The 102,526-nt window shown below is 45.5% G+C and carries 78 protein-coding genes, 1 tRNA gene and 1 riboswitch (1 of these 80 only partly in view); of the genes, 52 read left to right on the top strand and 27 right to left on the bottom strand.

The annotated features are described in order from the left end of the window. Window positions 1–46: 46 nt before the first annotated feature. A protein-coding gene (locus tag W234_RS0103965) for an IS3 family transposase (protein WP_156923945.1) occupies window positions 47–1,212 on the bottom strand; the annotation gives its coding sequence in 2 pieces (ribosomal slippage) (window positions 47–957 and window positions 957–1,212; 1,167 coding nt in all). A 398-nt stretch (window positions 1,213–1,610) separates the two neighbouring features. Between W234_RS0103965 and W234_RS0103955 the strand changes: the two genes are divergently transcribed. The 11 genes from W234_RS0103955 (at window position 1,611) to W234_RS0103905 (ending at window position 16,282) form a co-directional block, all read left to right on the top strand. Further along, window positions 1,611–2,204, top strand: coding sequence for a tetratricopeptide repeat protein (locus W234_RS0103955; protein WP_025644958.1), 594 nt, complete (start codon window positions 1,611–1,613; stop codon window positions 2,202–2,204). 202 nt (window positions 2,205–2,406) lie between these two features. Further along, window positions 2,407–2,482, top strand: a tRNA-Trp gene (locus W234_RS0103950). Window positions 2,483–2,534: 52 nt separating this feature from the next. Then, window positions 2,535–3,032 carry a preprotein translocase subunit SecE gene (gene secE / locus W234_RS0103945; protein WP_025644956.1) on the top strand — a complete coding sequence of 166 codons (498 nt, stop codon included), beginning with the start codon at window positions 2,535–2,537 and terminating at the stop codon, window positions 3,030–3,032. 70 nt (window positions 3,033–3,102) lie between these two features. Continuing rightward, on the top strand, window positions 3,103–3,633 hold the full coding sequence (nusG, locus tag W234_RS0103940; protein ID WP_025644954.1) for a transcription termination/antitermination protein NusG: 531 nt from the start codon (window positions 3,103–3,105) through the stop codon (window positions 3,631–3,633). A 95-nt stretch (window positions 3,634–3,728) separates the two neighbouring features. Then, window positions 3,729–4,160 (top strand): 50S ribosomal protein L11, encoded by a 432-nt coding sequence (rplK, locus tag W234_RS0103935; protein ID WP_025644953.1) that lies wholly within the window; start codon window positions 3,729–3,731, stop codon window positions 4,158–4,160. Further along, window positions 4,161–4,862 (top strand): 50S ribosomal protein L1, encoded by a 702-nt coding sequence (gene rplA, locus W234_RS0103930; protein ID WP_025644951.1) that lies wholly within the window; start codon window positions 4,161–4,163, stop codon window positions 4,860–4,862. A gap of 416 nt (window positions 4,863–5,278) precedes the next feature. Further along, a complete protein-coding gene (gene rplJ / locus W234_RS0103925) occupies window positions 5,279–5,806 on the top strand; it encodes a 50S ribosomal protein L10 (RefSeq protein ID WP_025644948.1) in 528 nt (175 codons plus the stop codon). 122 nt (window positions 5,807–5,928) lie between these two features. Next, window positions 5,929–6,303 (top strand): 50S ribosomal protein L7/L12, encoded by a 375-nt coding sequence (gene rplL, locus W234_RS0103920; protein ID WP_025644946.1) that lies wholly within the window; start codon window positions 5,929–5,931, stop codon window positions 6,301–6,303. A 791-nt stretch (window positions 6,304–7,094) separates the two neighbouring features. Then, window positions 7,095–11,213 carry a DNA-directed RNA polymerase subunit beta gene (gene rpoB, locus W234_RS0103915; RefSeq protein WP_025644944.1) on the top strand — a complete coding sequence of 1,373 codons (4,119 nt, stop codon included), beginning with the start codon at window positions 7,095–7,097 and terminating at the stop codon, window positions 11,211–11,213. A gap of 160 nt (window positions 11,214–11,373) precedes the next feature. Further along, window positions 11,374–15,594 (top strand): DNA-directed RNA polymerase subunit beta', encoded by a 4,221-nt coding sequence (rpoC, locus tag W234_RS0103910; protein WP_025644942.1) that lies wholly within the window; start codon window positions 11,374–11,376, stop codon window positions 15,592–15,594. Window positions 15,595–15,754: 160 nt separating this feature from the next. After that, window positions 15,755–16,282, top strand: a complete 528-nt coding sequence (locus W234_RS0103905) for a DUF6586 family protein (RefSeq protein WP_025644939.1) — start codon at window positions 15,755–15,757, stop codon at window positions 16,280–16,282. Between the two features lie 156 nt (window positions 16,283–16,438). Here W234_RS0103905 and W234_RS0103900 read toward each other — a convergent pair whose 3' ends face one another. Next, window positions 16,439–19,123 (bottom strand): penicillin-binding protein 1A, encoded by a 2,685-nt coding sequence (locus W234_RS0103900; protein ID WP_025644937.1) that lies wholly within the window; start codon window positions 19,121–19,123, stop codon window positions 16,439–16,441. A gap of 186 nt (window positions 19,124–19,309) precedes the next feature. Here W234_RS0103900 and W234_RS0103895 point away from each other — a divergent pair, with 186 nt between their 5' ends. The 11 genes from W234_RS0103895 (at window position 19,310) to W234_RS0103845 (ending at window position 36,269) form a co-directional block, all read left to right on the top strand. Further along, complete coding sequence (locus tag W234_RS0103895; protein WP_025644935.1) at window positions 19,310–20,365, top strand: pilus assembly protein PilM; 1,056 nt, start codon at window positions 19,310–19,312, stop codon at window positions 20,363–20,365. Beyond that, entirely contained in the window at window positions 20,365–21,036 is a 672-nt protein-coding gene (locus tag W234_RS0103890; RefSeq protein ID WP_025644933.1) for a PilN domain-containing protein, read from the top strand. The genes W234_RS0103895 and W234_RS0103890 overlap by 1 nt, the downstream gene beginning before the upstream one ends. Beyond that, window positions 21,033–21,749, top strand: coding sequence for a type 4a pilus biogenesis protein PilO (locus W234_RS13630; RefSeq protein ID WP_037058819.1), 717 nt, complete (start codon window positions 21,033–21,035; stop codon window positions 21,747–21,749). Before W234_RS0103890 ends, W234_RS13630 begins: the two co-directional genes overlap by 4 nt. Next, window positions 21,742–22,272: a pilus assembly protein PilP gene (locus W234_RS0103880; RefSeq protein ID WP_025644931.1), complete on the top strand. Its 531-nt coding sequence runs from the start codon at window positions 21,742–21,744 to the stop codon at window positions 22,270–22,272. Before W234_RS13630 ends, W234_RS0103880 begins: the two co-directional genes overlap by 8 nt. Window positions 22,273–22,298: 26 nt before the next feature. Beyond that, window positions 22,299–24,686, top strand: a complete 2,388-nt coding sequence (gene pilQ, locus W234_RS0103875; RefSeq protein ID WP_025644929.1) for a type IV pilus secretin PilQ — start codon at window positions 22,299–22,301, stop codon at window positions 24,684–24,686. Window positions 24,687–24,900: 214 nt separating this feature from the next. Then, entirely contained in the window at window positions 24,901–25,452 is a 552-nt protein-coding gene (gene aroK / locus W234_RS0103870) for a shikimate kinase AroK (RefSeq protein ID WP_025644927.1), read from the top strand. Between the two features lie 349 nt (window positions 25,453–25,801). Continuing rightward, the gene (gene aroB, locus W234_RS0103865) at window positions 25,802–26,938 is read left to right on the top strand and encodes a 3-dehydroquinate synthase (protein ID WP_025644925.1); all 1,137 of its coding nucleotides are present in this window, start codon (window positions 25,802–25,804) and stop codon (window positions 26,936–26,938) included. 132 nt (window positions 26,939–27,070) lie between these two features. Then, window positions 27,071–28,192: a hypothetical protein gene (locus tag W234_RS0103860; protein WP_025644918.1), complete on the top strand. Its 1,122-nt coding sequence runs from the start codon at window positions 27,071–27,073 to the stop codon at window positions 28,190–28,192. A 588-nt stretch (window positions 28,193–28,780) separates the two neighbouring features. Continuing rightward, window positions 28,781–33,244 carry a glutamate synthase large subunit gene (gene gltB, locus W234_RS0103855; RefSeq protein ID WP_025644916.1) on the top strand — a complete coding sequence of 1,488 codons (4,464 nt, stop codon included), beginning with the start codon at window positions 28,781–28,783 and terminating at the stop codon, window positions 33,242–33,244. Window positions 33,245–33,412: 168 nt separating this feature from the next. Continuing rightward, on the top strand, window positions 33,413–34,834 hold the full coding sequence (locus W234_RS0103850; protein ID WP_025644914.1) for an FAD-dependent oxidoreductase: 1,422 nt from the start codon (window positions 33,413–33,415) through the stop codon (window positions 34,832–34,834). A 223-nt stretch (window positions 34,835–35,057) separates the two neighbouring features. Next, entirely contained in the window at window positions 35,058–36,269 is a 1,212-nt protein-coding gene (locus W234_RS0103845; protein ID WP_025644908.1) for an FUSC family protein, read from the top strand. 92 nt (window positions 36,270–36,361) lie between these two features. Here W234_RS0103845 and W234_RS0103840 read toward each other — a convergent pair whose 3' ends face one another. Continuing rightward, window positions 36,362–37,507 carry an ABC transporter substrate-binding protein gene (locus W234_RS0103840; protein ID WP_025644906.1) on the bottom strand — a complete coding sequence of 382 codons (1,146 nt, stop codon included), beginning with the start codon at window positions 37,505–37,507 and terminating at the stop codon, window positions 36,362–36,364. Window positions 37,508–37,748: 241 nt separating this feature from the next. Here W234_RS0103840 and W234_RS0103835 point away from each other — a divergent pair, with 241 nt between their 5' ends. The 3 genes from W234_RS0103835 to W234_RS0103825 all read left to right on the top strand — a co-directional run bounded on the left by W234_RS0103835 (window position 37,749) and on the right by W234_RS0103825 (window position 40,767). After that, window positions 37,749–38,540 carry a 3-oxoacyl-ACP reductase gene (locus tag W234_RS0103835; protein WP_025644904.1) on the top strand — a complete coding sequence of 264 codons (792 nt, stop codon included), beginning with the start codon at window positions 37,749–37,751 and terminating at the stop codon, window positions 38,538–38,540. A 52-nt stretch (window positions 38,541–38,592) separates the two neighbouring features. After that, window positions 38,593–38,856: a hypothetical protein gene (locus W234_RS0103830; RefSeq protein ID WP_025644901.1), complete on the top strand. Its 264-nt coding sequence runs from the start codon at window positions 38,593–38,595 to the stop codon at window positions 38,854–38,856. A gap of 291 nt (window positions 38,857–39,147) precedes the next feature. Then, a complete protein-coding gene (locus W234_RS0103825) occupies window positions 39,148–40,767 on the top strand; it encodes an AbgT family transporter (RefSeq protein ID WP_025644899.1) in 1,620 nt (539 codons plus the stop codon). Window positions 40,768–40,877: 110 nt separating this feature from the next. Here W234_RS0103825 and W234_RS0103820 read toward each other — a convergent pair whose 3' ends face one another. Then, a complete protein-coding gene (locus tag W234_RS0103820) occupies window positions 40,878–41,714 on the bottom strand; it encodes a Cof-type HAD-IIB family hydrolase (RefSeq protein ID WP_025644897.1) in 837 nt (278 codons plus the stop codon). Window positions 41,715–41,887: 173 nt separating this feature from the next. Beyond that, entirely contained in the window at window positions 41,888–43,411 is a 1,524-nt protein-coding gene (locus W234_RS0103815) for a cryptochrome/photolyase family protein (protein WP_025644896.1), read from the bottom strand. 214 nt (window positions 43,412–43,625) lie between these two features. Between W234_RS0103815 and W234_RS0103810 the strand changes: the two genes are divergently transcribed. Further along, on the top strand, window positions 43,626–44,225 hold the full coding sequence (locus tag W234_RS0103810) for a hemerythrin domain-containing protein (protein WP_025644894.1): 600 nt from the start codon (window positions 43,626–43,628) through the stop codon (window positions 44,223–44,225). Window positions 44,226–44,543: 318 nt separating this feature from the next. On the opposite strand, the gene W234_RS0103805 is transcribed toward W234_RS0103810, so the two are convergent. Beyond that, window positions 44,544–44,903: a hypothetical protein gene (locus tag W234_RS0103805; protein ID WP_025644892.1), complete on the bottom strand. Its 360-nt coding sequence runs from the start codon at window positions 44,901–44,903 to the stop codon at window positions 44,544–44,546. 71 nt (window positions 44,904–44,974) lie between these two features. Continuing rightward, window positions 44,975–47,263 carry a DNA topoisomerase IV subunit A gene (gene parC, locus W234_RS0103800; RefSeq protein ID WP_025644890.1) on the bottom strand — a complete coding sequence of 763 codons (2,289 nt, stop codon included), beginning with the start codon at window positions 47,261–47,263 and terminating at the stop codon, window positions 44,975–44,977. Between the two features lie 336 nt (window positions 47,264–47,599). On the opposite strand from parC, the gene W234_RS0103795 reads away from it, so the two are divergent. The 6 genes from W234_RS0103795 (at window position 47,600) to W234_RS0103770 (ending at window position 55,832) form a co-directional block, all read left to right on the top strand. Further along, window positions 47,600–49,393, top strand: coding sequence for a vWA domain-containing protein (locus W234_RS0103795; protein WP_025644888.1), 1,794 nt, complete (start codon window positions 47,600–47,602; stop codon window positions 49,391–49,393). Between the two features lie 302 nt (window positions 49,394–49,695). After that, window positions 49,696–51,423, top strand: a complete 1,728-nt coding sequence (locus tag W234_RS0103790) for an AMP-binding protein (RefSeq protein WP_025644886.1) — start codon at window positions 49,696–49,698, stop codon at window positions 51,421–51,423. A 284-nt stretch (window positions 51,424–51,707) separates the two neighbouring features. After that, entirely contained in the window at window positions 51,708–53,459 is a 1,752-nt protein-coding gene (locus W234_RS0103785) for an AMP-binding protein (RefSeq protein WP_025644885.1), read from the top strand. Window positions 53,460–53,619: 160 nt separating this feature from the next. Beyond that, window positions 53,620–54,336, top strand: a complete 717-nt coding sequence (gene rph / locus W234_RS0103780; protein ID WP_025644883.1) for a ribonuclease PH — start codon at window positions 53,620–53,622, stop codon at window positions 54,334–54,336. A gap of 103 nt (window positions 54,337–54,439) precedes the next feature. After that, window positions 54,440–54,937 (top strand): hypothetical protein, encoded by a 498-nt coding sequence (locus tag W234_RS0103775; RefSeq protein ID WP_025644881.1) that lies wholly within the window; start codon window positions 54,440–54,442, stop codon window positions 54,935–54,937. A gap of 157 nt (window positions 54,938–55,094) precedes the next feature. Further along, a complete protein-coding gene (locus W234_RS0103770) occupies window positions 55,095–55,832 on the top strand; it encodes a hypothetical protein (RefSeq protein ID WP_025644879.1) in 738 nt (245 codons plus the stop codon). A gap of 100 nt (window positions 55,833–55,932) precedes the next feature. On the opposite strand, the gene hemJ is transcribed toward W234_RS0103770, so the two are convergent. The 4 genes from hemJ to aciT all read right to left on the bottom strand — a co-directional run bounded on the left by hemJ (window position 55,933) and on the right by aciT (window position 58,923). After that, window positions 55,933–56,367: a protoporphyrinogen oxidase HemJ gene (hemJ, locus tag W234_RS0103765; RefSeq protein ID WP_025644877.1), complete on the bottom strand. Its 435-nt coding sequence runs from the start codon at window positions 56,365–56,367 to the stop codon at window positions 55,933–55,935. 77 nt (window positions 56,368–56,444) lie between these two features. Beyond that, on the bottom strand, window positions 56,445–57,626 hold the full coding sequence (bioB, locus tag W234_RS0103760) for a biotin synthase BioB (RefSeq protein ID WP_025644875.1): 1,182 nt from the start codon (window positions 57,624–57,626) through the stop codon (window positions 56,445–56,447). Window positions 57,627–57,764: 138 nt separating this feature from the next. Continuing rightward, window positions 57,765–58,271, bottom strand: coding sequence for an SCP2 sterol-binding domain-containing protein (locus W234_RS0103755; RefSeq protein WP_025644873.1), 507 nt, complete (start codon window positions 58,269–58,271; stop codon window positions 57,765–57,767). A gap of 250 nt (window positions 58,272–58,521) precedes the next feature. Continuing rightward, complete coding sequence (gene aciT, locus W234_RS0103750; RefSeq protein ID WP_227501898.1) at window positions 58,522–58,923, bottom strand: AciT family ciprofloxacin tolerance protein; 402 nt, start codon at window positions 58,921–58,923, stop codon at window positions 58,522–58,524. A gap of 29 nt (window positions 58,924–58,952) precedes the next feature. Here aciT and W234_RS14440 point away from each other — a divergent pair, with 29 nt between their 5' ends. After that, on the top strand, window positions 58,953–59,093 hold the full coding sequence (locus W234_RS14440) for a hypothetical protein (protein WP_156923944.1): 141 nt from the start codon (window positions 58,953–58,955) through the stop codon (window positions 59,091–59,093). Between the two features lie 253 nt (window positions 59,094–59,346). Here W234_RS14440 and W234_RS0103740 read toward each other — a convergent pair whose 3' ends face one another. Both W234_RS0103740 and serB read right to left on the bottom strand, forming a co-directional pair. Then, a complete protein-coding gene (locus W234_RS0103740; RefSeq protein WP_084212610.1) occupies window positions 59,347–60,345 on the bottom strand; it encodes a DUF368 domain-containing protein in 999 nt (332 codons plus the stop codon). 199 nt (window positions 60,346–60,544) lie between these two features. Continuing rightward, window positions 60,545–61,798, bottom strand: coding sequence for a phosphoserine phosphatase SerB (gene serB / locus W234_RS0103735; RefSeq protein ID WP_025644867.1), 1,254 nt, complete (start codon window positions 61,796–61,798; stop codon window positions 60,545–60,547). A 415-nt stretch (window positions 61,799–62,213) separates the two neighbouring features. On the opposite strand from serB, the gene W234_RS0103725 reads away from it, so the two are divergent. The 6 genes from W234_RS0103725 (at window position 62,214) to W234_RS0103700 (ending at window position 66,964) form a co-directional block, all read left to right on the top strand. After that, window positions 62,214–63,728, top strand: a complete 1,515-nt coding sequence (locus W234_RS0103725; protein WP_025644865.1) for a hypothetical protein — start codon at window positions 62,214–62,216, stop codon at window positions 63,726–63,728. Window positions 63,729–63,879: 151 nt separating this feature from the next. Further along, entirely contained in the window at window positions 63,880–64,122 is a 243-nt protein-coding gene (locus tag W234_RS0103720; RefSeq protein ID WP_025644863.1) for a hypothetical protein, read from the top strand. A gap of 144 nt (window positions 64,123–64,266) precedes the next feature. After that, window positions 64,267–64,827, top strand: a complete 561-nt coding sequence (locus W234_RS0103715) for a YecA family protein (protein WP_084212609.1) — start codon at window positions 64,267–64,269, stop codon at window positions 64,825–64,827. Window positions 64,828–64,839: 12 nt separating this feature from the next. Further along, window positions 64,840–65,298: a YbjQ family protein gene (locus W234_RS0103710; protein WP_025644859.1), complete on the top strand. Its 459-nt coding sequence runs from the start codon at window positions 64,840–64,842 to the stop codon at window positions 65,296–65,298. Between the two features lie 63 nt (window positions 65,299–65,361). Next, entirely contained in the window at window positions 65,362–65,835 is a 474-nt protein-coding gene (locus W234_RS0103705) for a YbjQ family protein (protein WP_037058815.1), read from the top strand. Between the two features lie 235 nt (window positions 65,836–66,070). Further along, complete coding sequence (locus tag W234_RS0103700; RefSeq protein WP_025644856.1) at window positions 66,071–66,964, top strand: bile acid:sodium symporter family protein; 894 nt, start codon at window positions 66,071–66,073, stop codon at window positions 66,962–66,964. A 120-nt stretch (window positions 66,965–67,084) separates the two neighbouring features. On the opposite strand, the gene W234_RS0103695 is transcribed toward W234_RS0103700, so the two are convergent. Next, window positions 67,085–68,257 (bottom strand): formate/nitrite transporter family protein, encoded by a 1,173-nt coding sequence (locus W234_RS0103695; protein WP_025644855.1) that lies wholly within the window; start codon window positions 68,255–68,257, stop codon window positions 67,085–67,087. Window positions 68,258–68,899: 642 nt separating this feature from the next. Here W234_RS0103695 and W234_RS0103690 point away from each other — a divergent pair. From W234_RS0103690 to W234_RS0103675, 4 genes are all read left to right on the top strand, one after another. Next, entirely contained in the window at window positions 68,900–71,860 is a 2,961-nt protein-coding gene (locus W234_RS0103690) for a valine--tRNA ligase (RefSeq protein ID WP_025644854.1), read from the top strand. Between the two features lie 514 nt (window positions 71,861–72,374). Next, the gene (locus W234_RS0103685; protein ID WP_025644853.1) at window positions 72,375–73,376 is read left to right on the top strand and encodes a hypothetical protein; all 1,002 of its coding nucleotides are present in this window, start codon (window positions 72,375–72,377) and stop codon (window positions 73,374–73,376) included. Between the two features lie 24 nt (window positions 73,377–73,400). Then, window positions 73,401–74,384 (top strand): hypothetical protein, encoded by a 984-nt coding sequence (locus tag W234_RS0103680; protein ID WP_025644852.1) that lies wholly within the window; start codon window positions 73,401–73,403, stop codon window positions 74,382–74,384. Between the two features lie 33 nt (window positions 74,385–74,417). Then, complete coding sequence (locus W234_RS0103675) at window positions 74,418–75,713, top strand: VWA domain-containing protein (protein ID WP_025644851.1); 1,296 nt, start codon at window positions 74,418–74,420, stop codon at window positions 75,711–75,713. 59 nt (window positions 75,714–75,772) lie between these two features. On the opposite strand, the gene W234_RS0103670 is transcribed toward W234_RS0103675, so the two are convergent. Further along, the gene (locus W234_RS0103670) at window positions 75,773–76,297 is read right to left on the bottom strand and encodes a hypothetical protein (RefSeq protein WP_025644849.1); all 525 of its coding nucleotides are present in this window, start codon (window positions 76,295–76,297) and stop codon (window positions 75,773–75,775) included. 130 nt (window positions 76,298–76,427) lie between these two features. Further along, the gene (locus W234_RS0103665; RefSeq protein ID WP_051397399.1) at window positions 76,428–77,324 is read right to left on the bottom strand and encodes an ABC transporter substrate-binding protein; all 897 of its coding nucleotides are present in this window, start codon (window positions 77,322–77,324) and stop codon (window positions 76,428–76,430) included. 151 nt (window positions 77,325–77,475) lie between these two features. Further along, window positions 77,476–77,593: riboswitch (TPP riboswitch) on the bottom strand. Window positions 77,594–78,160: 567 nt separating this feature from the next. Here W234_RS0103665 and W234_RS0103660 point away from each other — a divergent pair. The 3 genes from W234_RS0103660 to W234_RS0103645 all read left to right on the top strand — a co-directional run bounded on the left by W234_RS0103660 (window position 78,161) and on the right by W234_RS0103645 (window position 79,787). Beyond that, window positions 78,161–78,649: a hypothetical protein gene (locus tag W234_RS0103660; RefSeq protein ID WP_025644845.1), complete on the top strand. Its 489-nt coding sequence runs from the start codon at window positions 78,161–78,163 to the stop codon at window positions 78,647–78,649. 266 nt (window positions 78,650–78,915) lie between these two features. Further along, window positions 78,916–79,338: a YbaN family protein gene (locus W234_RS0103650; protein WP_025644843.1), complete on the top strand. Its 423-nt coding sequence runs from the start codon at window positions 78,916–78,918 to the stop codon at window positions 79,336–79,338. A 239-nt stretch (window positions 79,339–79,577) separates the two neighbouring features. Continuing rightward, window positions 79,578–79,787, top strand: coding sequence for a cold-shock protein (locus W234_RS0103645; RefSeq protein ID WP_025644841.1), 210 nt, complete (start codon window positions 79,578–79,580; stop codon window positions 79,785–79,787). A gap of 149 nt (window positions 79,788–79,936) precedes the next feature. Here the strand turns inward: W234_RS0103645 and W234_RS0103640 are convergent, their stop codons facing one another. Further along, window positions 79,937–81,019 carry a YeiH family protein gene (locus W234_RS0103640; protein WP_025644839.1) on the bottom strand — a complete coding sequence of 361 codons (1,083 nt, stop codon included), beginning with the start codon at window positions 81,017–81,019 and terminating at the stop codon, window positions 79,937–79,939. A 262-nt stretch (window positions 81,020–81,281) separates the two neighbouring features. Here W234_RS0103640 and W234_RS0103635 point away from each other — a divergent pair, with 262 nt between their 5' ends. Beyond that, entirely contained in the window at window positions 81,282–82,214 is a 933-nt protein-coding gene (locus tag W234_RS0103635) for a LysR substrate-binding domain-containing protein (protein WP_037058811.1), read from the top strand. A gap of 157 nt (window positions 82,215–82,371) precedes the next feature. Here W234_RS0103635 and W234_RS0103630 read toward each other — a convergent pair whose 3' ends face one another. Next, window positions 82,372–82,827 carry a universal stress protein gene (locus W234_RS0103630; protein WP_025644836.1) on the bottom strand — a complete coding sequence of 152 codons (456 nt, stop codon included), beginning with the start codon at window positions 82,825–82,827 and terminating at the stop codon, window positions 82,372–82,374. A gap of 53 nt (window positions 82,828–82,880) precedes the next feature. Beyond that, window positions 82,881–83,342: a universal stress protein gene (locus tag W234_RS0103625; protein WP_025644834.1), complete on the bottom strand. Its 462-nt coding sequence runs from the start codon at window positions 83,340–83,342 to the stop codon at window positions 82,881–82,883. Between the two features lie 298 nt (window positions 83,343–83,640). On the opposite strand from W234_RS0103625, the gene W234_RS0103620 reads away from it, so the two are divergent. After that, complete coding sequence (locus W234_RS0103620) at window positions 83,641–86,691, top strand: insulinase family protein (protein ID WP_025644832.1); 3,051 nt, start codon at window positions 83,641–83,643, stop codon at window positions 86,689–86,691. 84 nt (window positions 86,692–86,775) lie between these two features. Here the strand turns inward: W234_RS0103620 and W234_RS0103615 are convergent, their stop codons facing one another. Further along, window positions 86,776–87,339: an NUDIX hydrolase gene (locus W234_RS0103615; protein WP_025644830.1), complete on the bottom strand. Its 564-nt coding sequence runs from the start codon at window positions 87,337–87,339 to the stop codon at window positions 86,776–86,778. A 476-nt stretch (window positions 87,340–87,815) separates the two neighbouring features. Here W234_RS0103615 and W234_RS0103610 point away from each other — a divergent pair, with 476 nt between their 5' ends. Beyond that, window positions 87,816–88,589 carry an NUDIX hydrolase gene (locus W234_RS0103610; protein ID WP_037058808.1) on the top strand — a complete coding sequence of 258 codons (774 nt, stop codon included), beginning with the start codon at window positions 87,816–87,818 and terminating at the stop codon, window positions 88,587–88,589. Between the two features lie 222 nt (window positions 88,590–88,811). On the opposite strand, the gene W234_RS0103605 is transcribed toward W234_RS0103610, so the two are convergent. From W234_RS0103605 to nhaA, 3 genes are all read right to left on the bottom strand, one after another. Next, the gene (locus W234_RS0103605; protein WP_025644826.1) at window positions 88,812–90,167 is read right to left on the bottom strand and encodes an oxygenase MpaB family protein; all 1,356 of its coding nucleotides are present in this window, start codon (window positions 90,165–90,167) and stop codon (window positions 88,812–88,814) included. Between the two features lie 142 nt (window positions 90,168–90,309). Next, window positions 90,310–90,897 carry a DUF2799 domain-containing protein gene (locus tag W234_RS14145; RefSeq protein WP_051397398.1) on the bottom strand — a complete coding sequence of 196 codons (588 nt, stop codon included), beginning with the start codon at window positions 90,895–90,897 and terminating at the stop codon, window positions 90,310–90,312. 93 nt (window positions 90,898–90,990) lie between these two features. Then, window positions 90,991–92,190: a Na+/H+ antiporter NhaA gene (gene nhaA / locus W234_RS0103595; protein ID WP_025644822.1), complete on the bottom strand. Its 1,200-nt coding sequence runs from the start codon at window positions 92,188–92,190 to the stop codon at window positions 90,991–90,993. Between the two features lie 505 nt (window positions 92,191–92,695). Here nhaA and W234_RS0103590 point away from each other — a divergent pair. Then, complete coding sequence (locus W234_RS0103590; protein ID WP_025644820.1) at window positions 92,696–93,451, top strand: TSUP family transporter; 756 nt, start codon at window positions 92,696–92,698, stop codon at window positions 93,449–93,451. A gap of 143 nt (window positions 93,452–93,594) precedes the next feature. Here W234_RS0103590 and W234_RS0103585 read toward each other — a convergent pair whose 3' ends face one another. From W234_RS0103585 to radC, 3 genes are all read right to left on the bottom strand, one after another. After that, the gene (locus W234_RS0103585; protein ID WP_025644818.1) at window positions 93,595–94,971 is read right to left on the bottom strand and encodes a dicarboxylate/amino acid:cation symporter; all 1,377 of its coding nucleotides are present in this window, start codon (window positions 94,969–94,971) and stop codon (window positions 93,595–93,597) included. A 728-nt stretch (window positions 94,972–95,699) separates the two neighbouring features. Continuing rightward, on the bottom strand, window positions 95,700–98,615 hold the full coding sequence (locus W234_RS0103580; protein ID WP_025644816.1) for an acyl-CoA dehydrogenase: 2,916 nt from the start codon (window positions 98,613–98,615) through the stop codon (window positions 95,700–95,702). A gap of 422 nt (window positions 98,616–99,037) precedes the next feature. After that, window positions 99,038–99,721 carry a RadC family protein gene (radC, locus tag W234_RS0103575; RefSeq protein ID WP_025644814.1) on the bottom strand — a complete coding sequence of 228 codons (684 nt, stop codon included), beginning with the start codon at window positions 99,719–99,721 and terminating at the stop codon, window positions 99,038–99,040. A 206-nt stretch (window positions 99,722–99,927) separates the two neighbouring features. Between radC and coaBC the strand changes: the two genes are divergently transcribed. Beyond that, window positions 99,928–101,271, top strand: coding sequence for a bifunctional phosphopantothenoylcysteine decarboxylase/phosphopantothenate--cysteine ligase CoaBC (coaBC, locus tag W234_RS0103570; protein ID WP_025644813.1), 1,344 nt, complete (start codon window positions 99,928–99,930; stop codon window positions 101,269–101,271). A gap of 70 nt (window positions 101,272–101,341) precedes the next feature. Continuing rightward, window positions 101,342–102,118, top strand: coding sequence for a TSUP family transporter (locus W234_RS0103565; RefSeq protein WP_037058804.1), 777 nt, complete (start codon window positions 101,342–101,344; stop codon window positions 102,116–102,118). Window positions 102,119–102,380: 262 nt separating this feature from the next. Here the strand turns inward: W234_RS0103565 and W234_RS0103560 are convergent, their stop codons facing one another. Continuing rightward, window positions 102,381–102,526, bottom strand: partial view of an SLC13 family permease gene (locus W234_RS0103560; RefSeq protein ID WP_025644809.1) — the 3' portion only. Its footprint extends 1,276 nt past the window's final position; 146 of the gene's 1,422 nt are visible here — the last part of the coding sequence; its start codon lies beyond the right edge, outside the window — the gene reads right to left on this strand; the stop codon is at window positions 102,381–102,383.

The raw sequence follows: 102,526 nt of genomic DNA, 5'->3' as shown, positions 1-102,526 counted from the left end.
TGACCCCTGCCGTCAAATCCGTACACATAAACTTGGGAGATTTTAATTACGCAGCCTGACGATAATAATCAAACCACACCTGTCTTGGCGATTGATAGCCCAAACCCTTTTGAATCCTCGTCTGATTGTAGTACAGCTCGATATAACTGATAATATCATTGATGGCTGTGAACCTTGTTTTATAGTCTTGATGATATACCAGCTCATTCTTTAATGTGCCCCAGAAGCTTTCTATCGGAGCGTTATCGAAACAGTTGCCTTTGCCGCTCATTGAGCCTATAAATTGATGCTGCTTAATGGTCTTGTGGTAGGCGTGACTGCAATACTGACTGCCTCTGTCTGAATGAACGATTAGCCCTTTGTTTGGACGTTTATTCCTGATGGCCATGTTCAATGCGCGACAGACCAAATCTGCGGTCATGCGTTTGTTGATCGCATAGCCGACCAGCTCTTTGGTATATAAGTCTTTGACTCCCGCTAAATACAACCAGCCCTCATGTGTCCAGATATAGGTAATATCGCTTACCCATGCTTGGTTAGGGCGACTGGTGTCAAACTTCTGATCGAGCACGTTTGGATAGACCAGCTTGTTGTGATTGGAGTCGGTGGTGACTTTAAAGCGCTTATGACTACGACATTTAATGCCGTGTTGCTCTTTGATGCTTCTTACCATATACAGGCTAATGTTATGGCCTTGCTCGCTTAGATGAGCATGCAGTCGATCTGCGCCATAACGTTCTTTCGTTTCATTGTGAGCCGCTTTAACCAGTAATTCAGACTGGTTGCGATGTATCTGTTGGTCGCTGAGATCACGACTTAGCCAGTCGTAATAGCTTGATGGCTTAACCCTTAACACACGGCACATAGTGGTGATGCGAAAGAGGAACTGGTTGTCTTTGATAAAGGCGTACCTGACTAACTGTTTCTCGCGAAGTACGCCGTCGCCTTTTTTAAGATCTCGCGCTCCTCTTCGGCAACTTTAAGCTGTCGCTTTAGGCGTTTTACCTCTTCAAGCGCACTCATAAGTTCAGGGTCATACTGCTTTGTTCCTACAAGCTTGCCTTGATTAGCTTTGTTCTGCCAGTTGGATAGCGTTTGCATGGCGATGCCAAGTTGCTTTGCGGTCGCTGAAATATTGCCGTTGTTATCCGCTATCTTCTTGACGGCTTCAGCTTTAAATTCGTCACTGTAGGTTCTTACTTTCTTGGTCATGGTAAACTCCGATTAATACGCTTAGTTTACCAAGTTTACCTCTACGGTTTCTTCAGCATAGCTCAACCTTATAGAAAGATGTAGGAGATGGTCTGAAGGGTTATACTGCTGTTTATGCGTTATATTGTTGGAATAGACGAACTAATAATGATTTAATGCAAGGCATATAAATGGGCTTAATGGTAAGTTTAATATTGAAAGTCATGAAGATATAGTATATCAGCAAAGGGAGTTAAACTAGTAGCTTTATACTTTGTGTACTATTAAAATCTACTTTTGGCAAAATAAACTTAAGTGGAGTTAATAGCTAAAGTAAAACTGTATAGTCGTATTTGTAATCTGATATACTTATATAATCCAAGTTTAACTATATTAGCTCTAACACTTTAGAGGAAGAAATGGCATTAAAAATATTTAGGCGTAAATTAAAGTTTTTTAAAAAACCGTCATATAATGACCAGTACTTGAATCCAATATTCAGGTCACATTTAAAAGCAGCTGAGCAAGGATATTCTGAGTCCCAGTTTATTCTCGGATCATTGTACCAAGAAGGTCAAGAAGTCCTACAAAATAATGAGATAGCAGCTAAATGGTATGAAGAGGCCGCAAAGCAAGGACATGTAGATTCTCAGTTTGAACTTGGATCGTTGTACCAAAAGGGAAGAGGTGTCGAGCTAGATTTTGCTTTAGCAGCTAAATGGTATGAAGAGGCTGCAAAGCAAGGACATGTAGATTCTCAGTTTAAACTTGGATCGTTGTACCAAAAGGGAGGAGGTGTCGAGCTAGATTTTGGTTTAGCAGCTAAATGGTATGAAGAGGCTGCAAAGCAAGGACATGTAGATTCTCAGTTTGAACTTGGATCGTTGTACCAAGACGGAAAAGGTGTCCGCCAAAACAGGACTACTGCAAAAGAATGGTATGGAAGAGCTTGTGATGTTGGTCTTCAACGAGGATGTGACTTATACAGAGAGTTAAATGAGCAAGGTTACTAAGTTGCACAAAATAAATAATGATCAATAAGTTACGGCTTGAGCTATTGCTTAAGATACTACTCATACTCGATAGTGCAAACCTCTCTCATTATATGTTAAATCCGTCAGATTAATTATTCTCTTCAAAATTCATTCAATAAAATCTGTCTAAATACTTGCATTTAACTATAAATCTTGTATAATTGTCAGCCTTAACACCCATAGGCGATTGGCTCAATTGGTAGAGCATCGGTCTCCAAAACCGAGGGTTGTAGGTTCGAGTCCTACATCGCCTGCCATCTTTTTTATCCTATCTTTATCTGATGTTTCCTTCTCCTAAGCGAGTTCTTTATGAGCAACAATCAGGATAACCTCGATTCTAAGTTATCTGATGCCTCTAACGCTAAGGCGACGGCAAGCCCGATGCTGACGAAAGGAAAGCATGTCTCAGCAACCAAAAATACCACTGCGGTAGAAGTTGCTAAAACCGGTTCAGCTAAAGATATGGTGCTATGGCTATTGGCTATAGCTGCTCTAATAGCGGCGACTTTCTCTAATCAATACTTACCAGGTTATTGGCAAGCGGCCAATGACGTTTGGGTTCGTATCGGGATTATTGTAGCGCTCGCTGTTTTTGCTCTAGTTTGTCTAGCGCTGACCAATCAAGGACGCGCCTTTAAGATACTATTGAAGGATGCGGCCGTTGAACTGCGCCGCGTCACTTGGCCGGGTAAAGACGAGACTTTTAAATATACTTGGCAAACCATTGTCGTGATAGCGATTGTTGGTTTTTTAGTTTGGATGTTAGATAACTTTTTTAACTGGTTTGTCGGTATTTTTATTGGCTAGAAGAGCGTATTAGCTCTAGTAAAGCTATATTTTATTGATCACAACCTACTACTAAGATCAGGAGCGTCATATGCGTTGGTATATTGTCCAAGCGTTTTCAGGATATGAAAAACAAGTACAACGTTCATTAACTGATCGTATTAATCGTAGTGATTTCGCGGATTCTTTCGGCGATGTATTGGTGCCCACTGAAGAAGTGGTCGAGATGAAAGACGGTAAAAAGCGCAAAAGTGAGCGTAAGTTTTTCCCAGGATACGTCTTGATCGAAATGGAGATGAACGATAATACTTGGCACATTGTCAAAGACTGTCCACGTATTATGGGTTTTGTTGGTGGTACACCAGAGATGCCAGCGCCTATCACTAAAGTGGAAGCCGATCGTATTCTTAATCGCTTAAATCAGACTGAAACTGCGCCGCGTCCGAAGACTCTATTTGAGCCAGGCGAAGAGCTACTGGTTATCGATGGTCCGTTCACTGACTTTAAGGGCCTAGTCGAAAAAGTAGATTACGAAAAATCTAAGCTACAACTGACTGTAAACGTATTTAATCGACCCACGCAGGTCGAGCTTGAGTTTAGTAAAGTTGAAAAACTAGACTAAACAGACATCAACTGGGGAGCTGTTGTTTGTTAAGCGCTGATCGTATGATCATAGTGACTAACAAACTGGCGTTATCACCCAATTAGGAGAAAATCATGGCTAAGAAGATTGATGGTTACATCAAACTACAAGTCCCAGCAGGTAAAGCCAACCCTTCACCGCCAATCGGTCCAGCTTTGGGTCAAAAAGGCGTGAACATCATGGCGTTCTGTAAAGAATTTAACGCAGCGACCTCTAACCAAGAGCCAGGTCTGCCGATTCCTACAGAAATCACGGTATATAACGATAAGTCTTTTACCTTTATCATGAAGTCGCCACCAGCTGCTTATTTACTACGTAAAGCCGCTGGTATCGCTAAAGGTTCTGGTACGCCAAACACTGCTAAAGTTGGTAAGGTGAATCGTGAGCAGTTAGAAGAGATCGTTAAGACTAAAGATGCAGACTTAACTGCTGCTGATCTTGACGCTGCTGTTCGTACCATCGCTGGTACCGCTCGTTCAATGGGTATTTCCGTGGAGGGTGTGTAAATGAGTAAGCTAACCAAACGCCAAAAAGAAATCAATAGCCGTATCGATAACGAAAAACAATACACTATTGAAGAAGCGGTTCAAATCCTAAACGATTTGCCACCTTTGAAGTTCAAAGAGTCTATCGACATCGCTATCAACCTAGGGGTTGATCCGCGTAAATCTGACCAAGTCGTTCGCGGTGCTACCAACCTGCCTGCCGGTACTGGTAAAACCAAACGCGTTGCGGTATTCGCGCAAGGCGCTGCTGCTGAAGCGGCAAAAGAAGCGGGTGCTGACATCGTTGGGATGGATGATTTAGCTGAGCAAATCAAAGCTGGTAACATGGACTTTGACGTAGTTATCGCCGCTCCTGACGCTATGCGCGTTGTCGGTCAGTTAGGTACAATCTTAGGCCCACGCGGTTTGATGCCTAACCCAAAAGTCGGCACGGTCACGCCTAATGTCGCTGAAGCCGTTGCTAATACTAAAGCGGGTCAAGCGCAGTATCGCGTTGACAAAGCAGGTATTATCCACACGACTATTGGTCAAGTTGGCTTTACAGCGGAACAAGTCATCGAAAACGCTCGTGCGTTATTGTCTGACCTTAAGCGCGCTAAGCCTGCGACTTCAAAAGGTATTTTCATCAAGAAAATCACTTTGTCGAGCACGATGGGCCCAGGTCTAACTATCGATCCTGTACCATATCGTATGGCTAAATAAGATAAATATAGCTGTCTGATATTTGAGCCGTAATAAGCACGAATATTGATCGGCAACAAATTTTAAGCAGTAAAGAATTTTAAGAATTAGGTCAGCGTAGTGAATGCTATGCTGTCTAAGACCGTAGGTAGAGAGCGGTTTATAGTGATAATGATTTAGGTATTATTAATCGCTATAAGCTGCTTTTGTTAATCGATAACAGATGAAAGTCTTAATTGTCCTACGCAGACGGTGACCCACCCAGTTGTTGATAAGAGCCGATAGGGCAACCTATCACTTGATGTCAGTCTGATAATGGTGCCGTAATTAGTCGTTATTAATGGACTTTTTAGTGCATTAATAACGTGTTGTATCAAGTCAGTTTTCACTTATGGTTTAGATTATAAGTGGATTGATAAGATTAAAGGAGTCAACTTATGGCATTAACGCTAGAGCAAAAACAACAAGTTGTAGCTGAAGTGTCTGAAGTTGCTGCTAATGCTTACTCAGCAGTCGCTGCCGAATATCACGGTATTGGTGTTGCACAGCTTACTGAGCTGCGCGTACAAGCCCGTGAAAAAGGTGTGGTTTTAAAAGTGGTAAAAAACACACTTGCAAAACGCGCTTTTGAAGGCACTAAGTTTGAGAGCATGTCAGACCGTATGACTGGTCCATTACTTTTGGCTTTCTCTATGGAAGACTTGGGATCTGCTGCTAGAGTCGTTTTCGACTTCAGCAAAGAAAACAATGCTTTAGAGACCAAAATTGTATCAGTCGGTGGTGAAGTTTATGGTCCAGAAGAGCTAGAGCGCGTATCGAAGCTACCAACTCGCGACGAAGCAATCTCTATCTTGATGGCAACTATGAATGCACCAGTGACCAAGCTTGTCCAGACTATGAACGCAGTTCCTGGCAAGTTCGTTCGCACGGTAGCAGCAATCAAAGACGCAAAAGAAGCTGCTTAATCGCTTGTTTTAACGTAAATTTTACAGCCTTGATTGGCTTATTGTCCCAGTATCTAACACAGTGGACAGTCAATCAATACGCTATTAAATCAATTATTTTTATCAGATAACGGAGAGTTCTCATGGCACTATCTAAAGAAGATGTGTTAAACGCAATCGCTGAAATGTCAGTAATGGATATCGTTGAGCTAATCAGCGACATGGAAGAAAAATTCGGCGTAACTGCTGCTGTAGCTGCTGCTGCACCTGCTGCTGCTGCTGAAGGCGGCGCTGCTGCTGAAGAAAAAGACGAGTTTGACGTTGTTCTTGCTAGCTTTGGCGAGAAGAAAGTTGCCGTCATTAAAGCCGTTCGCGAAGCGACTGGCCTTGGTCTAAAAGAAGCGAAAGACCTAGTTGAAGGCGCTCCAGCACCAATCAAAGAAGGCGCGTCTAAAGACGAAGCTGAAGAGTTGAAGAAGAAGCTTGAAGAAGCTGGTGCTTCTGTTGAACTAAAATAAGCTTAGCTTAATTTAGTTTAATACTGCACATAAAGAGCTAGTAATGCCTTGCATTGCTAGCTCTTTTTTATTATAATTACTAGCTTGACCTTTTGTGTCTGCCTAACGCCCGATCACCAGTGGTGGATACTCATCAAAAGGACACACGATAGCTATGCAAGTAAACACAGTGCAAGCAAGCACAGTAGTTTTGAATAATCTGTTAATTTAGGCTAAATGTCCTGAGACGTTTGGCGTTTTTTTGTGTCTGCATGCTTTTTCAATAACTGTTTTTTAGCACGGCCTACTTAACTCAATATCTATTATTATTTATCTGATTAACATTATTGCTGATGACTATTTATCGCACCTTTAGTGCTATTCAGACAAACGGATACTTTGATTTTTAGCGGTTACGTACTTTTAACCGTTATCAATAATCCGCTTTATTTAATAGCGGCGGTTGACCAAACGCCTTTGAAACTGCTATCCAAGCTATAGTTTATTAAAAACTAGACGCGAATCATTGGATACAAAGGTTAATCACCGCATATATATACAGTTATATCACTGTTTGGCTTAATAACCCATTTATTTAAAAAAGATTTTGAAAGTGTTGATTATCAAAATGCATATGGCCGCATAGTGATGATTGTTTGAAGTTTTAGCTTTAAAGGGATCTCGGATGAGTATATCGCCTTTAAAGTGGTTGTATTATCGTATACGTCGCTAAGTTTGCATGGTATCACCAAGTATTGGTGCACGCTAGCTACGATTTTTATTTGTTTCCACGTTTACTGTAAGGACTCTCGATGGCATATTCTTATACTGAAAAAAAGCGTATTCGCAAAAGTTTTGCTGAATTGCCCACTGTGATGGACATTCCCTATTTATTGTCTATCCAAGTAGATTCCTATGAGCAATTTTTGCAAGAGCATAAAAAGCCTAAAGCTCGTGAGAATACTGGTCTACAAGCCGCTTACTCTTCTATTTTCCCGATTGAGAGTCATTCAGGTAATGCTGAGCTACAATTTGTTGAATATTATTTAGGAGAGCCGGAGTTTGATGAGCGTGAGTGTATCTTACGTGGTTCAACCTTTGCCGCGCCTATGCGTGTCAAAATCCGTCTGATTATCAAAGACAAAGATCATAAAGACAAAAACAGCAAAGCGGCTATCAAAGATATCCGTGAACAAAGCGTTTATATGGGTGAAATTCCACTCATGACTGATAACGGTACCTTTATCATTAATGGTACTGAACGTGTTATCGTCTCGCAATTGCATCGTTCACCCGGTGTCTTCTTTGATCATGATAAGGGTAAATCACACTCTAGTGGTAAGGTGCTTTATAACGCTCGTATCATTCCTTATCGCGGTTCGTGGTTAGACTTTGAGTTTGATGCTAAAGACCTAGTATTCGCGCGTATTGACCGTCGCCGTAAACTCCTTGCTTCTATCATCCTGCGCGCTCTTGGCCTAACGACTGGCGAGATTTTAGACTTATTCTTTGATAAAGTCGCGGTTTATAAAGGTGAGGAGCAGTTCGAGATTGATATCGTTGCTGATCGCTTGCGTGGTGAGATGGCGCAGTTCGATATCGTTGCCCCTAATGGCGATGTGATCGTCGAGCAGGGCAAACGTATCAACGCGCGCCGTATTCGTCAGATCGAAGAGGCGGGTATGACTAAGATCGCCGTGCCTGATGAATATCTCTATGAGCGTATTTTGGCTGAAGATATTATCGTTAATGACGAAGTCGTTGCCCATGCAAACACGCCTATCGATCATGAGCTATTAGTGAAGCTAAACTCGTTTGAAGCAAGTGATTCGATCAAAGAATTCAGCATCCTGTTTACTAATGATATCGATCAAGGTAGCTACATCGCTGATACGCTGCGTGCCGATAGCACTTCAAGCCGCGAAGAAGCCTTGATTGAGATCTATAAGGTTATGCGTCCAGGCGAGCCACCAACGGTTGAGACGGCAGAGAAGCTGTTCGAAAGTATGTTCTTCAATGCTGATCGTTACGATCTATCTAACGTTGGCCGTATGAAGTTCAACCGCCGTTTGGGCTTAGACTTCGATAATACCGATGACCCAGACGTGCAGCGTGCGCGCAGCGTCTTGACCAATGACGATATCGTCAACGTGCTAAAAGAGCTGGTTGAGATTCGTAATGGTCGCGGCGATGTCGATGATATTGACCATTTAGGTAACCGCCGTATCCGCTCAGTAGGCGAGATGGTAGAAAATCAATTCCGCGTTGGTCTGGTTCGTGTTGAACGTGCGGTCAAAGAGCGTCTATCATCAGCAGAATCTGATAACTTATCGCCACAAGATTTGATTAACTCAAAACCAGTTGCTGCAGCGATCAAAGAGTTCTTTGGCTCTAGCCAGTTGTCGCAGTTTATGGATCAAAACAACCCGCTATCAGAAGTCACGCATAAGCGCCGTGTTTCTGCATTGGGACCAGGTGGTTTGACCCGTGAGCGTGCCGGTTTTGAAGTACGTGACGTACACGATACGCATTACGGCCGTGTCTGCCCAATTGAGACACCAGAGGGTCCAAACATTGGTTTGATCAACTCACTAGCGACCTTTGCTAAGACTAATAGCTTTGGTTTCTTAGAGACGCCTTATCGCCAAGTGGTCGATGGTAAAGTAACTGATGTTATCGAATACCTATCTGCTATCGAAGAGGTCGGTACGGTAATCGCTCAAGCTGACTCACCCATGAATGATAAAGGTGAGCTTAGCGAGGAGATGATCAGTGTCCGTAGCTATGGCGAGTTTGTGCGTATGCCAGCTGACAAAGTGACGCATATGGATGTGTCGCCAAGTCAGGTCGTGTCAGTAGCCGCTGGTCTGATTCCATTCCTAGAGCATGATGATGCTAACCGAGCGCTTATGGGCTCGAACATGCAGCGTCAGGCAGTTCCGACGCTACGCGCTGATAAGCCATTAGTTGGTACAGGTATGGAGCGTCACGTCGCTCGTGATTCGGGTGTCTGTGTTATCGCTAAGCGTGGCGGTGTGATCGAAGACGTTGATGCCTCGCGTATCGTCGTACGTGTTAATGAAGATGAAATGGTCGCTGGTGAAGCGGGTATCGATATCTATAACTTGATCAAATATACGCGCTCAAACCAAAATACTTGTATCAACCAGCGCATCATTGTCAACCAAGGCGACGAAATCGCGTCAGGGGATATTCTAGCTGATGGCCCATCGACCGATCTTGGTGAGCTAGCGTTAGGTCAGAACATTCGTATCGCCTTTATGCCGTGGAATGGTTATAACTTCGAGGATTCGATTCTTCTATCTGAAAAGGTCGTAAAAGAAGATCGATTTACCACCATTCATATTCAAGAGCTCACTTGTGTGGCTCGTGATACTAAGCTTGGCACCGAAGAGATCACTGCTGATATTCCAAACGTCGGTGAAGCCGCGCTGTCTAGCCTAGACGAAGCAGGTATTGTATATATCGGTGCTGAAGTGGATGCCGGTGATATCTTAGTCGGTAAAGTCACGCCAAAAGGTGAGACACAGCTGACGCCTGAAGAGAAACTACTACGGGCCATCTTCGGTGAAAAAGCCGCTGACGTCAAAGACACCTCACTACGTGTCCCAACGTCAAGCAAAGGTACGGTCATTGACGTACAAGTCTTCACCCGTGACGGTGTCGAAAAAGATGCGCGTGCCCGTGCGATTGAAAAATCACAGCTCGATAGCTACCGTAAAGATCTAAAAGAAGAGCTACGTATCTTTGAAGAAGCGGCGCGTGGCCGTATCGGTAACTTACTCGACGGTCAAAAAGTCAGTGGTGGTTCAGGTCTCAAAGCCGGTACGGTTATGAAAGCGGCCGACATGAAAGAGATGAGCCTTGAGACTTTGTTAGATATTCAGCCAGTTGAAGAAGATATCGCTGAGCGTCTCACGCAAATCGCTGAGTACTTAGTCGATAAGCAAAAAGATATCGATGTGAAGTTTGCAGAGAAAAAACGCAAACTAACTGCAGGGGACGACTTGCAGCATGGCGTACAAAAAATCGTCAAGGTTTATCTTGCAGTGAAGCGTCGTATTCAGCCGGGTGACAAAATGGCGGGTCGTCATGGTAACAAAGGTGTGGTATCGCGCATTATGCCGGTCGAAGATATGCCTTATGACGAGCATGGCAATACGGTTGATATCGTCTTGAACCCGCTAGGTGTTCCTTCGCGTATGAATATCGGTCAGGTCTTAGAGACTCATTTAGGTATGGCAGCCAAAGGCTTGGGCGAGAAGATCGATAACATGCTCAAAGCTCAAGCAGCAATGAAAGATCTACGTGATTTCTTAGACCAAATCTACAATAAAGTAGGTGGTGAAAGCGTTGATCTCGATAGCTTAAGTGATGATGATATCATGGCGCTAGCGGGCAACTTGCGCGACGGTGTGCCAATGGGTACCGCAGTGTTTGACGGCGCGCATGAGCATCAAGTCAAAGACTTGCTTGAGCTTGCAGGACTCGACCGCGATGGTCAGCAAGTACTATATGATGGTCGTACCGGTCAGCAGTTTGACCGCAAAGTGACGGTCGGTTATATGTATATGCTCAAGCTCAACCACTTAGTCGACGACAAGATGCACGCGCGTTCTACCGGCTCTTACTCGCTGGTCACCCAGCAACCACTCGGTGGTAAAGCCCAGTTTGGTGGTCAGAGATTCGGTGAGATGGAAGTGTGGGCACTAGAAGCATATGGTGCGACTTATACCTTGCAAGAGATGCTAACGGTGAAGTCAGATGATGTCGAAGGCCGTACGCGTATGTACAAAAACATCGTCGATGGTGAGCAGTATATGGATCCAGGTATGCCTGAGTCGTTCAACGTACTGACCAAAGAAATCAAATCACTGGGTATCAATATTGAGTTAAAAGAAAACAATTAAGCCCTTATTGACGCTTAAGCGTTAGACTAAAAGCAGTAAAGTATGATTGATACGGCTGCTTTTAGTCTTTATCTCATCCCAATTCATTGCCTTCAGTCGTCTAAGTAGCTTGTACTTTTAGGTACCGCTTAGAAGATTATAAAGATAACGGAGAAGCAACTTGAAAGATTTACTCGATATCATGCAAAGCCCTACCGCGAGCGGTAATCGTGAGTTTGATAGCATTCAAATTACTTTAGCCTCACCAGATGTGATCAAGTCTTGGTCGCATGGTGAAGTCAAAAAGCCAGAAACCATTAATTATCGTACCTTTAAACCTGAGCGCGATGGTCTATTTTGTGCCAAAATCTTTGGCCCAGTAAAAGACTTTGAGTGTCTTTGTGGTAAATATAAGCGCCGCAAGTTCCAAGGCGTCATCTGCGAAAAATGCGGCGTAGAAGTCACTACAGCCAAAGTTCGCCGTGATCGTATGGGTCATATCGATCTGGCTAGCCCTGTCGCGCATATTTGGTTCTTAAAATCATTACCAAGCCGCATCGGTCTTTTATTAGACATGACGCTACGTGACATCGAGCGCGTACTTTATTTCGAGAGCTATATTGTTACTGAGCCAGGCTTGACGAGTCTTGAGAAGTATCAGCTGCTTGATGACGAAGACTACTACCGCGCGCTTGAAGAGTTCGGCGACGAGTTCACAGCTAAGATGGGCGCAGAAGCAGTACAAGACTTATTAAAAGAAATCGATATCGATATCGAGATTGATGAGCTGCGCGAAGCAATTCCGCAAACCGGCTCTGAGACTAAGCTCAAAAAAATGTCTAAGCGTCTAAAGTTATTAGAAGCTTTCCGCGACTCTAATAATAAGCCTGAGTGGATGGTAATGAATATTTTACCAGTTCTACCACCAGATTTACGTCCGCTAGTACCGCTAGAAGGTGGCCGTTTTGCGACATCTGATCTTAACGATTTGTATCGCCGTGTCATCAACCGTAATAATCGTTTGAAGCGTCTATTGGAGCTTAGCGCCCCTGATATCATTGTGCGTAACGAAAAGCGTATGCTACAAGAGTCAGTCGATGCCTTACTTGATAACGGTCGCCGTGGCCGTGCCATTACTGGTAGTAATAAGCGTCCACTAAAATCTTTGGCCGATATGATTAAAGGTAAGCAAGGTCGTTTCCGTCAAAACCTACTTGGTAAGCGTGTCGATTATTCTGGTCGTTCGGTTATCGTTGTTGGTCCGACGCTACGTTTGCATCAGTGCGGTCTACCAAAGAAGATGGCATTAGAGTTATTTAAGCCATTTACTTATGCCAAGCTGTTATCACATGGCATGGCGACCACGATTAAAGCGGCCAAAAAGATGGTCGAGCGTGAAGAGCCGCAAGTGTGGGATATGCTGGCTATGGTTATCCGTGAGCATCCAGTGCTACTCAACCGTGCACCAACGCTGCATAGATTGGGTCTACAAGCGTTCGAACCTGTACTGATCGAAGGTAAAGCGATTCAGCTGCATCCGCTGGTTTGTACCGCGTTTAACGCTGACTTTGACGGTGACCAAATGGCCGTTCACGTACCATTGACGCTTGAGGCTCAACTAGAGTCACGCGCCTTGATGATGTCAACGAATAATATCTTGTCACCTGCTAACGGTGATCCGATTATCGTACCGTCACAAGACGTGGTCTTAGGTCTATACTACATCAGTCGCTCATCGATCAATGCCAAAGGTGAAGGCATGGTGTTTGCGACAGTCAACGAAGCCTTACGTGCTATTGGCTCGAACGATTTGCACGTCAATGCTTTGATCAAAGTGCGTGTCACTGAGACGCAGACTGATGAAGCAGGTAACACCACAGAGTCGACAAGTCTGAAAGAGACCGTTGCTGGTCGCCTATTGATTTGGAACATCATGCCAAAAGGTATGGCGTTTGCAGAGTGCAACCAAGAGATGACTAAGAAAAACATCTCAGGTTTGATCAACTCTTGCTATCGTAAAATGGGCGTCAAAGACAGCGTTATGTTCGCTGACCAGTTGATGTACTTAGGTTTTGCACAAGCGACTTTATCTGGCGTTTCTATCGGTCTTGATGACATGGTCATTCCGCCAAGCAAAAAACAAATCATCGACACCGCAGACGCTGAAGTCCGCGAAATCGAAGATCAGTTTGAGCAAGGGTTCGTCACTGCCGGTGAGCGCTATAACAAAGTTGTCGATATCTGGTCGCGTACCAACGACAAAGTTGCTAAAGCGATGATGGATAACTTGGCGACCGATAAAGTCATCAACGCCCAAGGCGAAGAAGACGAGCAAAAATCCTTCAACTCAATCTTTATTATGTCAGATTCTGGTGCTCGTGGTAGTGCTGCACAGATTCGTCAGCTTGCTGGTATGCGTGGCCTTATGGCAAAACCGGATGGCTCTATCATTGAGACACCAATTAAAGCGAACTTCCGTGAAGGCCTGACCGTACTACAGTATTTCATCTCAACGCATGGTGCGCGTAAAGGTCTAGCCGATACCGCTTTGAAGACTGCAAACTCAGGTTATCTGACTCGTCGTCTCGTCGATGTTGCGCAAGATTTAGTCATCACTAGCGATGATTGTGGCACCGAACAAGGTCTGCTCATGACGCCGCACATCCAAGGTGGCGAGATCATCGAAAAACTTGGTGACTTAGTGCTAGGGCGAGTGACTGCGCGTGATGTGACTTATAATGATGATGACTCAAAAGTGCTGATTCCGGCTGGTACGTTAATCGATGAGCAGTGGGTAAACATCTTAGACGAAAACGCTATTGATGATATTTGGGTACGCTCAGTTATCACTTGTGAAGTTGAGCACGGCGTTTGTTCGCAGTGTTATGGTCGTGACTTGGCTCGTGGTCATAAAGTCAATATCGGTGAGTCAGTTGGGGTTATGGCAGCGCAGTCTATCGGTGAGCCAGGTACTCAGCTTACCATGCGTACCTTCCACGTGGGCGGTGCAGCAAGCTCAGCATCTGTGGATAATAGCATCTCAGCGCGTAACGCCGGTCAAGTACAATTTGACAATATGAAAACAGTTGAGCATACCGATGGTCATTTAGTTATCGTCTCTCGCTCTGCAGAAATTGCTTTGACTGACGATCTTGGTCGTGAGCGTGAGCGTTATAAAGTACCTTACGGTTCAAGCGTCCTCGTCAAAGATGGCGATAAAGTAGATGGTGGTCAAACGATTGCTAAGTGGGATCCGCATACGCATCCAATTATCACAGAATTCGCCGGTACTGCGCGCTTTAGTGATATCGTTGATGGTAGTACAGCGACCGTTAAAGTCGATGATGCCACAGGTATGAGCTCGTTTGAGATTCTAGCGACTCGTGACCGTTCAAGTAATGCTAAAGACTTACGTCCTGCTATTATCTTGAATACTGATGCGGGCAAAGAAGTGGTTTATTTCTTACCTGCAGAAACCATCATTCGCGTCAGCGATGGTGAAAAAGTAGCGGCAGGTTCGATCTTAGGCCGTGTCCCACAAGCATCTTCTGGTACTAAAGATATTACCGGTGGTCTACCACGCGTCGCCGATTTATTCGAAGCACGTCGTCCGAAAGATCACGCCATTATGGCTGAGATGACAGGTGTGGTGAGCTTTGGTAAAGAGACCAAAGGTAAGAACCGCTTTATCATTACTAACGAAGATGGTGAGACGCATGAAGAGCTGATCCCGAAATGGCGTCAAATCAACGTCTTCGAAAACGAGACTGTGGCACGCGGCGAGATCATCGCTGATGGTCCGCAAAACCCGCACGACATCTTACGTCTAAAAGGTCAGACGGCTCTTGCAGACTATATCGTTAACGAAGTACAAGACGTTTACCGCTTGCAAGGCGTGAAGATCAACGATAAGCACATCGAAGTTATTATTCGTCAGATGCTGCGCAAAGTTGAGATTACAGATGCGGGCGACTCTAGTCACTTCAAAGGTGATCAGGTCGAGTACGCTGATGTCATAGCCTTGAATGCCAAACTGGAAGCTGAGAATAAATTCCCAGTTCAGTATGAGCGTCAATTGTTAGGTATCACCAAAGCGAGTCTGGCAACGGAAAGCTTTATCTCAGCAGCTTCGTTCCAGGAAACCACGCGAGTGCTAACTGCGGCGGCGGTGACGGGTAAAGTTGATGAGCTACGTGGCCTAAAAGAAAACGTCGTCGTCGGTCGTCTAATTCCTGCAGGTACTGGTCTTGCGTATCACAACGCGCGTAAAGACAAAGCAGAACAAAAGCTGCAAGACTCAGATCTGAATGCTGCGTTCGATATGGGTACAGCTACGAGTGAAAATAAAGACTTTACAAGTTTCGATGAAGCCTTCGCTCAAGAGCTGAACCAAGATAACTAAGCTTTGTTTAACTTATGAGCTCTGTTTAATTTAACAGTAAAAAAGCCAGCCTCGTGCTGGCTTTTTTATGCATAAAATATAGTCAGACTCAGTAAAAAGATAGTACACTTAAACACATTGTAGTTTTTTAACTGATTCGTAATAAAAGGACAACCTGCTTATGGCCGGTAAAACTCGCGTAGCCAAATACCATGCTGACCGTACCAACCAAAAGCTTTATTTTTGCCGCTTAGCTTGCCAAGCGGCAGATAACAGTAGCGATAAACAGCTGTACCAAGCGCACTGTGAAACTGCTATTTTTCATTTATATGGTAGCTTTTTAGCCTTTATGCAGGAGCTTTCGCAGTTCTATAGTTTGGAGATGAATGAGCCAACGCTACTGGCTATAGAGCAAGCGCTTAGCGAGCGCACGCAGGTCTCACCTGAGGTCATGCGCTTACAGCAACTATTAGAGCATGGGTTTTTAGCCAATATAGAGCGAGCTTATCAGCGCTGTCTCTATGCTGTATTGTCGGATCAACAAATAAGTGCTCATCCTGCTGAGGGCTCAAAACAATCGCAAGATTTGATCGTTAATGTGGTGACATTGTCCAACCAGTGGCTACCTGATGAGTCAACTATTCGAGAATGGCGCAGTCAGTTTTTAGATTTGATTGAACAGCTACGGGGCGGCATGGTCGAGTATTAAATCAGTATTGAAAGTATTGAAAGTATTGAAAGTATTGAAAGTATGGGAAGCGCTTGCCTATCAAAAAGGCAGTCCACTGCAGTGAACCGCCTTTTTAATGCTTTATTGAATGTGTCCTAAATGGAGCTTTATAGCTATATTTATAACTATAGAGTCTTATTCTGGCATCGCGGGCATACGTTCTGCTGGCGTTACGGGTAATGGATTTTGTGACGCACTATCGCTATTATCAGACGCTGTTGACTGCACTACAGGCTCTTGTTCAGGTTCAGGAGGCTTACGTTGCTGAATTTTAGTTTTAACCGGTTGGTTAGCAGCAGTCTCTAAATTGCTTGAGTCGTCCTCATCACTGTCATTAGTACTGACAACGCCATCATCGTTCATCTCGATAATACGCTGGCTTTGCTTTTTAGATTTAGATTTATTATCAAGCGACACCCATTCAAAAGGAACGTCTCTTAACTGCGCTCTCATAAAGTCCATCCATACGGGTAGGGCAGCAACACCGCCATACTCGCGGCGACCAAGGGTTGAGGGCTGATCAAAACCCATCCAAACGACAGTAGCGTTGGTAGGATGAAAGCCTGCAAACCAAGCGTCTTTGGCTTCGTTAGTCGTACCGGTCTTGCCCCCAATATCCTCGCGTCCAAGTGCTCGAGCGCGAACGGCAGTACCGCGCTGAACCACCTCTCGTAAGATGTCGGCCATCTCGTAAGCCACTCTAGGTTTGAGGATTCGCGGCGCTTGGGTGGCCGTTACATACTGCACTACAGGAGCTTGCAGACGATCTGTCAGCGGATTTGCATCATAAATACTCATATCATAGTTATTAGAAACATTGGTATTAGCATCATCATCGCTAAGCTCATCATTCTGAGCATCTGACTCATTCTCGACAGCGTCGTCTTCGCTTATGGTATCTTCCGTCTGCTTGTCCTCTGCTTCTTGCTCAGTAAGCGTTTGGGCATCTTCAATCAGTTGTTGGTTACGAGCTTCAAGCTGCTCATTGAAACAAAGCGCACACGCTTGCTGCGGATTGGCTTGAAACAACAGCTCATTATCGTAGTTATAAATCTGCTCAATAAAATAAGGCTGTATACGATGACCGCCATTCGCAAAGGTCGCATACGCGGTAGCCATTTGTAACGGGGTAACTTGACCCGTACCGAGCGCTAATGACAGTGTAGTCGGTAGCTTCTCTTTATCAAGACCGAACTGGTCTAACAGATCACGAGCATCTGAGGTGCCTACTGCTTGTAGTAAGCGAATAGAGACTAAGTTACGAGACAGATAAAGCCCGCGGCGTAAAGTGATATCACCTAAGAAGCGCTCATCAGAGTTTTTAGGCTTCCAATCGCCGACTTGAATGGGACGATCTGAGATGATGCTATCTGGACGATAGCCTTTTTCTAAGGCGGTGGTATAAATCAGTGGCTTAATTGTTGAGCCCGGTTGACGCCATCCTTGCAGGGCGCGGTTGAATTTACTGTACTTAAAGTCAAAACCACCTACCAAAGCGTTTAGCGCGCCTGTCTCTGGGTCTAGCGATACTAAGCTGCCTTGGACATCTGGAATCTGTGCCAATTGCCAATTATCATTATCGGTTTTTATTAAGCGAACGATGTCTTTTTCACTGACGATTTGGGAGGCGTTACTAGGTAGATTACCGAAGCGATCGGCTGAGATGAACTTCTTTGCCCAGCTCATACCAGACCAGTTTACGGTGACCGTCTCACCTGATTGCATCAGTGCTTCAAAGCTGCGTGAGTTGACAGTGGTCACCTTCGCAGGATACATACTGCCATAGCGGTTAAAGTCTTCAAGAGGTTCATCGTTCGCCTCAGCGCCGCGCCAGCCGTGACGATGATCATAGGCAATAAGACCTTTGAGGACGGCCGCTTCGGCAGCTTGCTGCGCTTGGCTATCAACGGTTAAGCGCACCCGCCAGCCGCCATTGACTACTTGATCTCCATAACGATTGACTAAAGCATAGCGCGCCATCTCTGCCAAATAAGGCATATTAACATCGAGTTTTTCTTGATATAAATTCAAGCCAATGGGCGAGTCGATAGCTTCATCATGTTGCGCTTGATCGATATAGCCAAGCTCGTGCATACGTTTGATAATCCAGTTACGGCGAATAAGGGCACGCTCAGGATTGGCGACTGGGTTGTATTTAGAAGGGGCTTTTGGAAGGCCAGCTAGCATCGCCATCTCTGCGACGGTTAAGCTCTCAAGTGACTTACTATAATACTTTTTGGCAGCGGCGCGGATACCATAAGCGCCTTCGCCCAAATAAATTTTATTCACATATAAAGTGAGAATTTCATTTTTAGTGAGCTCGTCTTCCATCTTTCTGGCGACAAATAGCTCTGTTAACTTACGATTCAAGGTACGCTCAGGCGTCAAAAAGTAATTCTTAGCCACCTGCATAGTAATTGTTGAGCCCCCTGTTTGGCCCTCATCGTCAGTGACCACTTCGGTGACCGCTCGTCCTAAACCCTTAATACTAATGCCGCTATGCTGAAAAAATGAAGCGTCTTCAGCAGCTAAAAAGGCGTTCGTCAGCCCTTCAGGAATCTCTTCATAAGTCACCGGCAAAGATAAGCGGTTGCCATACTGACCGATGAGTTTGTCATCACGGCTATAGATCTGTAAAGGCATCTCCAAATTTGCCCTTTTAATCTCTTGGATACTAGGTAGGGTAGGTGATAAGTACATTGCCATGCCATAAAAGCCAATAGGAACGGCGAGCGCTAAGATAATGACTAGCGCTAAAAAGGCAATAAAAAGCCCCACCAAGTAATGGATAAGACGGACGGTGGCATTTTTTTTGGGCATAATAAGCTTATCAATTAAGAGAGTGAACGGTCATTATTATACATTGAACCCAAAGCTAGGTTCGCATGAAATGTGTAATTCTCTGAGAAAAGTTTTTAATTACTTGAATATGTCTATTAAGTAACGTATTGTATTCCATGATTACAAAACCTTTGTAATCTATATTCTATATAAGGTGTAGGGTCTGTGAAGCTACTTTCTTCTAAGCATCAGAGTTTAATTGGAGTAGATATTTGTGCAACTTCAGTAAAGCTAGTTGACATAACTCGGCAGCAAGGCGTTTATCATCTCAAGTCTTATGGTATCGAAAGATTACCGCCAGGGATAGTCGTTGATAAGCTGATTGTCGATACTGAAGCGGCTGGTGACACGATTGCAAGCTTAGCGCGCCAAAACCGAGTTGCAGGCCATGATGCTGCAACCGCGGTCTCAGGCTCGTCGGTCATTACCAAGATTATCGATATGGATGCTACTTTAAGCGATGTTGAACGCGAAGCACAAATCCGTCTCGATGCAGATCAGTATATCCCTTATCCTTTAGATGAAGTCAATCTGGACTTTGAAGTGCTAGGGCCTTCTGTCGTTGATGACACGATGGTGCAAGTCTTGCTAGCAGCCTCACGCTCTGAGAACGTAGATCAGCGGGTGGACGCCTTGGCCTTTGGTGGTCTAAAAACCAAAGTTATGGATATAGAGTCGCACGCTATCGAAAGAGCTTTTCAGATGATGGCAGATAATTTACCAAATATGCCAGAATTGGTCGCTGTTATCGATATTGGCCATCATCAAACGACCTTATATATTGCTAAAAACGATAAATTTATCTATAGCCGCGAGCAGTTATTTGGCGGGTTGCAGCTCACAGAAGCCATCCAAGAGCGCTACGGGTTGTCTTATGAAGAGGCGATGGTTAATAAGCATGAGCGTATGTTGCCTGATGATTATTATCCTGAAGTGCTCACGCCGTTTATGGAAAGTACGGTACAACAAATCACTCGATCGCTACAGTTTTATTTTTCCTCAAGTCAATATGACCACATTGATCATATTGTGCTCGCTGGCGGTAGTAGCTCTATACCCGGTCTTGCCGGCATGATCCAGCAAAAACTAAATATCGGCGTTACCGTCGCCGATCCATTTATTAATATGACTATCAGCCCTTATATTGACAGCGAGCAGTTGGCTATCGATGCTCCCAGCCTAATGGCGGCTTGTGGGCTTGCGCTTAGGAGCTTTAACTAATGGCTCGTATTAACCTACTACCATGGCGTTCTGAGGAACGCGCCCGCCGCAATAAAGAGTTTTTGACGCTAGTTGCTGCAGTGACGCTGCTGGCATTGTTGTCCGCGTTTGCGACTTGGAGCTATTTTAATAATGAGCTCGAAGAGCAGCGTGACGCCAATGATCGCATCATGCAAGAAAACAATCGTTTGGATACGGTACTTGCGGAGATAGATACGCTTGAGCAGCGCCGAGAAGATATTATCTCGCGTATGCAAGTTATCCAAGACTTGCAGGGACGACGCCCAATTCCAGTGCGTTTATGGGACGATGTAGCAAAGGCGATGCCTCCAGCGCTTTATCTGAATAATCTAAAGCGTGAGGGTGACCTACTTACCTTTACCGGCCTAGCGGACAACCCAAACGTAGTCTCAAGCTTAATTCGTAATTTGGACGACAGCCTGTGGATGGAAAACTCCGCCGTACGTAATATTCAGCAAAATATTAGTGCCTACGAGGCAGAAGCGACCTTAAATCGAGCACCTACTAACGGTGAGCGGCCTCGACCTATATACCCTGAGGACAGTTACGTGCAGTTTGTAGTAACCACTCAAGTGCAGTCCTCATTAACTGAGCCTACCCAGTCAGCAGAGATCGCCGCTAGTGCTAATGGCTCTGGAGGTACTTTATGAGTCCTATCCGCAAAAAAAGCCTCATAAAAACCAAAAAAAGCGCAATCAAAGCGCAAGGCCCATTGACCCCGCCAAAAAAATCATTCGACTTCAATGATTTTCGTCGTAGCTTTGAATCGCTAGATACCCAAAACTCTGGCAGTTGGCCGCTACCAGTTAAAGTGACCGTGTTATTGTTAATTGTCGTCTTCATTGCTGCTATGGCTTGGGCGTTACCGATTAGTAGTAAAATCGATGAGATTAAGGCCAGCGAAAGTGAGCAGCAAACCTTACTTGAGACCTATCGCCAAAAAGAGTCACGAGCACGGCATTTAAACACTTATAAAGCGCAAGTGGCGCAAATGGATATAGAATTTAATACTTTGCTCGATCAGCTCCCTAAAGAGACTCGGGTTTCTGAATTGGTAGAAGGTATCAATATGACGGGAGTGGGCAGTAATATCCGCTTCCAAGATATCTCTGTTGAGCCTGAGATTGAGAATGAGTTTTTTATCGAGCAGCCTATTCGTATTGCTGCTTTGGGCGAGTATCATCAGTTTGGCAGTTTTATCAGTGGTCTTGCTGCCCTGCCGCGTATCATTACTATGCATGACTTTGAGGTGAGTAATCCACAGCCCACTTTAGAAGCCATTCCGGAGCTGAATTTGATCTTACAGACCAAGACCTATCGCTCAAAAGAAGTGACGCCTGATGAGGAGGCTGCTGATGATTAAGCCGCTACCCAGCCTTATGCTTTTAACGATGACGACGCTTTTGCTCAGTGGCTGTGCCGATAGAATCGGTCTAGCTGAGCAAGCCATGCAAGACATACGAGCGTCACAGGCACAAGAGGTTGAACCGACGCCTAAAGTGTCACTAGTAGAAGACTTTGTCTATAGCGCAAGCAGTCTACGCAGTCCTTTTTTACCACCAAGTTTGGTAAATATGCAAGGACCGACCACGGCTATCGACGGCATACGCCCTGATATTAACCGTATCAAACAACCTTTAGAGCAATATGAAATCGCTCAGCTGACTTTTCGCGGTGTTGTGGTTTCTCCTGAAGGACAAGAGTACGCTTTAGTTCAGCGTCCAGATGGGTCAGTCGCTAGTGTAAAGGTAGGTGATTATCTTGGACTCAATGATGGCCGTATTGTTGAGATTACGCCCACGCAGATTAATCTAATTGAAATTGTACCAGACAGCCGCGCCGGGTTTATTGAAAGACCACAGTCGCTGGTCTCTCCTATAAATTAAGATGGTAGATTTTTGAGGAATAAGTAATGACCGTACGTAACAATAAGGCAAGGACGATAAGTAGTCGTGTTTCCTCTACTTTCGCCGCTCCTGTGTTCGCTTTGGGCATGACCGCTATTATGAGCAACGCTTATGCGGTGCAACGCATCAATGAGGTGTCTGTTGTGCAGACGGCGCCAGCAGTAACGCAGCTGCGTTTGGGGTTCAATGAGACGCCAAACGTACCGGCAGCTTATCAGCTCGATAACCCTAGCCGTTTAGTCTTAGACTTTGAACAAGTCCAAAACGGTTTGGCGAGCCGCTTCAACGATTATAATGTGGGTATAGTCAACGATATTACGACTTTGAGTAATGACAGTACGACGCGCCTTATTGTTGGGCTGAAAAAAAGCGGTGATTATACTACCGCAATAGAAGGTAACGATCTGCTATTGACGATCAATGATCCTGCACGCCAAGTCATTACCAATGATCCGGTCGCTGATGTGCTCAATAACCAATCAGCAATCATCACCACCACGCCTATCGACAGCCCAGTAGTAGCGACCAATGTCGTAGCGACTGATAACGTCGTAGCCGCGCCAGTGGTAGTGCGGCAAGCACCGACAAAACCGCAAGTACCGGCTGATACTATGGTGGTCAGAGTCAATCCTTTATTAGACCCCAATCTTGCTGCCTCGCAAGTGAGTCGTCAATACAGCTATGATGGTTTGACGGCCTTGAACTTTGCAGCCGGCAGCGGTGGCGGCGGTAATGTCAGTATCACTTTAGCCAATGAAGCTATTCCGGTTGATGTACAGCGCCAAGGCAATAAGCTTGTCGTACGCTTGACGGGCAGTACCGTACCTAGAAACCTGCTGCGCCGTCTCAATATCAATAGCGGCTTAGTCGCGAGTGTCGATACCAAAAACCAAGGTCAGACCGGTATTATCACTATCAATATGAATGGTGACTACGAATATCAAGCGTATCAATCAGGCGCGCAGTTAAATATCAGCATCTCTGAGCCTGAGCTACTACGTGAGCCGACGCTAGAAGAAAAAGTCTATACTGGTGAAGCGCTGTCTATGGAGTTCCAAGACGTTGAGATTCGTAGTGTGCTTGATATCTTAGCGCAGTTCACTAATATGAACATTGTTGCTAGTGATTCAGTCGCTGGTAATATCACCTTGCGCCTTATCAATGTGCCTTGGGATCAAGCGCTCGATATTATTCTAAAAAGCAAAAACCTAGGTAAGCGCGAAAACGGTAATGTCATCTTAGTAGCACCGGCGACGGAGCTGGCTCAGCAAGAGGCAGATGAGCTACAAGCGCAGCTCGCGGTTGACTCTTTTTCACCGCTACGCACGGAGTATATTCGTCTAAGCTATGCTAGAGCGGAAGATGTATTAAATCTTATCTCTGAGGGCAGTGGGCCGGCCAATAACAATAGTGGTCTTCTTGGTACTGGTAATGCGGCTAACATCGAAGATAACAATACTCTATTGTCTAATCGCGGCACCGTCACTATCGATGAGCGTACCAATACTTTGATTGTCAAAGACGTCGCTGATAGCATTGAGAATATTCGCGAGCTGATTACCAAAATCGATATTCCGGTACGCCAAGTGATGATCGAGGCGCGTATCGTTAGTGCAACTGATACTTTTAGTAAAGAGATTGGCGTGCGTTGGGGTATCTTATCTAGCGGCGCGGCAACCAATCGCAGTTTACTGGTGGGCGGTAGCAATCAGACGTTAGCGGACTTAAAAGATTTTGACATCGAGACCACGACGGTCAATGGTCAGACTGTGTCTTATCCGAGCTATGATATTAGTAGCCCTGATAATTTGAGTGTCGACTTGGGAGTGACTAATCCGGCGGCTGGCAGTATCGCTTTTGGTCTGCTTAGCTTATCCGATGTGATGCTAGATCTTGAGCTCTCTGCCTTGCAAGCCGACAATCGCGGGGAGGTCATCTCTACGCCGAAGATTTTGACTGCAGATAAGCAAACTGCCAAAGTCTCCTCAGGTACGCAGATCCCTTATCAAGAAGCGGCGGCAAGTGGCGCAACGTCTACTAGCTTTAGAGAAGCGGCGCTTAGCCTTGAGGCCACGCCGAACATTACCCCTGATGGTAAAATTGGCTTGCAGCTTCTTATTACTAACGGGACGCCAACCATTATCAATGGCGATGTCGCTATCAATGAAGATTCGATTTCAACCAATGTCATCGTCGAAGATGGACAGACCATTGTCTTAGGCGGCGTGTTTAGAAACCGTACTAACAACGGTGTGGATAAAGTACCGTTCTTAGGCGATCTACCTTATATCGGCCGTGCTTTCCGCCGCGATGTGCGGAGTAATAATAAAGAAGAGCTGCTGATATTTGTGACACCAAAACTTATCAACGATGGCATCAGTCGTTTGGACTAACCCGGTTAATCCTGTAACCATGAAAGTTAAGCGGTTTTTATTTTACACATCGTCCAATTTTAAAGCGAAGAAAAGCAAGCCTAAGTGCTTGCTTTTTTGTGTCTTAATGATGCTCAAAAAGGCTTAATAAAATTTTTGCTGTTAATATCAAGGTTGATTACTAGCCAGATTATCGATGACGTTGTATGATAGTTAATTTAGCTGAGTAAGTGTTATGTTGGAGGAATTACCGTCGGTATTTATAGTCGGGCCGATGGGTGCAGGAAAGACCACAATTGGCCGTCTGCTTGCCAAACAGCTAGGGCGTGAGTTTGTTGATAGCGACTGGTATATTGAGTCCCAAACCGGCGCGGATATTGCTTGGATATTTGCCAAAGAGGGCGAAGCCGGCTTTCGTGAGCGTGAAACTCGCGCTATTAATGAGCTGACCCAAAAGCCCCAAATCGTATTAGCCACTGGTGGCGGTGCGGTCATGAGTCATGATAACCGAGAGTTTTTGCATCAGCGCGGTATCGTGGTTTATCTGAATGCCCCAGTTGAGGTGCAAATGGCGCGCACGGCCAAAGATAAGTCGCGCCCGCTATTACAACAGCCGAATCCCAAACAAATCCTACAAAGTTTATATCAAGTCCGTGATCCATTATATCGACAAGTGGCTCATATTATTTTGCCGACTGGGCACACTTATCCGCGGCATATGGTCAATCAGCTATTGCAGCAGCTAGAACGGTTTATTGCTACAACGCAGGGCGACAACACGCCTTAATACTCGCGATATTGCGTTTATAAGCCGTAACTACCGTTGTATAGTCGATACACTCTAAAAATGTCATAGCGCTACTGGGATGAATTTTGCGCAGCCTCTGGGAACGCAGCACGCAAGTAAAATTTATACCAGTAGCGCGTTTAAATCCATAACAGTTTTACATTCAGCTAACTATAACTCACACCAAGTGTGCCGAAGGTGTGTTGAAAGGGTGTTGCAAAGAGTGGTACAGAAAATGTGTTGCAAAAGCTGTGTTGCAAAAAATAAGCCTCAGTCTAGATATGCCGCCACTTAACAACGTCGATATTCAATAAAAAACAGCGTCTAGATTTTTACATAGGAAGCCGGTATGGCAAAGCCCCTGTTCGATGATAGTTTGACAGTACAAACCCAAAGCCATGATTATCCTATTATTATTACCGCAAGTTGTAGCGATAGCGAAGATGCCGCGAGTGACAGTAACAAGGTAAGCACTATGGCGCAGCGCGTCGCACCGTATATTACGGGCAAGCAAGTGTTAATCGTCACCAATGAGACTGTCGCGCCTTTGTACTTGCAGCCTTTACAGCAGCAATTATCTACTGATTTTCAGGTAGCCGTCTGCGTCTTACCCGATGGTGAGCAGTATAAAAATCAAGATCATATCAATAAAATATACGATGCACTCATGGCGCAGCATTTTAACCGTGACGTGACTTTACTTGCGCTTGGCGGCGGCGTGATTGGCGATATGACAGGTTTTGCTGCAGCAAGCTTTATGCGCGGCGTCAATTTTATTCAGATCCCGACGACTTTGTTGGCACAAGTGGATTCGAGCGTGGGCGGTAAGACCGGTATCAATCATCCGCAAGGCAAGAACATGATTGGCGCGTTTTGGCAGCCGCAGATGGTACTGGCTGATATGAATACTTTGCAGACTTTGCCCGCGCGCGAGCTGTCAGCAGGTATCGCCGAGGTGATTAAGTACGCGCTGATTATGGATGAAGCGTTTTTGACTTGGCTTGAGCATAATCTGCCGGCCATGATGGCGCTTGATCTAGAAGTGCTTGCTGTAGCGGTTAAGCGCTGCTGTGCCTATAAAGCGCAAGTGGTCGCGCAAGATGAGAGAGAGTCAGGCGTCAGAGCATTATTGAACTTTGGTCATACCTTTGGTCATGTGATCGAGACGCATGAGGGCTATGGCGAATGGTTGCACGGAGAGGCAGTGGCTGCTGGTATGGTACAAGCGGCAATGATGTCACAAAAGCTTGGCTGGCTGACTCAGAATGATACCGATCGGATAAAACATATCTTAACGCTTGCCAACCTCCCTATTACTCCGCCTGCTATCTCAGCGGCAACCGCTCTTGACCTAATGGGTCATGATAAAAAAGTCAAAGGCGGCAAGATTCGACTGATTTTACTCAAATCACTAGGCGAGGGGATATTGACCGATGATTTCGATGAGAAGCTATTGATAGAGGTTTTATCCCAATCTAATCCATAAAGCGGTATACTGTTATTATAGATGACTGATATTTATGACTTTTTAGAGAGTTCTAGTCTATTGTCTTTTGTATTTATTCATTGTTAGTGTCGATACTTATATTGGCAACCTACATTACCAAGGAAATTTTTCATGGCACAATCGCGCGCATCGACATCTCCTGCGAGCCGATCCTATCGTCGCCAAGCGCTTTTATGGCTGATGATGGCGTTGTTACTCGGAGTAGTGACTGCATTGGTTTGGATGTTTAGTCAGACATCTGCCATCGGTGCTCAAATTGAGAATGCGCCGCTGTCAACGCCGCAAGTCACCGTCGATGAGCTCAAACAGCCATTATCCATCGAGTCCTTACATGAGCTTGATACCGATGTACAGCCTATCGACTTTGAGGCAACGGTCCGTGATTTGCGTAATTATCCTGATGAGTTTAAGGATAAGCGTTACTTATCAGCGAACAAAGGTAAGTGGACGGTACAAGTGATGAATGTGGCCGAAAACGACGTCATCGTCAGCTATTTAGAAAGCCGTAAAGATCGTGACAAGTTTGCCTATTTTCGTTATCGTGATGAAAACAATAAATTACGCTATATGTTGACTTATGGCATTATGAGCAGTCCGCAAGAAGCCGTAGGCGCTGCTAAGCTTATAGACTTTGGGCTACCAGCTGGTGTACGAGTATTGCCAGAGGAGATCAGCCGCTACGTCAGTATTATTGATAACTACGAGCGTCCAGAACCAATAAAAGATCTGAGCAGCAGACGCGCTCGTTCCGTTAAGCTAAAACGTACCCAGCGTGAAGTGCCAGTACGTCAACAGCCAACAACTAATGATAATGATAACGCTGCTACAGAGGATAGTATTTCTGCTGATACTATCAAGCAAAGAGCAGAGCGTAATATGGCAAATGCCCAAAACGATGCAGCTGCAAATAGTCAAAAAGAGAGTATTCGTCAGTCCGAGGATACTTCAGCGACTTTATCTGTCAATGAACAGCGCTCAATTGACTCTGATAATGAAAACATCGCTCAAATACCAAGTAATACCCGTAACACGGACGCTGAAGTCAAAAAACCACCGGTAGTCACCGCGCCGAAACCGCCTACTGATAAGGATACGAGCGCTCCGCCGAAAACGAACAATAACAATAACAATAATGCCACGCCTAAACCGGCTAACACCGCAAATGATGCCGCGAGTAATACAGCAAATAGTAACGACAGTATGAAAGAGCTCATTCAGGAAAGAACGAATTAAGCGGAGCAGCTCACTTTTTTAACGACAAAAACTCATGATAGAGGTAAGCGGAATAGGTCACATAAATAACTAGATTTTTGCTTAAATATTATCTATGATGAGTACCTGCGCTGATTTGTACAATTATCGTAAACTTGCTACTCTTTGTACAAATCAACGCCAGGTATAAACGTTATCTTACTCATGAAAGATAAGATAACGACTCTAGGTATATCGTCAGCTTTATAATAAGTCAGTTATTGTAAGGGCTATATCAGCCTTAGTAGCTGTCACCTCAAATGGTTGTTATAACTCAATCATAGCTCTAACCGTCTGGTTATTTGCTATGGCAAAAAATAATTAATTTACTACTTAAGGATAAGTCGTCGATAAGACGAGCGTTGAATTGACGCTCTTATAAAGTCTTGCTTAAATAATTTTAGGCATCTGGTGCAGTTTTAGCCGTTCATCGCGGGCTCTATTAATCCGCTTAAATAAATATATTAGCATAAAGTTTAGTAAATTTTATTTTAATTGCATTTTACTTGCAATGCTGCGTTTAATGTTCGCATTGGATACCAAGCGCCCGTTCACCCAAAAGGATAAACCATGTCAATGATCTCCTCGCATAGCCATCTAGCGACTCCAGATGATTTCTCTGATAACTGTGGTTTTGGTTTGATTGCTCACATTGAGGGACAAGCCAGTCACGACTTAGTCAAGACCGCTATTCATAGTCTCAGCTGTATGACCCATCGCGGCGGTGTAGCAGCAGATGGCAAGACTGGCGATGGCTGCGGCTTATTGCTAGCGACGCCAAAAGCGTTTTTTCAAACTATCGCTTCTGAGCAGGAGCTGTCTATCACTGACAACTTTGCTGTCGGCATGGTGTTTACTCATTTAGATAGTGAAAAGGCCGCTCATAGCCAGCAGGTGTTAAACGAAGAGATTACTGCACAAGGGTTAGAAGTAGCTGGCTGGCGCGAAGTACCGTTAGATCTGAGTATCGTCGGTGATATTGGCCGTGAGACGCTGCCTGATTTTAAGCAAGTATTTGTCAATGCTGATGATGATCTAGCTGCAGATGACTTTAACCGTAAGCTGTTTGTCGCGCGCAAAAAAGCCGAGCAGCGTCTGATCGATGATGAATTGTTTTACGTGTGCTCGTTGAGCTGCCAGACGATTATTTATAAAGGTCTGGTCATGCCTTCAGATTTACCAGCCTTTTTCTTAGATTTACAAGATGAGCGCTTGGCGTCACATATCGTGGTTTTCCATCAGCGTTTTTCGACCAATACGTTACCGCGCTGGCCGCTTGCGCAGCCGTTTCGCTATCTGGCTCATAATGGTGAGTTAAATACCATTACAGGTAACCGCAATTGGTCTAAAGCTCGCACACCAAAGCTCAAATCAGACAAACTGCCGAACCTAAATAAATTGACGCCGCTTGTAAATACCACAGGCTCTGACTCATCAAGCTTAGATAATATGCTTGAAGTACTGATGTCTGGTGGTATGAACTTATTTCATGCGATGTCAATTTTGGTGCCACCAGCATGGCAGAACGTCGATAGCATGGACATGGATTTGCGAGCGTTTTATGAGTTTTACTCGCAGCACATGGAAGCATGGGATGGTCCTGCAGGCCTTGTCATTCAAGATGGCCGTTATGCCGTCTGTATGCTCGATAGAAACGGTCTGCGTCCATCGCGCTGGGTAACGACTAAGAATGGCTATATCACTGTGGCATCGGAAGTAGGGGTTTGGGACTACTCACCACAAGATGTGTTGGCAAAAGGTCGAGTTGGCCCAGGTCAAATGCTCGTTATCGATACAGTGACAGGTCAGGTTCTAGATACGACTGCCATTGCAACGTTGTTGAAAAATGCACATCCGTACCGCAAATGGCTACGTGAAGAGGCCACCCGTATTCGTGATGACGAGCGCTTAGAAGAAACATTGGCAATGCAAGCTTGCCGCGGTGACAAGCTAAAAGCATTACAAAAAATGTATCACATCACCAATGAAGAGCGTACCGAAATCATTCGACCCAATGCAGAGAATGGCCAAGAGCCAGTAGGCTCGATGGGTGACGATACGCCAATGGCAGTACTGTCACAGCAGATACGTCATGTGGGTGATTTTTTCCGTCAGCAGTTCGCGCAGGTGACCAACCCACCGATTGACCCATTACGTGAATCCATTGTGATGTCACTACAAACTTGCCTAGGCGCTGAAACCAATGTGTTTGCGCCATCAGCAAGAGATGCTCATCGTATTATTTTGTCATCACCAGTCTTGTCAGCCAGCAAGATGCATCAGCTTGAAACGTTGGATGATCCAGCATTCAAGATGGCTCGTATCGATCTGAACTATGACCGTACTCTAGAGCTATCTGATGCTATCGTTGCTATTTGCAAAGAAGTGGCAGATAACATCCGCTCGGGCAATACCTTGATCGTACTGTCTGATAAAGAGATCGATACAGAAAAAGTACCCGCCAATGCCATCATGGTCACAGGAGCCGTGCATCATTATCTGATTGCAGAAGGCATCCGTACTGATGCCAACCTAGTCGTTGAGACAGGTCTTGCTCGTGACTCGCATCAAGTGGCTGTATTGATCGGGTTTGGTGCAACTTGTGTGTATCCATATCTGGCATATGATGTTATCGATGACTTGGTTGCGACTGGTGAGTTGCTTGGTGACCCAATTCAAGCCCGCGTCAATTTCCGTAAAGGCTTGGATAAAGGCTTATTAAAGATTTTGTCAAAAATGGGCATCTCGACCATTGTCTCTTATCGCGGCGCGCAGTTGTTTGAAGCGGTCGGCCTGTCTGAAGAGGTGGTCAATCTTTGCTTTAAAGGCGTACAAAGCCGCATCAAAGGCGCGACTTTTGCTGACTTAGCTGCCGATCAAGCCGTACTTGCTGCCAATGCCTTTAAACGCCGTGCACCGCTCGATCAAGGCGGTTTGCTCAAGTTCGTCTTTAATAAAGAGTACCATGCCTTCAATCCTGACGTGATTAACAGCTTACATACGGCGGTACGTACGGGTGATTACGAAAATTACCAGAATTATGCCAACCTCGTAAATAGCCGCCCAGTTGCGACGTTGCGTGACTTGTTACAACTAAAAACTGACAACAGCATCGATGTTAATGAGGTCGAAGACATCTCTGAGATTTTGACGCGCTTTGACTCTGCGGGTATGTCATTAGGCGCTTTATCGCCTGAGGCGCACGAGTCCATAGCGATGGCAATGAACACGATTGGCGGGCGCTCAAACTCAGGTGAGGGCGGCGAAGATCCGGTGCGTTATGGTACCTTGCGTAACTCGAAGATTAAACAAGTTGCCTCTGGTCGTTTTGGCGTAACTCCTGCGTATTTGCGCTCAGCTGAAGTCATGCAGATTAAAGTTGCGCAGGGTGCTAAGCCGGGTGAGGGTGGTCAGCTGCCAGGCGGCAAGGTCAATGCTTTGATTGCGCGTCTGCGTTACTCAGTACCGGGGGTGACGCTAATTTCACCGCCGCCGCACCATGATATTTATTCTATTGAAGATTTAGCTCAGCTTATCTTTGATCTTAAGCAAGTCAATCCAGATGCTTTGGTCTCGGTAAAGCTCGTTTCTCGTCCAGGCGTTGGTACGATTGCGACGGGCGTTGCCAAAGCTTATGCTGATCTGATTACCATATCAGGCTATGATGGTGGTACCGCGGCATCACCCTTAACGTCTATCCATCATGCCGGCTCGCCGTGGGAGCTGGGCCTGGCTGAGACGCATCAATCTCTACGCGTCAATGGCCTACGTGACAAAGTCCGCATCCAAACCGACGGCGGTCTCAAGACGGGTCTAGATGTGGTCAAAGCCGCTATCTTAGGCGCAGAGAGCTTTGGCTTTGGTACCACGCCGATGATTGCGGTTGGTTGTAAGTACCTACGTATCTGTCATTTAAACAACTGTCCAACAGGCGTTGCTACCCAAAAATCCAAGTTGCGTGATGAGCACTTCATCGGTGAGGCGGAGATGTTAATCAACTTCTTTAAGTTTGTGGCGACTGAAACGCGTGAATGGTTAGCTGTACTGGGTGTTCGCAGTATGGAAGAGCTAGTTGGGCGTACCGATCTGCTTGATATTTTAGAAGGTCATACTGATAAGCAGCGTCATCTTGACTTATCACCGCTCTTATTTAGTCATCCTGCCAGTAGCGGTATGCCGCAGACTTGTCAGGTCGAGCGTAATGAGCCATTCGATAAAGGCTTGCTCGCTGAGCAGATGATAAGTGATATGATGCTTACCATTCGTCAAGGCACAGGCGGTGACTATAGCTATTATGTCGGTAACTGCGATCGCTCTATCGGTGCGCGTATCTCCGGTGAGATTGCCGAGCATTGGGGCAATCTTGGCATGAGTGATATGCCAATCAAGCTTCGTTTGACGGGGACCGCAGGGCAGAGCTTGGGGGTATGGAATGCAGGCGGTCTGCATATCGAGCTTGAGGGCGATGCGAACGACTATGTCGGAAAAGGTATGGCAGGCGGCGAGATTGTCATCTACCCACCAAAAGAATCTAACTTTGCTGCAAAGGACACTGCTATCATTGGTAATACCTGTCTATATGGAGCAACGGGCGGTAAGTTATATGCTGCTGGGACCGCAGGTGAGCGTTTTGGTGTTCGTAACTCTGGCGCGCATGCGGTTATCGAAGGCACAGGCGACCATTGCTGTGAATATATGACGGGCGGTATCGTCACGATTCTTGGACGTACTGGTCTTAACTTTGGGGCTGGTATGACGGGTGGTTTTGCTTATGTACTCGACATGGAAGGCGACTTTTTTGATCGTTGCAACCATGAGCTGATCGATCTGAACCGCATCTCTAGCGAGCAGACCGAAGTACATCGTATCTATTTGCAGCAAGTGATTGAAAACCACGTGGCTAAGACCGGCAGCGCTTGGGGACAGACACTCTTGGCAGATTTCGATTATTACGTGCGCAAGTTTTATTTGGTTAAGCCAAAGGCGGCAAGTATTGCCAACTTACTCAATACTACGATGGCAGATCCGCAGTAGCATGAGTAACTTGAGTAGCATGTCAGTAGCGTATCAGAAACGCTGCGCTGTATAAACGCAGCGGCTTTCAGCAGGTCCGTGATGCTGCGATATTCTAAAGACTTGATTCTGTATTGAGAAACTGGTCTTTATCGCTCATCACTACCCACTATCAAAGAGATTATGATTATGGCAAAACGTTTAGAAAATAGTTTTCAGTTTTTGGATATTCCTAGACTTGAACCACTGAAAAAAGATATCGTCACTCGCGCCACAGAGTTTGTAGAGATTTACACGCCTCAAGATACCGAGCTGGTGGCCAATCAAGCGCATCGCTGTCTGGAATGCGGTAACCCTTATTGTGAGTGGAAGTGCCCAGTACATAACTACATTCCTAATTGGCTAAAGCTTGCGACTGAAGGGCAGATCTTTCAAGCGGCTGAATTATGTCATCGTACCAACACTTTACCTGAGGTCTGCGGCCGCGTCTGCCCACAAGATCGCCTATGTGAAGGCGCTTGTACCTTAAATGACGGTTTTGGCGCAGTCACTATCGGTAACGTCGAAAAATATATTAACGATACCGCTTTTGCCTTAGGCTGGCGTCCTGATATGTCCGATGTGGTTTGGACGGACAAAAAAGTTGCGATCATCGGTGCAGGGCCAGCAGGTCTTGGCTGCGCTGACATCTTAGTTAGAAATGGCGTCAAGCCTATCGTCTTTGACAAACGTCCTGAGATTGGCGGGCTACTGACCTTTGGTATTCCTGAGTTCAAAATGGAAAAAGACGTCATGCGCAATCGCCGTACTATCTTTGAAGATATGGGCATTGAATTTCGCCTAAATACCGAAGTCGGCACTGATATCACCATCGATGAGCTAGTGAGTGATTATGATGCGGTATTTATGGGCATGGGTACCTATACTTATATGCGCGGTGGTTTCGCTGGCGAAGAGTTAGACGGCGTCTACGATGCGTTAGATTACTTAATTGCCAATGTCAATCGCTGTAACGACTGGGAAAAAGACCCATCTGAATACATTGATCTAAAAGGTAAAAAGGTAGTGGTACTTGGTGGCGGCGATACGGCGATGGACTGTAACCGTACGAGCATTCGCCAAGGTGCCGAGCGCGTCGTCTGCGCTTATCGCCGTGACGAAGAGAACATGCCAGGCTCGCGCCGTGAAGTGGTGAATGCGCGTGAGGAAGGCGTTGAATTCTTGTTTAATCGACAGCCCACAGAGATCATTGGATTGAACGGTAAGGTCAATGGTGTCAAAGTGGTAACCACGCAATTAGGTGCTCCGGATAATCGTGGCCGCCGCCGTCCTGAGCCAGTAGAAAACTCAGAAGAGATCATCGAGTGCGATGCAGTGATTATGGCCTTTGGCTTTCGTCCAAGCCCTGCCGATTGGTTTGAAGGTTATGAGGTTGAGATGGATCTGAACGGTCTGGTGTTGGCACTTGAAGATCAGCCTTATAAATTCCAAACCAGTAACCCCAAAATCTTTGCTGGCGGCGATATGGTACGCGGCTCTGATTTAGTCGTCACCGCGATATGGGAAGGCCGAGAAGCGGCGGAAGGTATCTTAGACTTTTTAGAAGTATAATTACCTCGATTTAGATTCCACGATTTATTAGTGGTTTGTGATGTAAACGTCTTTTGTCTTTTATCAGACAAAAGACATTTTTTTTGAGTGATGCTTGGTAAATAAAGGCTCGACTGCTAGCATGTTTGTGCGTACCCTATATGCTTTATCGTTTACCTCATTTATCCACTAAAACTCGTTTATTCACTAAAACTCGTTTATTCACTAAAAAGAGTAGCCTTGCGTGAAATCAACCTTTTACCAGCGTGTTACTGCGCCATTTATTGAGCCTTACATTCGTTATCAACGTGCAGATGTGTTACATGCTTGTCGTCTGGGAGTGGCTGTCATACTGGCGCTATTAGTCAATAAAGTCACAAACCTGCCGCATGGTGAGTGGACCACCATTACGGTTTTTATTATTTTAGGATTGTTACAGTATCAAGGCGCTATCTATACCAAAGCCAAAGAGCGTGTGCTGGGCACGCTACTAGGTATTGGCACAGCATTAGGGGTGTTGTGGTTCAATCAAAATGCAGGGGCATGGCTATGGATCGATTATGCACTTATCGGTATATTAAGCGGCATTATTGGCTATCTGGCCGTTCGTAAGCTTGGCTACACAGGGCTGCTGACGGGTATTACGATGTTAATGATTGTCTCCGATCTAGGCAATAGTAGTATTGGTCAAGACGGCATTTACCGTGCGCTCAATATCTTGCTAGGGACAGGCGTGGCGGTCGCAGTCACACTCATTTTGCCGCTCAAATCAACGCTGATGTGGCGATTTCTATTGAGTAGCAATCTTGATGCTTGTAGCAGCTTGTATGCAAGCGTTGGCCATCATATTGATACAGCGGACGGAGCGGCGGGCAATACGACCCATAAATCAAATCCAGTGGCTTTTTCAGCTGGAGAAGTACCTGTTGATAGAGCGTTGGTCACCACATTACAACAGATCAATAAGCGCCTACTGGCCGTGCGTCCACATATCGCTGCGACCGCAAGTGAGTCGGGGGTCGAAAAAGAGACACTGGAGACCATTCAACGTACCCATCGCAATATCATTGGCACCATTGATTTGTTATTAAGTGCTGCGCCGCGCTTGGCAAATATTGAAATCGATGAGGAAAACCATGTTTTATTGGTTCATTATCAGCATGAGTTGACGCAAGCGATGCAGCATATGGCTGCGGTGCTACGTAGTCCCAGTGATGAAGTGTTTCGCCCCATTACGCGTATTGCCGTCTCAGAGTATCCAAGCGTGCAGCGTTTAGCGTTTGAGTGGCAGGGATATTTTTGGTTGACCCAAACCTTGCAAACCCAGTTGCAACAGTTGAGCGACTTGTTACAAACGACTAAACCGCAGTGGTTTGCGGCGTCTGGTCTTCGCTATCAGCGCCGTGAGCAAAAGCGTATTGAAGTACAAGGTCATGAGACGGACTTGCATTTATAGATACAGTTGTAAGCGCTGTTTGCTGCACACACATAGCCCATAAAAAAACGCTAACTCTCAAAGCTAGCGTTTTTTTTAGACCTATTTGTTTATTAACGACCGGTTTTTAGCATATCCCAATACTGCTGGTATACTTGCAGCGCCTCGTCACCGACATCCTCTTGGAATTCTGCTTTTGCCAGTACTTCTTTTGATGGGTAAATCGTTGGGTTGTTGCGAATGCTTTCATCCATCAGCTCACGCGCGGCTATGTTAGGTGACGCATAGCCAATCTCTTCGCTGACGATTTTGGCGTTTTCAGGCTGCAAGAGATAATCGATAAACTGATGCGCGGCATCGACGTTTTTGGCGTTCTTTGGAATCACAAAATTATCCATCCACAAGATTGCGCCCTCAGTGGGGTACTTATACACCAAACTGGTGAGACCCTCATCATTGGCCATCACCGCCTCACCATTCCATGTCATTCCTAAGTTAGTTTCGCCCTCGATATAAGGGATACGAGTGGCGTCTGAGTTAAAGGTTTTGACATTTGGCATGATAGTCGTGAGCTTGTCATAAGCGGCCTTAATCTCCTCAGGATTACTGCTATTGCCAGAGTAGCCAAGGGTCAATAGCGCCATACCGAAGACTTCACGCATATCATTCATCAGCATCACCTGATTTTTGTACTCAGGACGCCATAAATCATCCCAGCTATTCACCGTCGCTGGATCAATCACGTCGCCGTTGATCGCAAGACCGGTGCTGCCCCACATATAAGGGATAGAGTATTTATTCTCAGGATCGACTTTAGTATTGGTAAAGGAGGTATCTAGATTATCAAAGTTGCTCAATTTTGATTGATCAATCTCTTGTAGTAACCCCTCATTAGCCATTTTTTCGACATAATAAGTAGAAGGCACGGCAAGATCATACTGACTTGAATCATCAAGCAGCTTGAGCTTGGCGTACATAGCCTCATTCGAGTCAAACGTGGTGTAATTAACCGAAATACCAGTCTCATCCTCAAAGCCGTCTAAGATCTCTTGCGGCATATATTCTGACCAGTTATAGAGGTTCAACGTCACATCGCTATCGGCTGCATCTTCGACTGCTGCATTATCAGCGTTGCTACAGCTAGCGAGCACCAAAGCGATTGCCGCGCTCAGTAGTACTTTTGGTGCGGCTGTCATAAAAGTGCGCTTAACTGGATGAGTAGCAGGTTTGGCAAAAAGTCCATATAATGATTGGCTCAAAGTATATCTCCTAAAGTGAATATAAATCAGCGATGTCTATTGCTATCTTTATAGTTGTTATTTAGCCTGATTTAAAGGCCATTGTCAAAATCCGCTCGCTCTAATAAAGGATGATAACCCAAAAGCCGCTAATCTAATGCGCAGTGTAGAGAATGCTAGGTATGCTATCATTGCTAAAATTTATACCAGCAGCAATAAAACGAGCAGTATTAATCTTTATAATATAACAAAGGATAAAATCATGACTCAGACGACTATACCCAAACTTCTTACCGATAAAGTCGTGATCATTACGGGGAGTAGTCGCGGCCTAGGTGCCGAGATTGCTCAGCAAATGGCAGCGGCTGGCGCGAAAGTTTGTGTCAACTATCGACAAAGCAAAGACGCCGCTGAACAAGTCGTTGCCAAGATTAAGGACGCGGGCGGACAAGCCTTCGCGTATCAAGCCGATGTCACTGATTTGACCCAAGTGCAAGCAATGGCGCAAGCAGTAATTGAACGTTTTAGCCGTATTGATGTGCTCGTCAACAATGCTCTGCCGCAGTATCAGTTTGACCCTAGCGCTGACAATACTAGCATCGAAACCGTGCAGTGGGCGCATTTTTCTCAGCAAATCGACGGTATCGTCAAAGGCGCAGTCAATACCGTACAAGCGGTGTTGCCGCAGATGAAAGCGCAGCAAATGGGCAAAATTATCAACATCTCCACCAATCTGATCTATAACCCTGTAGTGACTTATTACGACTATACGACCGCCAAATCGGCGCTGGTGGGGCTCACGCGCAATCTAGCTAGCGAGCTTGGTCCGCACGGCATTCGCGTGAACCTATTAGCAGGCGGCCTGTTAAAGACCACCGATGCTAGTAGCCTCACGACTGAGGAAGTCTTTGACTATATCGCCACCACCACGCCGCTGCGTCAGGCCACCTCAGTTGCTAACTTTGCTAACTCTGTACTGCTGATGGCGTCTGATTTGAGCGCCGCTATCACCGGTCAGTCCATCGCCGTCGATGGCGGCTTGACCATGCCTTAGCGCTTGAGGTGGATAAATATAATAATAAAAGCATTAAGATAAGAGAGATAATATGAACAACCAAAAACGCGCAGGAATCATAACGGCTTTAATTGGCCTAGTCGCTTTAATAGTCTTACTTAACGCGAGTACTTCTGCGCCTATTATTAATTGGCCAATGGAAGCTTACTTAGGGACGGTCTTTACGATTGGATGGATGACGGGCGTACCGGACTTTTTGGCTTACATTTTAGCAATTGTGGTTTTCGTGGTTGTCATTGGCGTTTGTTATAAATTGGGCAGTTGGCTTTATGATTTGGTTGTTGGACGAAGTTAAATCTTCTGAGTAATTTAATATTACTATCATTAATGTAAAGTCACTATTCACTAGATAAAATTCTGTGATGCGCTTATTTTTAAAGGCCTATAGTTATATAGGCCTTTACTTTTGTACCTTAACTCTTTAGCTACTAGTCATTTCAATATTGTTTATTACTAATTGTTTCTATATCCCATGAAAATAGTTTGTTTTCATTTCAAAATTATGATTGAATTCAAAACTTTGTTCAGAACTTAGAGTCTTACTAAGTTCTGATACTGGTCAAACATAGGATAGAAATAGTGTTTTATGCAAGAAAATGGCTCACCAAATGGCAATCCGCCAGATAATAATTTTGAGGCAAGCGCGCACAGTTCGCGTATGCAGCGTTTTTTAAAAGGGGTCGAGTGGCTCGGTAATCTATTACCGCATCCTGTTATTTTATTCGTTTGGATGTCAGTGCTGTTATTGCTGCTCTCAGCCGTCATGTCGTACTTTGGCGTATCAGTCATTGACCCAAGACCAGAGGGCACCAGTGGCCGCAGCGCTGACGGCATGATCGAAGTCGTCAACTTATTAAACGGTGAAGGCTTGGCTCGTATCGTCGAAAATCTGGTGACTAATTTTACAGGTTTTGTGCCGCTAGGTACGGTTCTAGTCGCCTTACTCGGTGTCGGCATCGCTGAACACTCGGGTATGATATCGGCTGCACTGCGAGGTCTGGTCATGAATGCCCCAAAAAAGATGGTGACCTTTACCGTCGTATTCGCCGGTATTATGTCGAACACGGCAGCTGAGCTGGGTTATGTAGTACTGATACCACTAGCAGCAGTGATTTTCCACTCATTAGGCAGGCACCCATCAGCTGGTCTAGCCGCAGCATTTGCTGGGGTGTCAGGTGGTTATAGTGCTAACCTATTATTAGGAACAGTGGATCCTTTATTATCAGGGATTACCCAAGAAGCGGCGCGTATCATTGACCCAGCTTATATCGTTGGGGCAGAAGCCAACTGGTACTTTATGATCGCCAGTACCTTTTTGATCAGTGGTTTAGGTTATTTTGTCACCGAAAAAATCGTTGAGCCAAGCTTAGGAGAATACAACCCTAAAGATGCTGATGATGCCTCAGTACTCGAGACGCAAATCGAAAAAGTCTCCGCACTTGAGAAAAAGGGTCTACTATGGGCCGGTATCAGCATGCTCATATTCTGCTTATTGCTAGCATGGACCATCATCCCTGCAGACGGTATCTTACGTAACCCAGAGACGGGTCTAGTATCAGGATCACCATTTCTAAAAGGCATTGTGGTCTTTATTTTCGTGTTTTTTGCGATACCAGGTTATATCTACGGTAAGATTACCGGCAGTATCAAAAATAACCAAGACGTCGTCGACGCCATGAGTAACTCGATGAGCTCACTGAGCATCTATATCGTTTTGGTGTTCTTTGCTGCACAGTTTACCGCGTTTTTTAAATGGTCAAACTTAGGCTCGGTAATGGCGGTATCTGGCGCGACTTTCTTAAGTGATGTTGGCCTAACTGGACCGCTGCTATTGGTTGGTTTTATCCTGATCTGTGGTCTGGTCAACCTTATGCTCGGCTCAGCGTCAGCACAGTGGGCAGTGACAGCACCTATCTTTGTACCTATGCTGATGCTCACAGGCTACGCGCCAGAGATGATACAGGCGGCGTACCGTATTGGCGACTCAACCACTAATATTATTACGCCGATGATGAGCTACTTTGGTCTTATTTTGGCAGTGGCTATTCGCTATAAAAAGGACACTGGGGTCGGAACCTTAATGGCAATGATGCTACCATACTCGATGGCATTTTTGATGGGTTGGACTATTTTGTTCTCGATTTGGGTATTTGTACTGGGTCTACCTGTTGGGCCTGGTGCAGAGACATTCTATCCTGCTAGATAAGCTGGTTTTATCGCTACGGTAGCAGGATTGGCAATAGCTATCTGTGTAACACTAAAAACCCTTGTCAGGTTATGGCAAGGGTTTTTTTTAGTACTCACTATCTATGGTACTTATGAAGTAACCTTTAGCGCCAAGCGCTCAAGCACCGACTGAATCCCGCGCTCCTCAATAGTGCCTGTGACAAAATCGGCGCGCTCAATTAAGGCAGGTTGTGCATCTCCCATAGCGACGGCAAAGCCCACCAAATCGAACATCTCTAAATCATTAAAACCATCACCAAACGCCATGCAGTCTTGAGCGTCCACACCATAATACGCGCAAACATCGAGGATACCGCGCGCTTTTGATGCATCTATCGGCAAGATATCCGCGCCCGTATTGTGCCAATGCACCAGCTTGAGATCATCCTTAGCAAAGTCCACCTCTTGCATTTTTTCCAGTTGGTTATTAAAGAACACTGAGCATTGATAGACTTCATTGGTTTGATAATAATTAGGGTCGACGATAGAGTTCGGCGTGCGCGCATTAAATTCGCGCAGGCGCTCGTTTTCATCCGACCATGAAATATGCGTCGCCGAATCAAACTTGTGGATGAGATTGCTCGCTTGGCACAGATGAACGATTTTTGCGGTTTGCTGATCGGTCAGCGGATAGTGACTGATTCTGCCACTTTTATCGAAGCTGTATTGACCATTCATACAGATAATCGCGTCTAGTACATCCGCTTCTAGCAGCGCTAAAATGTCAGGCGGCAATATGGCTTTGGAGCGGCCGGTTGAGATGACAAGTTTGATATCGCTATCCGCTAGCGCCTCTAGTGTCGCTTGATTGGTTTTATCGATAATGCCCGCGCGGCTCAAAGTATCATCAATATCGAAGAAGATGATTTTTGGCGTTGGGATTTTACTGGTTGCCTGTGCGCCGCTGGCCTTAAATTCGGTAAACATAGTTATCCTGGTCCCTATTGTTGTAGTAAGGGCTGATGCTAAAATCGCCCTAGTCGTTGCGACTGTTTAAATAAAATCAGCTAGCCAATGCAATAAGCATTATCTGCAATTTTCACTTAGACTAGAACTATTTTAGCGATCAGCAGTGCGCATTTGTGAATGTTCAACACGCCCTAATTACCTTTGTCTAATAGCGCTAAAAACTCATTGGCATTTTTTAAGTGCTGTTTTTGCTGGTCGTTATCCATCTTATCCCACATCGATAGTAGCATGCCGATACGCGGATTTTTCTCAAAAAAGTCGCGATGCACATACATAAAGCGCCAAAACAGGCCGTCCCATATCGCCGCCCACTCAATCAGCTCGCCTTTGCACTTGGTCTGATAATTGCTCATTTTATTAATATAGTTACTACCGCTAATATAAGGTTTCGTCGCCATCAGGCCACCATCAGCAAACTGACTCATGCCATAGATGTTGGGCACCATCACCCAATCATAGCTATCGATAAATAGCTCCATAAACCACTGATAGACTTCATCAGGGTCAAACTCACAGAGCAGCATAAAATTGCCAAACACCATCAAGCGCTCAATATGATGCGCGTATCCCGTCTTCAGCACTTTTTTAATCGTGGTATCAATCGGTACAATTCCGGTATCGCCCGTATAAAAACTCGGCGGTATCTTACGGGTAAAACCCCAAAAGTTACTCGTGCGCTGCTTGCGACCGATAGACTCATAGAGTCCATACATAAACTCGCGCCAACCAATAATCTGACGGATAAAACCCTCTAAAGAGTTCAGCGGAATCTCGTATTCTTCGCTGACCTCCAGCGTGCGCGTTACCACTTGCTCAGGGGTGAGCAGTCCGGTGTTGAGCATCGGCGTCAAGATACTGTGATGCAAAATGTGCTCATCGGCGACAATAGCGTCCTCATACTTGCCAAACTCCTTAAAGCGTATCGCTAAAAAGTCCTCAAGCCATTCTTCTGCCTCATCATGCGTAGTCGGATAACGAAAATCGACATTGGCCTCGCCATAATGCTCGCTAAAGTTATCTTTGACATACCCTAGCGCTTCCTCGTAACGCTCAGTTAACTTAGGAAACTTGATTGCAGGCGGCGTCTGTTTGCGCGGGTATTTTTTGCGATTATCCCTATCGAATGACCACTGTCCACCAATCGGCTCTTCTTCGTCATCAATCAGAATCTTTTCACGTTTGCGCTGCTCCATATAGAAGTCGTGATGAAACAGACGAGTATCGCGAAAAAACTCACAATACACAGGCAAAGGGTTTAAGAACATCGGCGTCGGCGACACATCAAACTCGATATCAGCGTCCAATATCGCCTGTTGCACGTGCATGCGTAACCAGTCATCGACTAAGTCAATACAGTAAATTTTTTTGATGGATTGATCATTATCTGGTTCATCCTTGTGACTTATAAAGCTCGCAATCAGCTTGCGGCAATCGCTATGCTCATGTACTGAATCTACATAGTGCACCGTCTTACCCGCATTTTTTAATGTCTGCTCGTAGGCCTTCATACTCGCGCGGTGCAGCACTAGCTTTTGCTTATGAAACGGATACTGAGTAAAGTATAAATCCTCCTCAATGAGGTAGCACACGTCCTGCCAAAGCGAGGTATCAGCAAACAGTTGATGCGGAAAGATAAGGCTAATACATTTACTCATAAGTTAAGCCTACTTTGATAAATTCCGTTTATTATAAAGGAGCGATTGCAGCTTTGTCAGGGTGGATTATGTTATTTATCAGGCGTCTATACAGCGCTTATCGCTTTATTGTTATCGATATTAGAAAGGTGTTTTGCTCAGCTAACCCTATCAATCAAAGAGTAAAATTACCATATAACTCAGTATCGACCCCATAATAAATTAGGATAACTCAATGACCTTATCTGCCAATAATAAGACAAGTCAGCAGGCTTTAGACGATAATCTATTTAGTCTGGCTCCAAGGCATCCTGATAGCCGCTTGGAGACGGATTGGTTGTTTTTATATAATAAGCTGCCGCCCGATCAGTGGTTTGGCGCGGACTACGCTTATAAGACCTCAGGTTGGCTTAAGGTACATACCAATATACGCAAACGCCAACGTATTCTTGTGCAAATCAGCGAAGCTTATATCAGCGGCGAGTTTGACTGGAGCGAGTACCGCTCACAAATATTGAAACGCATCAATATGCATGTGCTCAAACTGCATCAGCACCACGGGGTGGAGGACGAAGGGTTTTTCCCAGAGTTTGTCAGCATGTACCCCAAGCTCGCACCTGCCTTTGAGATATTAGGCCATGATCATGAGTATCTTAATGAGCTGCTCGATAAGTTACAAATTCAAAATGATCAGCTGGCGAGAAGTGAGATAGAGGATAAAGCGCTGGCTGAAGAGCTACATAAAACGCTAGTCAAAGTGACCGCTTTACTGCAGCAACATCTCACGGATGAAGAGGATTTGGTGATTCCGATTTTGGGGTTACGGCAGGGGTAGGGGTTGATTTTCGGCGGTGAAAATTATCCTTAGTAGCTTCTCCCGCCTTACGCTTGTATCTGCTTACCCGCGCGAGACGAGGGCTACGGTTTGGGGTGTCTCCTGCTCTGCGAGCCACCCCAAAACCTAGCCCTCACAACTCGCCCAGCTCAGCAGGATACCGCTACAGTCGGGGCTAGCGGTGAGCTTATGTTCTTTTTGATATTCGTCGTGGTTGGGGTTTTACTTGTAGGAAAATCATAAGATGAGTTAGTAGTAGGGTGCGCCACGCGCACCATTTTCGAGTGTTATCGGTACGCGTGGCGCACCCTACGCAAACTAATCTCGATGCTCCCAAACAACCGCAATCTTAGTAGCCAATATATCCTCTAATTCTTTTAATATTTCTGAACGAATGGAAATGGTTTCATTAATGTCGCTTTCAAACTCTTCATCTTCATTGTCATCTAATTGCCAAAATTTATTAGTCGCTACAAAGTCCCCAGCGGTCATCATGAACGGGCTAGTAATAATAATGTCTGAATGCGTCAGTTGTAGATTTTCAACTGTATCAAAATAGGGTTCATGTTCACATTCGATAATATTTTCGTCAAAAAGTGAAAATGCTTCTTCTTTTTGTTCGTCAGTTAAAATATGTTCTTGGTCTTTGATATAAATAAAAACATGTTGTTCACTCATAATATTCTCCCAGTAAGCGTAGGCTGGACTTTTAGCCTAGCTTTATAAAACTTAAATAAATAAACCCCAGACTACCCAACCTCAACCGAACTCACATTCTGAAAGCCTCTTGGCAACTGACCACCACGATTACCACGCGTGCCCGTATAATTCGCCAAATCCATCGGCTTTAAAGTCACATGACGCTTACCCGCAGTAATGATTAAGCTGTCTTGCAAGCTTAGCGGCGTGATAGCTAATACCTCTTCATCGCCCTTAAGCGTGATCATTTTATTACCCTTGCCGCGCGCTTGTTCCGGCAAGTCATCGAGTGCAAAGATTAATAAATAGCCAGCATTCGTCACCACCGCGACGTGATCAGGAGTGACTTTTTCTGCGTTATCTTCACTACTCGTTGTATTAGCGTCGATACGAGCTACTGGCAACAGCTGACTGTCGGCGGCCAGATTGATGATCTTTTTACCCGCTTTTTGATTGCTATCAAGATTAGCTAACGTATTGATAAAGCCATAGCCGTTAGAGCTGGCGAGGATGATACGCTGATCGTCGCTACCCGTGAGTAGCTGCTCAAAGCTTGCGCCTGCGGGTGGTTTGAGTACGCTGGTCAGTGGATCACCTTGACCACGCGCCGAGGCGAGGTTGTGCGCGTCAATACTATAGCTACGTCCTGTGCTATCGAGCACGTAGATTTTCTCATTTGATTTACCGCGCACATACGCTTGATAGGCGTCACCTGAGCGATAGCTCATGCCTTGAGGGTCGACCTCGTGACCTTTAGCCGCGCGTATCCAGCCCGCTTTGGAGAGTATCGCGGTAATCGGCTCGCTTGGTATCAGATCCGACTCTTTAAGCGCTTGGGCTTCATCGCGCTCCATCAGTGGCGACATACGCTCGTTACCGTGCTCTTTCATATCCGCTGTCAACTCATCAATCATTAGACGAGTTAAGCTCTCAGGATTATCAAGATACTCTTGTAGTTTGGCGCGTTCTGCTTTGAGTTCGTCTTGTTCACTACGTAGCTCAATCTCCTCTAATTTTGCCAACTGACGCAAGCGAATGTCCAAGATAGCATTGGCTTGGATCTCGCTGAGATTATAATCTTGCATCAAAGTTGCTTTAGGATCGTCCTCTTCACGGATAATGCGAATGACTTCATCAATGTGCAGATATGCGATGAGTAAGCCTGCCAAGATATGCAAGCGCTTATCGATTTTATCTAAGCGAAACTGCACGCGGCGGGTGACTACTGAGCGGCGACTCACTAACCATTCTTCTAGGATTTCTTTTAAGTTTTTGACCTGCGGCTTACCGTTTAGGCCAATCATATTCATATTGACGCGGTAATTACTCTCAAGATCGGTACTAGCGAATAGATGACTCATCACCCGCTCGACATCGACGCGGGTTGATTTGAGCTCAAGCACAATGCGGCAAGGGTTTTCGTGATCGGACTCATCGTGGATATCGACGACCCAAGGCAGTTTTTTATCCGTCATTAAGCGGGCGATTTGCTCTTGTATTTTATTGCCTGAGACTTGATAGGGCAGCGCATCGATAATGACGAGGTTTTTTTCTTTGGGATCGATATGGAAGGTCGCACGCATCTTATAGCTACCGCGCCCGCTTTCATACATCGCCTGCAAGTCTTTTTTACTAGTGATGATTTCAGCATTCGTCGGTAGATCAGGCGCGGGTATGGATTGCGTCAATTGCTTAACCGAGAGACCTGGATTTTTGAGCAAGCGAATAGCCGCGCGCACCACTTCGTTTAAGTTGTGCGGCGGAATATCGGTGGCCATACCGACGGCGATACCTGTCGTGCCATTTAACAAGATATTAGGCAGACGCGCAGGCAAGGTCACAGGCTCTTGCAAGGAGCCATCGAAGTTATCCTGCCAGTCAACCGTACCTTGGCCTAGCTCAGCAAGGAGCGTATTGGCATAAGCGGACATTTTGGCTTCGGTATAGCGCATGGCGGCAAAGGATTTGGGGTCATCAGGGCTACCCCAGTTGCCTTGGCCGGTGATCAGCGGATAGCGATAACTAAATGGCTGCGCCATCAGCACCATCGCTTCATAACAAGCGCTATCACCGTGCGGATGGTATTTACCGAGCACGTCACCGACGGTACGCGCCGACTTTTTGGGTTTTGCGCTCGCTTTGAGTCCCAGCTCGCTCATCGCATAGACGATACGGCGCTGCACAGGTTTGAGACCGTCAGCGATATTGGGCAGGGCGCGATCCATGATGACGTACATGGCGTAGTTGAGATAGGCTTGTTCAGTGAATTCAGCGACAGAGCGGCTGTCCATCGGCTCACTCGCTAATAGGGTAGGATCATTATCTATAATATCAGGCATAAATTAAGGTTCGCTTGTTAACAATACTTTTAATAGGTTTAAAAATAATCGGTTCAAAAAGGGGTGGTATCAATCAATGTTAAAGCTAATACAGGCATAATATAGCTGTCGACTGCGTTTAAAGAATGTCTCAAACAAAGGGTTAGTGTGATAATACTGCTATCGTAAAGCAAATACTGAGAATTAAAAAGGTCTATAAGCAACAAGGCGACAGGCCATGACGCCTTTGTTTTATAGATCGTTAATTCGTAAACCGATTCATTTTATACGTGGATTTTATACTAGCAGTTCAGTAGTATAAATAAAGGCTTATCCCTAATCACAAGGATGTTATTTATGTCACCTTTTTATCACCATCGCTTGCGCTCACACACCGTGACCACGAAGACTTTAGTCGTCAGTATTTTAGCAGCTTTAAGCCTAAGCGCTTGTAGCTCACAGCAAAGCGTCATGACGGCTAGCGACAATAGTAGCCGTGTCATAGAAAGCGAAGCTGGATTAATTGAAGCACCAGTTGTCGTATCAGCGCCAGTGGCCCAAAACAGTAAAAGGTCGCAAGTGCCAAGTCCATCTATAAGCCGCGCCAATACACTTTATGATATCTCCTCAGGGCCAGCGGTTATTAGGCCTGCGCCTATCGTCGTGGTAGAGCCAGCTGGTGATAACTATCAAAAAAACATCGCCAATCCCATCAACCGTACTTTAGACAATCCGGTAGCGACTTTATCCATCGATACGGACACCGGTAGCTATAGTAATGTGCGCCGCTATCTCAACGAAGGTCAGCTGCCGCCTGCCGACGCGGTCAGAGTCGAGGAGATGATCAATTATTTTCCTTATGATTTCTCTAACAGTCAGCGTTTAGGGCAAGCGCCGTTTGTAGTGGAGACTGAGATTGTCGACTCGCCTTGGGATAGGGTCGATCAGGCCAATCAAATCCTCAAAGTCGGTATCAAGGCCATCGATCCGGCCCAGTACACTCGTAGCGCCAGAGCACAGCTACCAGCAGCCAACCTAGTGTTTTTGGTCGATGTCTCAGGCTCTATGAGATCCTCTGATAAATTAACGTTGGCCAAAGCCACGTTAAACTTACTCGCCAAGCAGCTGCGGGCGCAGGATACTATTAGTATTGTCACTTATTCAGGCAGCACCCGAGTGGCACTTGCGCCGACTAGTGGTAGCGAGACGGCGACGATTCAAGCAGCGGTGAATAGCCTAAAGGCGGCAGGCTCGACCAATGGTGAGGACGCGCTAAAACTGGCTTATGAGCAGGCGAGCAAAACTTTAAAAGAGGGTAGTATCAATCGCATCCTTATGCTGACTGATGGCGATTTTAATGTGGGCATCAGCGACGTCGATGAGATGATGGATTTGGTCAAAGCCAATCGCGATCGCGGTATCTCCTTATCGACTTTAGGCTTTGGTCGCGGTAATCTCAATGACTATATGATGGAACAAATCGCTGATAATGGTAATGGCAATTATAGCTATATCGATAGCTTAAGCGAGGCCAAAAAGGTCTTGGATAATGAGCTAAATGCGACTTTTAATACGGTTGCAAGTGATGTCAAAATTCAGCTAGAGTTCAACCCAGCGCACGTCGATGAATGGCGCTTGATTGGCTACGAGAATCGTCTGCTAGCTGAGCAAGACTTCAATAACGATAAGGTTGATGCTGGCGAGTTAGGCGCGGGCAAGGCTGTAGTCGCGCTATTTGAAATCACACCTAGAGGTGAGAAGGGCGCAATTGCTCCGCGCCGTTATGCTAATAATACCCAAGCTTTAGCGAATAACAGTAATAATAAGGATCTGGGCTTCCTCAAGATTCGCTACAAGGCCACCCCGCAAGCCTCCTCAAAGTTGCTTGAGCTGCCAATTACTACAGTCAATAAAAGAGTCTCCTTAATGAGCGCGCACCCTGATACTCAGTTTGCGGTAGCAGTAGCAAGCTTTGGACAGCGTTTGCAACAAAGCCCATATATCAATGATTGGCAATATAGTGATAGTACTCAGCTTGCCAACCAAAGTCTCAGCTATCAGACCGTTGACGATGCTAATGGTTTACGCCGCGGCTTTGTCGAATTAACACAGCTTGCTGAAGCGCTACAACCGGCAATTAATAAACAATAGTGGTTAAAGTAGAGACAATAACTGCTAAAAAATAGCGTCATTGATAGATGAGAGATTTTAAGAACAGTGATTTGAGAAACTTTAGTTGGCTAGATAGTGACGCTTAAACCATTAATGTATCAGACAGGCTTTTGTCGCTCATGAATACTTTTGCTTTAAAATAGTAACCGTCAAGTCATTTTGCACACGCAAGTAACATTCTTTTGTATTGAGTAGTCTATACAAAGTGTGTATGTTAAGGGTTACGCGGGTGCCCGATCAATTATTTTACCCTTTACTATATTATTAGGAGCAAGAAGATTATGGAAAATCAAGTAAACCCAACCCGTAATGACAACCCAGTTTGGCTAAAAACGTATGAAGAGCTTGGGCTCACTTATGATATCAATATGCCGCCCGAAAACAGCTCACTTATCGATATCTTTGAAAACAGTTTTAGCAAATTTAGTAATAGAACCGCTTTTATTTGCATGGGCGCGTCGATTAGCTTCCAAGAAGTAGACGAATATAGCAAGCAAGTCGCTGTTTATCTGCAGTCGTTAGGACTAACAAAAGGCGATAAAGTAGCGGTTATGATGCCGAACATCTTACAGCTACCCGTGACGGTCATTGGCGTGCTGCGCGCAGGTCTCACCTTAGTCAACGTCAACCCTCTATATACCACCTCAGAGCTTGAGCATCAGCTGACAGATTCAGATGCCAAAGCACTGATTATGGTCGAAAACTTTGCCAAAACGTACCAAGATATCGGCCGTGATGTCGTCGACAATGTCGTCATTACTGGTATGGGCGATATGATGGGTACGCTCAAAGGCTTTATGGTCAATACTGTCGTACGTCACGTCAAAAAAATGGTCCCTGACTACAATATCAGTAATAGCGTTAGCTTCAAAAACATGCTGAAAAAGAGTCCAGCCCGTAAGTATAAGCGTCCAGACGATATTACCCTTAACGATATTGCTGTTCTACAATATACCGGCGGTACCACTGGGGTCGCTAAAGGCGCTATGCTCACGCACAAAAACTTAGTCGCAAACTTAGTACAAAGTAATACTTTCTTAGGCAGTGCCTTTGATGAATTCGATAAGCGCGGCGAGCAGCCTGTCATTATGACTGCCCTGCCGCTGTATCATATTTTCTCCTTTACCGTCTGCGGTATGTTCGGGATTTATCGTGGTTGTATTGGTCTATTAGTACCAAACCCGCGCGACTTAGACAGCCTGATGAAAGCTTATGAAGCCAATCCGCCTTCGTTCTTCCCAGCGGTCAATACTTTGTTTAACGCGCTTGCCATCAATGAGAAGTTCAAAGCGATGGATCATAGCAAGCTGCTTGTCTCTATGGGCGGCGGTATGGCAGTACTCAGCTCAACCGCTGAAAAATGGCGTCAAGTGACCGGCAATATTATCTTGCAAGGTTATGGTCTGTCTGAAACTTCTCCGGTATCAACCGCCAATCCGATCAACAGTACCACTTTTACTGGAACTATCGGCGTGCCTATGCCAGGGACTGAGATTGCTATCATTGATGATGAGGGCAATGAGGTCGCGCTAGGCGAGCGCGGTGAGATCGGCGTTCGCGGTCCGCAGGTGATGAAAGGCTACTGGCAGCGTAAAGAAGCTACCGCTGAGGTCATGACTGATGATGGTTATTTCTTAACGGGTGATATCGGTATCATGGATGAGGATGGTTATGTGACTATCGTGGATCGTAAAAAGAACATGATCTTAGTCTCAGGCTTTAACGTTTATCCGACCGAAGTCGAAGAGGTGATGTCCGGTCATCCCAAAATCGTTGAGTGCGGCGTCATCGGTATCAACAATGGCGAGAGCGGTGAGGTGCCGAAGATCTTTGTGGTGCGTCAAGATGAGAGCCTAACCAAAGAAGAGGTACTAAAATACAGTCAAGATAACCTGACGGGCTACAAGCGTCCACGTTATGTTGAGTTCATCGATGAGCTACCAAAATCAAACGTCGGTAAAATCTTGCATAAAGATCTGCGCGATATGGAAGCCAAAAACAACGCTTAAGCTAAGGGTAGCTGGCGAGTGATAAGCGGCTAATGATGGCAGCTTAAAAACCACAGATATTGAATATCTGATACCGAAAAACACAGATAAGGTAGCCATAAGCTGCCTTATCTTTTTTTGTGGCATTTTTCTTTGTGTCACAGGGTCTTGCTTAGCAATAGAGAATTTTTAGCAAAAATGCTATAGTCGCTAGCACTAGAATCCAGTAATTTTACTAAATAAAGAGTGCTTTTTGACAATGACATTCTAAATATCCCCTTAAATTGAATCATTTAGGACCACTTATGACTGAGAATAACAAGACTTCATCGCCTGCCATCCAAAATGAGTTTCCAACGATACCGGACATCCCAAGCGATAGACCTTGGCTCAATGCTTATGAGCGTTATGGCATTGACGCTACTATCGATATGCCAAAAGACGATACGTCGCTGCTTGATGTTTTTGAGCGCAACTTTCGCCGCTATGGCAAAAAAACCGCTTATATCTGTATGGGTGCGTCGATCAGCTACAAGCAGCTTGATCTCTATAGTCGTCAGATTGCCAGTTATTTGCAGTCGCTTGGTCTCCAAAAAGGCGATAAAGTCGGCGTGATGATGCCTAATATTTTGCAGTATCCTATAGTCGCGCTTGGTATCATTCGCGCAGGCATGACCTTAGTCAACGTCAATCCTCTTTATACTAGCCGCGAGCTGTCGCATCAGTTGCATGACAGCGGCACTAAAGCGTTATTTATCGTTGAAAACTTCGCGAAAACTTATCAAGAAGCGGAGGATAAAGGTCAGGTTGAGCACGTTATCGTCTGTAAATTGGGTGATATGTTAGGCACGCTAAAGGGTACAGTGGTCAATCTAGTTGCCCGCCATATCAAAAAAATGATCCCTTCTTACAATCTGCCCAACAGCACCTCATTTAAGCAAGCGCTGAATTCGGTATCAGCCAGCAAATATCAGCGTCCTAAGCTCAATCTCAGCGATGTGGCGCTGCTGCAATATACCGGCGGCACAACAGGCGTGGCCAAAGGCGCAATGCTATCGCACGGCAACTTAGTCGCTAACATGCTACAGATCAGCGTCCTTATGAATAGCGCTTTTGAGGATGATGCCAATAGCGATGATGTGATTTTGACCGCGCTGCCGCTGTATCATGTGTTCTCCTTTATGGTCTGTGGTATGTACGGTATGTATCAAGGTTACACAGGCTTACTGATTCCTAATCCGCGTGATCTCGATGGCTTGATCAAAGAGATGGATAAATATAAGCCTTCGTTTATTCCTGCCGTCAACACTTTATTCAACGGTCTTGTGCATCACGATGATTTTGCAAAATTGGATTTCTCTAATCTAAAAGCGGCTATCGGTGGCGGCATGTCGGTACTACCAAGCGTCGCTAAAGAGTGGCACAAGGTCACAGGTTTACCTATTGTAGAAGGCTATGGTCTGTCCGAAACCTCGCCAGTAGTGGCTTTTAACCCCATGACTATTGCCAAATTCACTGGCAAAATCGGTATTCCGGCTTCAAACACTGATGTCGTGCTTATCGATGAGGATGATAATGAAGTGGCAATCGGTGAGCGCGGGGAGATCTGCGTAAAGGGCCCGCAAGTGATGATAGGCTACCAAAACCGTCCTGATGAAACCGCAGAGACCTTTACTAAAAACGGTTATTTAAAAACTGGCGACATCGGTATTATGGATGAAAAAGGCTTTATCAAAATTGTCGATCGCAAAAAAGATATGATATTGGTCTCAGGATTTAACGTCTATCCGAACGAGATTGAAGAGGCGATGAGCGAGCATGCAGCGGTAAAAGAAGTCGGCGCTATCGGTGTGCCAAATGACGAGCGCGGCGAAGACCCAAAAATCTTTGTAGTCAAAAAAGGCGATGTCACCGAACAAGAGCTTATCGATTTTGGTAAAAAACAACTGACCGGCTACAAGCGTCCTCGTCATGTACAGTTCGTTGATGAGCTACCAAAATCTAACGTCGGTAAAATCTTACGTAAAGAACTGCGTAAAATGGAAGGTTTAGAATAAACAATAGGGGTTAGTGCTGAGTATTTATAACACCCAAAATGCTTATACCAGCGTATGGCGCTGCGTCAATCTTGCTATTGGCGCGCTGCCACGTTAGGATATCTTCTATATTTTACAAGGGCTTTTATAACCTTGTTCCAACTCTACCTTAGGATACTATATGCGTAATGACAACCGCGAGCTTGATCAACTTCGTCCAATCAGCTTTGAGCGTCACTATACCAAACATGCTGAAGGCTCGGTGTTGGTTAGCTTTGGCGATACCAAAGTGCTTTGTACTGCCAGTGTCGAATCCGGCGTACCGCGTTGGCTAAAAGGTAAAGGCAAAGGCTGGGTCACTGCCGAATATGGCATGCTGCCACGCGCGACCAATACCCGTAACCAGCGCGAAGCGGCTCGCGGCAAGCAGTCTGGTCGCACCCAAGAGATTCAGCGTCTAATTGGCCGTAGCCTGCGCGCGATGATCGATCTGAGCAAATTAGGTGAGAATACCATCTATCTTGATTGTGATGTGCTGCAGGCAGATGGCGGCACGCGTACTGCTAGTGTCACAGGCGCTGCAGTTGCGCTGATTGATGCGTTAGAGAGCTTGCAGAAAACCAAAAAGCTCAAAGCCGATCCGCTGATTGGTTTGGTCGCTGCAGTGTCAGTCGGCATGAAGGACGGTCAAGCTTATCTAGATCTTAATTATGAAGAGGACTCTAATTGCGATACCGACTTGAACGTGGTGATGACGCAAAAAGGTGAGTTTATTGAGCTACAAGGCACTGCTGAGGATAAGCCATTTACCCGCGCGCAGGCTGATGATATGTTGGCACTAGCTGAAAAAGGCATCAGCGAGCTAGTCGACTTACAAAAAACAGCGTTAGGCTGGTAAGGTATTTAATTAGCTAGAGGGTTATGCTAGGGCGTGTCCCTAATGATCTTCTAGCTACGGGCCAAATACGAGTTGTTTTATTATTCTGTGACAGGTTGTCTCTATGCTTAAGTTGACTGATGACGGTGCGAAGATTAGCTTGCAAGGACAGCCGCCTAGCGGTGATAATGGGCTATTTTGGTTTGGCTCAGCACTGTTGGTTGGCGCAGTTGGCGTGGCGATGGCGATGAGCCTACTGCCTGAGCGCCTCTCTATCGGCGCGTTGGCTTTGCTTATTATCGGTAGTTTTTTCTTTAACAGGCAACGTCAGCAGCGCAAAAAACAGCTCAGCGGCGTCATCAGCAGTGGCGTGTTATGGGTGCGCGCAGGCGAGTTGGTCCATGATAGCAACGGCAAGCGCGACTCTATTCAGCTCAGCGAAGGGGACAAAGTCACGCTATTTGGTGAGCAAATCCAGATCTTAGATGCTGATGATAACCGCAAATACCATATCAGCGGCTTTGACAGTGTGCAAGAAGCGAAGGCGGCGCAAGCAATATTGCAAGGTCAAGCGCTGAGCAAACGCCATGTCAATATTAAGATGCAGGACAGCGCTGATTAAAGCACTACTCTTCGCTATATATGAGCTACTATCTAATTTTTAATACCTTTTGTCATCTAATTGGTGCTGATAATGCTTGCAGCTTCCTAGCTAAATGGTTTATAACTTATAACTGATATCAAAGTTTGATAGTTACTATTTTGCTAGGGAGTCGGTCATGTCGGGTTTGTCTATGAGCGCAAAGCTGCGTTTGGGTAATCAGTCGCTTTTAACAGCGGGGATGCTTGTCTTTATGGCGCAAGCTCACGCGGACAGTATGAGCGCTCTTATCGCCCAAAAATCAGCACAGGCTAATGTCCGCTATACGCCCTCGTATTCAGCAGCACCCGCTGCTACAGTGAGCACTCGCTCTACTATAAAACGTGCGCGTCCTCACACAGCTACTCGCTCTACTAGTTATTCTTATCCGCAGCCCTTCTATCAGCCGCCACAAGTCTTGCCAGCGTTTTTATCCGGCAGTTATGATAATGTCGATAGCCAATATTTACCGATACTTAGCCAAGCCGAGAGCCAAAGCAGCACGGCCGCGCGCGAGGTCATCAGTACCGCACGCACTATGGCGCTCAATGAGCGCGCTATTATTCAAGGTGGCTGCTGGGACTACTTAGATGCGGTGTTTAAGCGGGCAGGGGTGACTCGCGATACCGTCCATAAAGGCGTCTATCGACAAGGCCCGTATGCTGCGAGTCACGAGATACAAGCAGGAGATTGGCTGTATTACATTAATCATGGCTATAACGGCGTCGAGCACAGCGGCCTGTTTGTCGGCTGGGTCGATGAGTCCGCTAAGCAAGCGCTGATGCTCAGCTATGCCGGTGAAAACCGCCGCGAGCCTGCGCGTTATAAGGTTTATGACCTCAGTAACGTTTATCAAATTATGCGTCCAACCATATAGCTTAGTTAGACTATAATCACATCTAATGATCAGACATAAAAAAGCGTCTGCAGCTTATAAGTTGCGGACGCTTTTTAAATAATAGCCGTGAGCTAGCGTGCTAAAAGGGCTTGACCACTACTAAGATAACAATAATCACTAAGCCAAGGACAGGCACTTCATTGAATCCGCGCCAAAACTTATGGCTTTTGTATTGCGGCTCATCAACAAGTTTTTTACGATAAAAACCGCAAGCGCCGTGATAGGCTGAGAGTAGAATCACTAGTAGTATTTTGACATGCAGCCAGCCTTGGGTTTTGTAGACCTCCCAGCCTAGTCCCACCATCCATAGGCCAAATATCCAAGTGGCGATCATCGAGGGGGTCATAATACCGCGATATAGCTTGCGCTCCATTATCACAAAGCGATCTTGGCTGATTTTGTCCTCACTCATCGCATGATAAACAAACAAGCGCGGTAAGTAGAATATCGCAGCAAACCAGCACACCATAGAGATGATATGCGCCGCTTTAATCCAGTTAAAATAATCTGCCATAACTTACTCTCTAAACCTTTTTGTTAATGCTCTGATGTCTGATGCTTTATGCTGATGTTTACTAATGTCAAAGCGGCTTACTCAGTGAGTAACACCTCGGAGCGCTGACCGCTTGCCGCATCTAAGACTGTAACGACTTTTGGCGCTCTAGGCGCTGCTATCTGCGCAGTTAAACCCAGCTCTTGCATCAATCGGTTGTCATTGGCTTGACTGGCGTTACCTGTGGTTAATAGCTTATCACCATAAAAAAACGAATTGGCGCCCGCCATAAACGCCAATGCTTGCTCGCTATCTGATAAGCTCTCACGTCCCGCTGATAGCCGCACGTAGCTCTTCGGGCAGCAGATACGCGTCACCGCAATCGTACGAATCCACTCCAGTACGGGCAGCTCGCCCTCGCTTAATACCTTGTCACCGAGCGGTGTGCCTTTGATAGGCACTAATAAATTGACCGGGATAGATTCCGGCGCTTTTGGCATCTTGAGCAGCTCATGTACCCAGTCGATCCTATCGTCACGGCTCTCACCCATACCGACGATGTTACCACTACAGACATGAATGCCTGAATTACGCACATGATCGATAGTCTCTAATCTGTCATCATAGCTGCGGGTAGTGACGACTTGATCGTAGTAACTTCTAGAAGTATCGAGGTTATGATTGTAGTAATCAAGCCCCGCATCAGCTAATTGGCTCGCCTGATCTGAATCGAGCATACCCAGAGTCATACAAGTCTCAAGCCCTAACGCTTTGACCTCTTTTATAAGCTCTATCACGTAGGGCATATCTTTATGACTAGGGTGCTTCCAAGCCGCTCCCATACAGAACCTTGATGATCCGCTAGCTTTGGCGCGTTTGGCAGCGGCAAGCACTTTATCTACTGCTAAGCGTTTTTCGGCTTGCAGTTGGGTCTTGTCACGGTGATGACCTGACTGCGAGCAATAGCCACAGTCCTCAGGACAATTGCCGGTCTTAATAGACAGTAGCGTGCTAATTTGCACCTCATTGGCAGTGAAGTTCTCTCTATGGATACTCTGCGCTTGAAGCAGTAAATCTATAAATGGCAAGTCAAATAGCGCTGCTATCTCGGCACGGCTGCGCTTTTGAACAGAAAAACGAGCCTGATTTTGGGTCGCGTCGGTTGCCAGATCAGCAGCGGTTTTAGCCGAGTGTACAGAAGTAGCCGGGACAAAACCGTTGATGTCATCTGCTTTATCATTAACCGCAGTAGGTTCTGAGATACTAAGTAATCCTGCCATCATTAATCCTTTAATTTACATGGAACGTTAGCCTCTAAAATTAGGCCATAAAAAAAGTTACGGCATCTAGTATACCGTAACCTTAATTAAAATACTTAGCGCGAGAAAACAAAGCTGTTTAGGCGCTATTTATTAGAGTTATTTGCCAAGCTTATGCTTCGCGACGCCTACCCAATGCTGTGCAAACTGCTGGGCTTTATAAGCGTAAGGCTTGGCTTTAGTGATATAAGGCTCACATTCTTCTGGGATAGTAGGTACGATATGCTTAGCAAGCTTATTGAACCACATCATCAAGCTATAATCGCCCTCAATGCTAAGCTTACCTTCTTGCACTGCAGTCATAAAGGCCGGCAGGCTACCTTTAGTTAATAGCTTAACACCGGTCATAGAGTCTTTGAATTTGATGGTCAGGTCCGCTTTTTCAGCTGCGCCGCTTTTTTGCTCAAATTGACCATTATCGAAACTAAAATGACGAGCGATGTCTGCTTCTTCGCTAGCAATTTCGATGACTACTTGGCGATCCGCCAGTAGCTGCTGAAACTCTTCGTTATCACTATCAGCAAGCATGGACAAGCGGTAGCCGACAACTGCAAGCAATACATCTAATGGATCGGACTTGATATCTAAAACAGGAACAGTAAACATAATAACACTCCTAAGGGTCAGTAAAATAAAGCGTACTCTATAGTAATTATCACTATAAGCATATATTTAAATGATAACTTATGCGTCCAATGCAATTCATTAGTAGTTGCGTAGAGGCCGTTAAGTATCGTGTAACAATAGCTCGTTGTTATACTGTTAAAAGCAGAGTTTTGAAGCTAAGGGCTACTTTTAAGACCATAAAAAATGCGCCGGAGAGTGGCGCATTTTTAACGAAAAAAACAAAGAGGTATCACTCAAATCGTGGCTGATAGTCATCATAGATAGGCGAGTGCTCGACGTAACGGGCTGCTGCGAGTGCGCGCTCTTGCTCCATCGCTTGACTGACGTCTTCATAGCGCAGAGCGCGGTATAGTACCCATGTAAATAAGGGCAGCCAGCTGATTCCCATCGCCGCTACATAGCCATGCCACTCTGAGAGCGAGGTCCAGAGCATTAGTCCACTATGTATCACCTCAACAGCTAACCAATAGGCGACGCCGCCCAATACATACCATAGTAGCCAGCGCTGCGAAGACAAGCTAATGGCGACAATGAGACTGGCTAATATACCATAACCCAACAAAGCGCTCGTATTGCCAGCCGCACTTAAAGTCTCAATACTCGCCATAGAAAATACAGTCGATAACATCATTCATCTCGCTATTCATAAGGTGAATTCCAATGACTTATTATGAAAGCAAAAAGGCAAAAGCTAAAGCGAGAAAAGTGCGGTTGCGACAACAGTTGACGTCTGTTTTTTTAGGTTTTGTATCCTTATTAGGGCGTGTTGAACATTCACAAATGCGCACTGCTGATAGCTAAAATAGTTCTAGTTTAAGTGAAAATTGCAGGTAATGCTTATTGCATTGGCTAGATTTTCGCAACGACTAGGGCGATTTTAGCATCAGCCTGCAGGGACAGGACTATTTTTTGCCGCTTTATTGATAAAAATAGACGCTTAGAACAACTAAACTTACCATTTTTATCTGCAAATCGCCTAAAAAATAGTCTCTGTCAGTGACAAGGTCGAATGTTCAATACGCCCTATTTATCGCTTATCACTTATTACTAAACATTAAAAGTTGGCGCGGGTTTGTTTGCTTTGATGTCCCCACCAAGACAGCAGTGATACTAGAACTGCGCCTAGAATCATTAGTCCTACAGTCGTTAGCCACTGCGCGCCAGTCGGGTAGTGCCAAGGCATGACATTATGAGTCGTCTCGCTATTGAGCGTACCGAGTGCATCCACTTTCCATGGCCAAACTTTGACTAAAGAGCCGGCGATAAAGCCTGTTAATAAAGCTAGAGTCGCTTGATAATACTTTGATAACAGCCACTTGAGCAGTCGGGTAAAGAGTAGCAATCCCGTCAGCATGCCTGCCATTAAGGTAAAAATAACGGTCAAATTAAAGGTATCTACCGCTTCTAGCACCGCATCATAAGCGCCCATGAGCAGTAAGATAAATGAGCCTGAAATACCAGGCAGAATCATCGCACAAATCGCAATCGCTCCGGCAAAAAACAAGTACGGCAAGCTTGGCGTAGCAGAAGATATCGGTAACTGGCTAATAAAGACTGCAATGAGTAATCCTGCGATAAATAAGCTTGCGCGCGCCGCCGTCCAGCGCTTAATCTCGCTCAATAAGATCACGACAGTAGCGACAACTAAGCCGAAGAAAAACGACCAAATAAGTAAAGGTTGATTGTCTAGTAAGTACTTAATCATGCCGGCTAAAGTGGCAAAGCTAGTCACGATACCTAATAGCAAAACCAATAAAAAAGTCGCATCAACTTGTCGCCAGACGGCAAGCAAGCCTTTGATGCCGCCATCAGCACGAAACACTTGCCAAAGACTCGGCCCAATACTACCCAAAGCGTTGATTAGGCGCTGATAAATACCCGCGATTAAAGCGATAGTACCGCCCGAGACGCCAGGAACGATGTCAGCGGCGCCCATGGCCATGCCCTTTATGTAGACACCAAAGAGCGACTTAGGTTGAGCTGATTTATCAAAGGAAGAGGCGTTAGGCCGATGGGTGGGCGGCGTATTTGGCTGCGGTGAGGGTGATGTCATTATTGACATTCCTTATAACAATGAAACAGCTAAAGAGGATTGATACACTTACGGAGGCGGCATTTAGCGTCCGAGGTACTGCGACTGCGATCTACAAACTACAAAAATGCTCATACGCTAAGCCAAGTGCTGATGTTGGCCGAGCGTGACGAGCTAAATGGACGATAAAGGAACTTGCCCCATTTTATACTTAGTAGACTTAGGACACCGGCGATAGTTCAGGATAGCCAAGCGCGTAGAGTACGCCTTCTAGTCCGGTGACATTGACTGCAGCATCGGCGCGGGCTTGGACGATAGGCTTAGCGTTATAGGCGACGCCTAAATCGGCAAGCGCCATCATCGGTAAATCATTAGCGCCATCACCCACACAGACCACTTGCGTCATCTCAATACCTAAGCGCTCAGCGGTCTGCTGAACGATGGCCGCTTTTTTATCACCATTGACGATAGGCAATTGAATATGACCGGTGACTTCGCCTTCTTCTATATCCAAAAAGTTGGCATGCACCTCATCGATACCGAGGCGCTCAGCGACATAATCAGCGAAGTAGGTAAAGCCGCCTGAGACGAGTATCGTATGATAGCCAAGAGCCTTTAGCGCAGTGATTGTAGTATGAGCGCCGGTAGAGATCTTCAGACGCGCACAAATCTCATCGAGCACTGTCGTTGGAATGCCTTCAAGCAGTGCGACTCGTCTGGCAAAAGACTCATCAAAATCGATCTCACCGCGCATAGCCGCCTCAGTGATGGCCTCAACTTCTGCTCCAATACCTGCAGTTTTGGCCAGCTCAACGATGACTTCTTGCTCAATGAGCGTGGAGTCCATGTCAAAACAAGCCAACTTGTGCGTGCGTAGCATGTGACCGATAGATAAGATATGACAGTCGACTAAATTCTCGCTATCTAAGCTTGGCGTGACTTCGTTGTCCGTACTTTCATTTTCTGAACTTTGATTATCAGTGCTTTGATTATCAGTATAGTGCTGAGCCAAGTCACGACGCAGACGGGTCGTTAACTGATCGTCGATGATATGCGCTGCGGCCACCTTTTTGGCCGGATGCATTAAGGTATCTGTCGCCGGTACTAGCAGATAGCGGAACACTTGTGCAGGGACAAACGCCGATTGAGTGGTGTCTTGTGTTTGAGCATTAGCAGCGGCGTCGCTTGTGGCGACATTGACATCAACCTCAATAAAGTTCGCCTCAGCATCTTCGGCTACCGTGACCAAATGCCAGCTTGGCTGCTCATCCACCCAAGATTGTACATAGTTATGGATATCTAGCGCCGGCACATGGGCGGGTAGCACCACAATCAAAGCAAACACCGGTAGCGACTGCAAGGCATCAAAGTCGCTCAAGCTTGTGCCACTAGGTAGCAGCGCGGCGACAGAATCGACGGCTTGTTGCCATGCTTTGCTGTCTTTTGGTAACGAGTAAGGCGTATTTTTTGGCATGGCTAAATTGTCCCTTGTATGCACAGATAAGATTAGGAATAATAACAGCTTTAGTACGCTAAGCCTATATGTGAGGCACAAACTATCTAGCATGCAAAAAAGCCTCATGGCAGACGCAAAGGTGGCCAATAGCGCTAAATAGCTCGCTAATTTAACGACAGCAAAATGGATGAAAGTTTAGGCTTAAACCTTAGAGCATTAAATTTATTATTGCCATAAACTATGATAGCCGTGATGATGATATAGTAGCTATAAGCGCGTTAGCGTTCGGCGATAAAACTGAGCTTGCCAAGCACCAGTTAGCTTATCTATAGAGCCGTTAGCCGCTACTTGACCTTATGCTTTTCCTAAAACGATCACAAAACGATAGACAGTGTCGTTTTTCATTCTTTCTTATAAAAAAGTTTACTCTACCATGACTTATTTAGCGCCGCGGCAAGGATTGTTTGCCATCATAATCTTGATTAGTTTTTGTTTGCAAACCTTACTGTTAGTCATTAGTACTGATCAGCAGTTGAGCAACAGTCGTCAGCTAAAAGGCGAGCAGATGGTCGCTCAGCTTATCGATGAGGCGCGCTTGTCTTTAGAGAATCAAGACCGGGTCAGCCTGAGCGTTATCGCCAATCGCTATACTAGTGAGCAAGATGTCACGCGATTGGTCATTAAAGATAACAACGATGAGGTGTTAGTGCCCGTAGGTAATGCGCCTATGCAACAAGGCAATACGATTAGCCAAATAGCGACTAATGGCGATGCGGTGATCGGTAGCGTCGCGCTCACCTTAAAGGACATCAGCAAAGGTGAGATTATCACCATGCAGTGGCCGTTTGTGATTGGCTCGATGATTTTGCATTTATTGCTATTATTGGTTTATAGCTATGTTGCGCGGCCGACAAAAGAGCAGATCAGCGCGCTAAGTCAAGATATAGAAGATGTGCATCGTGAGCAGTATGCGCGCCGAGCGCAGGCTCATAGCCGTTATCCTGATGAGATCAGTCAGCAAAGCGAGACTGAGGCTTATGCGCAAGCCGCGCTTGATGACAGCGCTAGTGCGTTAGCAAATACTAAAGCCGCCGCAGTCAATACGGCAACTATACATAGTGAGCTGAATGCTTATCTCAAGTCTCAGCAATCAGCGGACACTCACTCAACCGATACTCACTCAGCCAGCAGCAGTGCCGCTCAAAGTAATGAGAGCGCGGCGCGCGCTTCTAGTCCGGACCAAGCGCAGCATGACGCGGATACCACTCAAAGTCATACAACCGATATGGCAAGCGCCAAAGGGTATGATGCGGCTAAACCTAGCGCGCAGGGCTCTAGTTTATCTTCTTCTCGCACCCTTGAGACGGTAAGTGTACATATTAGCTTTCATGACGAGTACAACATGCTCGAGCTTTTAGCGCCAGAGACGCGTGTGCCTTATCTAGCCTTATGTACTCAGCTCCTGCAGCAAGCTTTGACTGAACTGTTAAAGCAGCCTTTATTATTAGGAATTAGCGCGGTCAATGAGCCGCACTTTGATGAAAATGGCGCTATAGCGGTGCTCAAAGCAGATAATAGCCACGCAAAAGTAGCACTGGCCGGAGTCATGCTAGGCAAGCTGTATTTGATGCTTAATAAAATCATTCATGATAAGCATATTGAGCTGTCTCGCTTTGCGCTACCGGCAAAAGTAGGCGTCAGTGATGAAGCGCGAGCAGAAGCGATGACTCAGCTGCTCGCGAGCGTCGGCAAAAAAGAGCAGATGCTTATATTACTGCCTCAAGTAGGTCTAAAACAGATCGCAAGCTACGTGCAGGTACAAAGCGTCAAGCGCCCAACTACAGTCTATGAGCGTGAATGTGCGATATTTGATGGAGGTAATGATGCTATGATGCAGCGCTTAGCCGATGTGCGCAACTCAGTGCTGATGACAGAAAGTGAAGCTTAAATCGCCTAGAGAATAAAAATCAGTACCGAATCAGTACCGAGATAAAATGCGCTTAATGACGAAAAGCATTGACAAGACACTTTAGAGACTTTATAAGGCATATATAAAGTGAATGATTTTGAATTTTTGGTACAAATAATAGGAGTTTGTCATGAGTGATCCTGATATTGATGATTTTGATGATGAATTTGCCGATGACGACGATGCAAAGATGGTAGAAGAGGCTGAGACCAGTGTCCGTACGCGTCTGAGCAGTTTAGAGAAGCGTCGTCTCATTGATAATTTATTAGAAGAAAAGCGTCTAGCAAAAGCGCTAAAAGACGACTTAGAAGATGATGGCGATGATGATCTCGACGACGACTGGGACGACGACTGGGATAATGACGAGGTCTAGCTCTCGCGCCCTTTGCTAAAAGGGCAACACACTGAGCTAACATAAGACAACGCTAGTCGTGCTAAGCGGATACCGCTTAATATAGAACCTCCTAATCGAGTAATAGCGTTAAAATTCGGCAGCCAAACGACAAGGAAGCGCGCCATGAGTAGCAACCCATTGAGCTTTGATCAATTACTAGATTTTTTGGATAACCAAGAGAGCCTCTACGTGCTCGATAGTATCGCCACCCATGGGTTTTTGACCGCTACGGTGATCGGTCGTCCACTGCCTAACTGGTTGGATGCGCTATTTGATGGTCAAGCGGACAAACTACCAGAGAACGTAGTAGATGGCGTAAAACGCTGGCGTCAAGCTATCCTCGCTGAGCTCAAAAATGAGCAGCCCATTGAGCTGCCATTTAACGAAGATGCGCAGGATGAAGACACGGCGATGGACTTCTCTGAGGAGTCAGATATCGTCGCTTGGTCGATAGGGTTTGTCGATGCGATGTATGCTGATGAAGCTGAGGACTGGTTTGAGAACGAAGAGACAGCTGAAGATGTCGCTGTTTTAACCTTGCCTATGGTCGTATTCAGCGGCATCGACGATGAAGATGAAGAGCTGACACAAATGCGCAGCGATGATAAGAAAATGGCGCAAATGGCCAATAGTATCGAAGGTAATTTGACTGAGCTGTTTTTATTATTTCATACCAATGATTAACAGGGCTATTCCATGACCGTGCAACTCTCCAACCTTGAGCATTTACCAGGCTATCGTATTACTGAGCGCTTAGATGTCGTCTATGGTAGTACCGTGCGCTCAAAGCATGTCGGTAAAGACTTATTTTCTGGTCTAAAAAACATCGTTGGCGGCGAGCTGACCGCTTATACTGAGCTACTAGAAGAGTCGCGCCAAGAAGCGATAGATCGTATGGTGGTCAAAGCTGAAGCGTTGGGCGCTGATGCTATAGTCGGACTACGGTTTTCGACGTCTAGTATCGCCCAAGGCGCTTCTGAGCTATTTGTCTACGGCACTGCCATCAAAGCAGTACCCGAGGAGCAGCCATCATCCAATCCGTATCCTAGCGATACGGGTTATCAGTCTTATCAAGCGCCTAATAACCAAGGCCAGCCAACAGCAACCAACCCTCCTGCAGATGACTTACCACGCTTTAATCCTTTTGGTGAGTAGTGCCTTTTCATACAATTAAGTCATACCGCTAAGCTGTCAGACTTTTATCACTAGAGATGGGTTATGAATAACTCTTTAACGCAAATGCTGATCAACTATGCGCCGCTACTGATTTTGTTTGTCGTCGGCTGGTTCTTTGGTACACGCCATGAGCGCCAGCATTTAGGACGTTTATCAGTAGCAGAAAAAGAGCTGAGTCATATTATCGTCTCAAGTGAGCGTTTTTATCGCCCCAAGTTACAAGCGAATAGTGAAGGCGAGCTTGTGCTTGGCAGCGTGGTCATCGCGCAAGACTACTTCAAAATGGTCATCGCCAAAGTGCTGAGCTTATTTGGCAAAAACTTAACCACTTACGAGACACTACTCGACCGAGCTCGCCGAGAAGCGCTCGTGCGTATGCGTACCCAAGCGCATAGCAAAGGCTATAATCACGTCTATGGTTTGCGCTTAGAGGTCACGAATGTCAATCAGCTCGGCAGTATGGTCGAAGCGATTGCTTACGGTACGGCGGTCATCAGCAGCGACAGTCTCAAATAATCCTCTGCTAGTATCAGTTGTTTCGTCGCTTCATTCATAAATCACGGTTGAACCAAACCTCTTATCTGCGACAACTACTGTCTAATCATATCCTCGTTTTTATTATTAAAAAACAAAAGCCTATTATTGACTGGCAAGTAGTCGAAACTGAGCCATGAGTTTATGCTTGTACCGTTATACTCATTTATAACGTTATTTTTCGGCCTAAATAGGTCTTCACTACATGGAAGTAGTTATGGAAAGTGTTCAGCTAGTCACCTTTGTCAATTCAGTCGTCATTCCTATTTGTCTATTTTTGATTATGATGGGCATGGGTCTGACCTTAGTCGTAAATGACTTCAAACGCGTAGTAAAATTCCCTAAAGCGGTGAGTATAGGTTTAGCCAATCAGCTTATCATGCTACCGCTTATCGGCTTTGCTCTTGCCAATATTATGCCGCTACGTCCTGAATATGCGGTAGGCGTCATGTTACTAGTGCTATGTCCGGGCGGCACCACCTCCAATCTGTTCACTTTTTTGGCCAAAGGCGATGTGGCGTTATCAGTGACTATGACCGCCATTGCTAGCGTTATTACTGTCTTTACCATTCCTATCGTACTGAGCTTTTCGCTGGTTTACTTTATGGGTGCAGGTACTGAATTTCAGCTACCTATTGTCAAAACTATGATTTCACTCTTTGTGATTACTATTCTGCCTATTAGTATTGGTATGATAATTAAACGCTATAAGCCAAAACTCGCCGACAGCTCGCAAGTGCTGGTTTCTAGATTTGGGGTAACATTTTTGGCGATGCTCGTGGTGTTTTTGAGCTATGTGCAACGCGATATCATCGTTGACGCTTTTGTGAATACAGGGCCTGTTTCGTTAATTCTTAATCTAGTTACTATGGCGCTCGGCTACTTCTCCAGTAAGCTATTAGGCTTAAACTTAGCGCAAAGAACCTCTATTACCATGGAAGTGGGACTACAAAACAGTACGCTGTCGATCTTTATGGCGCTAACGCTATTGTCTAACTATGATATGTCGATGACGCCAGCGATCTATACGCTGATTATGTTCTTCACCGCCGGCATCTTGGTCAAGGTATTTAGTGGTAAAGCCAAAAAGCAGCAAGCAGCTTATGCCTAAGCAATAAATGATCGAGACAAGGTAAAATAAAAATCTCATGACCAAGCGATAGTACTGGTCATGAGATTTTTTATAAGTAACGGTTAGCATCAGTCCCTTTAAGCAAGCCTTAGGAGACTTTTAGCGCTTGCGACCGTTAAGCCTTGCTAACTTGTTAGACTTATCCTCAGCGCTTTCTTCGCGAACTTTAGCCACATCAAACAAGAAGGTACGGTTTTTAAGCACCGCCACAAACACCACACCGCCAACAGTATTACCAGCTAATACGACTGCCAAAAATAGTAAATAATCTAATATACCCACAGTAGTGCCGTACATTAAGGCGGCGAATACTTCGATATTGCCAACGATGCTGTGATGCAGACCCAAAAAGCCAATGCTCCCTGTGATCAGTGTCACAAGGACGATGCGACTAATGGTATCGCGCGCGGAGGTCACAAGCCAGGCGGCAATGCCCATCATCCAGCCGGCGAGTACTGCGCTGCCAAAGATGACCCACCACTCAAAGCCTAAAACATGCTCGGCATAAGCATTGATAGCGCTTACGGTAAATAGATCCATATTAAGGCCTAGGCCAATCATCAAAGCGGCAAACAGACAACCGCCGACGACATTACCCGCGATAACGATGCCCCAAAGTCGCAGCAATTTATGCAAAGGCTCGATTTTATTGAGCACAGGCAAGCTCAGTAGGGAGGTTTGCTCAGTAAATAATAACGACTGTCCAATAACGACAATAATAAAGCCAATCGGATACAGTAAGGAGGACAGTACCATAGCGTAGTCATCCGGTACGACACCCTTGAGCAGGGCGAAGGCAGACAAAATCACAAAAAAGCTAATGCCAATCTCTAACCCCGCAGTAAAGGCGCTGGTAAATAACGAGCCTAACGAGCGTCCAAAAGTTTCTTTGGCATCGATGAACTGCTCGACTAAGATACTCGCTGAGCTTTTGGCTTTACTTAAGTTGTCGTCGCTAGCGACTTTTTTGATAGTTTCTTTTTCTTCCTGAGTGAACTCTTCTGGGAAGTCTTCATCGCTGAGATTTTCGGTGATATCATTGCTAGGCGCGCTATCGTCGACATCCTGTGACGAATTTTCTTTGTCAGTATTAGCATCATCTTTGACGCTGCCATCGACGTCATCATTAACTTTATCTTCGCTAGCTTCTAGAGGCTCTTTATCGGTCGCTACCGTATCAGAATCTGTACTGTTTCTCTCTATATCGTGCTGACTTTGAGAATCTAAAGTGTCGTTTGCTAAGTCTTGGGATTTATCATTATTTTGGGGCACGGCAGGCTCGCTATTTTGTATGGCTAGTAACAGTATTGTGAATATACTTAATGTTCAATGTGCTTCATTCTTAATATCTCAGTGTTAATCTTTTAGTGTCATTATTTTAGTATTAAGCCGTTGCGGTAAAAGTGATATGCTCCATTATATTTAGGTTTAGACGGATTGCTGTTGTTGATTGTTTAGGGCGTGTTGAACATTCGACCATGGCACTGACAGAGACTATTTTTTAGGCGATTTGCAGATAAAAATGGTAAGTTTAGTTGTTCTAAGCGTCTATTTTTATCAATAAAGTGGCAAAAAATAGTCCTGTCCCTGTTGTTGTCGTGAGGGCTGATGCTAAAATCGCCCTAGTCGTTGCGACTGTTTAAATAAAATCAGCTAACCAATGCAATAAGCATTACCTGCAATTTTAACGACGACTAGAACACAGCTTTGATAAACTAGTAGCGATCAGCAGTGCGCATTTGTGAATGTTCAACACGCCCTAATAAGAATTAATAATAGCGCTGAAATCTGCGCCGATAAATCACCTTAACGCTAACAAAATAAACCTATCTGCGTTAAAATCACTCTATTCGTTATTAACCCTATATTTATACCTATTTTTTACCTTCATTATTAATAAAAGACCAGGCCACTATGAGCAATTCTAATACTAACACCAACCTAACCCAGTCTATCCAAGCCGCGCTAAGCCAATTAGAGAACGCTTATAACCCAAGCGCAGTAGAAGCGGGCATGTATCAAGGCTGGGAAGAGAGCGGTTATTTTCAGCCAACCTTTGATAAAGATGAGTCGTTCTCTATCGCGCTGCCACCGCCAAATGTCACGGGCTCGCTGCATATGGGACATGGGTTTAACAACGCAATCATGGATGCGCTGACGCGTTATCACCGCATGGATGGCGACAATACGCTGTGGCAGCCGGGTACGGATCACGCCGGTATCGCCACCCAAATGGTGGTTGAGCGTCGTCTCAACGCTGAGGGTATCCGTCGCCATGATTTAGGCCGCGATGCTTTTATTGATAAAATTTGGGAGTGGAAGGAAGAGTCGGGCGATAATATTACGACTCAGATTCGTAGGCTTGGCAGCTCAGTCGACTGGTCGCGTGAGCGTTTTACCATGGATGACGGTCTGTCCAATGCGGTCAAAGAAGTGTTCGTACGTCTGTTTGACGAAGGTCTTATCTATCGTGGTAAGCGTTTGGTTAATTGGGACCCTAAGTTCCAAACCGCGCTGTCAGATCTTGAAGTCGAAAACCATGATGAAAAAGGTAACCTTTGGCATTTTCGCTATCATTTCACGGATAAAGACCTAACGACCCAAGATGGCAAAAACTATCTAGTCGTTGCCACCACCCGTCCTGAAACGCTCCTTGGCGATACTGCTGTCGCGGTCAATCCGAGCGATGAACGTTACGCACATTTAGTGGGCAAGACCATTACTTTGCCAATCACAGGGCGCATCGTTCCTATCGTCGCCGACGATTATGTCGATATTGAGTTTGGTACCGGCTGCGTAAAAATCACGCCTGCCCACGATTTTAATGACTACGAATTAGGCCGTCGTCATGAGCTGCCGCTGATTAATGTATTGGATGCCCATGCCAATATCTTGCCACAGATGGAAATCTACCCTGATTTGCAAACGCGTGAGCCTAACTTGGAGACAACGCCAAGCGACCACGCAGGCGATAGCTACGCAGGTCTCGAGCGCTTTACCGCCCGTGTCAAGATGGTAGCACAAGCGCAAGAAGAGGGCTGGCTAGATAGTATTGAAGATTACGAGCTTAAAGCGCCGCGCGGCGATCGTAGCGGCGTCATCGTCGAGCCGTGGTTGACCGATCAATGGTATGTGGCAGTCAATAAACTGGCTGGTCCTGCGATCGATGCGGTCGAGAATGGCGATATTGAGTTCGTCCCCGCGCAGTACAAAAACATGTATATGGCGTGGATGACCGACCTGCAAGACTGGTGCATCAGTCGTCAACTATGGTGGGGTCATCGTATCCCAGCGTGGTATGACGATGCGACGGGTGAGATCTATGTCGCCCGAGATGAGGCGGAAGTTCGCACTAAATATAACTTAAGTGACGATATCAAACTGCGCCAAGACGATGACGTGCTCGATACTTGGTTTAGCTCAGGACTATGGACCTTTAGTACACTAGGCTGGGCTGATCCGGCTGCCGATAAAAAGGTGCTTGAGACTTTCCACCCAACTAGCGTGCTGGTGACAGGCTTTGACATTATTTTCTTCTGGGTCGCGCGCATGATTATGCTGACCATGCACTTCGTGAAAAACGACGATGGCACGCCGCAAGTACCGTTTAAGACCGTTTATGTCCATGGTCTCGTCCGTGATGGCCAAGGACAAAAAATGTCCAAATCCAAGGGTAACGTGCTCGACCCAATCGATATCATCGATGGTATTGATTTGGAAACGCTAGTAGAAAAACGCACCAGCAATATGATGAACCCAAAAGACGCGGCGAAGATTGAGAAGCAAACGCGTAAAGAGTTCCCAGAGGGTATCCCAGCCTACGGTACCGATGCGCTGCGCTTTACCTTCACCTCCCTTGCCAGTACGGGTCGCGATATCAACTTTGATCTGAAACGCGTTGAGGGCTATCGTAACTTCTGTAATAAAATCTGGAACGCCAGCCGTTTTGTCCTCATGAACTGTGTCGATAAAGAGGGGAGCGCGCTGCCTATTGACCAAACGGCTAACCCTGACGTATGGGAATTACCAGAAAAATGGATCATGAGCCGTCTGAACTCTAGCATCAAAGACATTCATCAGCATTTCGCCCAGTATCGTCTCGATATGGTCAGCCATGATATCTATGAGTTTATCTGGAACGAGTACTGTGACTGGTACGTTGAGCTTGCCAAAGCCAGTCTCAATGATGACTCGGTGTCTGACGAGCGTAAAGCGCAAATCCGCTATGTACTACTGCACGTGCTAGAGACGGCACTACGTTTTACCCATCCAATCATGCCGTATCTGACCGAAGAGATCTGGCAAACCATTGCGCCACTGCTAAATCGCAAAAACACCGACAGCATCGTCATCGCTGACTACCCGCAAACCGATAGCGCGCTGATTAGCGAGCAAATCGAGTCTGATATGGACTGGCTACAAGAGCTGATCGCTAGCGTCCGTAATATCAGAGGCGAGATGAAACTCGGTAACGCGGTGCGCTTGCCTGTGCTACTACAAAATATCTCTAGTGAAGAAGAGCAGCGCCTATCGCGCATTGCCAATCAATTTAAGGCATTAGCGAAAGTGGAGAGCTTAACCCTTCTAAAAGACGGTGATGAGGCGCCACTATCGTCATCGAGCATGGTTGGCCAGCTACGCGTCCTTGTACCCATGAAAGGGCTGATTGACCCAACTGCTGAGCTAAAACGTCTGGGTAAATCTTTTGATAAGCTACAAAAGCAAGCCGAAGGTATCGCGCGTAAGCTAGGTAATGAAGGCTTTGTCAGTAAAGCACCTGCGGAAGTGGTCGATGCTGAGAAAGCGAAACTGGCTGAGTTAGAAGGTCAGATTAAGACTATGGCGGGGCAGATGGAGGAGTTGAAAGCGCTGTAATTAAATTATAAATATCTATAGTAATAAAAAACGCTGTCACAATAGTGATGGCGTTTTTTATTGTCTGTATGGCAATATGTCTATCGCGCATGATTCTTTGCTGCCATTCGGGGGTGCTACTGCAGGTCTAAATGCTGATGGACAGTACGACCATATTAAGGACAGTGTGATTCCAACCTTTTCTATGCCAATATTGGTATATGGCTGTTCATGTGGGTGGCGGTAGAGTGATTGTTAGGGTATGTCGTTGTTTAAGATGACTTCTTACTATCCATTCATCGAATAGTAGTCGTATTTATATGATAAAACTGAAAATTTGTGTATTATTACTTGAAAGGCAGTAAGTTAAGCTGAGTAAGGAAGGTTTCGTGAGTAAAACACCAGTGGAAGTGTCCGAGGTTTAGAAAGCCAAGCTAGCTGTAATGAAAGCGTAACAATTGAATGCGTTATAGAATAGGATGATCATACGCTTCCTATGTAATACTATTAGTACTTTATAACTAGGGAAATAAATGTGAATAGTTCTAAGAGACAATATGTATCAGAGTTTGCCCTACATTTTTACTCTAATAGATGGGTGCTCACGCCATCAAATCAACTAATGTCTGATAGCAAGATATCAGATAATGATTCCAAAGATGTTTTTAATAGTTCACATATATATTTGATTACAAAATTGCCTAAACTGTCCTTTTCTAAAGCTGAATATAGTAATGAAAATCAAAAAATTTATGGAGAAGTTCTATATAGAAAAAAAGGTAGCGTTTGTGAAAGTAATTTTGAAATGCCTTTTCAGTTTGCTGATGATGCAACATCTATAAGAATTTCAGACTACCCTCATAGAGAGCTTCAAATGATCAATGATGAGGGTAATGAAGTTCGTTATATTCCTGCTAATATACTTACTCCATATATTGGGTGGTGTACAAATAATCCCGATTTAAGAGACTTAGAGGTTCTATACATTGGTAAGTCATATTCAGAAAAAAAGAATAGAAATATTACAGACCGCCTCAAAAACCATTCTACGTTACAGAAGATATTAGCAGAAGTTGCTTATAATGACCCTGATGACGAGGTATATATAATAGCTATGGAGTTCAATCCCTCTGCTTTTATCTCTCAAATTGATGGTAGAAATAAGGACGTATTAATCGATGATGAAAAAGTTGATCTTAATAGATTTAAAAAAATTTCTGAAAGCAATATATCTAAAGAAGCAGAAGTTAGTTTGATTGAAGCAGGACTAATCCGCTATTTCCAACCTTCGTATAATAAGACCTATAAATATAACTTTCCGAGTCAGGACTATAAAATTTTAGAAGAGTGTCTAAATCTTGACTTCACAGGCTTAGTAGTTGAAATAAATACAGAAGAGTTAAGCTGTCGTTTATTTTCTAATACAGCTAAGCCATCAGGCATTCATTTTTGTCAATTTAACTTATCTGATCCAGAGGTAAGGCAAGGGTTTTTCGAAGCTATTTTTGATTCAAATTCACCTAATGTCGTTAATTAAGTTTGTTGTTGATGAGTACAAATTATGAGGTTTAAACCAAGAAACTTGAAAGCTATTGCTAATCTAGTAACTGGAGATGAAGGTCATTTTCCTTATCGTTCTAGTAGCTATATAACAGAGTTTTTTGAAGAATGTGACCTAGATTTTGTACATGATGGTTCTACTCGTAAGTATTGGGTAGCTGAAAGATTAGAAGAGCTTCTATGTGAGCCATCTGATGCAGCTAACACTTTACCAAATCGGTTTTTAAATTTTTTACAGGTCTTAATGCATAAGTCTGATGCACATTTAGATGATCCAGATCGTTCGAAAGCGCTTGATGAGTTGAATAAACCACTTTCTCGTGAAGGTTTCGAAGCTTTTTATGGAGAAGATGATTTACTCTACGTTCGTCATAATGCTACGAAGAAAATCTCTACCTATGCTTCTACACCTCATAGACCCTTCACTTCTAAAGAACAGGAAAAATATTTGCAACTTACTGAGTACTTGAGTAGTTGTTCTGAAGATCAGCTGATAGAAGAAGTCTTACTACCTTTATTTCGACAATTAGGCTATCAGCGCATCACCGCAGCAGGTCATAAAGATAAATCTCTTGAGTATGGCAAGGATATTTGGATGCGTTATGTTTTGCCTACGCAACATGTATTGTATTTCGGTATACAAGTCAAAAAAGGAAAGCTTGATTCAGCAGGAGTTACTAAAACATCTAATGCAAACGTCGCTGAAATTTATAATCAATTGTTAATGATGCTCGGTCATGAGATTTTTGACCCTGAAACTAGTAAAAGGGTATTAGTCGACCATGCTTTTATTATAGCTGGTGGAGAAATTACTAAACAAGCTAGAAATTGGCTGGGTAATAAACTGGATGCATCAAAAAGAAGCCAAATTCTTTTCATGGACAGAGACGATATACTAAATCTTTATGTAGTAAGCAGCCTTAATGTACCAATTAAAGATAATGGTACAGAAGCTATAATAATCTCAGATGAACTACCGTTCTGATATTGTTTTATAACCTCCCATCTTAGGAACACCATGAACCATCTCACCGTCGGACAACGCGCACCTCTAAGCAACCTTGCTATTGACGATACCGCACCAATCACGCTTAAGTTTACTCGCCAAAGTCCAATAGAGATGGACATCAGCTGCTTTGCCTTAGACGCAGCGGGCAAACTGATCAATGATGATTACATGGTGTTTTACAATCAGCCAACCTCACCGTGCGGGCAAATCAAGCTCACCCATTATGAGTCGCAACCAACGGCGAGTAAGGGCATCCAAGCCGAGTTTGAAGTGAACTTATCCAAACTGTCGGATAATATAGACAGCTTGTTTTTTGTGTTATCAGCCGACACCCCGCTCAATCAAATTCAATCGTTAGAGATTGGTATTTGGCAGCAATCGCAAAAAGCACAGGCAGAATATCAAGCAGCAGACTTTGCCCAGCAGCAAGCCAGTATGCTGATGCAGCTTTACCGCAAGAGTGGCGTGTGGCGAGTGTCTAACGTCGCGCAAGGCTTCAATGGTGGACTTGCCGCCATCGTGCAGCATTTCGGTGGCGATGTAGAAGAGGGTAGCCCGACAGCAGCAGACGTAACGGCAACGCCAGTGCAAGCAAAACCATCGTTAGAGAAGGTCATGTTAGACAAAGCGCCAAAACTGGTCAACCTCGCCAAAAAAGCCACGATATCGCTTGAGAAACGCCAATTGCAGCAACTAACGGCAAAAGTGGCACTGGTGTTAGACGCCTCAGGCTCAATGAATAGACAATACAAAAAAGGTCGCGTGCAGGAGGTGGTCAATCGCCTATTGCCATTGGCAGTGAACTTCGATGACGACCAAGCGTTAGACTGTTGGGCGTTTGCCCGAGATCCGCAGTATTTAGGCGAGATTGGACTGAGCAACTATGACGGTTTCATTGACAACGCTCATGGCGGCTGGCGCAAATGGGCACTTGGCCCGCGCATCAATAACGAAGCAGAGGTCATGAAGGCCGTGACTGAGTTTTATCAAAAGGACGGCTTAGACGTGCCTATCTACGTGCTATTTATCAGTGATGGCGGGGTGAATGACAATCGCGGTATCACGAGAGTCATGACGGAAGCGGCGAAACTCCCGATATTTTGGCAGTTTGTGGGCTTGGGTGGTCGTGGTTATGGTATTCTCAAAAAACTAGACGACATGACAGGGCGCGTGATTGATAATTGCGACTTTTTTGAACTCGATGATTTGGACGATATCAGCGAAGAAGCCTTGTATGAAAACATGCTAGAAGAGTTCCCAAGTTGGCTCAAAGAAGCCAAGCAACTTGGTATCGTGCAGCAATAATCTTATTATTCTATTATCATCAAATAAAAAAACCTCCACAGCAAAACGATAGCGGTTTTTTATGGTTCAAAAAATTCTACTAGCTTTTGCTGCCAATCTGCTTTACTAAATTGTCTTAAATTTATTGCCTTTTCTACTTTAAACAAGCTTTTCATCCACTGTTTAAGCCAGTAACTTATTATGAGTTTTTCGTTGCTAATAGCTTCAAGGTAAAGGCCATATATTGTATTTTTTAGCGAATGCACGCCAAATAGTGTACCTAAGTAATGCATATACGTATTAACACATTCTATATCACCATCATGGAAACGCTCAAAAAAGTACGAATAGTCATTAAACTTTCTAGGTGTAAAATGAAAATTTTTGTCATTGATCTCTTGCGCCCATAGATTGACGTTTTTATAGTTTTGGACATCACAGTAGATAGGGTGAACCATTGCTGCATCTAGATTGTCTAGAACGACACGAAAGTATCCATACTCTATTCCAATGACTTCATAGCTTTGTCCAGGGTTTAAAAACGCGACATTATAGTCGTCGTTATCTAATTTTTCATGTACATTATTTCTAGCAATAATTAGCATCCTGACCCCTATTGAGCATACTTTTGCTTTACTATAGTTTGATAGTTGACTTAGTGCACATTATAAAAAACCGCCACAGTAAAACGATAGCGGTTTTTTATTATTCAAGATATCTTAACTTCTAAAATGCCTACAGCACCCACAGCGATTGATATTGCTCATCATTCAACGTCACGATATCGATGTCGGCTAGCATCTCGCGCAGTTCTTGCCATTTATTTCCATCAGGCATGATCGGCGTGATCAATCTGCCTAACGTATTATCAATAATCGCATCCATCAGCGCGTCCGCCTCAGTTTTACTATAGTCATAATACATGCGGCGCGCAGACTCAGGCTCACTTTTACAGTGTTCTGTCATCTGATTGGTGACTTGGATAAAGGTATCTATCGCGTCCTTTTTTGCGCTATAGATCTCATCAGTCGTTAGAATCTCTAACGCTGAGAAGTTCGGATAAGGGGACAGGTTCTGATCGATAAACGTAAAGTCTAACCCTTCATGCGTCGCTTCAACCCCTTCAAAGTTATAAAAGCACAACCATGCACCATCGAGGTTTGGGTCTTCTTGCAGGTTTTTTATATGATAAAAGTCCTTTTGTACAAAGCTCACATTGTCACGACTGATACTAAAGCCGTTTTTCTTGGCATAGCGCGCTAATATCTCAAAGCCAATACGATTGGTTTTTTCTTCAGCGGCAGGGGTGCAAATGCGAATCGGTTGATTGTTTTTTAATTTATCCATGCTGGATTGCTGCATCAATATGCCGCCATCGGTCTCAAAAAAGCAGCCCAGCGCACGCAGATTAGGCGCATAATGCTCAAACAGATGGATCGGCTCATTTACATGCAGATCGATACTTTGGTTTTGCAATTCAGCAAAGCCATCATAATGATCGTCAGGCTCAATGATGGTGATATCCAGCCCTGCTTGCTCATGTGCGCCCGTGGTCACACCCGCGATAAAGGGCAGGTGGTCAGGGTTCAAAAACCATTCGAGGGTGAGGGTCAGTTTGGTGGTCGACTGCATGGTTGTTTCCTTTTTAATGATAGAAAACAATCAGACTGATGCTGTTTAAATAAAACAAAAAAGGCAAAACAAGAAAGGCAAAATCTCAACATGTAAGGCGCTATCAGATCAGCGAATCAGGTAGAGGTTTCTCTTATTTATAGACTGCTTAGGGTCTGTCATGCTTGTTTCCTACGTCAGTGCTAACTGCTTCAGGTTCACGGGTGTGTCTCAGCGATGGTTTTAACAATCGTTACAAGGTTAAAAGCAAAGCACCCCGACAAGATTGAGTGGTGCTGCATTATTTTTGATCAGTACTGCTAATGAATCCGTACTGCGAATGGCTATTATCGATAGCTACTGCATCATCATAGACGACTTGTAAGCGGTGATGCAAGCGTATCAGGAATGACAATGAATGGCATTCATACATCTATTAGCTACTTTAACTGACAACTCACCCTTAGTATCCTTAGTATCTAAAATTAAGTTTTAGCTATAGTCGATTCTAAATAAAATAGAGACATAGTTTTTCAAGGCGGAACTGGTATAAATTTTACTGGCGTGCTGTGCCTACGCATACAGAGGCTGCATAAAATTCATCCCAGTCCCGCTGTATCGTTTTTATAATGAACTCACTATACCTAGGGCAAAGTACCGCTACCGCCTCAAGCCGTAGCGGTTTTTTTATGTCAGTAAGAAAGGGGGAACAAGTTCGACCACCTTAATACTCGCAAACTAACCATCATGTAGCGAGGCTTATAAACACTCCGTACACTTGTTAGTCTTATTAATACATAATATGATTGATATAAATGATATATTGAACGCATAATTATGTAAGTCTTGAGGTAGTTATGAGCTTGAACTTGTACGTCTTTTTGTGGATTGCCTTTACCTTTTTTACCTTCCTGATTACAGTCAGTAAGATAAACGCCTATCGAGCCGTCGGAAAAAGAGGGGCGACCGAAGTGGACCATGCTGATAGTCATTTCGGTATCGAAAATAGCTTTTATAGAACGGATGCTTCTTGGCACGATATTATCTTTTTTCATGCCTCGGCGTCGGGGCTGGCTGCCGTACTACTGATACTGGTTATCAAAGGTAAGATACTGTTCCCCGGCACCGAGACCTTTTTTGGTATCGTCGCTCCCGTGGTGATATTTATTATCAGTATCACGCTACTGGCTTTGGCGTTTTACTTTTTTGCCATCTCTATGCTCAAGCTTGGCACGACGCTCAGCAAGATTAAGATTAATAATAAAGAGATTAAGACGTTTTATGCGACCGCTGGCGTCTTTGTGTACTTCGTCATCTTTACGGTGATTGTGCTGCTATTAGTATAAGCACCTTTTTTGATGCTTATCAATGCGCGGCTAGTTTGCGTAATTATACTCAGTAAAACCACTTAAGCAAAAACCACTTAAGTAAAAACCACTTTAGCCTTTGCTATCAGTGGTTTTTTTATAGGCAGATGGTAGAGGCAGACCGCTAGACATGAAATAACCACATAAAAACGCAAAAACAATATTGAGCCAAATGAGTCTTTGTTGCATGATTATTTTTTTATAAAAATAGCTCTTAAACACCTATTAGCATTGATGTAATCAATATGACCGACAAAAAAGCCTTTTATTATCGTCCCAAGACCAATCAGTCTAACAGCGCGGCGCTGCGCTGGACGTTTGTGATACTAGGCTGGTTGTTTTTTGTGTTAGGTATCATTGGCGTAGTATTACCAGTGATGCCGACTGCGCCTTTTATACTGTTGGCAGCAGGGTGCTGGGCGCGCAGCTCAAGACGCTTTCACTTTTGGCTGATTAATCATAAATACTTCGGCAAGTACGTCCGTGATTGGGAAGAAAATCATGCAGTACCGCTTTATGCTAAGTGGCTTGCGACCATCATGATGGCGATATCGACAGCTATGCTGTTTTATCGCTTGCCTGAGGGTTTGATTTGGATAGCGTGGCTTGTCGCAGTGGTCTGTACAGGGGTTGCTATTTACCTTTTTCGCTTGCCAAATGCTCAATAAACCAATAAGTTAGCGCAAAAAAACGCTGATTTGTAACCAGTTACACAAAAAGCCATATATCACTTGCGATAGTACGATAAGCCTTTTATAATACGCACAAGCTTAAGAGCAGTTCTGCACAAATCATTACCTCGTAGTATTAGTTATAATCCTTCGTTTTAATATTTATCGTCAGTAGCTATTTGCAAGCGTTACCGGTCAATGAGACCATCAATAAATTAAAAAGTAGGATTATCAACATGTCAGACGTTCAAAAAGGTACAGTTAAGTGGTTCAACGAAGCTAAAGGCTTTGGTTTTATCGCTCCAGAAAACGGCGCAGACGTTTTTGCTCATTACAGCGAAATCTCTGGTTCTGGTTTCAAAACTTTGGCTGAAGGCCAAGAAGTTGAGTTCACTGTAACTCAAGGCCAAAAAGGCCCACAAGCACATAACATCGTTGCTATCTAAGTTGTCTTTTTATTGACAAGCTATTAGATAAATAGATGTAAAAAAAGCGAACCTTAGGGTTCGTTTTTTTATGCCTGCCGTTTAAGGTTTGGCTGTCGAGAGCTATCCCTCTTATGGGTTGCATGCAAAGCATAACCCGCCGATAGCGGCTAAATAAAGCTAATACCTATATTAATTAGACCACCGCCAAGGAGTAACCAGCCAAACATAATCGCGCCTAAAATAAGCGGCTTAGAGCCTGCTTGCTTGATCGCACTGAGATGCGTGGTGAGTCCTAACGCAAACATTGCCATAGTCAGCAGTACATCATCGAGCAGGACCATAGTACTCTCAAAGCTATCTGACATATTCAGCCAAGTATGTAGCAGCACGATTAAGATAAAAATGAAAGCAAACCAAGGTACTTTGACTTGCTTGACTCGGCTCATAACGGGTAGTTTTTCTCCTTTGCCATTACCGCTTTTGGTGAGCAGAAAGGACAAAATCAATAAAAATGGTGCAAGCATCATCACGCGGATCATCTTAGTCACCACTGCCGTATCGCCAACCTCTGCGCTGATGGTGTTGCCCGCGACGACGACTTGCGCCACTTCATGAATGGTAGAGCCGGTATAGATGCCATAATCTTGCGGTGACAGCCACACTTGTAGCCAGCCGAGATGATAGAGAAAGGGATACAGCAGCATGGCAATCGTACCGAAAACGACAACGGTTGCCACCGCAATAGTAACTTTGTGCGCTTCCGCCTTGATGACAGGCTCCGCGGCAATAACCGCCGCCGCCCCGCAGATACTTGCGCCAGAGCCAATGAGCAACGTCGTCTCTTTATCGACTTTTAACAGCTTAGTACCGATCCAATAGGTTAATAAAAAGGTGGAGCTCAGCACTAACGCGTCGCTTAATACTGCTGGCATACCAACGCCAGCCACTTCTGTCAAAGTCAATTTGAAGCCATAAAACATAATCGCTAAGCGCAAGAGTTTTCCTTTGGCAAAACCAACGCCAGCTGCCAAACTTGGCGCAAACTTGGGATAGATAGTATTACCCAGTATCATTCCAAGCAAGATAGCAAGGGTCAACGAAGATAAGCCTATAATGCGCCCGTGACTCCAGACGTCCAAGCTCGTATTTAGCCATAAGCAAAACAAGCTACCGATGAGCACGGCGATCAGCCCTGCTAGATGCCGAGACCGAGGCACATAATCAGTTATGGCTTGTATAAAAGAGGGCATATTTAGATCCTAACGGGCGTTTTTTTTGCTTATTGACTGCTGTTATTGAGGTTACTTTAAGGCGTTGCCATCGTAATTATTAATAGTTTTGACAGGCATTAGCTTATGTATGGATATTATAAGTAAAGCTCATATATAATAAAAACAGATTGATGAGATAGGAATTATCGATTTTTTGGGTAAAAGAAAGCTAAAAGCTTGGATACCTATAAGTTTGCTTGTCTCTATCTATCAATGACTCACTCGTTACAGGACGCTTATTTTGACGGACAAATCTAGCCAAACACTGCCAAAGATTACCCTAAAACAGCTGGCGGTCTTTGTCAGTATTTATCAGACGGGCAGTACAAGCCGTGCTAGCGAGCAGCTGCACTTGTCGCAGTCAGCGGTCAGTAGTGCTTTGGCCGCGTTAGAAGAGCGCCTACAGATGCCGCTATTTGAGCGGGTAGGCCGTAACCTCAACCCTCATCGCAATGCCCAAGCCGTTTACGTACAAGCACAGGCTATATTAGGACAAGCGCTTACCCTTGAGCATTATCATAAGCATCAAGCCGGTCAGTTGCATATTGGCGCGAGTACTACTATCGGCAATTATGTGTTGCCCGAGCTCGTGGCTCAGGTATATGAAGCGCTGCCCAAAGCCAGCATCGAGCTGTATATCGCCAATACGCGCGAAGTCATCAGCGAGATTGAACAGCTTAATATCGACATCGCGCTTGTAGAAGGTATGCCAAGGCCGAGCGATAGCAAAGTGCTGGAGCAGCGCGCTTGGCGTACTGACACTTTGATGGTCTTCGCCAAGCGTGATAGCCGGTGGCTAAAAGGATTGAGTAATTATAACGAAGCGGGCGGCGGTTATGAGCTGACCACCGAGCAGCTCTCAAAGCTGCCCTTACTCGTGCGAGAAGCAGGCTCAGGCACTCGGCAAATCATTGATGAGCAGTTATTGCAGTATCTACCCGGTGCGGAGGTGGTTCGGGCCATCGCGCAGTCAGAAGCGATAAAAAATATGGTCAACGCCGATATAGGACTGGGCTGTCTCTCGCAGCACGTCATCGAAAAAGAGCTTGCGGAGGCAAGTCTAGTACCTGTCAAAATTAAGGGAATAGATCTAAGAAGGACGTGGTGGCTAGTTTGGCACAAAGCCCGGCATCAAAGCCCGATTTGGCAGACCTTTATTGATATTATTCAGTAAATGCAGCGTTATGGCTTTAGCGCAATCTTTATCGCGCCAGCAAAAAGCGCTGTGTAGCAGCTATACATAGTAGTCATATATAGTAGCTACACAACGCTTTTGTTTGAGAGTTAGTCTTCCGATTTAAATGCGAATAAACGGATAGAATGACGCTTGATTAATCTGGTTTATCAAGCCGAACCACTAAGCTATCGCAAGGTACATTAGGCAAGATGTTATCAGCGGTGGCACCGCTCAGCCAAGCAACGATACCGTGGCGCTCATGGCGACCTATGACTAATAAATCGACTTCGTGTTTGTGACAATAATTAACGATACCTTCGCTGCTAGAGATAGCGGTAGTCACTTGCGAGTTGACTACATTTAGCTCATTGCGATCCAAAAACTGCGCTAGCTTAGCGCGTGCCTCTTGGCAACGTTCATCATCGATCTCATCGTAGAGACTAGACGCTGGCACCAGCTCATAGCCGAAGCCAACCATGGTGTCTTTTACGATATGTAGTACCGATAACTTAGAGTTCGGGCGGTTAGAGACGATATGCTTAGCTTTTTGGGCCACGATATCAGCATCTGGTAAAAGATCAGTAACTAACAAAATATGTTGATAACTCATAAAGTCTTCCTTGTGGCTGATGATATCTACTATAGCACTACTGATAGGCGCTGTTAAGTCGCTACTGGCTGATCGAGCTTGACCACTAAGCTGTCACAAGGCGCATTAGGCAAGATGTTGTCTGCAGTCGCGCCGACTAACCAAGCCGCGATACCTCGGCGCTCATGACGTCCGATAATGAGCAGGTCAACGTTCTTGTTATTGCAGTAGTTGACGATGCCTTGGTCGTTAGAGATCGCTGCTGTCACCTCAGAGTTGACCGCATTAAGCCCATTACGATCAAGAAATTGTGCCAGTTTTGCTCTGGCTTCTTGCCAGTTCTCGCCATCTGTTTCGCCAGATAGGCTCGACGCGGGTACCAGCTCATAACCGAAGCGCACCATATCGTCTTCAACGATGTGTAGTACTGATAATTTTGCCTCAGGCGAGCCGGCAAGCACGCGTTTCGCTCTTTGCGCGACGATGTCGGCATCCGATAGCAAGTCGGTGACTAATAAGATATGTTGGTAACCCATAATAGACTCCTTTATTAACATCCTTTCATTCATAGTAGCAGTAGCGCTGAGCTTTGTTAAGTAAAATCCATAATTTAATTGGGGTTATGAATAGCACTATAAAGTTAAGACTTATCACGTCAATCTAGTTATGGGCGTTAGCGCTTGTAGCTTGACTTATCAAACCACTAGCCCCATCTAGCAGCAACGATACTTTTTAATAAACGTCTTAACACACTTTTCATCGAAAGCACTGACTAGAGCACTGACTAGTTAGACACCGAACCAAAGAGCAAAATAATAGGCCACAAGGATATTTATGACTGATACATTTACAGCGGATCTTACTCTGCATCCGGCATTTGAGCTTATCGAGCATCGTCACATCGAAGCACTCTCTATTGACGTCATCATCAGCCAACACGTCAAAACGGGCGCTATGCACTATCACTTAGCGCATCCTAGTAGTGAGAATGCTTTTTTGGTGGGCTTTCGTACGCAGCCAATGGACTCCAAGGGTGAAGCGCATGTGCTCGAGCATGTCGCGCTGTGCGGCTCCGAGAAATTCCCAGTGCGCGACCCGTTCTTTTCGATGATTAAGCGCTCGTTAAATACCTTTATGAATGCGATGACAGCGGCCGATTGGACCGCGTATCCTTATGCCACGCAAAATAAAAACGATTATTTTAATTTGCTCGAAGTCTATCTCGATGCTGCTTTTTTCCCAAATATTCATCCGCTAGATTTTGCGCAAGAAGGTATTCGCGTTGAATTAGATGAGGACGATAAACCGCAGTTTAAGGGCATTGTCTTTAATGAGATGAAAGGGGCGATGAGCGGCGAGATCGATCAGCTCTATCATACTGTTGCCCATCATCTGTTCCCAACGACGACTTATCACTATAACTCAGGCGGTGATCCTGCAGATATTCCTGACTTGACTCATAATGAGCTGGTGGCGTTTCATCAAAGCCATTATCATCCAGCAAACAGTGTCATCATGAGCTTTGGTAATATTCCGGTCTCTGAGACGCAAGCGCGGATTCATGATGATGCGTTAACTCAGTTCGCCGCGGGCAAAAAACACGTCTCGCGTCCAGAAGTGCGTCTGTCAGCACCAATTAGTGCTGTCGATACTTATACTGCCGACGAAGCCGGTCCTAATCAGACTCACCATGTCCTCGCTTGGCTACTGCCTTCGATTACTAACCCTAAGCAGCGCTTGGCACTGCGTTTACTCGAAGGCGTGCTGATCGAGCATGCCGGCTCGCCACTACGGGCTTATCTAGATAGTCATCCACTAGGCACGTCGCCCAGTCCGCTACTAGGTCTGGACGATAGCCATTATGAAATGGTGTTTTATACTGGTCTGCGTGGCTCTGAGCCTGAATATGCTGAGGCGGTGGAGCAAGGCATTATGGACTTGCTTGCTGATGTCGCAAGCAAGCCTATCGATTCTGATACTATCGAGACAATACTGCATCAGATCGAGATTGACCAGCGTCATATCGGCGGAGATAGTATGCCTTATGGTCTAAACTTGATGTTAGAAGGCTTTAGCACCGCTATTCACGACGGCAATCCTATCGACGTGTGGGAGGTCGATGAGCACTTGGCTTGGCTACGCGAACAAGTAAAAGATGAGCAGTGGCTGCCTAATTTGATTAAAACGCATCTACTCGATAATAATCACCGAGTGCGCGTGACTTTGGTTCCTGATAGCGAAAAATCAGCGCGCCTAGCTGCCGCTGAGCAAGTGCGCCTTGATACTATCGCTATGGATTTGACCGAAGATGATAAGGCAATCCTTAAAAAGCAAGCGCTAGATCTAGCGGCGCGTCAAGCTGCGCCTGATGATCTAAGCTTATTACCTAAAGTGGGCTTAGAAGATGTACCAACCGATATTAGTTTTAAGCAAGGCACGCAAAAGCAAGTAATGCTTAGCGGACAGGACAGCACTTTGTTTGAATACGAGGCAGGCACTAATGGCTTGTATTATTATCAAGTGATTGTGCCGTTGACTGATGCGATTGGCAATCAGGATACGAGCAACCTGCCAGTGAACGAGGTGATTAATCATCCGCTGCTGCCGATTTATCTAAGCTTACTCTCAGAGCTCGGTACAGATGAGCTTGACGCTTATGAGATGCAAGCGAAGCAGGCGGCGCACTCATCAGGCGTGACCGCCCGTATCAGCCAACGTACTGCTATCGATGACAGTCATGCGATTAGCAGCTACTTTGTGGTGGCAACTCGCGCATTGAACCGTAAGACGGAAGCGATAGACTTGCTAAAAGAGGTGATGCAGCATAGTGTCTTTGAAGAGCATGACCGTATCAAGGAGATTTTGCAGCAGCGTCAGGCCAGTTGGCAGTCGCGTCTGGCCAGTGCAGGCCATGCCTACGCACTACAAACGGCGAGCCGAGCGATGAGCCGTCAAGCGCAGCTAGAGTATGTCCGTAGCGGTCTGCCCGCGCTTAATGCCCTAAAAGACTTCTTAGCCCATGCAAGTTATGACGATAACAAATGGGATGAGCTGGCTACTAGCTTGATGGCGCTGCATCAGCGCTTGCTGAGCCTGCCTAAGCACGCCGTTATCATCTGTGAGGCCGAGCAAACCGAGCGCTTAAGCGATCTGATTGTAGATAGCTGGCAGGACGTTAAGTCATCCACAGCAAATGCTAAGCAGATAGAGGAGAATATCCCAAGTGAGTTTACTCAGCTTGAATTAGATCCAGCGCTAGACGGCGAGCCAGATGCTGTCAAGGCGCTGGAGAGTGACCCTATCGCTGAGGACTTAGCTTGGCTGGTTGCGACTAACGTCTATCACAACGCTAGCGCTTATAGCGTACCTGCTGCTGACCATCCAGATACAGCAGCGCTTATGGTGCTTGCGCCTTATTTACGTAATGGCTACTTGCATAGCGCCATTCGTGAGCGCGGCGGCGCTTATGGCGGCGGCGCCGGCTATGATGCTAATGCTTGTGCCTTTAAGTTTTTCAGCTACCGTGACCCGCACTGCGCTGAGACTTTTGCGCACTTTGAGGCCAGTATCGAGTGGTTACTGAGTGAGCCGCAAAGCGCTGAGCAGCTAGAAGAGGCGATACTGGGCATCATCTCGGGTATGGATAAGCCCGGCTCGCCAGCAGGGGAGGCGATTAAGGCTTGCTTTGCCAATCTGCATAATCGCGGCGAGGACTGGCAGCGTAAGATGCGCGCGGCGATATTGGCGGTGACTATTGAAGATATACAGCGTGTGGCTAAGCAGTACCTGCAAGGCCAACAGCACGTGCGTGCGGTGCTAGCGCCTTATGATAAAGAGGACAGCGTAAAAGATCTGGGCTTTAAGGTTTGTAAAATTAACAGTTAGCCGTTACTGATATTTGAAAAGAAGAAAAGCCAAGCACGATGCTTGGCTTTTTTGCGTTAAGCGATAAGCTATTACAATTAAGTGTTAATAACGCTTAATGCTTTTGTCTTTGGCAATCTGATCTTGATGGATCGGGAAGTCTTCACGCTTATCGAACTGCTTACGATCAGCGAAGTAGTTGTTGAGTGTGCGTCTCACCGCCTCAAAAGCGATCTCATCCCACGGGATATCTTCTTCTTTAAATAGCGCGCTATCTAAGCTCTCAGAGCCGATACCATAAGCGCCGTCTTTTAGATCGTTTAAGTAAATCACATAGATCTGACCGATATCAGGGATATCATAAAGACAATAAAGCTGCGGGTTAATGACCACTGCATCGGCTTCCTCAAAGCTCTCGCGCGCCGCGCCTTCTGCCATGGTTTCACCATTTTCCATAAAGCCTGCTGGCAACGTCCAAAGGCCATATTGCGGCTCGATAGCACGGCGACATAAGAGCACTTTGTCTTCATAAATCACTAGCGACCCGCAGATCATTTTAGGGTTTTCGTAGTGAATGTAGTTACAGTTAGGACAGACTAAGCGCGGCATATTATCCGTAGGGGGGATTTTGCGCTCGGCTTCATGACCACACTCGAGACAATATTGCATAACAGCTGCCTTATTTAATTGAGAACCTAGAAATTTTTAGCTAACAAGCCTTTAACGTTTCAGCTTGCAGAGCCCTAAGATAGCATAGTTTTTAGTATTAGCAGGGCGCGATATCATAATGCTCCTATTCAAGAACAAAAAAACACTATAGCTGATCCGCTTTAAAACCGATACAGTGCTATGAGAATGAATGTTGCGCAGCATCGAAAAGTGCGAAGCGTACAGCAAGCAAAGAAAATTTGTACCAGTCGCACGGCAATATGAATGTATCGATTTTATTTCGAATTGACTATATGTAGACGATAAAGCAGGAAATGTAGTCCGTCATTGATGCCATATATTATAAATGGTATGCGATATAGATGACTGGAGGTGCAGGGCAGCTAAATTGGCCTACGCAGTCATCAACTTGGCACTACTGACATGCTAAGATGATCCCATATACAGGCTACTGATGATAAAAATAGGCAGTAATAATGACAGTAATTCATGAGTTTGAGAGCTTTGATGAGCTAACCGTAGCGCGGCCTGCCTTTATTCGTCATCCTAAGCTTAGACAATTGGCTGAGCGCGTGCAACAACGAACGCTGAAGACGTTACCAGACAAGTCGTCTGATACTTTAGTGAGCGCCTCTGATTATAACCTCTACGACAAAACCTATAACGAGCGAGTGCTACAGAGCTTATATCAGACCCCTATCGCTGATGCCTCCGTACTCGTAGCGATTACTCGTGAGCGCAGGCCGAAATTGCTACTGACTCGCCGCGCAGCGCACATGAAAAGCCACGCAGGAGAGGTGTCCTGTGCAGGCGGTAAGTATGAGCTAGGGGATGGTAATAACGTGGTCACCGCGCTGCGTGAAGCTTATGAGGAGACTGCGCTGCTACCTAATAAAGTCCAGCTTCTCGGTCAGCTGCCGATTCAGACCTCAAAGAGTGGGATGAGTGTCCGTCCTATCGTAGCACTTATCGCGCCAGACCTGCCCTTGATCCCTGAGATCGGCGAGATATCGCGCATTTTTTGGGCGGACTTCGAGACGCTGATCACTCAGCCGACAACCGAGTATGCCATAGAGTATACGATGCTTGAGCAGACGGCAACGATACTCACGCCAAGCTGGGAGGTGGATGGCGAAACCGTTTGGGGCCTAACCGGCAAGGTCATCGCCAGCTTATTAGAGACCGGATTTGATCGTCAGCTTGAGTGGTATTATCGTCTAAAAGACTCAGGAGTTGAGTTAGACCGCTAACGATATGCGCTACTCTACAGCCTAGGGCGTGTCCCTAATTCAAGCGTTTATGACTAAATGGGCTAAAAATGGCTAAATCTTTGGCAAACGATGTCAAATAGCTGGTCAATATCTTGATATTACCTTCGCTATTTTCCTTGTTTGCCTGCGATTTATCTCATTTTCATCATCATTTTTGAAATAGGGACACGCCCTAGTTAAACCTTTGTTATGACTCTTTAGTTATGATTCTTTATAATAACGGTCGTTTTTTTTCAGCCACCAGTTCATATTGTCTTGGCGCTTAGCACGAAACTGCTCAAGCTTCGCCGCCATAGTACTGTTGTGCTGGCGTGCCGTATCAAGCGCAAACAAAATCGGTACTGAGGTTAATACGCCAAAACGAATTTTCGATTTGGGCAGCTGTAGTCCATCGCCGATATCATCACCGACTAAGGTGCGAGTGACGCTAGCATTGACCATCTCCACAAACCGGCCTTTGCGATTATCCTCACCCATGAGCTGACGCGGTAAGTCGTGCAGCGCTTTGGCTAAGGGTTGTCCCATCTTAAAATCAAGCTGCTGAATGGACAAATAAGTATACAGCCACTCCCAGCACGCCGCTTCCGTCTGCGGTAAACGCGCTAAATCCACGCCCATCCAGTAGCTGGCCAAATTCCATAAATGCAGAATGCCGCGAGCTTCTTCGCTACTGATACGCGCGCCTAACAGCCGCAGCCCGCGCATAATCAGTAACGAGAATTGTAGATGAGTTGCAATCATATCGGTCTGATTGATCGGCAGACCCCAATAGTCGCTATTCCAGCTGCCATCAGAATTATGATGCTGAGCGCTTGTGCTAATCACGCCATCCGCTGCGGTAAGTTTACCGGTGAGCAGTTTTTGCCGCACTAAGGTATGGATTTGCCGCACCTGAATCGACTGACGCCAGCCCTCAGAGCCAATCGCTAATACTTGCGAGAGAGGCGCTTTATTTTGAGCAGAATCGTTTAGCTGTGGATGCTCAGAGACCGCCAAAATATAGGCGTAAGTACGCATCAAACGCGGCAGTGCATCGTGCATTAATGCCCCAGTCTGAATCAGCGGTAAAGACAGCGCCGGAATACTATAACCTGCCATTAGCGCAACATTACGCAGTAGCCATATTAGCATCAGCGGATAGCGGCGATAGGCGATAGCGCCGATCTCTGCCAGCTTAGGATCAAACCAGTCAGGATGAGCGCTAAATTGCTCAGTTAGAGTGATAAAAGCGGGATGGGCGAGGATGTCGTCATCTATGCTATCGTTCGCCGCTCGCTTAGCATCTGGCTGAGTATGAGCCGTATTCGCTGGCAAGATGAGCTGCTGTAAAGGCTTAGCAAAGCGAATATTATCAGCAGCCAATTGATCGACTAGAGGATCACCGATGTCGTAACCCTCGACAATCTCAGCCAATAACTTCGGGTCAATCTGAAAGTCTTTTGGTAATAAATAGCGTCTAATGCGCTTGAGTACTTGCAGCTCAGTATGGTCATCGATAGCAGTGCTACGACCATGACGCTGATAGCTGCCTGTCTGTATACCGTTATAGTTAGCCATATCTGTAGCACCGTTTTGCGAGTGTCGCTTGCCTTTATTATAGCAGTGACGTTACTGCTCTCAAGATACAGACGGCTTCATCAGCGCTTTATAACAGCTGCTTTGTGCACGCGGATAAGACTAGATAACAAGCTAATCGTAGTTAGTCGCGATGGACATAGTTTAAGCGGCTAAGCTGTCTTTCAGTGTAGATTATCTCGCGTTCGAGTCTTCGCAGTTTTGCCGGTAGCGATAGCAGATAGCGGCGCGCTTCTTTTTCGTCTTCAAAATCGAGCATTTGCCCAGCACGCAGCTTAGTATAGTCTGCCTCGTATTCTTCTAGTAGCGCTCTGTCATCGTTAAGCTGTTTATTCAAACGGTAATATTCGCGGCCTTGCTGATTGGCTTGTTGTAGTCTCATGGTGCTACTAGCTGGACAAACACGGTTTAGCTCAAGACCACGACGACCGATATTGTAGGCATTATTCACAGTACAGTACTGCTTAAGACCTAACTGACGACCACGCTCCCAAGATTCATAATCCGCGGCGACATTGGCTTTAGCGCAAGCTTTTGAATGCGCAGCAAGCCTACTAGGAGGATAGCCTGCTACGCCGTCATTGTAGCCGATAGCTTGCCAGTTACCGACCATGCACTCTTCCACTGACAACGTCGCACAGCTTGCAAGTAACAGAGCACTACTACTAACCGTTACTAAAATCAGTCTAGATAACAGCCTAGATAACAGCATAGTAAGCTTCCTTTAATAGGCTTTATTCAATAATGCTTAAACGCCCTATCGTCCATTACTGCAAGTAGTCTATCACTGCACGGCGCAACCGTATTAATGACGCGTTAGGTCCACTGAGGTGCCGCTGACGTTGTCTTTTAGGCTGACTTTGAGCATGAGGTAACCTGCAACCCCAGAGACGATAGAGCCCATGATAATACCTAAGCGCTCATCGAATAATGGCGAGCCGCCGCCAAAGGCAAGACCACCGATAAATAAGCTCATGGTAAAACCCACACCGCATAATAGCGCAGCACCATAAATTTGCTTATAATTCATGCCTTTTGGCATGGTTGAGATACCGAGCTTGAAGATCAACCAGCACATCGCCATGACACCCAATTGCTTACCGATAAATAAACCGGCGGCAATCCCCAGCGGTACAGAGTGAAACAGCTCTGCAAACCCTGCGCCTTTGAGCGAGATGCCTGAGTTGGCAAAGGCAAATAGGGGCAAGATACCAAAAGCCACGGTGTTGTGTAGGTCGTGCTCTAGCTCTTCGACAGGGGAGTGCTCAGGGTCAGTGCGATCAAACATAGGAATAAACAACGCCAACACCACGCCCGCTAATGTCGCATGGATACCCGACTTGAGGACGGCTATCCACATGATAACGCCGATGAGCAGGTAGGGAGTGATACTGGTCACGTTGCGACGGTTTAGCAAATACAAAAATGGCAAGCATAGCCCTGCAAAGGCCAATGACTCAAGGGATAGTTCGCTGGTATAAAACAAGGCAATGATCAAAATAGCGCCAATATCATCGAAAATAGCAATCGATACTAAAAACACTTTTAGTGAGTTAGGGACTCGGCTGCCAAGTAAGCTTAAGATACCAAGGGCAAAGGCAATATCCGTCGCCGCTGGAATAGCCCAACCTGCCCAAAATTCAGGCTCGTTATAGTTAAAGGCCATATACACGATGGCTGGGAAGACCATACCACCGATAGCGGCACCGGCTGGCAAAATGATTTGTTTGACATTGGACAGCTCGCCGATGAGCACTTCGCGCTTGAGCTCAAGACCGACCAAAAAAAAGAAAATCGCCATCAAACCATCATTAATCCAATGATGGGCATCTTTGGCAATCGCAAAGCTACCTATCTGAATGGCGACTGGCGCATGAATAAAGGATTCGTACCAAGTACTAAGAGGGCTATTGGCAATAATCATCGCCACGATAGCTGCCAGCGCTAATACAATGCCGCCTGACGCCTCGAGCTCAAGAAATGCTTTAAATCTTTTTACTGCCATATCATCCTCATTTGTTCAATTGATACCGTCAACTTAGATCGTTCTACTTATATTTTATAAGATGACAAATAGTTTGCTTTAGTTTCTCACAAATCTCTCAATATAAAAAATTTAATGCACTAAATATCATTATAAAACAATACGAATAAGCAAAATTTTTATTTTCTAGACTCTACTCAAAGACAGCATTTGCTGTTGTTGTCCTAAAAACAGGAGTCAAGCTTTAGAGACTATAGTGTGCTGGCAAATGCTGTCCAGTGCGGATAAAAAGCGCCTGATATACAAATGCTTTAGATAAATTTAGCAGAATTTGTCATGCTTTTGGGTTTTCTTATTAGTTTGACTCTATAATAAGCTGTTTTAGCCCTTTTGAGTCAATGATTTTATCAATTCTATCAATGCAGCAATTCAGCATGCTAGTCTCTAGAGCTTAAGGCTTGTCTTCGATAAATGAACCCCACTCATCAGCAGTTATTCATCATAAAGTAACTATAAGGCCAGTAACATGGACGTATCACTCTCTTTAGAGATTATCTTAATGCTGACGGCAGTGGCCGCAATAGCCGGTTTTATCGATGCCATCGCAGGCGGCGGTGGACTACTCACCATACCAGCCATGCTACTTGCCAATATCCCGCCAGTGCTCACGCTTGGCACCAACAAGCTACAAGCCGCCTCGGGTGCGCTAGCGGCCTCGATTACAATGATAAAAAAAGGCGTCATCAACCCTAAAAGTATAAAGGTGGCGATTGTCGGGGCTTTTATTGGCTCAGTCATCGGTACCATCGCTGTACAGATGTCGCCGCCGGATCTACTCGAAAAACTGATTCCGTTTTTGATTGCCGCTATTGGGATTTATACTTTGTTTGCGCCCAGGCTTGGCGAGGTGGAAGCGGCGCCGCGTATCTCAGAGGCCAAGTGGCAAAAAATTGTGGCGCCATTGATTGGGTTTTATGACGGCTATATCGGGCCAGGGACAGGCATGTTTTTTGCGCTGGGTAATGTGGCGCTACGTGGTCGGCAGATCATCGAGGCAACAGGCGCGGCCAAAGTACTCAATTTATCTACCAATATCGGCTCACTTATATTTTTTATCTTAGGTGGTAATGTGCTGTGGATCGTAGGCCTTGCGATGATGGTTGGGCAAACCATCGGCGCTTATTTTGGCTCGCATATGGTGGTCAAAGGGGGGAGTAAGTTGATTCGTCCTGTCATCGTGCTGGTCTGCCTTGCCATGATTACCAAGTATGTGATTGGCTAACGCAAGCTGTGATGTATTGAGATCGATGCAGCCTGTTTATAGGTGGTGTAGCCATAAAAATACCCCATAAGTTGTGTCCAACTTACGGGGTTCAGTTCATATCGCCGGGGTTTTTATGATTGAATAAATAAACGCTTTATCGATTAGCGGCGACGATCAATATCATCGTACTCACTACCCATGATGCCATCACTAAACACTTGAGAGAACTCACGCTCATTGTCTTCATCGATGTGACCATCAAAGACGTCTTTGGTGCCCGCCGCAGGATCGTTGTAGATAGCGACGTCCATTTTCTCCTCAGATTTTGCCACGATTGCTGTCACTGCTGCATCGCCGCCGACGTTGACCGCCGTACGCAGCATATCAAGAATACGATCCACACCCAAGATCAGACCAATACCTTCGATGGGCAGGCCGACTTGAGCAAATACCATAGACAGCATGATCAAGCCCACACCAGGGACGCCTGCGGTACCGATAGAGGCCAGCACTGACATCAAGATAACTGTCAGATACTCAGTCACACCCAAGTCAATACCATAAATATTGGCAATAAAGATGGTCGCCGTACCTTGCATGATGGCCGTACCATCCATGTTGATGGTCGCCCCAAAAGGCACGGTAAACGAGGCTACTGAGTTGTTGACACCCATACGCTTGGTGACGGTACGCAGCGTGATCGGAATGGTGGCGTTCGAGCTTGAGGTACTAAAAGCAAAAATCTGTACTTCGCGCATTTTCGCCAAAAACGTCTTAATAGACAGACCAGAAAATAGCTTTAGCACGATCATCATAGTGATAAAAAAGTGGAAAGCCAGTGAGCCAATCAGTACCGCAACATAACCGAGCAACGACCAAATCAGATCTAAACCCAGCTCCGCCATGGCTGTGGTCAATAGCGCAAAAACCCCATAAGGCGCAAGATTCATAATGATGGTCACCATCTTTAAGATGACTTCATTAATCAGCTCCAAGCTTTGTACCAACCCTTTGGCAGGTTTGCCGACCATCAAAATACTGATACCGATCAAGATGGCAAAGAAGATAATCGACAGCATGTCGCCATTTGCCATCGCACTGATGGGGTTTGACGGAATGATATTTGAAAAAACATCGAGTAGAGGTGGCGCAGACTTGGCTTCAAATGCCGCTTCTGTCTCAACATCCATGCCTTTACCGATACCAAATAAAAACCCAAGCCCGATAGCAGTTGCAATGGCAAGCGCGGTCGTCATCATATAGATTAGGAAAGTCTTGGTACCTATGCGCCCAAGCAAGCGAATATCACCAATACCGCACACCCCGCAAATCAGCGAGATAAGTACCAAAGGCACGACCAGCATTTTGAGGGAGTTTACGAATAGCTTGCCGATGATAGCCAAAAACCCATTGGTGATATATGTACTAACAAAACCGCCCTCAGCGTTCAGTCCTGAATAGTTGATAAATAATCCCAGTATGATACCGAGCACCATGGCAACGATGATCTTGCCCGTTAGTCCCATATTTTTCCACATAAACTCTATCCTTTTATCCGTAACATTCAGTATCAAGGGTGCTACTAAACCAATGCGTTTATGATTGCCATCCTTACGCCTGATGGTGTTGCATCTGCAAAATTTTGTCTGTCATTTCATGTCAGGCTATTCGACAATATAAAATAATTGTTAAGGTTACTGCAAGATTTTTTTATGACTTAAATAATAATCTATAACTGATTAAAGGCGGTTTAAGCTTTTTTGTCAAAAAATTGGCTGAGATAATCACTTAGCAAAAAACAGATCTGATGCTATAAATCGCCAAAAGTACCATAATCATTAGGCTAACGTCGCTAAAATATCGACATTTAAGCCAGCACCAACGCGTTTTTGTTAAATGTCATCATCAAAAGGGTGCAATGACCAAAAACGCTCGGACAAAAAAAAGACTGCCTAACCGCGGCAGTCTTTTGTAAAAATGACAGATAATATATCAATGGTTAAGTCTCAGGCCACTGGTAAGAATTACTTTACTATAAAACATAAGTCTATCAAGATGAGAGGCTAGGCGTATTCTTAATTCTATCGATAGCTCTCTAAATGAGGTCACGCGCTAATAAGCAATAGTGCTTTAAAACAGTGCTTTCTAAAGAGGCACTTTCTAAATAGTCCATCGCTTAGTTTTTGCTTTCCTCGTGGCGATGTTTGTCTTGCCATGGCTCACTATCGCCCAGCTCGTCTAGGTGCTCGTCGATAGACTGCGTTTTTTACGCCCTGTCTTTTTGATTGACGTCGTCGTGATTGATGTCATCAGTATTGGCATGGTCAGTATCTATCTGGTCGGCATTGTCCGTTAGCTGGGTGCCATGCAATTGAGCGCTGTTTGGCTCAGCGCGCTCTGAGGCTGTGCTACGATGATTGTTGCCCATACGCTCATTGAGCGTTGTCTCTGCATCGCGATGACGATGTTTAAGCGCCTCTTCTTCAGGATGGGCTTGCGTAAAGTCGGTTTGCTCAGTAGTTTCTCTAACAGTATCTTGCTCGCTACGCATCTCCACATCACCATCTTCTTCATAGCCATGATTGGGATTGGCATCACCAGTCTGCTCATGAAAACCAGTTGCCGCTTCATCGTGAGCGGGTGATGGTGTGTTTTTAGCCGCAGCATTACTATTGAGCTGTGCGTAATCGGTAAGCTTATGCACCGCGTTCTCTAGACTATGAGGATTATCACGCTCTTGAGCGTGCTGTAAGTGCTCATCAAAAACATCTGTCAATAAGGAATCGTAGCGAATGCCGTTATAGCGGATTAATTGCTCCGCTTCACTTTCAGTGATATCGCCATTTTGACTGGCTTGTACCACATGGTCTTCAAAGGTTAGACCCGCAAACTCGCCTTTGTGCTCCGCTTTTTTGAATTTTTGCCATAATGGCTCAACTTCAAGTAATGTCTGATACGCATTTTCCATGCGTCCATTAGGATCCTCAGGGTCGGTACTGTAATAGACCATAGTTTTGAGATAATCGCGGAATGGGTTAGCTTCAAAATCATCCATAAAGGTATCACCAAGCTTCACTTTGAGCTCATCGCTTGTCGGCGTAAAGATACGGCCGCTAGGGAAGGTGACAAAGCCAACTACATTTGCTGCTATGCGGTTGGGAAAGTTGGCAAATAAAGAGACAAAAGCTTCTTGGATAGTATATAAGCTGTCTTGTAAAGCGACCTTGGCATGCAAGCGCTCAGCTTCAGATTTGGTGCCATTCTCATAGAACTGCAAAATAGCCGTAGCAATAAATAGATGACTATGAATGTCTGCTAGGCGGCCAGAGAGCATCTCTTTACGCTTCAGATCCCCTGCCAGTAGCCCTAATGCCATGTCTGCGGTCAGCGCAAAGCTCGCACTCAAGCGGTTAATGTGCTTGTAGTAAGGGCGTGTAAAGGCATCGGCAAAGCTTGGCGCTTTACTACTACCACCGACATAACCTGCCACAAAGGCACGGGCACCGCGATTAAAGGTATAGCCTAAATGTTTAAAAAACAAAGTATCAAACTCTTTTACCGCGCTTTGCTTGTCTTCGCTTTGGAGCAGTTGTAGTTCATCAAATAGATAGGGGTGACAGCGCATCGCGCCTTGACCAAATATCATCAATGAGCGCGTTAAGATATTCGCGCCTTCAACGGTAACGGAGACAGGAATAGCCTGATAAGGGGTCGATAAGAAGTTGCGTGGGCCCATCTGAATACCGCGGCCACCCAAGACATCCATACCATCATTGACCACTTCACGCATGGTCTCTGTGGCATAGTATTTTGCCATAGCCGTCATCACTGATGGCGTACCTCCTTGATTAAGACCACAAGTTACTAGATGGCGAAAAGCTTCAAGCATATAAGTTTGGCTTGCCATCCGACTTGTCGCATCTTGTACGCCTTCAAACTTACCGACTGAGATTTTAAACTGCTCACGCACCTTAGCAAAAGCACCGACCGACAGATAAGTCATCTCGCTTGCTGAGGTCGAGAGCGCCGGCAAGGAGATACCGCGGCCTACGCCTAAGCACTCCATCAACATGCGCCAACCGCGTCCTGCGTTTTCGACCCCGCCGATGATGTAATCTAGTGGAATAAAGACATCAGTGCCATCGACCGTACCATTCATAAAGGGCGAGCCACCAGGATTGTGACGAGGGCCGGTAATGACGCCTTCGTGACTGGCAGGCACTAGCGCACAAGTAATGCCATAATCTGTCTTATCGGCATCGCCAAGTAGACCTTCTGGATCGTACATCTTAAAGGCTAGACCGACCACTGTGGCAATAGGCGCTAGCGTGATCCAGCGCTTAGAGAAATTCATGCGAAGGCCAAGGACTTGCTCGCCCTCATGATTGCCATAACAGACCACACCCGTATCAGGGATAGCGCCTGCATCTGAGCCGGCTTCTGGTCCTGTCAAACCAAAGCAAGGAATCTCCTCACCACTGGCGAGCCCTGGTAACCAGCGCTGCTTTTGCTCGTCTGTACCATAATGCATGAGCAGCTCACCTGGACCGAGCGAGTTTGGCACCATACAGCTGACCGCTGCGGTAGGCGATCGTGAGGCAATCTTGCTCATCACAAGGCTTTGTGCGTAAGAGCTAAACTCTAGACCACCGAATTCTTTAGGAATAATTAAACCCAAAAAGCCATTATCTTTGATAAATTGCCAAGTCTCAGGGGATAAGTCCTTATCTTCGTGCTGAATCTGCCACTCATCAATCATCGCGCAAAGCTGTTCGACTTCATTATCGATAAAGCTTTGCTCCTCAGCAGACAGCTTAGGATAAGGGTACTCAGCAAAGGTATTCCAATCAGGCGCGCCCATAAACAGCTCTTTTTCCCACCAGCTCGTTCCGGCATCGAGTGCTTCGCGCTCAGTATCGCTCATGCTCGGCATAGCCCCGCCTAAAGTCTTATAGACAGGCTTAGTAATAAGCGCTTGGCGGATAGGAGTAATAAGAAGTACTAGGCATAGTAGGGCAATCGGCACCCCTAAGATAAGCGACCACGGACTGATAAAGGCGGTGACTACTACCGTCACAATAGCGATAATACTGCCAGTCACCCTCGACAACGACATTAAAAAGATGGCCAAAATCACGGCTAACTGAATAAGTATTGCCAAAACAAATAAACCAATCGCCATGACGGTCTCCTTAACAAGCGCTAGTAAAACTAAAGGTAGTGTTATAAATAAAGAGTCGTTATAAAATTATGGTAGTCACCAGTAGGTGCATCTCTATATAACGTTAAAAGCTGCAATCATTGCAACAGAAATCTAGTGATCAAACTTTCAGTCTGCAATAACACAGTAATATAATTTTATCTTCCAATATGAAACAATACCTGACAAGTATCAAGAATAAAAATGCTGTTCTATGTCGAGAATATGTATCCATTGCTAGAGAGTAAGGAGATATAAAATAAAGAAAGTATGAAAGTCATTTAGTGATAATGACCTCATCACACGATTAGACTGTATTTTTTGCAGATGTGTTTTTATATCCTCAGTTATAGTATAAGCATCAGCTGATAACTTCTATAATACCTACTCAAGATAATCAATATTCAAGCGAAAGGGGCTAGGCCTTGTTCGGCATAAGACAGCGTATCATTGCGGCCAACGATGATGTGATCGACTAAAGATAAATCTAACAAGTCGCACGCTTTTTTGAGCTCATAAGTGAGTATATTATCCGCGGCTGAAGGTTTAGAGTCGGTATGAGGATGGTTGTGAGCGATTATCAACTGACTAGCGGCGTGAGTGAGTGCGTGGCGAAGTACGTGTTTGATGCAGACCGAGCACGAGGAGATACCGCCGGTAAATAGTATCTCAAAGTTCAGCAGACTCAAGGCATTGTCTAAACACAAGACGGCAAAGACTTCTCGGTGCTCGCCGCGTAATTGCGTACTAATATAGTCTTTGACCACTTGTGAGCGCCCAAGTCCCTGTCCGGTTTTAAGCTTACTGTCTAAGTAGCGCGTGCCCATCTCAAGCGATGCGAGTATCTGGGCATACTTGGCAGGGCCGATGCCATGGCAGGCAAGAACGACCTCTTTTGGCGCAGCTAACAGCTCGGCAAGCGAGCCAAACTCATCGATCAAATACCTTGCCAGCTCAATAGCCGACTGCGACTGAGTACCGGTGCGCAAAAATATCGCTAGTATCTCAGCGTCAGAGAGATGACTTGCGCCAAATTTTAGTAGCTTTTCTCTTGGTCTATCATCTTCGTGCCAATCCTTGATCGCCATTATTCATCCTTTCTTGGCTAAGAGTTATGGAGGGGTTTTGCGCGCGGTTTTTGATTGATTCATTCACAAAGCTAGTCATGGTTTTTTATAAAAAATGGCTAAGCTAGCGATAGCACTATAAAACCTTACCTAACTTATCTCATACTTGTTACTATAAGCGCAAATTTTATCTTTTCTTTTCTTTATTACCTATCGATGTCATGCTTATGTCAAACGTTCTACTCGCTATCACCGGCGGTGTCGCCGCTTATAAATCTGCTTTTTTTGCCCGCTTATTGATCAAAGCAGGGTTTGAAGTGCGCGTCATTATGACCACAGGGGCGCAAGCTTTTATTACCCCGCTTACCTTGCAAGCTTTAACTGGTAATGAGGTACATACCTCACTACTCGATGAAGAGGCTGAGGCGGGTATGGGGCATATCGAGCTGGCCAAGTGGGCCGACTTACTCATTATCGCGCCCGCTTCTGCCAATACTCTAGCGCGACTGGCGATGGGCATGGCCGATGATTTGCTTACTACCGTTTGTCTAGCGACTAGCGCGCCTGTCATGGTTGCTCCGGCAATGAATCAGCAAATGTGGGCGCATCCGGCGGTGAGTCTTAATGTGCAGACTTTGCGTGATATGAATTATCATATCATTATGCCAGCGAGCGGCGAGCAGGCCTGCGGTGATGTCGGTGCTGGGCGCTTGCCTGAGCCTGAGCAGCTATTGAGCGAGGTGCAACTGTTTTATAAGCAGCAGTCTATTGAACAGAGTTTAACGGGCAGGCGAGTGGTGATTACCGCAGGGCCAACGGTTGAGGCGATAGATCCGGTGCGCTATTTGTCCAATCACTCTTCTGGCAAGATGGGTTTTGCACTAGCTAATGCCTGCCGTGATGCTGGCGCGGAGGTGGTGCTAATCGTCGGTGGTAAGGTGAGTCTGCCGACGCCGACGGGTGTCACGCGCATCGATGTGCTGTCAGCCGAGCAAATGCTGAGCGCCGCGCAGCAATGTGTCGATGGCACACATAGCGCCTTACAAGCTCTGCCAGCCTTAGCGTTTGACGAGCATCATAGCCATGACCACGAGCATGACGATTGCTGTGGTTGTAAGGATACGGATAGCTATATCGAAGAAAGTCGTCTCACTAAACCGGCAGATATCTTTATCGCGACCGCCGCCGTTGCTGACTATCGGACTCGCGATGCTGCGCCGCAAAAAATCAAAAAAACTCAGGACGCTATGTCGCTTGATTTGGTCAAAAACCCAGACATTTTAGCGACAATTTCTTTAGCGCATCCAGAGCTGTTTGTCGTTGGCTTTGCCGCAGAAACCCAGGACGTTGAGCGCTACGCGCGTGGTAAGCTTGCGGCCAAAGATTTAGACATGATTGCTTGTAATGATGTCTCCCGAGCTGATATCGGCTTTGCAAGCGATGATAATGCCATGCAAGTGTTTTTTGCTGAACACTATGATCAGGACGCAGTAGTGCTCGATAAAGCCAGCAAAAACAAAATCGCAGAGCAATTGACCACTTTGATAGGTCAGACCTTGGCAAAGCGCTAATGGTTTTGCGCACTAATAAAGGCAGTCATGCAAGCGCAGTTATGCCATACAAGTTTAACAGGTGAGCGCAATGGTGGCTGATGAGCACACACAGACGCTACTTTTATTAGCTATATTTGGCTTCGCGTCGCTGCTGCATGGTATTAGCGGACTTGGCGTGACTTTGGTGACGACTACCGCTTTAGCGAGTCTTTACCCTTTGCCGCACGCTATTGTATTGGTTATTTTTCCCTCACTACTACTCAATGCCATGACTTGGCTGAGTGGTGGGGGACGTAGTGTTTGGCAAAACCTCACTTATTATGGCAAACGTTACTGGCTATTGGCTTTGATGAGTTTGCTTGGCAGTCTACTGGGGGCAAAACTGCTCTTATGGGTGGAGAGCGCTTACATCTTATTGTTACTGGCCGCGGTGATAAGTTTTTATGTCATAACGGCACTGCTGGGCAAACAAATACGTCTGCCAAATACCAAGGCTATGCTCATTATCGTAGGTCTAAGCGCAGGTATCATAGGCGGCGCGACGAATGCCATGTCGACTATTTTGATGATGTACTTATTGTCAGCGAGCGATGATAAAGATACTATCGCCAAAGTCGGCAATATGTGTTATTTCTTAGGGAAGATTGCGCAAATTATTGTCTTGCGTGAGCCTATTATGGCGCTGACAGGGAGTGAGTGGCAACTGATAGCTATCCTTAGTGCGGTATCTGTTGTTGCCTTATTAGTAGGGATTCGCTTACGTCGTTATTTACCGCAAGCGCGCTTTCGTCAGCTTATTCTACTGATTTTAACGGGACTGGGTTTGCGCGTTGGCTGGCAGGGAATAACCGCATTAATGATGTAATGACCCTATAAAAAGATATAGTCGAACCACTATTAAAGTGTTAAAGCGTTAGACTCGTTTAGCCTACTACTGTAGTACTTGCACTCGTCTGCCTTGTACCACTTTTCATATTGATTGACTATAGCCACAACATACTTTTAAAAATGAAACAACTATCGGTATGTCTATAACGGTATACCTATAAAAAAACCTCACTGCTAAGTCATGACATTAACAGTGAGGTTTTGGCTTTGTTGTTATTGCTGTTTTGTATAGGACTCACTTAAAGTAAAAAGAAGTACGCCCATAGTCCAATAACGCCTGTAGCTATGATATTAAGAACCACGCCTGTACGTATCATCTCAGATTGTTTGATTAACCCCGTACCAAATACGATCGCATTCGGCGGCGTGGCTACAGGTAGCATAA

The organism is Psychrobacter sp. TB15 (assembly GCF_000511655.1).
In the GTDB taxonomy this organism is placed as follows: domain Bacteria; phylum Pseudomonadota; class Gammaproteobacteria; order Pseudomonadales; family Moraxellaceae; genus Psychrobacter; species Psychrobacter submarinus.
The sequence above is the reverse complement of the archived record's forward strand: the minus strand, read 5'-3'. Positions and strand labels throughout refer to the sequence as shown.

Bases quoted from the DNA above. Each gene is read 5' to 3' on its own strand.
- W234_RS0103955 (WP_025644958.1), top strand. From the start codon at position 1,611: ATGGCATTAAAAATATTTAGGCGTAAATTAAAGTTTTTTAAAAAACCG.
- secE (WP_025644956.1), top strand. From the start codon at position 2,535: ATGAGCAACAATCAGGATAACCTCGATTCTAAGTTATCTGATGCCTCT.
- nusG (WP_025644954.1), top strand. From the start codon at position 3,103: ATGCGTTGGTATATTGTCCAAGCGTTTTCAGGATATGAAAAACAAGTA.
- rplK (WP_025644953.1), top strand. From the start codon at position 3,729: ATGGCTAAGAAGATTGATGGTTACATCAAACTACAAGTCCCAGCAGGT.
- rplA (WP_025644951.1), top strand. From the start codon at position 4,161: ATGAGTAAGCTAACCAAACGCCAAAAAGAAATCAATAGCCGTATCGAT.
- rplJ (WP_025644948.1), top strand. From the start codon at position 5,279: ATGGCATTAACGCTAGAGCAAAAACAACAAGTTGTAGCTGAAGTGTCT.
- rplL (WP_025644946.1), top strand. From the start codon at position 5,929: ATGGCACTATCTAAAGAAGATGTGTTAAACGCAATCGCTGAAATGTCA.
- rpoB (WP_025644944.1), top strand. From the start codon at position 7,095: ATGGCATATTCTTATACTGAAAAAAAGCGTATTCGCAAAAGTTTTGCT.
- W234_RS0103905 (WP_025644939.1), top strand. From the start codon at position 15,755: ATGGCCGGTAAAACTCGCGTAGCCAAATACCATGCTGACCGTACCAAC.
- W234_RS0103900 (WP_025644937.1), bottom strand. From the start codon at position 19,123: ATGCCCAAAAAAAATGCCACCGTCCGTCTTATCCATTACTTGGTGGGG.
- W234_RS0103890 (WP_025644933.1), top strand. From the start codon at position 20,365: ATGGCTCGTATTAACCTACTACCATGGCGTTCTGAGGAACGCGCCCGC.
- W234_RS13630 (WP_037058819.1), top strand. From the start codon at position 21,033: ATGAGTCCTATCCGCAAAAAAAGCCTCATAAAAACCAAAAAAAGCGCA.
- W234_RS0103880 (WP_025644931.1), top strand. From the start codon at position 21,742: ATGATTAAGCCGCTACCCAGCCTTATGCTTTTAACGATGACGACGCTT.
- pilQ (WP_025644929.1), top strand. From the start codon at position 22,299: ATGACCGTACGTAACAATAAGGCAAGGACGATAAGTAGTCGTGTTTCC.
- aroK (WP_025644927.1), top strand. From the start codon at position 24,901: ATGTTGGAGGAATTACCGTCGGTATTTATAGTCGGGCCGATGGGTGCA.
- aroB (WP_025644925.1), top strand. From the start codon at position 25,802: ATGGCAAAGCCCCTGTTCGATGATAGTTTGACAGTACAAACCCAAAGC.
- W234_RS0103860 (WP_025644918.1), top strand. From the start codon at position 27,071: ATGGCACAATCGCGCGCATCGACATCTCCTGCGAGCCGATCCTATCGT.
- gltB (WP_025644916.1), top strand. From the start codon at position 28,781: ATGTCAATGATCTCCTCGCATAGCCATCTAGCGACTCCAGATGATTTC.
- W234_RS0103850 (WP_025644914.1), top strand. From the start codon at position 33,413: ATGGCAAAACGTTTAGAAAATAGTTTTCAGTTTTTGGATATTCCTAGA.
- W234_RS0103835 (WP_025644904.1), top strand. From the start codon at position 37,749: ATGACTCAGACGACTATACCCAAACTTCTTACCGATAAAGTCGTGATC.
- W234_RS0103830 (WP_025644901.1), top strand. From the start codon at position 38,593: ATGAACAACCAAAAACGCGCAGGAATCATAACGGCTTTAATTGGCCTA.
- W234_RS0103825 (WP_025644899.1), top strand. From the start codon at position 39,148: ATGCAAGAAAATGGCTCACCAAATGGCAATCCGCCAGATAATAATTTT.
- W234_RS0103820 (WP_025644897.1), bottom strand. From the start codon at position 41,714: ATGTTTACCGAATTTAAGGCCAGCGGCGCACAGGCAACCAGTAAAATC.
- W234_RS0103815 (WP_025644896.1), bottom strand. From the start codon at position 43,411: ATGAGTAAATGTATTAGCCTTATCTTTCCGCATCAACTGTTTGCTGAT.
- W234_RS0103810 (WP_025644894.1), top strand. From the start codon at position 43,626: ATGACCTTATCTGCCAATAATAAGACAAGTCAGCAGGCTTTAGACGAT.
- W234_RS0103805 (WP_025644892.1), bottom strand. From the start codon at position 44,903: ATGAGTGAACAACATGTTTTTATTTATATCAAAGACCAAGAACATATT.
- parC (WP_025644890.1), bottom strand. From the start codon at position 47,263: ATGCCTGATATTATAGATAATGATCCTACCCTATTAGCGAGTGAGCCG.
- W234_RS0103795 (WP_025644888.1), top strand. From the start codon at position 47,600: ATGTCACCTTTTTATCACCATCGCTTGCGCTCACACACCGTGACCACG.
- W234_RS0103790 (WP_025644886.1), top strand. From the start codon at position 49,696: ATGGAAAATCAAGTAAACCCAACCCGTAATGACAACCCAGTTTGGCTA.
- W234_RS0103785 (WP_025644885.1), top strand. From the start codon at position 51,708: ATGACTGAGAATAACAAGACTTCATCGCCTGCCATCCAAAATGAGTTT.
- rph (WP_025644883.1), top strand. From the start codon at position 53,620: ATGCGTAATGACAACCGCGAGCTTGATCAACTTCGTCCAATCAGCTTT.
- W234_RS0103775 (WP_025644881.1), top strand. From the start codon at position 54,440: ATGCTTAAGTTGACTGATGACGGTGCGAAGATTAGCTTGCAAGGACAG.
- W234_RS0103770 (WP_025644879.1), top strand. From the start codon at position 55,095: ATGTCGGGTTTGTCTATGAGCGCAAAGCTGCGTTTGGGTAATCAGTCG.
- hemJ (WP_025644877.1), bottom strand. From the start codon at position 56,367: ATGGCAGATTATTTTAACTGGATTAAAGCGGCGCATATCATCTCTATG.
- bioB (WP_025644875.1), bottom strand. From the start codon at position 57,626: ATGGCAGGATTACTTAGTATCTCAGAACCTACTGCGGTTAATGATAAA.
- W234_RS0103755 (WP_025644873.1), bottom strand. From the start codon at position 58,271: ATGTTTACTGTTCCTGTTTTAGATATCAAGTCCGATCCATTAGATGTA.
- aciT (WP_227501898.1), bottom strand. From the start codon at position 58,923: ATGATGTTATCGACTGTATTTTCTATGGCGAGTATTGAGACTTTAAGT.
- W234_RS14440 (WP_156923944.1), top strand. From the start codon at position 58,953: ATGACTTATTATGAAAGCAAAAAGGCAAAAGCTAAAGCGAGAAAAGTG.
- W234_RS0103740 (WP_084212610.1), bottom strand. From the start codon at position 60,345: ATGACATCACCCTCACCGCAGCCAAATACGCCGCCCACCCATCGGCCT.
- serB (WP_025644867.1), bottom strand. From the start codon at position 61,798: ATGCCAAAAAATACGCCTTACTCGTTACCAAAAGACAGCAAAGCATGG.
- W234_RS0103725 (WP_025644865.1), top strand. From the start codon at position 62,214: ATGACTTATTTAGCGCCGCGGCAAGGATTGTTTGCCATCATAATCTTG.
- W234_RS0103720 (WP_025644863.1), top strand. From the start codon at position 63,880: ATGAGTGATCCTGATATTGATGATTTTGATGATGAATTTGCCGATGAC.
- W234_RS0103715 (WP_084212609.1), top strand. From the start codon at position 64,267: ATGAGTAGCAACCCATTGAGCTTTGATCAATTACTAGATTTTTTGGAT.
- W234_RS0103710 (WP_025644859.1), top strand. From the start codon at position 64,840: ATGACCGTGCAACTCTCCAACCTTGAGCATTTACCAGGCTATCGTATT.
- W234_RS0103705 (WP_037058815.1), top strand. From the start codon at position 65,362: ATGAATAACTCTTTAACGCAAATGCTGATCAACTATGCGCCGCTACTG.
- W234_RS0103700 (WP_025644856.1), top strand. From the start codon at position 66,071: ATGGAAAGTGTTCAGCTAGTCACCTTTGTCAATTCAGTCGTCATTCCT.
- W234_RS0103690 (WP_025644854.1), top strand. From the start codon at position 68,900: ATGAGCAATTCTAATACTAACACCAACCTAACCCAGTCTATCCAAGCC.
- W234_RS0103680 (WP_025644852.1), top strand. From the start codon at position 73,401: ATGAGGTTTAAACCAAGAAACTTGAAAGCTATTGCTAATCTAGTAACT.
- W234_RS0103675 (WP_025644851.1), top strand. From the start codon at position 74,418: ATGAACCATCTCACCGTCGGACAACGCGCACCTCTAAGCAACCTTGCT.
- W234_RS0103670 (WP_025644849.1), bottom strand. From the start codon at position 76,297: ATGCTAATTATTGCTAGAAATAATGTACATGAAAAATTAGATAACGAC.
- W234_RS0103665 (WP_051397399.1), bottom strand. From the start codon at position 77,324: ATGCAGTCGACCACCAAACTGACCCTCACCCTCGAATGGTTTTTGAAC.
- W234_RS0103660 (WP_025644845.1), top strand. From the start codon at position 78,161: ATGAGCTTGAACTTGTACGTCTTTTTGTGGATTGCCTTTACCTTTTTT.
- W234_RS0103650 (WP_025644843.1), top strand. From the start codon at position 78,916: ATGACCGACAAAAAAGCCTTTTATTATCGTCCCAAGACCAATCAGTCT.
- W234_RS0103645 (WP_025644841.1), top strand. From the start codon at position 79,578: ATGTCAGACGTTCAAAAAGGTACAGTTAAGTGGTTCAACGAAGCTAAA.
- W234_RS0103640 (WP_025644839.1), bottom strand. From the start codon at position 81,019: ATGCCCTCTTTTATACAAGCCATAACTGATTATGTGCCTCGGTCTCGG.
- W234_RS0103630 (WP_025644836.1), bottom strand. From the start codon at position 82,827: ATGAGTTATCAACATATTTTGTTAGTTACTGATCTTTTACCAGATGCT.
- W234_RS0103625 (WP_025644834.1), bottom strand. From the start codon at position 83,342: ATGGGTTACCAACATATCTTATTAGTCACCGACTTGCTATCGGATGCC.
- W234_RS0103620 (WP_025644832.1), top strand. From the start codon at position 83,641: ATGACTGATACATTTACAGCGGATCTTACTCTGCATCCGGCATTTGAG.
- W234_RS0103615 (WP_025644830.1), bottom strand. From the start codon at position 87,339: ATGCAATATTGTCTCGAGTGTGGTCATGAAGCCGAGCGCAAAATCCCC.
- W234_RS0103610 (WP_037058808.1), top strand. From the start codon at position 87,816: ATGACAGTAATTCATGAGTTTGAGAGCTTTGATGAGCTAACCGTAGCG.
- W234_RS0103605 (WP_025644826.1), bottom strand. From the start codon at position 90,167: ATGGCTAACTATAACGGTATACAGACAGGCAGCTATCAGCGTCATGGT.
- W234_RS14145 (WP_051397398.1), bottom strand. From the start codon at position 90,897: ATGCTGTTATCTAGGCTGTTATCTAGACTGATTTTAGTAACGGTTAGT.
- nhaA (WP_025644822.1), bottom strand. From the start codon at position 92,190: ATGGCAGTAAAAAGATTTAAAGCATTTCTTGAGCTCGAGGCGTCAGGC.
- W234_RS0103590 (WP_025644820.1), top strand. From the start codon at position 92,696: ATGGACGTATCACTCTCTTTAGAGATTATCTTAATGCTGACGGCAGTG.
- W234_RS0103585 (WP_025644818.1), bottom strand. From the start codon at position 94,971: ATGTGGAAAAATATGGGACTAACGGGCAAGATCATCGTTGCCATGGTG.
- W234_RS0103580 (WP_025644816.1), bottom strand. From the start codon at position 98,615: ATGGCGATTGGTTTATTTGTTTTGGCAATACTTATTCAGTTAGCCGTG.
- radC (WP_025644814.1), bottom strand. From the start codon at position 99,721: ATGGCGATCAAGGATTGGCACGAAGATGATAGACCAAGAGAAAAGCTA.
- coaBC (WP_025644813.1), top strand. From the start codon at position 99,928: ATGTCAAACGTTCTACTCGCTATCACCGGCGGTGTCGCCGCTTATAAA.
- W234_RS0103565 (WP_037058804.1), top strand. From the start codon at position 101,342: ATGGTGGCTGATGAGCACACACAGACGCTACTTTTATTAGCTATATTT.